This is a genomic window from Pinibacter aurantiacus, assembly GCF_019130065.1.
In the GTDB taxonomy this organism is placed as follows: domain Bacteria; phylum Bacteroidota; class Bacteroidia; order Chitinophagales; family Chitinophagaceae; genus Pinibacter; species Pinibacter aurantiacus.
This window is the reverse complement of sequence record NZ_JAHSPG010000003.1, coordinates 115,344-230,686: the sequence shown is the minus strand read 5'-3', so window position 1 is coordinate 230,686 and position 115,343 is coordinate 115,344. Positions and strand designations below refer to the sequence as shown.

At 41.7% G+C, this 115,343-nt stretch carries 85 protein-coding genes and 12 tRNA genes (2 of these 97 cut by a window edge); 58 read left to right on the top strand and 39 right to left on the bottom strand.

Annotation, left to right across the window (positions count from 1 at the left end):
- The 5 genes from KTO63_RS06805 to KTO63_RS06785 form a co-directional block, all read left to right on the top strand.
- Positions 1 to 708 carry the 3' portion of a ParA family protein gene (locus KTO63_RS06805; RefSeq protein ID WP_217790483.1) on the top strand. It extends 111 nt beyond the left edge of the window, so only the last 708 of its 819 coding nucleotides appear in the window; its start codon lies beyond the left edge, outside the window; its stop codon occupies positions 706 to 708.
- Between the two features lie 161 nt (positions 709 to 869).
- Positions 870 to 1,820, top strand: a complete 951-nt coding sequence (locus KTO63_RS06800; protein WP_217790482.1) for a ParB/RepB/Spo0J family partition protein — start codon at positions 870 to 872, stop codon at positions 1,818 to 1,820.
- Positions 1,821 to 1,825: 5 nt separating this feature from the next.
- Complete coding sequence (locus KTO63_RS06795; RefSeq protein ID WP_217790481.1) at positions 1,826 to 2,497, top strand: DUF5683 domain-containing protein; 672 nt, start codon at positions 1,826 to 1,828, stop codon at positions 2,495 to 2,497.
- Positions 2,498 to 2,603: 106 nt separating this feature from the next.
- Positions 2,604 to 3,320, top strand: a complete 717-nt coding sequence (dapB, locus tag KTO63_RS06790; protein ID WP_217790480.1) for a 4-hydroxy-tetrahydrodipicolinate reductase — start codon at positions 2,604 to 2,606, stop codon at positions 3,318 to 3,320.
- Between the two features lie 127 nt (positions 3,321 to 3,447).
- Positions 3,448 to 3,861 (top strand): RrF2 family transcriptional regulator, encoded by a 414-nt coding sequence (locus tag KTO63_RS06785; RefSeq protein ID WP_217790479.1) that lies wholly within the window; start codon positions 3,448 to 3,450, stop codon positions 3,859 to 3,861.
- Positions 3,862 to 3,933: 72 nt separating this feature from the next.
- On the opposite strand, the gene KTO63_RS06780 is transcribed toward KTO63_RS06785, so the two are convergent.
- Together KTO63_RS06780 and KTO63_RS06775 are read right to left on the bottom strand one after the other, a co-directional pair.
- Complete coding sequence (locus KTO63_RS06780) at positions 3,934 to 4,356, bottom strand: helix-turn-helix domain-containing protein (protein WP_217790478.1); 423 nt, start codon at positions 4,354 to 4,356, stop codon at positions 3,934 to 3,936.
- A 57-nt stretch (positions 4,357 to 4,413) separates the two neighbouring features.
- Positions 4,414 to 4,605, bottom strand: coding sequence for a hypothetical protein (locus tag KTO63_RS06775; protein WP_217790477.1), 192 nt, complete (start codon positions 4,603 to 4,605; stop codon positions 4,414 to 4,416).
- A gap of 660 nt (positions 4,606 to 5,265) precedes the next feature.
- Here KTO63_RS06775 and KTO63_RS06770 point away from each other — a divergent pair.
- Complete coding sequence (locus KTO63_RS06770) at positions 5,266 to 6,084, top strand: hypothetical protein (protein ID WP_217790476.1); 819 nt, start codon at positions 5,266 to 5,268, stop codon at positions 6,082 to 6,084.
- 33 nt (positions 6,085 to 6,117) lie between these two features.
- Positions 6,118 to 7,320: a T9SS type A sorting domain-containing protein gene (locus KTO63_RS06765; protein WP_217790475.1), complete on the top strand. Its 1,203-nt coding sequence runs from the start codon at positions 6,118 to 6,120 to the stop codon at positions 7,318 to 7,320.
- Positions 7,321 to 7,712: 392 nt separating this feature from the next.
- Here KTO63_RS06765 and KTO63_RS06760 read toward each other — a convergent pair whose 3' ends face one another.
- From KTO63_RS06760 to KTO63_RS06750, 3 genes are all read right to left on the bottom strand, one after another.
- Positions 7,713 to 9,179 carry a TlpA family protein disulfide reductase gene (locus KTO63_RS06760; protein ID WP_217790474.1) on the bottom strand — a complete coding sequence of 489 codons (1,467 nt, stop codon included), beginning with the start codon at positions 9,177 to 9,179 and terminating at the stop codon, positions 7,713 to 7,715.
- A 137-nt stretch (positions 9,180 to 9,316) separates the two neighbouring features.
- On the bottom strand, positions 9,317 to 10,549 hold the full coding sequence (locus tag KTO63_RS06755; protein WP_217790473.1) for a peroxiredoxin family protein: 1,233 nt from the start codon (positions 10,547 to 10,549) through the stop codon (positions 9,317 to 9,319).
- A 168-nt stretch (positions 10,550 to 10,717) separates the two neighbouring features.
- A complete protein-coding gene (locus KTO63_RS06750) occupies positions 10,718 to 11,659 on the bottom strand; it encodes an NAD-dependent epimerase/dehydratase family protein (RefSeq protein WP_217790472.1) in 942 nt (313 codons plus the stop codon).
- A gap of 198 nt (positions 11,660 to 11,857) precedes the next feature.
- On the opposite strand from KTO63_RS06750, the gene kdsA reads away from it, so the two are divergent.
- The 3 genes from kdsA (at position 11,858) to KTO63_RS06735 (ending at position 13,822) form a co-directional block, all read left to right on the top strand.
- Positions 11,858 to 12,679, top strand: coding sequence for a 3-deoxy-8-phosphooctulonate synthase (kdsA, locus tag KTO63_RS06745; RefSeq protein ID WP_217790471.1), 822 nt, complete (start codon positions 11,858 to 11,860; stop codon positions 12,677 to 12,679).
- Positions 12,680 to 12,860: 181 nt separating this feature from the next.
- Complete coding sequence (locus KTO63_RS06740; RefSeq protein ID WP_217790470.1) at positions 12,861 to 13,316, top strand: hypothetical protein; 456 nt, start codon at positions 12,861 to 12,863, stop codon at positions 13,314 to 13,316.
- A 56-nt stretch (positions 13,317 to 13,372) separates the two neighbouring features.
- Entirely contained in the window at positions 13,373 to 13,822 is a 450-nt protein-coding gene (locus KTO63_RS06735; protein ID WP_217790469.1) for a hypothetical protein, read from the top strand.
- 82 nt (positions 13,823 to 13,904) lie between these two features.
- Here KTO63_RS06735 and KTO63_RS26435 read toward each other — a convergent pair whose 3' ends face one another.
- Together KTO63_RS26435 and KTO63_RS06725 are read right to left on the bottom strand one after the other, a co-directional pair.
- Positions 13,905 to 14,885, bottom strand: coding sequence for a helix-turn-helix transcriptional regulator (locus tag KTO63_RS26435; RefSeq protein ID WP_217790468.1), 981 nt, complete (start codon positions 14,883 to 14,885; stop codon positions 13,905 to 13,907).
- A gap of 309 nt (positions 14,886 to 15,194) precedes the next feature.
- The gene (locus KTO63_RS06725; RefSeq protein ID WP_217790467.1) at positions 15,195 to 15,416 is read right to left on the bottom strand and encodes a PspC family transcriptional regulator; all 222 of its coding nucleotides are present in this window, start codon (positions 15,414 to 15,416) and stop codon (positions 15,195 to 15,197) included.
- Between the two features lie 198 nt (positions 15,417 to 15,614).
- Here KTO63_RS06725 and KTO63_RS26430 point away from each other — a divergent pair, with 198 nt between their 5' ends.
- On the top strand, positions 15,615 to 20,441 hold the full coding sequence (locus KTO63_RS26430; protein ID WP_394371621.1) for a translocation/assembly module TamB domain-containing protein: 4,827 nt from the start codon (positions 15,615 to 15,617) through the stop codon (positions 20,439 to 20,441).
- A gap of 144 nt (positions 20,442 to 20,585) precedes the next feature.
- On the opposite strand, the gene KTO63_RS06715 is transcribed toward KTO63_RS26430, so the two are convergent.
- Positions 20,586 to 21,812, bottom strand: coding sequence for a bifunctional 3,4-dihydroxy-2-butanone-4-phosphate synthase/GTP cyclohydrolase II (locus KTO63_RS06715; protein WP_217790465.1), 1,227 nt, complete (start codon positions 21,810 to 21,812; stop codon positions 20,586 to 20,588).
- Positions 21,813 to 22,110: 298 nt separating this feature from the next.
- Between KTO63_RS06715 and KTO63_RS06710 the strand changes: the two genes are divergently transcribed.
- The 14 genes from KTO63_RS06710 (at position 22,111) to KTO63_RS06645 (ending at position 36,770) form a co-directional block, all read left to right on the top strand.
- Positions 22,111 to 25,368: a TonB-dependent receptor gene (locus KTO63_RS06710; protein ID WP_217790464.1), complete on the top strand. Its 3,258-nt coding sequence runs from the start codon at positions 22,111 to 22,113 to the stop codon at positions 25,366 to 25,368.
- Between the two features lie 124 nt (positions 25,369 to 25,492).
- On the top strand, positions 25,493 to 26,602 hold the full coding sequence (locus tag KTO63_RS06705; protein ID WP_217790463.1) for a carboxylate-amine ligase: 1,110 nt from the start codon (positions 25,493 to 25,495) through the stop codon (positions 26,600 to 26,602).
- A gap of 311 nt (positions 26,603 to 26,913) precedes the next feature.
- Positions 26,914 to 29,394, top strand: a complete 2,481-nt coding sequence (locus KTO63_RS06700; protein WP_217790462.1) for a PIG-L family deacetylase — start codon at positions 26,914 to 26,916, stop codon at positions 29,392 to 29,394.
- On the top strand, positions 29,394 to 29,834 hold the full coding sequence (locus tag KTO63_RS06695; RefSeq protein WP_217790461.1) for a GNAT family N-acetyltransferase: 441 nt from the start codon (positions 29,394 to 29,396) through the stop codon (positions 29,832 to 29,834). Before KTO63_RS06700 ends, KTO63_RS06695 begins: the two co-directional genes overlap by 1 nt.
- A 16-nt stretch (positions 29,835 to 29,850) precedes the next feature.
- A complete protein-coding gene (locus KTO63_RS06690) occupies positions 29,851 to 30,012 on the top strand; it encodes a hypothetical protein (RefSeq protein ID WP_217790460.1) in 162 nt (53 codons plus the stop codon).
- 23 nt (positions 30,013 to 30,035) lie between these two features.
- Positions 30,036 to 30,173 carry a hypothetical protein gene (locus KTO63_RS06685; protein WP_217790459.1) on the top strand — a complete coding sequence of 46 codons (138 nt, stop codon included), beginning with the start codon at positions 30,036 to 30,038 and terminating at the stop codon, positions 30,171 to 30,173.
- Positions 30,170 to 31,876, top strand: coding sequence for a sodium:solute symporter (locus tag KTO63_RS06680; RefSeq protein ID WP_217790458.1), 1,707 nt, complete (start codon positions 30,170 to 30,172; stop codon positions 31,874 to 31,876). Before KTO63_RS06685 ends, KTO63_RS06680 begins: the two co-directional genes overlap by 4 nt.
- A gap of 9 nt (positions 31,877 to 31,885) precedes the next feature.
- Positions 31,886 to 32,314: a hypothetical protein gene (locus KTO63_RS06675; protein WP_217790457.1), complete on the top strand. Its 429-nt coding sequence runs from the start codon at positions 31,886 to 31,888 to the stop codon at positions 32,312 to 32,314.
- A 136-nt stretch (positions 32,315 to 32,450) separates the two neighbouring features.
- Positions 32,451 to 33,476, top strand: coding sequence for a glycosyltransferase family 2 protein (locus KTO63_RS06670; RefSeq protein ID WP_217790456.1), 1,026 nt, complete (start codon positions 32,451 to 32,453; stop codon positions 33,474 to 33,476).
- Positions 33,477 to 33,521: 45 nt separating this feature from the next.
- Positions 33,522 to 33,734 carry a hypothetical protein gene (locus KTO63_RS06665; RefSeq protein WP_217790455.1) on the top strand — a complete coding sequence of 71 codons (213 nt, stop codon included), beginning with the start codon at positions 33,522 to 33,524 and terminating at the stop codon, positions 33,732 to 33,734.
- 159 nt (positions 33,735 to 33,893) lie between these two features.
- A tRNA-Gly gene (locus KTO63_RS06660) sits at positions 33,894 to 33,966 on the top strand.
- Positions 33,967 to 34,022: 56 nt separating this feature from the next.
- Positions 34,023 to 34,108 (top strand) — tRNA-Leu (locus KTO63_RS06655).
- 47 nt (positions 34,109 to 34,155) lie between these two features.
- A tRNA-Gly gene (locus KTO63_RS06650) sits at positions 34,156 to 34,228 on the top strand.
- A 304-nt stretch (positions 34,229 to 34,532) separates the two neighbouring features.
- Positions 34,533 to 36,770, top strand: coding sequence for a multiheme c-type cytochrome (locus KTO63_RS06645; protein WP_217790454.1), 2,238 nt, complete (start codon positions 34,533 to 34,535; stop codon positions 36,768 to 36,770).
- A gap of 245 nt (positions 36,771 to 37,015) precedes the next feature.
- On the opposite strand, the gene KTO63_RS06640 is transcribed toward KTO63_RS06645, so the two are convergent.
- A complete protein-coding gene (locus KTO63_RS06640; protein WP_217790453.1) occupies positions 37,016 to 38,509 on the bottom strand; it encodes a GH3 auxin-responsive promoter family protein in 1,494 nt (497 codons plus the stop codon).
- Positions 38,510 to 38,646: 137 nt separating this feature from the next.
- Between KTO63_RS06640 and rplU the strand changes: the two genes are divergently transcribed.
- The 3 genes from rplU to KTO63_RS06625 all read left to right on the top strand — a co-directional run bounded on the left by rplU (position 38,647) and on the right by KTO63_RS06625 (position 39,549).
- Complete coding sequence (gene rplU / locus KTO63_RS06635; RefSeq protein WP_217790452.1) at positions 38,647 to 38,949, top strand: 50S ribosomal protein L21; 303 nt, start codon at positions 38,647 to 38,649, stop codon at positions 38,947 to 38,949.
- A 24-nt stretch (positions 38,950 to 38,973) separates the two neighbouring features.
- Entirely contained in the window at positions 38,974 to 39,240 is a 267-nt protein-coding gene (gene rpmA / locus KTO63_RS06630; RefSeq protein ID WP_217790451.1) for a 50S ribosomal protein L27, read from the top strand.
- A gap of 99 nt (positions 39,241 to 39,339) precedes the next feature.
- Positions 39,340 to 39,549 (top strand): hypothetical protein, encoded by a 210-nt coding sequence (locus tag KTO63_RS06625; RefSeq protein ID WP_217790450.1) that lies wholly within the window; start codon positions 39,340 to 39,342, stop codon positions 39,547 to 39,549.
- 255 nt (positions 39,550 to 39,804) lie between these two features.
- Here the strand turns inward: KTO63_RS06625 and KTO63_RS06620 are convergent, their stop codons facing one another.
- From KTO63_RS06620 to KTO63_RS06575, 10 genes are all read right to left on the bottom strand, one after another.
- A complete protein-coding gene (locus tag KTO63_RS06620; RefSeq protein ID WP_217790449.1) occupies positions 39,805 to 40,905 on the bottom strand; it encodes a slipin family protein in 1,101 nt (366 codons plus the stop codon).
- Positions 40,906 to 41,593: 688 nt separating this feature from the next.
- Positions 41,594 to 42,079, bottom strand: a complete 486-nt coding sequence (locus KTO63_RS06615) for a ribonuclease H-like YkuK family protein (RefSeq protein WP_217790448.1) — start codon at positions 42,077 to 42,079, stop codon at positions 41,594 to 41,596.
- 27 nt (positions 42,080 to 42,106) lie between these two features.
- Positions 42,107 to 42,179 (bottom strand) — tRNA-Phe (locus tag KTO63_RS06610).
- A 13-nt stretch (positions 42,180 to 42,192) separates the two neighbouring features.
- Positions 42,193 to 42,280 (bottom strand) — tRNA-Ser (locus KTO63_RS06605).
- A gap of 28 nt (positions 42,281 to 42,308) precedes the next feature.
- Positions 42,309 to 42,391 (bottom strand) — tRNA-Tyr (locus tag KTO63_RS06600).
- 8 nt (positions 42,392 to 42,399) lie between these two features.
- Positions 42,400 to 42,474: transfer RNA gene (locus KTO63_RS06595), tRNA-Lys, on the bottom strand.
- Positions 42,475 to 42,498: 24 nt separating this feature from the next.
- Positions 42,499 to 42,571 (bottom strand) — tRNA-Ile (locus KTO63_RS06590).
- Between the two features lie 21 nt (positions 42,572 to 42,592).
- Positions 42,593 to 42,664: transfer RNA gene (locus tag KTO63_RS06585), tRNA-Arg, on the bottom strand.
- An 8-nt stretch (positions 42,665 to 42,672) separates the two neighbouring features.
- Positions 42,673 to 42,745, bottom strand: a tRNA-His gene (locus KTO63_RS06580).
- 240 nt (positions 42,746 to 42,985) lie between these two features.
- Positions 42,986 to 43,061 (bottom strand) — tRNA-Pro (locus tag KTO63_RS06575).
- Between the two features lie 976 nt (positions 43,062 to 44,037).
- Between KTO63_RS06575 and KTO63_RS06570 the strand changes: the two genes are divergently transcribed.
- From KTO63_RS06570 to KTO63_RS06560, 3 genes are all read left to right on the top strand, one after another.
- Positions 44,038 to 45,723 carry a DNA polymerase/3'-5' exonuclease PolX gene (locus KTO63_RS06570; protein WP_217790447.1) on the top strand — a complete coding sequence of 562 codons (1,686 nt, stop codon included), beginning with the start codon at positions 44,038 to 44,040 and terminating at the stop codon, positions 45,721 to 45,723.
- 87 nt (positions 45,724 to 45,810) lie between these two features.
- Positions 45,811 to 45,896 (top strand) — tRNA-Leu (locus tag KTO63_RS06565).
- Between the two features lie 202 nt (positions 45,897 to 46,098).
- On the top strand, positions 46,099 to 46,959 hold the full coding sequence (locus KTO63_RS06560) for a sialate O-acetylesterase (RefSeq protein ID WP_217790446.1): 861 nt from the start codon (positions 46,099 to 46,101) through the stop codon (positions 46,957 to 46,959).
- Positions 46,960 to 47,032: 73 nt separating this feature from the next.
- Here KTO63_RS06560 and KTO63_RS06555 read toward each other — a convergent pair whose 3' ends face one another.
- From KTO63_RS06555 to KTO63_RS06545, 3 genes are all read right to left on the bottom strand, one after another.
- Entirely contained in the window at positions 47,033 to 47,860 is an 828-nt protein-coding gene (locus tag KTO63_RS06555) for a hypothetical protein (RefSeq protein WP_217790445.1), read from the bottom strand.
- Between the two features lie 174 nt (positions 47,861 to 48,034).
- A complete protein-coding gene (locus KTO63_RS06550; RefSeq protein WP_217790444.1) occupies positions 48,035 to 49,201 on the bottom strand; it encodes a sensor histidine kinase in 1,167 nt (388 codons plus the stop codon).
- 92 nt (positions 49,202 to 49,293) lie between these two features.
- Positions 49,294 to 50,142 (bottom strand): hypothetical protein, encoded by an 849-nt coding sequence (locus KTO63_RS06545; protein WP_217790443.1) that lies wholly within the window; start codon positions 50,140 to 50,142, stop codon positions 49,294 to 49,296.
- Positions 50,143 to 50,315: 173 nt separating this feature from the next.
- On the opposite strand from KTO63_RS06545, the gene KTO63_RS06540 reads away from it, so the two are divergent.
- The 4 genes from KTO63_RS06540 (at position 50,316) to KTO63_RS06525 (ending at position 57,368) form a co-directional block, all read left to right on the top strand.
- Positions 50,316 to 51,362, top strand: coding sequence for a DUF3667 domain-containing protein (locus tag KTO63_RS06540; protein ID WP_217790442.1), 1,047 nt, complete (start codon positions 50,316 to 50,318; stop codon positions 51,360 to 51,362).
- Between the two features lie 6 nt (positions 51,363 to 51,368).
- Positions 51,369 to 52,151, top strand: a complete 783-nt coding sequence (mazG, locus tag KTO63_RS06535) for a nucleoside triphosphate pyrophosphohydrolase (RefSeq protein ID WP_217790441.1) — start codon at positions 51,369 to 51,371, stop codon at positions 52,149 to 52,151.
- Entirely contained in the window at positions 52,148 to 55,912 is a 3,765-nt protein-coding gene (locus tag KTO63_RS06530; protein WP_217790440.1) for an ATP-binding protein, read from the top strand. Before mazG ends, KTO63_RS06530 begins: the two co-directional genes overlap by 4 nt.
- Positions 55,913 to 56,063: 151 nt before the next feature.
- Positions 56,064 to 57,368, top strand: coding sequence for a DUF2130 domain-containing protein (locus KTO63_RS06525; protein WP_217790439.1), 1,305 nt, complete (start codon positions 56,064 to 56,066; stop codon positions 57,366 to 57,368).
- Between the two features lie 173 nt (positions 57,369 to 57,541).
- Here the strand turns inward: KTO63_RS06525 and KTO63_RS06520 are convergent, their stop codons facing one another.
- Both KTO63_RS06520 and KTO63_RS06515 read right to left on the bottom strand, forming a co-directional pair.
- A complete protein-coding gene (locus tag KTO63_RS06520) occupies positions 57,542 to 58,144 on the bottom strand; it encodes a hypothetical protein (protein ID WP_217790438.1) in 603 nt (200 codons plus the stop codon).
- A gap of 229 nt (positions 58,145 to 58,373) precedes the next feature.
- On the bottom strand, positions 58,374 to 58,979 hold the full coding sequence (locus KTO63_RS06515) for a hypothetical protein (RefSeq protein ID WP_217790437.1): 606 nt from the start codon (positions 58,977 to 58,979) through the stop codon (positions 58,374 to 58,376).
- 149 nt (positions 58,980 to 59,128) lie between these two features.
- On the opposite strand from KTO63_RS06515, the gene xerD reads away from it, so the two are divergent.
- Positions 59,129 to 60,028 carry a site-specific tyrosine recombinase XerD gene (gene xerD / locus KTO63_RS06510; protein ID WP_217790436.1) on the top strand — a complete coding sequence of 300 codons (900 nt, stop codon included), beginning with the start codon at positions 59,129 to 59,131 and terminating at the stop codon, positions 60,026 to 60,028.
- A gap of 54 nt (positions 60,029 to 60,082) precedes the next feature.
- Here the strand turns inward: xerD and KTO63_RS06505 are convergent, their stop codons facing one another.
- Positions 60,083 to 60,991 carry a hypothetical protein gene (locus KTO63_RS06505; protein WP_217790435.1) on the bottom strand — a complete coding sequence of 303 codons (909 nt, stop codon included), beginning with the start codon at positions 60,989 to 60,991 and terminating at the stop codon, positions 60,083 to 60,085.
- A 436-nt stretch (positions 60,992 to 61,427) separates the two neighbouring features.
- Between KTO63_RS06505 and KTO63_RS06500 the strand changes: the two genes are divergently transcribed.
- From KTO63_RS06500 to KTO63_RS06445, 12 genes are all read left to right on the top strand, one after another.
- Positions 61,428 to 62,141, top strand: a complete 714-nt coding sequence (locus KTO63_RS06500) for a GNAT family N-acetyltransferase (RefSeq protein ID WP_217790434.1) — start codon at positions 61,428 to 61,430, stop codon at positions 62,139 to 62,141.
- A 150-nt stretch (positions 62,142 to 62,291) separates the two neighbouring features.
- Positions 62,292 to 63,488 (top strand): argininosuccinate synthase, encoded by a 1,197-nt coding sequence (gene argG, locus KTO63_RS06495; RefSeq protein WP_217790433.1) that lies wholly within the window; start codon positions 62,292 to 62,294, stop codon positions 63,486 to 63,488.
- Between the two features lie 98 nt (positions 63,489 to 63,586).
- Positions 63,587 to 64,573: an N-acetyl-gamma-glutamyl-phosphate reductase gene (argC, locus tag KTO63_RS06490; protein WP_217790432.1), complete on the top strand. Its 987-nt coding sequence runs from the start codon at positions 63,587 to 63,589 to the stop codon at positions 64,571 to 64,573.
- An 86-nt stretch (positions 64,574 to 64,659) separates the two neighbouring features.
- A complete protein-coding gene (locus KTO63_RS06485) occupies positions 64,660 to 65,790 on the top strand; it encodes an aspartate aminotransferase family protein (protein ID WP_217790431.1) in 1,131 nt (376 codons plus the stop codon).
- Between the two features lie 81 nt (positions 65,791 to 65,871).
- Entirely contained in the window at positions 65,872 to 66,273 is a 402-nt protein-coding gene (locus KTO63_RS06480; RefSeq protein ID WP_217790430.1) for a GxxExxY protein, read from the top strand.
- A gap of 120 nt (positions 66,274 to 66,393) precedes the next feature.
- Positions 66,394 to 67,356: an N-acetylornithine carbamoyltransferase gene (locus KTO63_RS06475; protein WP_217790429.1), complete on the top strand. Its 963-nt coding sequence runs from the start codon at positions 66,394 to 66,396 to the stop codon at positions 67,354 to 67,356.
- Positions 67,357 to 67,411: 55 nt separating this feature from the next.
- Positions 67,412 to 67,822 carry a GxxExxY protein gene (locus KTO63_RS06470; RefSeq protein WP_217790428.1) on the top strand — a complete coding sequence of 137 codons (411 nt, stop codon included), beginning with the start codon at positions 67,412 to 67,414 and terminating at the stop codon, positions 67,820 to 67,822.
- Between the two features lie 157 nt (positions 67,823 to 67,979).
- Positions 67,980 to 68,765 carry an acetylglutamate kinase gene (gene argB / locus KTO63_RS06465; RefSeq protein ID WP_217790427.1) on the top strand — a complete coding sequence of 262 codons (786 nt, stop codon included), beginning with the start codon at positions 67,980 to 67,982 and terminating at the stop codon, positions 68,763 to 68,765.
- The gene (locus KTO63_RS06460) at positions 68,758 to 69,831 is read left to right on the top strand and encodes a M20 family metallo-hydrolase (RefSeq protein WP_217790426.1); all 1,074 of its coding nucleotides are present in this window, start codon (positions 68,758 to 68,760) and stop codon (positions 69,829 to 69,831) included. Before argB ends, KTO63_RS06460 begins: the two co-directional genes overlap by 8 nt.
- A 126-nt stretch (positions 69,832 to 69,957) precedes the next feature.
- Entirely contained in the window at positions 69,958 to 71,298 is a 1,341-nt protein-coding gene (gene argH / locus KTO63_RS06455) for an argininosuccinate lyase (protein WP_217790425.1), read from the top strand.
- 327 nt (positions 71,299 to 71,625) lie between these two features.
- On the top strand, positions 71,626 to 72,090 hold the full coding sequence (locus KTO63_RS06450) for a redoxin domain-containing protein (protein ID WP_217790424.1): 465 nt from the start codon (positions 71,626 to 71,628) through the stop codon (positions 72,088 to 72,090).
- A gap of 11 nt (positions 72,091 to 72,101) precedes the next feature.
- Positions 72,102 to 72,647, top strand: coding sequence for a DsbA family protein (locus KTO63_RS06445; RefSeq protein ID WP_217790423.1), 546 nt, complete (start codon positions 72,102 to 72,104; stop codon positions 72,645 to 72,647).
- 262 nt (positions 72,648 to 72,909) lie between these two features.
- Here the strand turns inward: KTO63_RS06445 and KTO63_RS06440 are convergent, their stop codons facing one another.
- Together KTO63_RS06440 and KTO63_RS06435 are read right to left on the bottom strand one after the other, a co-directional pair.
- Positions 72,910 to 74,157, bottom strand: a complete 1,248-nt coding sequence (locus KTO63_RS06440; RefSeq protein WP_232373059.1) for a sensor histidine kinase — start codon at positions 74,155 to 74,157, stop codon at positions 72,910 to 72,912.
- Positions 74,158 to 74,422: 265 nt separating this feature from the next.
- Positions 74,423 to 80,542, bottom strand: coding sequence for a HAMP domain-containing protein (locus KTO63_RS06435; protein WP_217790422.1), 6,120 nt, complete (start codon positions 80,540 to 80,542; stop codon positions 74,423 to 74,425).
- A 162-nt stretch (positions 80,543 to 80,704) separates the two neighbouring features.
- Here KTO63_RS06435 and KTO63_RS06430 point away from each other — a divergent pair, with 162 nt between their 5' ends.
- Entirely contained in the window at positions 80,705 to 81,118 is a 414-nt protein-coding gene (locus KTO63_RS06430) for a response regulator (RefSeq protein ID WP_217790421.1), read from the top strand.
- A 174-nt stretch (positions 81,119 to 81,292) separates the two neighbouring features.
- Here KTO63_RS06430 and KTO63_RS06425 read toward each other — a convergent pair whose 3' ends face one another.
- From KTO63_RS06425 to KTO63_RS06415, 3 genes are all read right to left on the bottom strand, one after another.
- Positions 81,293 to 81,742: an SRPBCC domain-containing protein gene (locus KTO63_RS06425; RefSeq protein ID WP_217790420.1), complete on the bottom strand. Its 450-nt coding sequence runs from the start codon at positions 81,740 to 81,742 to the stop codon at positions 81,293 to 81,295.
- Between the two features lie 58 nt (positions 81,743 to 81,800).
- Positions 81,801 to 82,703, bottom strand: a complete 903-nt coding sequence (locus KTO63_RS06420; RefSeq protein ID WP_217790419.1) for a helix-turn-helix domain-containing protein — start codon at positions 82,701 to 82,703, stop codon at positions 81,801 to 81,803.
- A gap of 151 nt (positions 82,704 to 82,854) precedes the next feature.
- Entirely contained in the window at positions 82,855 to 83,832 is a 978-nt protein-coding gene (locus KTO63_RS06415; protein ID WP_217790418.1) for an ABC transporter ATP-binding protein, read from the bottom strand.
- Between the two features lie 269 nt (positions 83,833 to 84,101).
- Here KTO63_RS06415 and KTO63_RS06410 point away from each other — a divergent pair, with 269 nt between their 5' ends.
- Together KTO63_RS06410 and KTO63_RS06405 are read left to right on the top strand one after the other, a co-directional pair.
- Complete coding sequence (locus tag KTO63_RS06410; RefSeq protein WP_217790417.1) at positions 84,102 to 84,899, top strand: HipA family kinase; 798 nt, start codon at positions 84,102 to 84,104, stop codon at positions 84,897 to 84,899.
- Positions 84,877 to 85,260 (top strand): DUF3037 domain-containing protein, encoded by a 384-nt coding sequence (locus KTO63_RS06405; protein ID WP_217790416.1) that lies wholly within the window; start codon positions 84,877 to 84,879, stop codon positions 85,258 to 85,260. Before KTO63_RS06410 ends, KTO63_RS06405 begins: the two co-directional genes overlap by 23 nt.
- 138 nt (positions 85,261 to 85,398) lie before the next feature.
- Here the strand turns inward: KTO63_RS06405 and KTO63_RS06400 are convergent, their stop codons facing one another.
- Positions 85,399 to 86,334, bottom strand: coding sequence for an AraC family transcriptional regulator (locus KTO63_RS06400; RefSeq protein ID WP_217790415.1), 936 nt, complete (start codon positions 86,332 to 86,334; stop codon positions 85,399 to 85,401).
- A 469-nt stretch (positions 86,335 to 86,803) separates the two neighbouring features.
- Between KTO63_RS06400 and KTO63_RS06395 the strand changes: the two genes are divergently transcribed.
- The 3 genes from KTO63_RS06395 (at position 86,804) to KTO63_RS06385 (ending at position 94,089) form a co-directional block, all read left to right on the top strand.
- Positions 86,804 to 87,259, top strand: a complete 456-nt coding sequence (locus KTO63_RS06395; protein WP_217790414.1) for a hypothetical protein — start codon at positions 86,804 to 86,806, stop codon at positions 87,257 to 87,259.
- Positions 87,260 to 87,420: 161 nt separating this feature from the next.
- Positions 87,421 to 88,629 carry an OmpA family protein gene (locus KTO63_RS06390; RefSeq protein ID WP_217790413.1) on the top strand — a complete coding sequence of 403 codons (1,209 nt, stop codon included), beginning with the start codon at positions 87,421 to 87,423 and terminating at the stop codon, positions 88,627 to 88,629.
- 117 nt (positions 88,630 to 88,746) lie between these two features.
- Complete coding sequence (locus tag KTO63_RS06385; protein ID WP_217790412.1) at positions 88,747 to 94,089, top strand: CHAT domain-containing protein; 5,343 nt, start codon at positions 88,747 to 88,749, stop codon at positions 94,087 to 94,089.
- A 280-nt stretch (positions 94,090 to 94,369) separates the two neighbouring features.
- Here KTO63_RS06385 and KTO63_RS06380 read toward each other — a convergent pair whose 3' ends face one another.
- From KTO63_RS06380 to KTO63_RS06360, 5 genes are all read right to left on the bottom strand, one after another.
- Positions 94,370 to 95,575 (bottom strand): glycoside hydrolase family 130 protein, encoded by a 1,206-nt coding sequence (locus KTO63_RS06380; RefSeq protein ID WP_217790411.1) that lies wholly within the window; start codon positions 95,573 to 95,575, stop codon positions 94,370 to 94,372.
- Positions 95,576 to 95,963: 388 nt separating this feature from the next.
- On the bottom strand, positions 95,964 to 97,757 hold the full coding sequence (locus KTO63_RS06375; RefSeq protein WP_217790410.1) for an IPT/TIG domain-containing protein: 1,794 nt from the start codon (positions 97,755 to 97,757) through the stop codon (positions 95,964 to 95,966).
- A gap of 32 nt (positions 97,758 to 97,789) precedes the next feature.
- Complete coding sequence (locus KTO63_RS06370) at positions 97,790 to 98,929, bottom strand: glycan-binding surface protein (protein WP_217790409.1); 1,140 nt, start codon at positions 98,927 to 98,929, stop codon at positions 97,790 to 97,792.
- Positions 98,930 to 98,972: 43 nt separating this feature from the next.
- Complete coding sequence (locus KTO63_RS06365; protein ID WP_217790408.1) at positions 98,973 to 100,658, bottom strand: RagB/SusD family nutrient uptake outer membrane protein; 1,686 nt, start codon at positions 100,656 to 100,658, stop codon at positions 98,973 to 98,975.
- Positions 100,659 to 100,670: 12 nt separating this feature from the next.
- Positions 100,671 to 103,859: a SusC/RagA family TonB-linked outer membrane protein gene (locus KTO63_RS06360; protein WP_217790407.1), complete on the bottom strand. Its 3,189-nt coding sequence runs from the start codon at positions 103,857 to 103,859 to the stop codon at positions 100,671 to 100,673.
- 424 nt (positions 103,860 to 104,283) lie between these two features.
- Here KTO63_RS06360 and KTO63_RS06355 point away from each other — a divergent pair, with 424 nt between their 5' ends.
- The 3 genes from KTO63_RS06355 to KTO63_RS06345 all read left to right on the top strand — a co-directional run bounded on the left by KTO63_RS06355 (position 104,284) and on the right by KTO63_RS06345 (position 109,832).
- A complete protein-coding gene (locus KTO63_RS06355) occupies positions 104,284 to 106,740 on the top strand; it encodes a glycogen/starch/alpha-glucan phosphorylase (RefSeq protein WP_217790406.1) in 2,457 nt (818 codons plus the stop codon).
- Positions 106,741 to 106,836: 96 nt separating this feature from the next.
- Positions 106,837 to 108,909 carry a glycogen debranching protein GlgX gene (gene glgX / locus KTO63_RS06350; RefSeq protein WP_217790405.1) on the top strand — a complete coding sequence of 691 codons (2,073 nt, stop codon included), beginning with the start codon at positions 106,837 to 106,839 and terminating at the stop codon, positions 108,907 to 108,909.
- Between the two features lie 257 nt (positions 108,910 to 109,166).
- Positions 109,167 to 109,832 (top strand): CAP domain-containing protein, encoded by a 666-nt coding sequence (locus tag KTO63_RS06345; RefSeq protein ID WP_217790404.1) that lies wholly within the window; start codon positions 109,167 to 109,169, stop codon positions 109,830 to 109,832.
- A gap of 133 nt (positions 109,833 to 109,965) precedes the next feature.
- Here the strand turns inward: KTO63_RS06345 and KTO63_RS06340 are convergent, their stop codons facing one another.
- A complete protein-coding gene (locus KTO63_RS06340; RefSeq protein ID WP_217790403.1) occupies positions 109,966 to 112,479 on the bottom strand; it encodes a T9SS type B sorting domain-containing protein in 2,514 nt (837 codons plus the stop codon).
- Between the two features lie 165 nt (positions 112,480 to 112,644).
- Here KTO63_RS06340 and KTO63_RS06335 point away from each other — a divergent pair, with 165 nt between their 5' ends.
- Positions 112,645 to 113,784 carry a redoxin family protein gene (locus KTO63_RS06335; protein ID WP_217790402.1) on the top strand — a complete coding sequence of 380 codons (1,140 nt, stop codon included), beginning with the start codon at positions 112,645 to 112,647 and terminating at the stop codon, positions 113,782 to 113,784.
- 9 nt (positions 113,785 to 113,793) lie between these two features.
- Here the strand turns inward: KTO63_RS06335 and KTO63_RS06330 are convergent, their stop codons facing one another.
- Together KTO63_RS06330 and KTO63_RS06325 are read right to left on the bottom strand one after the other, a co-directional pair.
- On the bottom strand, positions 113,794 to 114,234 hold the full coding sequence (locus KTO63_RS06330; RefSeq protein ID WP_217790401.1) for a lipocalin family protein: 441 nt from the start codon (positions 114,232 to 114,234) through the stop codon (positions 113,794 to 113,796).
- Between the two features lie 196 nt (positions 114,235 to 114,430).
- On the bottom strand, positions 114,431 to 115,343 hold the 3' portion of the coding sequence (locus KTO63_RS06325) for a type I restriction endonuclease subunit R (protein WP_217790400.1). 2,324 nt of this gene lie beyond the right edge of the window; 913 of the gene's 3,237 nt are visible here — the last part of the coding sequence; its start codon lies beyond the right edge, outside the window — the gene reads right to left on this strand; it ends in the stop codon at positions 114,431 to 114,433.

The window sequence follows — 115,343 nt, the reverse complement described above, 5'->3', positions numbered from 1 at the left end:
GATGCAGATCCGCAGGCTAATAGTACCACTGGTGTTGGATTCGACCTGCATAATATTACGCAGGGGCTCTACGATTGTATGGTGAACGAAACGCCTGCACGAGACGTAATCCTGAAAACTGAAATCCCTAACCTGGACGTGATCCCTTCTCACATCGACCTTGTGGGTGCTGAAATTGAGATGATCAACTATCCAAACAGGGAAAGTGTGCTGAAAGCCATATTGGAGCCGGTAAAATCAGAATATGATTTCATCATTATCGACTGCTCGCCGTCTCTCGGTCTTATTACCGTAAATGCATTGACAGCTGCAGACTCTGTGGCGGTTCCTGTGCAGACTGAATTTTTCGCCCTTGAAGGTTTGGGTAAACTATTAAATACGATCAAGATCGTGCAAAACCGCTTGAATCCGGAATTGCAGATCGAAGGCATATTGATGACCATGTACGACGGCCGTTTGCGTTTGTGCAACCAGGTGGTAAGTGAAGTGCGCCGCCACTTCGATGATCTTGTTTTCAGCACGATCATTCACCGTAATTCCAAACTAAGCGAAGCGCCAAGTGTGGGCAAACCTTCTATTTTGTACGATGCCTTCAGCAAAGGATCGGTTAACTACCTGAACCTTGCCAAAGAAATTTTGCAGAAAAACAACATGACCAAAATATCCCAGGAAGAAAGGATCATTGAGGCAAACGACGACGAGGAGTAAATAAGTTTTAAGTAATAAGTAATGAGTGATGAGTTTTAAGTTGTTAGTTCTTAGTTATTAGTTGTTAGAAAGGTCGAGTTTGTAACATTCAATTAACCTGCACTAACAACTAGCAACAAACAACTCTCAACTCTCAATTCTCAATTTTCAACTCTAACAAAATGAGTGACCAGAAAAAACAACCAGGTAGCAATCCAAAAGGTAATAAAGAATTATTAGGCAAGGGCATCCGCTCTTTGCTGCAGGGTATCGATGCTGACCTGAAAACAGCTACAGGCACGCACTTGAAGAATAATGTGGTAGAAGCAGCAACAGGAATTCTGCGCATTCCAATTGAGCAGATCGAAACGAACCCAAAGCAACCACGCCACGATTTTGATGAAAAAGCGCTGAATGAATTGGCTGCTTCCATCAAAATTCACGACATTATACAGCCCATTACTGTTTCTAAATTACCAACAGGAAAGTACAGGTTGATTTCTGGTGAGCGCCGCTTCCGTGCTTCTAAAATTGCGGGCTTGAAAGATATGCCGGCATACATTCGCCAGGCAAATGACCAGCAATTGCTGGAACTGGCTTTGCTGGAAAACCTGCAGCGTGAAGATCTCAATGCTATAGAAATTGGCCTCAGCTACAAACGAATGATGGAAGAGCTTAGCCACACACAGGAAGAAGTGGCAGAGCGCATGGGAAAAGAAAGAAGTACCGTTTCCAACTATATCCGCCTTTTAAAATTGCCGCCAGATGTACAGGTAGCCGTTCGTAACGGTGAAATAAGCATGGGGCATGCAAGAGCATTGATCAACATTGATGCGGTAGATAAACAGCTCTATATATTTGGAGAAATAAAAAGCAAGGGCCTTTCTGTAAGACAAACCGAAGAATTGGTTCGTAATGCGTACAAAGATGGAAGCGCCGCACCTGTTAAAGTTGCTTCAAAATCAACATTACCACCTACATATAAGAAAATTGAGGATAATTTAGCGTCTCATTTTGGCACCCGTGTAAAACTAAATCACAGCAAAAAAGGCAATGGCAGCATTACGCTGGAATATTATTCTTTACAGGAGTTCAACAAAATATTGGAACAACTAGGCGTGTCAGCTAACTAAAAAAGATGAAGCTTTACCGTTTTTTATTTTTTCTTCTGTTTTTTGCAGGTGCGAGTTCTGTTGCATTTTGCCAGCAGGACAGCCTAAAGGTTACGCATGATACGATCATAGCTAAAAAGAAGCCCGCTTCTTTGTATGGCGATTCTGCCATGATCCACGGCAAAATGAGAAAACACGATCCAAAAGTTGCGTCAACCCGTTCTGCAATATTACCGGGGTGGGGGCAAATCTACAATCGCAGCTACTGGAAACTTCCCATTGTTTACGGGGCACTTGGCATTACCACCTACGTTTTTATTGACAATATGAAAACGGTACGTGCAGCCAACTATGCTATTAAATATTTGACGCCGTCAGATAGTGCAGGAACCAATTATGATGACATTGCGCCATATCTGAAACCGTTTGTTGACAATGGAGATGTCAATTCATTGCGCAATGTTCGGAATCAGTTTCGCCAATATGTCGATTATGCGGCATTGGTGTTCATTTTGTTTTGGGGATTAAATGTGGTGGATGCTACCGTAGATGCACACTTGAAGCACTTTGATGTGAGCGATGACCTAAGCATGAAAATTAAGCCAAATATTGCTCCGCAGGTTGGCGGACAAACATTTGGTGTGAGCCTGGTGTTTGACATTCACAAAGGGAAAACGGCATTACGCGGTTTACCTTAGGGGCGAATTGAATTCGCAATTATTATAGTTTTTACAAAATCGGGGACTAGCCCCTCTCCTTCGGAGAGGGGTTGGGGTGAGGTCTCAAATATATAAATAAACTGTTATGAAAATTGCTTTAGTTGGTTATGGCAAAATGGGTAAAGCCATCGAAGAAATCGCTTTAAAAAGAGGACACGAAATAGTTTTAAAGCTCGACATTGATAACCAACATGAGTTTACCAAAGAAAATCTTGCGAAAGCAGACGTTGCCATTGAGTTCACAAGCCCGCATAGTGCTTACAATAATGTGATGAAGCTCCTCGAATGGAACGTACCCACTGTATGCGGCTCTACAGGCTGGCTCGATAAATGGGATGCCGTAAGAAAGTATACCGACGAAAACAACCGTGGGCTGGTATATGCCAGCAACTATAGCGTAGGCGTGAACATCTTTTTCGAAATCAACAAAAGACTGGCAGAATTGATGGCCCCCCACGCCGAATACGATGTGCGTTTGGAAGAGATCCATCACACAGAGAAAAAAGATTCACCAAGCGGAACCGCGGTTTCACTGGCTGAACAGATCCTGGAAAGAGTTTCCCGCAAAACAAAATGGGTGAACGAAGAAAGCGACAACGCAAGTGAACTGGTAATCTTGAGTGAAAGAGTGGATCCGGCACCAGGCACTCACATTACGTTGTATACATCTGCTATTGACGATATCGAAATTATCCATACGGCACATAACAGAACCGGCTTTGCAACAGGTGCAGTATTAGCTGCCGAGTTTGTTAAAGACAAAAAAGGTATCTTTAGTATGAAAGAAGTGTTAGGATTGTAAGGAATGGTTATTAGTTGTTAGTTATTAGTTGTTAGCCTTTATTTTCGAATAGTGCTTATTCATGTCTAACAACTAACAACCAATAACTAGCAACTCAAAACTCATAACTCAAAACTCAAAACTTCCGATGCTTTCAAAGAAAACACAGTATGCGTTCAAAGCTTTAATGTACCTGGCACAGCATGAGCATGAAGGGCCAGTGCTTATTGCAGAAGTATCCAAGAAAAAGAAAATCCCGCTGAAGTTTTTGGAAAATATTCTCCTTGAATTAAGAAAGGCAGGAATTCTGGACAGTAAAAAAGGAAAGGGTGGAGGCTACTTTTTTGCAATTGAACCCAAAAAAGTAAATCTTGCACAGGTAATGCGATTGCTGGACGGACCAATCTCTTTGCTGCCCTGCGTAAGCCTTAATTTTTATGAGCGTTGTAAAAACTGTGATGAAAAGAAGTGTGGCTTAAACATGGCAATGGTGCAGGTAAGAGATGCCACTTTGAAAATATTGGAAAAGAAAACAGTTGCAGATATTTCATTTCCTGAATAGATATCAAATGAACTTTTTTATTTCGATCGGACTGCCTTGAGGGTGGTCCTTTTTGTTAAACGCTTCAGGAATTTACTGGTCGGCAGATTGTATTTTCAGTTTTTCGTTCAAAGATGCATTCTCTTCGTTAAGACTTTTGATCTTCTCACTTTGTAAAAGATTATGTTCAGTCAGCTGATCAACTGTGCGTTGTAGCTTTTCTATTTCTGACTTTAGAGAGCTGTATTCTTCCGCTTCATCCTCTACCAGGTTGCCATCTTTTGTTTTTTCTGGCACTTGATACCCGTTTTTGGATAAATCAGTACGTATCAAAACGGATTCAGGAATACCGAAAAAATCGGATATTCTCACCAAATCTTCAAAATCAGGATAGCTGTTGTCGTTTTCGTAGCCATTCCACGTTGTTCGGTTAAAACCCGCCGAATCAGCCATCTTATTTTGTTTGATACCTTCTTTTTCTCTTAGAAACCTAAGGTTTTTGCCGAAATAAATCATTTCTTTAAAAAAAAGTTGAAAATTTAGAATTGTTTGAAATATTCGACTATATTTGCACTAACCAATGATCACCTGTCCCATCGGTGAGTATACAAATACAACGGCTCGTTCATCAAAGCATAATGCCTTGATTCCATAGTTCACATTGACCATTTGTTTATTAAGCATCCCAAAAGTAACATAGTGATATGAAAAGAACAGCGTTTGCTGGTAATATTCTCTTATTGGGATAGGTGTTTTTTCGTCCATTAATGAGATTTTAGGAAAGTTGTAACTAAACAGTTTTTCTTCTTATTTAATTGGACCGCGCTTTGTTTAAATCAGTCGTTTTTACTTGTAAACACTTTACGGGTTCCCGTAAAAAATAACAGCTTAAAGTGTATATGTTTGTCTTGGTAACGATCATGTATACACGTTTTTAGTGGTTGCTAAATTAAATGATCTGGTGCTTAAACAAAGGACTCCCATTTTGTATCTCTAACCTTTTCTTCCCCCACAGTAACATATGCATTAAAAAGAGTTGTATAGACAATATACGCTTTTGCCGGGAACGATATTTTGTTGTCTGCTTGTTGAAATTTAAGAAACCAGGCGCTCAAATATTTTCTCTCAGCTTACTCCCTTTTAAAACAATCTGTCAAATCCCTAACATCTAAACATTCAATGCATGAAACGAATTTGCACTCAATTTTCGCAGCTCCTTTATTTATCGCGTATCAGCCCACCTACTTCCCGAGCGCAACGGTGATACATTGGGTCTGGCAAAGGTCAGTAATCTGCGCATTCACCATATCGATAACCTGCGCAGAAGTTGACTCCTGATAAAATAACATCAGGCGTTATCCTGCATCGTTAATCCGCATTACGCGGCCCCGGTGCTACAGTTACTTTTAATCTGAAATTTTTTACATGAGTATATTTTTAAAACATAAATCAACAGTACGGTTCGCGGGATGCGCTTTGCTGCTGCTTTTGCTTAGTGGCAGAATGCACGCACAAATTAACCTAAGCGTCAAAGTACTATTGCAAGGTGCAGTAAGTGGTACCTCCATGACCACTGCATTGAACTCGCTTGGAGTAATACCTCTGACTCAACCATATAAAAACGCACCTTTTAACTATTCTGGTACGGAGTCCGTAGCCGGCATACCAGCGGGAGTAACCGATTGGGTGTTGGTAGAGCTACGTGACAAAACAACGCCATCTACGGTAATCGCCACAAGAGCAGCGTTTGTAAAAAGTGATGGAACAGTAGTGGATTTGGATGGCACATCTCCGGTAAGTTTTGCGAACGCTACACCCGACGATTACTACATAGCGATCCGCCACCGCAATCACCTTGGTATACGTACAGCTGCTGCACAGGCATTGAGCGGCACGGCCACTTTGTATGACTTTACAAGCGGTCAGGCACAGGCTTACCAAAATCCAAGCATTACAACTAATACGGCCATGAAAGACATGGGCAATGGCTTGTTTGCAATGTGGGGTGGCGATGGTACAAGTAATGGAGTAGTAAGGTACACAGGCCCAGGTAATGATGAATTCTTTTTAGTTACAACTACGTTGGGCGGAGTATCAACCAACGTATTGAACAATGTATATCATAATGCCGATTTCAACTTGAATGGCAAAGTTTGTTATACCAGTCCGGGCTGTGATGAGTTTTTCCTTTCCACAACCGTATTGGCAGGCGTGTCAACTGCCGCAGTCAATCAACATTTATAAGTTTGGGCAACGCAAACATGTCAAAAGTATTTTATGAAAAAAATTTTAGTAATCATATTTAGTTTATTGATCAGTTGTCTGGGTTATAGCCAGGTAACTGGATACGGCTATACAATGAAACTAGGTCCGGCAAGCAACCAAGTAAGCCTGTACGTAATGCCCCGTGGTAGCGGCAAGGTTTTATGGACCCAAATTGAATTTGCTGTTGGGTTTAAGATTTCGGATGGTGTACCGACAGGGACATGGGCAACAGATTCAGTGCTCAACAGTATGTTTGGTCGTGAGTATGCGCCGGTAATTGATAACGCCGGAAGCAACGGCGTTCCATCCGTCAGTGTTAATCCAGCCGGTTTTAGTTATCACGCTTATAGTATTAATCTAGCGCCAGGTGTATTCCAAACAGCTGACGTTACAAGTGGTACTGAATATCGGATAGGAACAATAACTTATAAGGTGCCAGGTGGGAAAACCTTTACTCCTTATCTATTGGATTTTGCGGACTTTGGTAATTCAGGCGATGGTGCTACGTATGTTGGTGATATAGACAATGGACCAAGTTTCCTCTATCCAGGTTATTTTATACCTTCTGACATTCCTGGCAGTGCCTACTTTTACAGTGTTGCGAACGGCGGATATAATAACAGCGGTTCCCTGTTGGTGGATATAGGAGCAGGTAATTCTGCGTTAACGCCTACGATGACACTACTGCCATTAAAGCTGTTATCCTTTACAGCTAAGCAAAGCAATAGCGCAAGCTTATTAAACTGGACAGTAAGCGAGCAGCAAAACACTGCCACTTTTATTGTAGAGCGCAGCACAGATGGAGTAACCTATAGCAAGATAGGCACTGTGGCAGCAGCCGGTAACTATGCAGGCAAGCAAACCTACAGCTTTACTGATGCCAACACAGCAACAGGCCCCAACTACTACCGCCTTAAAATGGTAGACATAGATGGCAAGTTCACTTATAGTCCGGTGAAAACTGTAAATTTTGATGCGGCAGCTCTCAGCCTGCAAATTACGCCTAACCCAACACAAGGAGTGTGTTATGTAAAGGGGCTCACGCAACCCGCAGTAATAAAACTAATAGATGTGAATGGAAGGGTGTTACTGGTCCAAAACGGTGTCACTTCTTCGTCACCAATTAGTGTAACATCATTGGCCCGTGCGGTATACTTTGTACAGGTTATACAGAACGGCCAGGTTTTAAGCACACTAAAACTGATAAAGGAGTAAGGGCTCATGTAGTTATTTATGACTAAGATTTCTCCTTTTTTTGTCCCTCGCTATTCTTAGCGGGGGATTTTTTTGAAAAAGCGATCCCCGGCAAACCATCCGCCAAGATTTCTCGTATGTATTAATGTTGTTTAGTTAGCAAGAAGGCCTCGACAAGCTCAGCCTGACAGTGAGAGCGGAGTGTCAGGCTGAGCTTGTCGAAGCCTTCTGAATAAAAGCAATAACCGCTAAACAGTTCTTAGCTAAACGACATTGAGTATGTATTAATGAACTCCCGCAAAAGGAACAATTTATTATACCTCTGAAAACAATTATGCCGAATAAATGTGGTGATGATGATGTGGAAAAAAGCCTGTTGATGTTTAGTCAACAGGCTTTGTTTTTAAGTGTTTTTATTTCGCAATTTCAGCTCTTAACAACTTTTCAATTTCTTCACCGCTGCTTGGCACAGGTGCATCAAAACTTACAATTTTACCTTCTTTATTTATCAAAATAAATTTTGGAATGGAGTTGGCAACATATGCACTTTGCACCGATCCGTTTGTATCAAAAAGCTGTAGCCATTGAGGTGTATCATCTGCCAATGCTTCTTTCCATTTATCTTTTTTATCAAGTACTGCAACACTAACAAATGCAATGGAAGCGTCGCCGTTAAATTTTTCAACCAGCTTTTTCAGGTAAGGCGTTTCATGTCTGCACGGTCCGCACCAGCTCGCCCACAGGTCCAGGTAAACCACCTTTCCTTTATAATTTTCAATACTGTATTGGCGGCCAGTACTGTCCTCTGCAACGAAGGCCGGTGCGAGTTGTCCAACCTGCGTTTTCAGAAGAGTATTCTCCATTTTTGCGAAAAGGGTGTCAATTTTTTGCTGGTTGGTTTTATCTTCCAGCATCGACACAAATTGAGGGAATTCTTTTTTGTAAGTATTCAGTTCGGCAAAAGACCTGCAATAAGTCAGGTTGTTGTTCATGAAGCGGAACAGCGCGATCTGCTTTACTTTACCCTTGTAGTGTTTGGCTATTTCATCCAGCAACTGAACATTGTAATTTTTCCCTTCACAACTAGCAGGTGCTTCTTTACATTCCAGCTTTTGCAGGTATGACACATAATCGCTCATTGCAGTGCGGTACCACTCAGAAACCAGGTATTTTTCATTATAAAGGTCATTCAATATTGTTTTATCAACATTGTCAGTTACGAAAGAACGCATTTGAGCAGCACTGAAACTTGTATCTATCAGGGAGTGGACAACCACATAATAAAAGTTTTGAAAAGTATTGTCCAGCGTTGTCATTTGCTTAAAGAAGGCAAAATAGTTATCGTTTGCAGCATGATGACCAAACACTACACGAAATAAAGAATCATTTAGTTTGTTACTTTTTTTCAAAAACGTAATGAAATCCTTTTCATTCATTTCATACCACTCTTGCGGCATTTTATTGGAAGCCATTATAGCGTCTCTTTTAAAAAGGAATGAATTGCTTTCACTTCCCTTGCCGGTTAGTTTTTTATTTTGTGTGAATGAAAGAGCGCTAAATTCTTTGCTATCCGAAGTTAGAATAAGGTTATAACCGGGTGCCACGAAAATATCCGAATGGAACATACTGCCAAAGCCAATCATTGCTTTTTGGGCATTGATATTGCTGCTATCTGTAAAATAAAAACTGCCATCTGCTTTAACATGAATTGTATCAACCCTTCTTTCTCTTTTAGCATTATACGTCTGCAGGAAGAAAAATTTTTCGGGATAATTTGTAAGTTTTCCTTGGAGAATAAATGGGGTAGCTACAGGCTTTTTTTGTGCGAAAAGAGCAAGATGCAGAATCGTAAAGCCAAGGCAAATAAGTGATCTTTTCATGATGGTAAGGTTATATTGTTAATGGTTGTGTCAAATATAATGCTTAACGCTGAACGCCAAACGCCCAATGCATGCGTGCGTTCAGCGTTAAGCCTTCAGCGTTAAGCCTTCAGCGTTAAGCATTAGGCATTCTGCATTCAGCGTTCCGCGTTAATCAACAATTCATCAATGATCTTATTAAACTCTTTCTTGTATTCATCATAATGCACGCCGGTTCCCGGACCATTAAAGCCAGTGTCAATCTTTTTTACTTTGCCATCTTTTCCAATGAACACTGTGGATGGAAATGTTTTAATGGGAGTAAGCTGCGGCAATGTTTTTTGCGTACGTAAAGTATCGCTTGCTTTAACACCGGTGATCAATATCGGGTATTGCACATTGAATCGCTGTTGGAATTTGAGCAAACTTTTTTGCGACCGTTGAAGGTCTTCACTATACTCATAAGCAAGTGCTATCATTTCAATGCCACGATTTTTATTCTTGTCATAAAACCTGCTTAGAAAGGCAGTTTCATCCATGCAGTTCGGGCACCAGCTCCCCATTATCTGGATAACAACCACTTTGTTTTTAAATCGGGTGTCATTGATCGAAACTTTTTTACCATCCAGGTCAGTGAAAGTAAAATCCAATTTATCCTCACCCGGGTTTACATACATCGCAGCTTCATTTCGTGGCAATGTTGCAGTGTCATTTCTCTCAGCTGTCCATGATTGTTTATAAACAGGTCCCGACACAAAAACGCCATCTGACAAATGTTTAGCGTCTTTTATTTTGGCAGAAAAGTAATAGGCATGCCCTCCATCGAAGCCCGACATCTGCAAAGAATCTTTGTTCACCACTCCTTCAAGATACCTGTAGTCACCGGTTGCTGTTAAAAAAGTGCCTGTTAGTTTTTGTCCTTTCTGCACAAGTTCCGCAATCGCTTGTTCGTTACCGTCAGTTGATAAAAAGCTGGTCGCCCACTTGCCGGTTACGTTGTATGAAGGCCTGGATGTAACCGGATAGCGCTCAGTTGATCCATATACCGCCTTAAAAGGAACAACAAGGTTTTTTGAAGAAGAACCGCGGATCCACAAGCCCGCAAGCTCGCCGTTGTTAACCACTTTCAATCTGAACTGCGATTCAAAAAAAGGCATGTTGATAAAACAGGAATCGCCGTCAAAACTAATATCCTTTACCTCAAGCCTTTCAGCTGCGTTATGAATAATAAATACGCTTTTACCCTGCACCTGCTTAACATCAAAATTGAAAGCGATCTCATTGCCATCCGTTCTCTGCAGACCGCCGCGCCAAACACCGGTTTTAAGCGTTTGCGCATGAACGGCAGTTAAAAACAGGGTAGTGGTTAAAAAGGTAAGTATTTGCTTCATGTTAATTGAAAATTGAAAGTTGAAAGTTGAAAATGATTGAGCAAGGCAACAATTGAAAATTGAAAGTTGAAAGTTGAGCGCAGATTGTCATTGTTTCGATGATTAATCACGATAATCTTGAAAATCCGCGGTCCTTCTCATTTTCAATTTTCAACTTTCAATTTTCAATTACTTCAAGTTTTCCAACATATCACTCGTCATTTTCTCCAAATCGTATTCGTGCTTCCAGTTCCAGTCATTACGGGCAACAGTGTCGTCAATGCTTTGCGGCCAGCTATTGGCAATGGCCTGGCGGCTGTCTGGTTTATAGGAGATTTCAAATTCGGGAATATGCTTTTTAATGCAGGCTGCAATTTCCTTTGGCGAAAAACTTATGGCAGCCACATTGTATGAGGTGCGTATTGAAATTTTTTCTACAGGAGCTTCCATCAATTCGATGGTTGCACGAATCGCATCCGGCATGTACATCATTGGCAGGTAAGTATCTTCTTCAAGGAAACATTCATATTTCTTTTCCTCCAATGCTTCGTGGAAAATTTCAACCGCATAGTCTGTGGTGCCGCCGCCCGGTGCAGATTTATAACTGATCAAACCCGGATAGCGAATGCTTCTAACATCCACGCCATAACGTTGATTGTAATAGTTGCACCAGAATTCTCCGGCATATTTGCTGATGCCGTACACGGTAGAAGGTTCAATGATAGTTTGCTGAGGGCAATTTTGCTTTGGAGAGGTTGGGCCGAAAACCGCGATGCTGCTCGGCCAGTATACTTTGTGCAATTTCTCTTCACGGGCAATATCGAGCACATTCAAAAGGCTCTGCATGTTCAAATGCCATGCAAGGTTCGGGTTTTTTTCACCCGTTGCAGAAAGGATCGCTGCCAGCAAATAGATCTGCGTAATGTTTTGACGGATCACCTGAACGTGCAACATTTCTTTGTTCATCACATCCAGCGTCACGTAAGGACCAGTACCTTTAAGCAATTCATTTTCTTCACGCATATCCGAAGCGATCACATTCGAGCCACCGTAGATATTCCGCAAAGCCAAAGTAAGTTCTACGCCTATCTGTCCACAAGCGCCTATTACTAAAATTTTCTCTTTAACCATGTTTAATTATTTCGTGTGCAAAGGTACAGACCGCAATTTGAAAATTTGAAAATATGAGAATTTGAAAATGGGTCCTATGCGCTGTATCCCGAGTCCAAATTGGCAGCCTCAGGAAGCGAAAAATTAATCAGAACCTGGCACACAAAGCATTTTCAAATTCTCATATTTTCAAATTTTCAAATTGACTACATTTGTCACATGGTACAATTTCTAAAAGATGCATTTGCTAATCAGCAATACGACGAGAAAAATTTCTTTTTGATAGCAGGACCTTGCGTGGTAGAAAGTGAAGAACTGGTGATGGAAGTGGCAGACAAGGTATTCGGCATTTGTAAAAAACTGGGTATTCCTTACATTTTTAAGGCTTCTTATAGAAAAGCAAACCGCACAAGCGGAAGCTCTTTCACTGGCTTGGGCGATGAACTTGGCCTGGATCTGGTGGCGAAAACCGGCAAGCATTTTCATTTGCCCACAACAAGTGATATTCACTCAGCCATCGAAGCTCCTTTGGCTGCCGAGTTTGTGGATGTGCTGCAAATCCCGGCATTCCTTTGCAGACAAACTGATTTGTTAGTGGCAGCAGCTGAAACCGGTAAGATCGTAAACGTAAAGAAAGGACAGTTTCTTAACGGGCCTTCTATGAAGTTTGCGGTAGAAAAAATACAAAAAGCCGGTAACGACAAAATCATCCTTACAGAAAGGGGAACAACCTTTGGCTACCAGGATTTGGTGGTGGATTACAGAAACATCCCATGGATGAAAGAACATGGTGTGCCTGTAGTAATGGATTGTACGCACAGTCTTCAACAGCCAAACCAAACAAGTGGAGTAACCGGGGGCAATCCTCAGCTGATAGGAACCATTGCAAAAGCTGCGATCGCAACCGGCGCAGATGGTTTGTTCATCGAAACACACCCTAACCCCGCAGTAGCAAAAAGTGACGGAGCGAACATGTTAAGACTCGATTTGCTGGAAGGTTTACTGGAACAGCTGGTTAAATTGAGAAAAGCAGTAATTTAGAGAGAATTGATAATTTGAAAATTTGAAAATATGGGAATTTGAAAATGCTTTCCGTGAGGGATTTCTATTTGATTTTTCCTCTCAAAGCTGTGTCAATTTATGTTTCAATGATTAGCACATGGGCCCCATTTTCAAATTAGCAGATTTTCAAATTTTCAAATTCGCACTTTGAATTCGCCTTATGGCCTCAAAACGCATAATTGTTCTTTCTGCAATCTTCTATCTGTCGTTTGTAACCCTGGGGCAAACGCGAAAAGTCGTCGACTCCTTTGATATCAAATACCAGGAATGCCTTGACAATGGCCGCCACACATTTGGGTGCGCAAAAAGATATTATTCTCAAATGGATAGCCTGGTGAATTTTTTCTATCACACCATTTACAACTCACTTGATACAACAAAGCAGCTTGATTTTAAGAAAGATGAAGTAGAATGGCTGAATAAGCGCGACAAATATTTCAAGAAAACCTACCTCAGTTTCAAGAAGGACAACCCATACCAGGAACCATTCACAAAACCCAAAGGCGCGGAATACGACGCTATGCTGATGTTTGATAAAAATGCAAAGTATGTGAGGGATAGAGTTGTCGCACTCGCGAAAATGCTGGACAAGATAAACAGGGGTACTAAATCATAATTTTAACAAACGGTAACTATAGTTTAAATTATCTTTCGGTCCATTAAACCTGATACATGAAACGACTTACCATTGCACTTGCGGCTATCGCAATTGCATTAACCAATTGCAAAAAGGATCATAACCAAGACACCTCAACGAATTCGCAGGGATCTGTCCAAAAGTTTGACATCATTTTCAACGGAACAGAATACACCGGAGCAAATGTCAGATATGGTGTTCCTGCACAACACACAACAACGTATCGTACAGAACTAGAGTGCACACTTGCATGGACACCGGCTTTTTATGTTCGGATAGCAAATGCTCCAACGTCGGGTAAAGCCGATTTTTGCAATGCAGGATGTGATCCTCAAAATGGAGATATTATTCTTTCGTTTTTGGGAGATGGAGTAATGGAAACTGAGTTTTCCGGAAGCATGGAATACACTACAGACGGGATAGTGAAAATAAATGCTGTTTCCAAAACTGGAAAAACGCTAACCGGAACAATTCAATGGAAATAGAACGTGCGTTATACAAAAACATTGAAGCCCCTGGAAAGGGGCTTCGCATTTTTAAACAACACCATTGAACCTTAAAACTTACCTATTTGTTAACCAGCATTTGGCTGGGTAATACTCCATGGATTTTTTTAAACGCTGCAGCAAAGTGGCTGATATTTTGGTAGCCAACCCTTTGACCTACCTGCTTTACGGTATAACTACCGGTAAGCAAGATGTCTTTTGCTACATGCATGCGGTGTTTCTGATAATATTCATACACCGGTAGCCCAAAAATTGACTTAAACGATCTTTTTAATTTGGTAGCGCTCATTGCGGCCATTTTTGCCAGATCATCAATTGTTGGCGTTTCTTCAAATAAACCGTTGACCAGTTTATTTTCAACTTCTGCGAGTCTTTCACGCTCTTCTGCAGTAAGTTGTTTTTCTTTTTCTACACTGTTGAGACCCAAATAATGCTTTGTGAAGAATTTTTCGATCAGCAGCATAACGCGGTTGCCAATGAATAGCTCTCGTAAAGGGGTCTTGAGTTCCGGATCAAATAATTTACTTATTATGATCCTGTACTCTGTATCCATAAGTTGTAAATGATGCTTTTGAAAAGGTATACTGCGTAAATGTTCCAGCATTATACCCGACTCATTTTGTTCAGCAAAATGCTGCATCCATGTCAAAGGCATTATTACACTTACAGATCTTAAGTGCCCTGCGGGCAAATAATACTGTGCACTATTTAAAGAACTTCTAAGATATACACCTGTTAGAAGAGGAATGGAGCCTTCAGGTTGCAAGTCTGAAACATAATTTATTTCAGTATTGGTTTCCTGGAAATTCAACAGATAAAACTCCTCTTCAACCGCTTCTGTTTCCAGCACCAGGCCATGGCGTAGAGACGCCTCTGCCATAAGTACGCTTAATCCATTTCCGAGATCTACGCCTTTCAGGAATCCATTTCCTAAAGACTCAGGTAATTCAAACTCGTTGTTTGTGATTTCTACACCAAACGCGCCGGCTATACCATGCACAAAGTCTGAATAATTATGATGTCGGATAGCGAATCGGTTCACTTTACAAAGGGTTTAGATTTTTACTCATGTTTAGTTATTTTAAGAGCTAGTCTTATTATAACTCGCTTCTCACGGACTTTCTGGATCAATTAAAAACGGGCCAAACCTTATTTCTCGTTCACAGTGCAAAGATACTTACACATGCATTTAACTCTGTAACCGATAAAGTCTGATGTTTATCCAAAAAGGACTTTTAACGAAGTTGTTTTAACAATGAATTTTGATACGATATGCAACCGTTTGAGGAAGAGTGTAGAAGATACTGTAAAATATTGTAATTTATATGCAACCGATTGCTGCAATTGTAGCTTATAAGTACTTGAGTGGGTTGCGTTTGGCAGCAAAAACATACTTTTTCATGTTGATCCAAAACGCATAAATAAGGTAGAAAATAATAGGCGAACCCATTGTAAGGAGGGAGGCATAGATAAAAAAGCGACGGATGGAGGATGTTGCGATTCCCATTTTTTCACCCAGGTACGAGCACACACCGAAGATGTGCCATTCAATGAAATGTTTCAATGATTTCATAAGGGCTAAATTAACTAAAATAATAAAACCGAAAAATACGGTTTGTTAAAGCTATGTAATTTTGAACTGGTTAACTATAGCAGAAAAAGCTTTTTGGGCGTTTTAGAATTGCCGGCGGACCGCGTCAAAGTTATTTTCCGGTAAAAATCATCTTTTTTTCAAATCTTCCGTTAAACCTCCGGCCTTTTCTGGTATCGAATTTGCTCAGTATCACCGTTTAAGTATTTTTACAACTACAATCCCCATTCACTGAAAAAAGCCCGGAAAATAATTGGATATTTCTTCCTGTCACTGCTGGTACTCCTATTACTGGCGTGGGGGCTTATTCAAACTTCCTTCTTTCAAAACTGGATCATAGGTAAAGTCACCAAAAGGCTTTCCAAAGAATTAAACACTACCGTTCAGATCAAGCACGTGGATTTCAGCCTTTTTAACAAAATGTTGCTGGAAGGCACACTTGTAAAAGATCACAACAAAGACACTCTTTTATATGCAGGTGCTGTAAAAGTAAATATCAACAATTGGTTCTTTCTGGGGGAGGATGTTAATCTTAAATATATCGGGCTGCAGGATGCCAGCATTTTTCTGCATCGCACAGATTCGGTTTGGAACTACCAGTTTCTTGTAGATTACTTCAGTCCGTCAAAACCCGACACGTCCACCAAGAAGAGTTCAATCGTTTTGAATCTTGAGAAAATAGACTTTAAAAATCTTCACATTCTCAAAAAAGATGAGTGGCGTGGTGAAGACATGGGTTTTTCGCTTCAGTCATTTACACTCAATACCAAGGAGTTTAATCTGAAAAAAAAGAAGATCGTCATCGACAATATCGATCTTAACCAACCTGTTTTTTCGATTTACAATTATGACGGAAGAAGGCCTCCCCGCGTAAAAAAACCGGGTGATACGGTGATTGTTTCTCATAAAATAAATCCTGATTCTTTGGAATGGAATGAGGCCGGATGGGATATTGCAGTGAACAAACTAACCCTTACAAAAGGCACATTCAGAAACGATGTGTACACTAAGCGCGACCCATACACTTACTTTGACGGGGCGCATATTTTATTCGGAGATATCAACAGCACTTTTAAAAATCTTCACTTCAAAAAGGATACGCTTTCGGTTCAACTCGTTTTAAGTACCAAAGAAAGAAGTGGTTTCCAGGTAACTTCCATGAAGGCTGACGTGAAATTTCACCCAAGAGCAATGGAGTTTCACAACCTGGATATTCATACCCCTAAAAGCAGGCTGCGCAATTTTTATGCGATGCGGTATGATGACTTTGATGACATGAGCGATTACATCAGCAAGATAGTGATGGATGGGCATTTCAAAGATTCAGAGATTAATAGCGACGACATTGCATATTTCGCTCCCGAACTGAAAAACTGGAAAAAGCAGGTGTACTTTACCGGCAATGTAAAAGGCACTGTCGAAAACATGTCGGGCAAAAACCTGGAAGTAAAGGCGGGCAAAACAACTTATCTGAACGGGGATTTCAGCATGAAAGGTTTGCCCGACATTGAGCAAACTTTTATTTCGTTCAAGGCAAATGAACTCCGCACCACATATGCAGATGCGTCCACTATTTTTCCCGAGATTAAAGATATAGACGAACCCAAGCTGAGCAGTGTTCAAAATCTCAGGTTCAGGGGGAGTTTTAACGGTTACATACGTGACTTTGTCACCTTCGGTACAATAGAAACCAACCTGGGAAATCTAACGACTGATATTCACATGAAGCTGCCTGAAAAAGGATTGGCGATTTACTCCGGAAAACTTACCACAAACAATTTTGATTTAGGGTCATTCCTCGATAATAAGCAGTTTGGAAAAGTTTCGTTTGATGGTTCAGGAAAAGGCACGGCATTTACATTCCGCCAGCTTGAAGCTTCGCTGGTAGGAAAATTTTCATCTATCGAGTTCAATAACTATGCTTATAAAAACATTAACGTTGATGGAAAGGTTGCGAAACGTTTGTTCAATGGTCTTTTAACCATCAATGATGAAAACCTGGAAGGAAACCTGGATGGCCTGGTTGATTTTTCAGGCGCGAAACCTCGCTTTGATTTTACATCGACGGTGGAGCATTCCAATTTGCAGAAATTAAATTTTACCCAGAAAGATATTGACTTCAATGGTCATTTTCGTTTCAATTTTGAAGGTGACGATATCGATAACTTTTTAGGTTCGGCACGCGTGTATGATGCATCCATCTTTAAAGAGGGACAACGTATTTCATTTGATTCATTAACGCTGTATTCAAGTGTTGTAGATAGTAATAAGACGCTGGTACTAATGAGCAATGAACTGGATGCCGCTATTGCCGGCCAGTTCAACATTAAGAACCTGCCCAATGCCTTTCAAACATTTTTGAATCGCTACTACCCAAGTTATATCAGGCCTTCTTCAAAAAAACTGGAACAGGAAAAATTCAGTTTTGTGATTACTACGAGAGCCATTGAAGATTATGTTGCCTTATTTACTGATAAGGTAGGCGGGTTTAATAACTCAACGGTTTCGGGAAGGATCAACAGCAGGGATAACGTATTTGAAGTAACATCCGAGGTGCCGAAATTCTCTTACGGCAACGTTGCTTTCTCCGACGTGAAGATGACGGCAAAAGGAAGCATGGACAGTCTTACTTTAGTAACCAATATTGGCGACACGTATGTGAACGACAGTTTGCATTTCCCCAAAAGTGTTATCAATATTGTTTCGGCCAATGACATGTCGAGTGTGAAAATTGCAACCACTGCGAATCAAACACTAAACAATGCACAGGTAAACGCAGATGTGCAAACGCTGACTGATGGTGTACGCATTAGCTTCAGGCCATCTTCGTTTGATATCAATGGGAAAAAGTGGATCGTAGATAATAACGGAGAACTTATTCTTAGCAGGGATCTTGTAATGACTGATGGGTTCCGCATCTACAGTGATGACCAGGAGATCTATCTGACGGCGTCTCCCGGCGATTCTTCCAGTGCCAATACATTGAATGTTAGTTTAACAAAAATAAACATCGGCGACTTTGCTCCATTTTTTGAAAAGGAAGTAAAACTGGAAGGTTTGCTAACCGGCGATGTAAATATTACCTCGCCTTTTGGAAAAATGAAGATCGACGTAAATGCGAAGGCTGAGCAGTTTAGATTGGATAATGATTCAATTGGAATGCTCGACCTCACCGGCGCATATGATGGCGAAAAGAAAACTGCACCGTTCTCAGTCGTTTCAGATAATCCAAACTATCAATTTGATTTGCAGGGAATGTTTAACGTAGTTGATAGCACCACGGATAACTTGAATATCGTCTCCAATCTTAAGAACACGAATATTCATCCGCTGGAAAAATACCTTGGAGGCATCGCATCGCATCTTACAGGAAATGCTACGGGACAGCTAACAATTACGGGCAATCCGAAGAATTTAAAATACCTCGGCAAAGTTTCGCTGGCCGATGGAGGAATGTTGATTGACTATACGAAATGTTACTACAAAATACCAAAAGCCAATATAGATTTTGAAGATGGTGTGATTAACTTCGGCACATTTACAATTAAAGATACGCTTGGAAATACGGGTGAAGTAGTAGACAGTAAATTGTATCATCAAAGTTTCGACAACCTTGCGTTTGATTTCAAGGTACGCTCAAACCATTTGCTGGTGCTGAATACCAAAGCGGTGGACAACAAACAGTTTTATGGAACGGTGATCGGCAAGGTGAATTTAGCCTTATCCGGCCCGATGGATGAAATGGAGATGTCGATAAAAGGTGAACCAACGGATTCGTCTAAGTTATATTTACCGATGGCATCGTCACATGAAAGTGAGACTACAGATTTTATCGTATACAAAACATACGGTAAGGAAATGAAAGCTGCTGATAGAGAAAACTCTGGTACCAACCTGAACGTGTCGATGGATATTACGGCAAACAACTTTGCCCACGTTTATCTGATTATGGATGAGCTTACAGGCGATGTTATTGAGGCGCAGGGACATGGAAATATCAAAATGACAGTTGGCACAACCGAAGACCTCACCATGAGCGGCCGTTATGAAATTGAAAGAGGAAATTACAATTTTAGTTTTCAGGGATTGAGAAGGTATTTTACGTTGAGTCAAACGACGTCCAATTATATTTTGTGGAACGGAAATCCTTCGCAGGCGATCCTGAACATTAACGCTGAGTACAAAGCAGAAAATGTAAAGTTCAATGATCTTGTAACAGCATTGATGCCTAGTTCAAGTGCAAATGTAAAAGATCCGAATCGTTATCGGGGAACAGTATTGGTAATCGCGCAAATTACAGACAGGTTAACAGCGCCAAGGATCAAGTTTGATATTCAACTTCCTGAGGGAGGAGCTACACAAAATGATCCTGAGTTACAGGCTTGCATTGCGTTGATCAGACGCGACGAAAATGAGGTGAATAAACAAGTGTCGTTCCTTGTATTGTTTAACTCCTTTGCGCCGGTTACCGCCAGCAAACAAGGTACAATAGGAAATACAGTGTTTGAGGGTTTGGTGATAAACAGCATTTCAAGTTTTCTGTCTACCATGCTGACAAAAGAGTTCTCCAACATTTTTCAAAATGTGTTTAACGATCAAAGTTTGCGCATTACCATAAATGCGAGTTTATACAACGCTTCAAGTACTGTGAACCCAACAGACCCAACCGAAGCCAACAGTTTTGCGATTCCTGACAGAACCAATTTTACATTTAGTGTAAACAAGAGTTACATGAATGAAAGATTGACATTCATGCTGGGAAGTGCTTTCGACTTTGGTCTAACGGCCGCACAGAGCCAGGCCGCATTCCAGTTCCTGCCGGATGTAAGCGTGGAGTACAAACTTACTCCTGATGGCAAATTCCGCTTAACATTCTTCTACCGCGATAACTACAGTTACATTGCCGGCAAAGCCAAAAACCGCTCGGGCGTTAGCTTCTCTTACCGGAAAGAGTTTAATAAAGTGAAGGAGATTTTTAAGAGCACGAAGAAGGTGACAGCCAACTGAGGAATTAATAATTAATAATTAAGAATTAATAGGTGTAGCAGCAAGAGTAAGTATTGCAAGTTTTTTACGTCCAATAATTAATAGAAGGGCCGCATTCAATAACGAATGCGGCCCTTCTATTAATTATTCTTTATTAATTATTAATTACACTTCAAATCCCCCCGTTTGCTCTTCATTCAAAATCTGATGCCCCAACTTATCTCTCTTGGTTTTAAGATATTTTTCGTTGTGGGGATTGGGTTTAACTTTTACGGGAACGGTGTCGACAATTTCAAGACCGTAGCCAGAAAGGCCACTGCGTTTTCTCGGGTTGTTGCTAATCAGTTTAATATTGGTGACGCCAAGATATCTGAGGATCTGTGCGCCCACGCCGTAATCCCTTTTATCCATTGGAAAACCCAAATGCAAGTTTGCTTCAACCGTGTCCATTCCTTCTTCCTGGAGTTTGTAAGCCCTTAGTTTGTTTAACAAACCAATGCCACGTCCTTCCTGGTTCATATATAATACAATGCCTTTGCCTTCTTTTTCCACCATTTGCATCGCCAGTTCAAGTTGTTCGCCACAGTCGCAGCGAAGCGAGCCCAAAATATCTCCTGTAAAGCAGGAAGAATGCACACGTACCAAAACGGCTTCTTCTTTTTGCCATTCCCCTTTAATAAGGGCAAGGTGCTCATTTTGCGTATGTTTTTCTCGGAAAGCCACTAATTTAAAATGACCGTATTTGGTTGGCATGTCCACCTTTACCACTTCTTCGATAAGAGAATCGGTTTTGAGGCGATATTCAATAAGGTCCTTAATGGAAATGATTTTGAAATTATGCTGTTTGGCTATTTCCATAAGTTCGGGCAGTCTTGCCATGGAACCATCTTCGTTCATAATTTCAACCAAAACACCCGCAGGTTCAAATCCAGCCAATCGGGCAAGGTCAATGGTTGCTTCGGTGTGGCCGGCACGTCTGAGAACGCCGCCCTTTTTAGCTCTTAAAGGAAATATATGTCCGGGACGACCGAGATCCTCCGGTTTTGTTTTTTTATCAATAAGGGCTTGAATGGTTTTGGCGCGGTCGTGTGCAGAAATGCCTGTGGTACAGCCATGCCCAAGAAGATCGATCGAAACGGTAAAAGCCGTTTCGTGCAAAGCTGTATTATTATTAACCATCAGGTCGAGTTCGAGTTCATCACATCTTTCTTCGATCAGGGGAGCGCATATAAGGCCGCGCCCATATTTGCTCATAAAGTTGATTACTTCCGGGGTAACATTGTGAGCAGCCGTTACGAAGTCGCCTTCATTTTCTCTATCCTCATCATCCACCACAATTATCAGTTTGCCTTGTTTTATATCATCTATTGCACTTTCTATCGTATTCAGCATATGATTCTGTTAAAGTTTGAACAAAGGTAAGACAATCACATCCGTAAACATTCAACAAGATGTTTCACATATCGTTAGAAATCACTTTCGATTATTTATTTTTTACATATGAGCTTTGTCTGAATTTTTAAAGGTGCTTTTTGAATAAAGTCGGTATAAATGATGAAAAAATTAAATAGATTGTTAATAAAAGACGCGGCTATTGAAATATTTTTATTGTCTTAATGCATGCTAACAATTTGTTAATATTCCATAGCAACTTAATTAGTTTCTTTGCAGCTGAAAATTTTAACATTATATGCTTAAGAAAATCGCCCAACTGCTTATGATGTTTATGGCTTTTACAGCCGTACTTCATGCGCAGGTAACTACCAGTAATATGACCGGGGTAGTTAAGTCCGAAAAAAACGAACCGTTGGTTGGTGCAACAATCACGGCTACCCACACCCCTTCAGGAACGGTGTACCACACTGTTTCTAGAAAAGATGGTTTATTCGATTTGCCAAACATGCGTGTTGGCGGTCCTTATAAAGTAGAAGTGTCTTATGTAGGGTTAGAAAAAATTACCTACAATGACCTTTATCTTCAGGTAGGTGAGGATACAAGACTTACTCCTGTAATGACTTCAACCATGCAAACGCTTACTGAAGTTAGTGTAACAGGAAAGAGAAGTCTTGTTGCTAAAGAAAAGGTTGGTCCTTCTATGCAGATCAGCCAACAGCAATTGACACAATTACCTACCATTACACGTAACGTTAACGACTTCGCTCGTTTGGTGCCACAAGCCCAGGCAAGAAGCAACGCTTCTGATGGTTCTACAATGGGTATCTCTTTCGCAGGTCAAAGTAACAGATACAACCAGTTCACTATTGATGGTGTTAACTCTACTGATATCTTTGGTTTGGCTGCGAGCGGAACAAACGGTGGACAAGCTGGTATCAACCCAATACCTTTCGATGCGATCGAGCAGGTTCAGGTTGTGTTGGCTCCATACGATGTAACGCAAGGTGGTTTCACAGGTGGCGGCTTGAACGCTGTAACACGTTCTGGCTCTAACGAATTCCATGGTTCTATCTACGGGTTCAACCAAAACCAGAATTTTGTTGGTAAAAGCGCAAACGACAAATCTAAATATGGTAAGTTCCACGACAACACTTTTGGTGCTCGTTTAGGTGGTCCGATCATTGCGAATAAATTGTTCTTCTTCGTAAACTACGAAGGTGAAAGACGCTCTAGCCCATTGGATTTTCAACCAGGTTCTGCAGGTTCTAACGTAAAAACTTCAACCATGGATTCTCTTTCCAACTGGTTGAAAGACGAATCTAAACACGCTGGTTGGAGCTACGATCCAGGTGCTTACAACGGCATCAACAAAACAAGAGAGTCTGATGCGATCTTTGCTCGTATCGACTGGAACATCAACGCAAAAAACAAATTGACTTTGCGTCATAGCTATACTGATGGTCGTTCATTCGTAATCAGTGATGGTCAAAATACAATGCAGTTCATGAACAACGGTTACTACTTTGCTAGTACCAATAACTCAACTGTATTGGAATTGAACACGAATTTTTCTAGCAAATACTCTAACGTTGCTCGTGTTACTTACACTTCAACAAGAGATAGACGTGAAACGCCGGGTGAAGCTTTCCCTTATGTAAGAGTTAAAGACGGTTCTTTGACTTATGCATTCGGTACTGAAAATAGCTCTGGTGCCAACAAATTGAGCCAGGATATCATCACCATCACAGATAACTTTAATATCTATGCTGGTAAACACGTATTTACAGTAGGTACAAACAACGAGATCTACAACACTAACAACTTGTTTGTACAAAACATCTACGGTAACTATGGTTACAACAGCATGTCAGATTTCTACAACAACGCGAAACCAAACAGCTATAGCTACTTCTCACCAGCTCAAAAAGGAAGCGATGGTTCTGCTGAGATCCATGCTGCTCAATTTAGCGTTTACGCACAGGATGTTTTCCGTGTGAACAACAACTTCAAATTGACTTACGGTGTAAGAGCTGATATCCCTGTGTTCTTTAACAAACCAGGTGTGAATGATAAATTCAACTCATCTGATATTGCAAAACAATACAATGTAGCAACTGATAAAGTGCCTTCAACTAAAGTATTGGTTTCTCCACGTATCGGTTTTACATGGGATGTTAAAGGTGATAAAACAACTATCGTTCGTGGTGGTGCAGGTTTGTTCACTGGCCGTATTCCTTTGGTTTGGATATCTAACCAATATGGTGGTACAGGTGTTCTTATCAACAGATACACTGCAAGTGCTTCAGATCTTAACAACATCCGTTTCACTCCGGGTAATCCTTCAAGTGGTGCGGGTCCTGCAAGAAATGAGGTTGACGTAACTTCTCATGACTTCAAATTCCCACGTACCTTCAGAGCTAACTTAGCGGTTGACCGTAAATTACCTTGGGGTATCATTGGAACAATCGAAGGTATCTACACAAAAACTTTGCAAGACATCGCTTACCAGGATTTGAACCTTGCTGCATCTACACAAGTATTGCATTTGGGCAGCACAACACGTCCGTTCTATGGTTCACAAGTTGATGGTACAAACTACAGCAACATCATTTTGTTGAAAAATACAGACAAAGGTTATGCTTATAACGTAACTGTTCAGTTTGTAAAACCATTTGCTCAAGGCTGGACAGGTATGGTTTCTTATAGCCTTGGTCACTCTTACGGTTTGAATGATGGTACTTCTTCTACTGCATTGTCTAACTACCGTTTCGCTTATAACGTTAACGGTTTGGGTAATCTTGACCTTGCAAGAAATAACTACGATCAGGGTTCTGCTGTAAAAGCATACGTTAGCAAGAAATTCAATTACGGTAAATTCTATACTTCAGTTGGCTTGGTGTACAACGGTTACCAAGGTCAGACACTTTCTTATGTTTACTTCGGTGACTTGAACGGTGATGATGGTACAACTAAAACATCTGTTAACACAAGTAACAGTGCTGACTTGATTTACATGCCAACTTCTGCTGCTGACTTTGCTTACCTGTACAATACCAACTCTGCTGGTAACGTAACTGGTGTTAAGTACACTCCTGAGCAACAGTATCAAGGTTTCTTGAACTACATGAACTCTACCGAATATACTAAGGATCATATTGGTAAAAATACAAGCCGTAACGGTACCCGTTTGCCTTGGGAAAACCACTTTGACCTTAAAGTGGTACAAGGTTTCAAGTTCTACAAAACTCACTCTCTTGAAGTGTCTTTCGATATCTTCAACATTGGAAACTTGTTGAGCAACAAATGGGGACATGCTTACTACGCGAGCAACCAGGAGCTTCAGCCGCTTAACGTAGCTGCGCCAACTGCTGCAAGCAAATTCACAGGAAGCGGTGTTCCAGCTGAACAACAATACACTACTTTCGATCCGGCTAATCCGAAAGTTACATTTGACCCAGCTTTTGGTTTGAACAAATACACTGGCAAACCATGGGCTTATGCTGATTTCACATCTCGTTGGAACATGCAGATCGGTCTTCGTTACACATTCTAAAACATAATCTGTTTTATAAACGAAAGGTGATGCTCAAAAAGCATCACCTTTTTTTGTTGGAAAAATTATCAGAGAGCTTTCATTATTTGCCTTAATATTGAGATGCAATTGAACTTGCCATTTTATGTCGAACCTTAATTTCACACATTTTACTTTAGGCGTAGAAGAAGAATACATGGTTATTGACCCTTCTACAAGGGAGTTGATAAGTCATGACCAGAAGTTGGTGCTGGAAGGCCAAAAGCTCATTAATGACAAAGTGAAAGCTGAAATGCACCAGGCAGTAGTGGAAGTAGGCACAGACATTTGTAACAATATTGACGAGGTTCTTCGTGACATTACCAGCTTGCGCCAAACACTGGCCGGCATTGCAGATGAGAACAATTTATGGCTCGGTGCGGCAGGCACGCATCCATTTAGTCATTGGCAAAAACAATTGATCACAGCGCATGTGCGCTACGACGAAATGATCAATGAGTTTCAGGAAGCCGCAAGAAGCAATCTGATTTTTGGCCTGCACGTGCACGTTGGTATGCAGAACAGGGAAATGGCAAACCACATTGCTAATTCTACACGATATTTTTTGCCTCACATATTTGCGCTGAGCACCAATTCTCCGTTTTGGGAAGGAAGAAAAACGGGGTACAAATCATACAGAACAAAAGTCTTTGACAAATTTCCCCGCACAGGTATTCCCGAGGCATTTGAAAGTATCGAAGCATACGACAACTATATCAAGCTACTCGTGAAAACCAATTGCATCGACAACGCGAAGAAGATATGGTGGGATCTGCGCGTACATCCTTTTTACAATACCGTTGAATTTCGCATCTGCGATGTGCCGTTGACCACCAGCGAAACCATTGCCCTCGCGGCCTTGTTTCAGGCCGTGTGTGCTAAAATTTACAAGCTGCGTTTGCAAAACATGAACTACATCCAGTATTCCCGGGCGCTGATCAACGAAAACAAATGGAGGGCCAGCCGCTATGGGATTGATGGGAGATTGATCGACTTTGGCAAAGAAGAAGAGGTAAATACCCGGGTCCTGATCAACGAACTGCTCGACTTTGTTGATGATGTAGTGGATGATCTGGGTAGCAGGCATGTTATTACACACGTGCAATCCATTCTCGAGAACGGCACGGGCGCCGACCGACAACTAAAAATTTACGAGGAAACAGGTGGTGACCTTGTGAAGGTCGTTGATTTTATTCATGAGGAGTTTTTGAAGTAGGGGTGAATTGCATTCGCCCAGCCCGCCCCGGTAACAGACAAAATGGCAACAGTTTGTTTACAATAAAAGCTAACAACCAACAACAATCAACCATAAACTCCACTCTCTAATCCACCAGCGGCAACACGCTACAATTCTTTTCACTTAATTTCGTGACGGTTTATTCCGACCTTTTTAATCTAAATAAATAGCGGATGAAATGACCATGATACAAATCGTCGCACAAAGGCGAGAGTATTCCATGCGAATTCCCTGCCCGACCAAAGGTCATTCAGGCGGGTATCCGACCAAAACAAAACATAAAGAAACAGATGAAAAAAATAGCGAACGTTTTTCTGTTGGTAGTTTTGCTGATTTGCAACATTGTGAATGCCCAGGCACCTGCAACCTATAGCAGCGCAGATATTTTGTCCGGGTTGAAAAAACTGAATGTACTTGGTTCGGTTTTATACTTTGCCGCACACCCCGATGATGAAAACACGAAGTTGCTGGCTTATTTATCAAAAGAAAAACTATACCGCACCGGTTATTTGTCGCTGACACGTGGCGATGGCGGACAGAACCTGATCGGCAACGAACAGGGCGTGGAACTCGGTTTGATCCGCACGCAAGAATTGCTGGCGGCCAGAAGAATCGACGGCGCCGAACAATTTTTTTCAACAGCCTTCGACTTTGGTTTCTCAAAAAGCACAGAAGAAGCATTGAAAACATGGGGCGAAGAAAAAGTGTTGGCAAATGCGGTTTGGGTTATCCGCAAATTTCAACCAGATGTCATCGTTACGAGATTTCCGGAAGACAGTCGGGCCGGTCACGGACACCACTCTGCATCTGCCGTTATCGCACGCGAAGCATTTATTGCCGCAGCTGATCCAAAGCGGTTTCCTGAGCAATTTGCTTTTGGCGTAAAACCATGGCAGGCAAAAAGAATTTTGTGGAACACCTTCAATTTTGGAGGCGCAAATACAACCAGCGAGGATCAGTTCAAAATGGATATCGGCGGTTACAACCCACTGCTTGGAAAAAGCTATGGAGAAATGGCTGCACAAAGCCGCAGCCAGCATAAGAGCCAGGGATTTGGTGTGGCCTCTACAAGAGGACAGTCTTATGAATACTTCAAAACCACACTGGGTAGCAATCCCAAAACAGACCTGATGGATGATGTGATCACCACATGGAACAGGGTAGAAGGAGGCAAAGCAATTGCTGCACAGGTAGACGCGATCATTAAAAACTATTCGTCGGCAGAACCGGGAAAGTCTGTTCCGGCACTGGTTACACTGTACCAATCGATCAGCAAATTGAAAGACGGTTATTGGAAAGAAAGAAAGCTGGCAGAAGTGCAGCAACTCATTGAAGCGTGCGCAGGTTTGTACATGGAAGCCAGCACCAACCAGGAATATGCAGTGCAGGGAGATTCAATGCCTGTAAACCTGAACATCAACAATCGCGAAGACGTAAAAGTTTCTTTGGTTAAAGCTGAAATAGGCAACAAGGAAATTGCAGGCAAACAGGATCTCGAAACAAATAAATCATTTAGTTTTCCAACAACCCTTTCTGTTGCATCGGACAACGCCTTGTCTCAACCATATTGGTTAGTAGAACCCATGCAAAAAGGAAGCTTTACCGTAAATGATCAAACGTTGATCGGCAAGCCGCAAAATGATCCGGCCTTCGAAGCAACCTTTGTGATTTCTGTAAACGGACAAGAGCTTACTTACAAAAAGCCATTATTATATAAATACACTGATCCTGTAAAAGGAGAGTTGTATGAGCCGCTTGTGATTCTTCCTGCATACCGCCTAGAGATTCCAAGTCCGCTCAACATGATGATTTCAGGAAGTGGAAAAACATTTACGCAAGAAGTAAAATACATTGCCAATAAAGATATTGCTGATGTTAAGATCTACGAAAATGACAAACTCCTGGTTGATGATACAAAAGGTTTGAAGAAAGGCCAGTACGCAGTTTTCTCCCATCCATTTGACATGAGTTTTTACGGCAATAACGCCGCTGGTGAATATGATATGAACCTTTATCAGCAGCCGCAAAAAGAAGCCGCAAAGGTGCTGCGCAAAATTCAATACGATCATATTCCTAACATCAACTACTTCTCCAATGCTGTTGTGAGAAATGTATTGGTTGATGTGAAAACCGTAGGCAAAAAGATAGGCTACATTAAAGGCGCAGGCGATAAAGTTCCAGAAGCGCTTGCTCAAATGGGTTACGATGTTACTTTTCTTGACGAGAAAAATATAGCATCCGGAATTCTGTCGCAATTTGATGCGATCATTACCGGAGTTAGAGCGTATAATATTTACGATTGGTTAAACACATACCATTCATTGCTGATGCAGTATGTAGAAAATGGCGGAAACTTAATAGTGCAGTACAACACCTCCAATCAAATTGGGCCGGTAAAAGCTAAGATCGGGCCTTACGATTTCGGTATTTCACGAGCACGCATAACAGATGAAAATGCTGCAGTTAAAATTTTGCAACCCGAGCACCAGGTATTGAATTTCCCTAACAAAATAACATCGAAAGACTTTGACGGCTGGATACAGGAACGTAGTATCTACCATGCAACAAATTGGGACAAACATTATGAAACAATTTTCTCCATGCATGATCCGGGAGAATCTGATGATGAGGGAAGTTTGATCACCACGAAATATGGCAAAGGAACTTTTGTTTACACTGGATTGGTTTTCTTCAGAGAGCTTCCAGCCGGTGTTCCGGGCGCATATCGTTTGATGGCGAATATTATTGCATTAAACAAAAATCAGAAATAATGCCGCTTACAATCAGGCAAGCGAATGAAAACGATTTTTCAGTGATTCTTGCATTGATACAGGAGTTTGCGGTGTTCCAGAAAACTCCGGAAAAAGTATATGTCACACTTGATCAAATGAAGGAGGATAAAGATGTGTTTAGATGCAAGGTTGCGGAAGTGGATGGAGTGATAGTAGGGTTCGCAACATATTTTTTTGCGTACTATTCGTGGTCAGGGAAAGCCGTATATCTCGATGATTTGTACGTACAGGAAAAGTTTAGGGCACAAAACATAGGAGTGTCGCTTCTAAAAGAAATAATAGACACTGCAAGAAATGAAAAATGCAAAAAGGTTCGCTGGCAGGTATCGTCGTGGAACGAAAATGCCATTGGCTTTTACGAAAAAATGGGAGCTGTAATTGATCGCATCGAGATCAATTGCGATCTCAGTTTACAATAATGGGAAACAAATAATCATGAGCAAACCGAAACAACAAGGAAGAAGAGATATTGGAATACTGCTTTGTGTGATCTTGGGATTGATAATCGGCGCATTTATTAAACGCGTTTCAGTTGGCTTGATCATTGGGCTTGGCCTGGGCTGGATGGCGGGCATGTTGATCTCCGGCCGCAAATAATCTGCAATAAATCGAACATACAAATGAGCAACATAAAAGCAAATACAGATGAAGATGTAGCCCCGGTTTTTAAAAGCTGGCGCACATGGTACACGCTTGTTATAGTCATTCTTGCGTTGCTTATTGTATTGTTTCAATTATTTACTAAATACTTTTCATGAGCTTTATAGATTGGATAGTACTGGCAGTTACTTTACTCATCATCATTGGTTATGGATTGTATAAAAGCCGTACGACAAAAAATCTGGACGGTTATTTTTTAAGCAACCGGAGCATGCCATGGTATCTCATTTTACTTAGTATAATGGGAACGCAGGCCAGTGCCATTACATTTCTTTCAGCTCCCGGACAGGCATATACAGACGGAATGCGATTCGTGCAATATTACTTTGGTTTGCCGCTTGCCATGGTTGTATTATGCATCACATTTGTTCCCGTTTTTCACAGGCTAAAAATTTACACTGCATACGAATATTTAGAAGAGCGATTTGATCTCAAAACAAGAACGCTTACTTCGTTTCTGTTTCTATTACAAAGAGGGCTTTCAACAGGCATAAGTATCTACGCACCGTCAATTATTTTGTCATCGTTATTAGGCTGGAACATATACTGGACAAACATTTTCATGGGAGGCCTGCTCATTATCTATACCGTAACCGGCGGCGCCAAGGCCGTTGCATATACACAGCAGCTGCAACTCATCATCATATTTGCGGGAATGTTTTTAGCAGCCTATATGGTCGTGCATTTGCTGCCTGAAGGCGTTGGTTTTGTTGACGCCTTAAAGGTGAGTGGTAAGCTGGGAAAATTAAATGTGATAACAAGTGGCAATGGTGAAAAAGGATTTAACTGGAGCGACCGTTATAATATTTGGAGCGGGTTGATAGGAGGCTTCTTTCTCGCACTGTCTTATTTTGGGACCGATCAAAGCCAGGTAGGGCGCTATCTCACAGCCAAAAATGTCGCAGAAAGTAAAACAGGTTTGTTAATGAACGGCATTGTAAAAGTGCCGATGCAGTTTTTGATTTTGCTGATCGGTGCTTTGATATTTACATTCTACCAGTTTAACCAGGCACCGATTTTTTTCAACCAGGCACAAGTGAATAAACTTGCCGCCTCGCCCGGGAAGGACACGTTGAAGGCAATGGAGCAGCAATACAATCTTTTGTCGGCAAAGAAAAAAAAGCTCTCAACAACATTTGTTCAGGAAGAAAAGAATGGCGGAGCGTCAGTTTCAACGGTAGAGGAGCTAAGAAATGTAAACGCAGAAAGCGAGAAAATAAGAACAGGTTTAAAAGACGTTTTGAAAAAAGAAGTCGGCGGGGATGCGAGCGACACGAATTACATTTTTATAAGGTTTGTAGTTGATTATCTACCAAAAGGGCTCGTTGGATTATTGATCGCCGTGATTTTCCTGGCAAGCTGGGGAAGCATTGCGGCGGCGCTAAATTCTCTTGCATCCAGCACCGTTGTAGATATTCATAAAAAGTTTATCAATACATCTTGTACAGAGATGAAAGATTATTCCATATCCCGCTATTATAGTCTTGCCTGGGGTATATTTTGTATTATAATAGCTCAATTCGCCAATAACATGGGGAGTCTAATTGAGGCGGTAAACGTTTTGGGCTCATTGTTTTATGGTGTGATCCTCGGTATTTTTCTCGTGGCATTTTATTGTAAAAAGGTGAAAGGCAACGCCGTGTTTGCAAGCGCCTTATTTGTAGAATTAGCCATAATTCTGTTGTTTTGGAAAAGCAATATCGGGTTTTTATGGTTAAACCTGATTGGGGCATTGGGCGTAGTTGCAGTAGCGTTAATAATACATGCAACGTTCAATCTGCTTAAGTTGTCAAAGCAATAAACCAGAAAGATGTGCAGATTTTTACTTTTATTGTTGGTAGTGCCGGTTATGATGTTGTCGTGTACAAAAAGTTCAACCTCTGCAAGTCCCAGTTATGACGCGGCTTCAGACGTTTTCAGGGGAACCTACGTAAAGGTAGATTCACGGGCTGACACCCTTGTCGTGTCCGCTACAAATGGCAAGCCCAGTCTGTTCTTCAATTCCAAAGCTTACCGTGACAATATAACCGCACCCGCCCATCCCGAGCTGCAAACATTTGAATATGAGTTTAAAGACGGGAAGATAGGTGTTCGCTCAATCAACTCTCAAATAAGTTCTTTCGTGTATTATGATTTTAGTTGGGTAGTTACAGGGAAAACTTTTAGGATCCAGGCAATGGCCATTCAGCCGGATTTAAATGCATCTACAACCTTTTGTACATTTGAAAAGATTCAATAAAACTGTTTGCGAACACCGTAAAAGGCAAATTTCAGGAATTGCTAACACCAACAACTAGCAACTAACAACTTATAACTAAGTAATCTCTTATCTTCGCAAGCCTTATTTTTAAGAATATTTGATTAAAGAATAATCCTTGCAACCAAAAGTATCAGTCGTTATCTTAAACTGGAATGGGCAAAAACATTTGCAGCAATTCCTTCCTTCCGTCCTTGCCTCAACATACTCAAATGTTGAAATAGTGATGGCTGATAACGCGTCCACCGATGATTCTGTCGAATTTGTTCAGAAAAATTATCCCGAAATAAAAATATTAAGGCTATCGGAAAACTTCGGCTTTGCAAAAGGCTACAACGAAGCATTAAAACTGGTAGAAGCCGATTATTTTGTTTTGCTGAATTCAGATGTAGAAGTTGAAAGCGGCTGGATCGAACCTGTTATCGAGCTCATGGAGAGCGATGAGAATATCGGGGCCTGTCAACCTAAACTGCGCATGTTTTCTGATAAAAGATTATTTGAATACGCCGGTGCAGCAGGAGGGTGGTTGGACAGACTTGGTTATCCCTTTGCGCGGGGAAGAATATTTGACATTTGTGAGGAAGACCACGGGCAGTACGATGACATAGCACAAATATTCTGGGCCAGCGGAGCCGCCATGTTCGTAAGAAGCGAAGTATACAGAGAGCTTGGCGGGCTGGATGAATATTTCTTTGCACACCAGGAGGAGATAGATTTGTGCTGGAGAATGCAGTTACATGGATACAAAATCATGGCCTGTCCAAAATCCGTCGTGTACCACGTTGGAGGAGGAACATTGCCCAAAGGAAACGAAAGAAAAGTGTATCTCAACTTCCGGAATAATTTGGTCATGATGGCAAAGAATCTGCCCGTTGCAATGGCGCTATGGAAAATACCCTACAGGTTTTTGCTGGATGCTATAAGCGCCTGGAAGACATTGCTGGCGGGTGAAACACATTATATCACCGCGATCCTGAGAGCGCATGCAAGCTTTTTGAAGTGGTTATTTTTCGAGAGAAAGAAAAGTGTGTTTGCAAAAAAGCGAATTGGAAAACTGCATGGATACTATACCCATAGCATCGTATGGAAACATTTTATACTGGGTGAGAAAAGATTTTCTGAAATTCTCGGCACCAAAAAATGAATTGAATAGTTTCAACCTTTATTTTTGCAATGCAATAAAAAACTTATGGCACAGAACGAACAACATTTCGACGATCCAACAAAGAAAGACTTCGCAAAAAACTGGGTTAATTCATCTGTATTTATATTTTATCTGCAAGTGTTTTGTGTGTTAGCTTTTGTGCTTGGCGGATGTTATGGTTTGTATCAGCACCGTTACAAAGGACACCCGGATGTAGCAGTACCTGAAAGCACCCAGTACACTCCGAAATACAAATAAAAAATATTTGAAAAAGTAGGGGAAAAAGTTGGAGGGTTCAAAAAATAAAATAACTTTGCACTCCCAATCAAAATAACAAAAGCTCTTATAAGTAAAAGCAAATCAACAAGATAGCCAATACGAAGAGAAATTTTGAGATGAAAAAGTTCTTTATAATAAGCGGAAGTAGCTCATTTGGTAGAGCACGACCTTGCCAAGGTCGGGGTGGCCGGTTCGAGCCCGGTCTTCCGCTCTGAGACAAAGCAGATAGCCTCAGTTATCTGCTTTTTTTGTCTTAAAGATAGTGTCACCCGGGTGGTGGAACTGGTAGACACGCAGGACTTAAAATCCTGTGGGCAGCAATGCTCGTGTGGGTTCAACTCCCATCCCGGGTACTCTTTTAGAGCGCTATTATTATAGAGGATAAAGTTCTTTACAACAAGCGGAAGTAGCTCATTTGGTAGAGCACGACCTTGCCAAGGTCGGGGTGGCCGGTTCGAGCCCGGTCTTCCGCTCAAAAGCAGATAATCGAAAGGTTATCTGCTTTTTTTTGCTCCAAACTTTTTTGCGCGATGGCCCACAAGCAGACGTGGTGAATTTAACCACAGAGAAAAGGAGTTTTTTTCACAGAGTAAATGAGAGGTGGGTTTAAGATATGGATGCTGCACAAATCTCCGTTTCCTCTGTGAAAAAATCTCCATGAACTCTGTGGTTAAAAAAGAATGGTAGGCACTCAAGTCTTCACAATTGTCGCTCTATAATTAAAATCAGGATCAAAGCTTTCTTATATTCATATATTGCAAATCACTCTTGCTCGTTATGAAGATTGCCTCAACAACACTTGCATTGATTCTATTGGCTATTGCTTTGTATCGCTGCGTTGATTCAACAAGGCCCGCTACTGCCGTTGAACTAACATATGTGGGGACAGAGAAATGCAAAAGCTGCCACCAGAATGAATATGACCGCTATCTTTCTTCAGATCATTTTCATGCGATGGACAGCGCTTCACCACACTCTGTAAAAGGCAATTTTGAAAATGCCACTTTTATTTCGCATGGTGATACTTCATTCTTCTACAAAAAAGGTGATCACTATTTTGTTCGAACTCTTGATTCGACTGGTAAGAAAAAAGAATTTGCTATCTCTTATACTTTCGGATGGAAGCCTTTGCAGCAGTACCTTGTGCAGTTTTCCGACGGACGTATTCAAACACTTCCCTTTTGCTGGGATACAAGGCCGGTAAATGAAGGCGGCCAGCGCTGGTTCCATATTTATGGCAAAGAAAATATTCTTCCTGGCGACGAATTGTTCTGGACAGGCATAAACCAGAACTGGAACTTTATGTGCGCTGATTGCCACACAACCAACTATTCTAAAAATTACGATTTCATCGCAAATACTTATCACAGTACATGGACAGAAAGCAAAGTTTCCTGCGAGTCATGCCACGGACCAGCTTCTGGCCACATTAATTGGGCAGGTAAAAAAAGTATGGACGACAGTTTGAAAGGCTTTGCTATCAATATTTCTTCAAAAAAAGTAAGCTGGGTTTTCAACAAAGAAAGAGGCATTGCGTACCCGTCGCAGATTGAAAAAAATGATATGTTGATTGAAACCTGTGCACGCTGTCATGCAAGAGCCTCACGCATTTCAGACAATTATCATCACGGTGCTTCCTTTTTGCAAACGCATATTCCATCTACCATCAATACCAATAATTATTATGAGGACGGGCAAATAAAAGAGGAAGATTATGAATACGGATCTTTTCTTCAAAGCAAGATGTATGCACAAGGCGTAACATGCATGAACTGCCACGATCCGCATACGATGCAAATAAAAATTCAAGGGAATGCATTGTGTTATTCATGTCATGCGCCTGAAAAATTTGATGTTGTAGAACACACGCATCATGAAAAAAACAGCAGTGGGGCGACTTGCGTTGGCTGTCACATGCCTGTAACAAACTACATGGTAATTGATGGAAGAAGGGATCACAGCATTCGCATACCAAGGCCCGATTTATCAAAAAACATGGACGCGCCTAACGCTTGCAATAAATGCCACACAGATAAAACAACAGAATGGATAACTAAGTTTTTCACACAATGGTATGGTGATAAATTGCCAAAACAGAAGACCTATGGAGAATTAAGCCAATTGATTGCAAAGAATATTCCAGGAAGCGATGCCGCATGGAGCGAACTGATGACCGTTGCAAATTATCCTGCAATTATAAAAGCAACAGCGCTTGAAACGAACAACAGATTTTATTCACAACGCAGCATTGATCAGATAAACATGCAGCTAAAAAGCAACGATCCCAATTTGCGGCTTAACGCACTGCGCGCCATCTCTCCGTTGCCTTCAACAATTGCACAGCCTGCAGTACTTCCTTTATTGAACGATCCGGCGTTAACAGTGAGACGCGAGGCATTGAATGTACTACTACCATTTTACGCCGAATTGCCGCAAGCAGGCAGACAAAGGTTTGATGCTGTAATGAATGAAGCTATTACAATGGAGAGAAATTTGAGCGACCGTCCTGAAGGTTATCTTAACCAGGGAATTCTCTTTGCAGGCACTGGAAAGGTAGACGATGCAGAACAAGTATATCTTTTGGGTATTAATCGGTTTCCAAAGAATAGCAGCCTTTACATGAATCTTGCAGACTTGTACCGCATGAAACAAAACGAAGCGAAGGTGAAAGAGATCCTCGATAAAGGACTGCAAATTTTCCCGCGCAATGGTGCTCTTCATTATGCACTTGCGCTATGGCATGTGCGAAAAGGAGATAAAAAAGAAGGCGTTGCGGAATTGCAAAAAGCCATCCAACTCGAGCCATCAAATGCCGCCTTCAATTACGGATATGCCGTAGCTATGCATGATATGGAAGATGCCGGGAAAGCAATCGCTTTACTTGAAAGGTTTACTAAAACCTATGGAAATGATCCATCAATTATTAATGGACTAATCTCATTCTATAGTGATATGAAGCAGCAGGGTAAGGTGGAATACTATTCTAAACTTCGAAAAGATGTTTTTGGGTATTAGGGAGCACGCAGATGACGCTGATTTAGCAGATTTACACTGATTTTTTCTTTTGTTCAATAGATGAACTACTGTTGAATGGAGCGTCGCAACCAAAGCCCAATCACGGTTTTGTCGCTGGTCTTCAAAGCATGGACAACGTATTTGACGAAGTTGTATATACTAAATAAAAAAAGCAGTCATAACGACTGCTTTCTCATTTATGTGAAGTCGCAAGTCATTTTCAACTTTCAACTTTCAATTTTCGATTAATCCGTCCATTTTGCTAATTCATCCACCAGTTTTCTATCATTACTTAGTCGTGGCACTTTATTTTGTCCGCCCAGCTTACCAACACTCTTCATGTATTCGATAAAACCATTCTTGTGAACAGGTTTTATTTCCAACGGTTTCAAAATGTTGCCAGTGATCAGGTCGTCGTAGTAGATATTCTTGCTACGCAGATTGTTGTCTACTTTCAAAGCAAACTCGGCCATATTTGCGGGGGCATTTTCAAACTCTACGAACCACTCGTGGTAAGACTTTCCTGCATCTTGCTTGATCATCGGCGCCACAGTAAATTCAGTGATGTGCACACCTTCTTCCTGTGCAGCTTTCAACAAGCTATATTCTACTTCTTCACCAATAACGTGTTCGCCAAACGCAGAAATAAAATGTTTGATCCTTCCTGTAACCACTATGCGATAAGGACTGGTAGAAACAAAACGAACTGTATCTCCAATGTTGTAGCCCCACAAACCAGCGTTGTTGTTAATGATGATGGCATAGTTTTCACCCACCTTTACATCTTTAAGACTAATACGTGTTGGGTTCTTGTCGAAAATTTCACCCGCAGGAACAAATTCAAAGAATATTCCGCTGTTGGTATTTAATAAAAGCCCTTCCGCGTTTTGCGAATCCTGGAAAGCGAAGAAACCTTCAGAAGCAGGGTAGGTTTCGATAGTGGGTAAAACCTTTCCTACGCTTTCAAAAAGTTTTGCTTTGTATGGCTCGAAGTTTACGCCGCCATGAACCAATACGGAGAGATTTGGGAAAATATCTTTAATTTTTTTGCCACTCACCTGTGAGATACGGTCAAAATACATTTGCATCCATGGTGGAATGCCACTAATCAGCGTCATGTCCTGGTTAATAGTCTCTTCAACTATTTTATCCAGCTTCGTTTCCCATTCATCAATACAGTTCGTTTCGTAACTAGGGAGTTGGTTACTGCGTAAATAACTGGGAACGTGGTGGTTAACTATGCCGCTCAACCTTCCTGTAGGAATATTGCCAATCCGCTCCAGTTCCGGAGACCCGGAAAGGAAGATCAGTTTGCCATCGGCAAAAGCTGTATTTCCTGTTTCTGCCATGAAACAAAGAAGTGCGTTACGGGCTGTATTTATATGATTATCAATAGATTCTTTCGAAATTGGGATGTATTTAATGCCGCTTGTAGTGCCCGAGGTTTTGGCGAAATAGATCGGCTGGCCTTTCCAAAGGATATTATGTTTGCCGGCCTTTACCATTTCTATATATGGCTTGAACTGCTCATAGTCGCGAATAGGCACGGCATTCTTAAAATCCTCATAGGTTTTTACCTCCGAAAGCTTATGATCTTCTCCAAAAGTGGTCTTGCTGCCCGTTTTTAAAAGATCTTTAAAAATATTTTCCTGATCTTCCAGCGCGGTAAGCATTCCTTTTTTAATTTGCCTGTGGATGTACGAAGCAAAGGGTTTGGCAAGAAATGATTTGAATTTCATAGATTTATTACAGTTAAGTAAAAATAACAGGCTGCAATCTACCAAAACATTGAATTATTTGCGTGAAACATTTTTGCAATAAACATTTGTTGGAAAGTAAAATACTCTTACCTTTGCACTCCTTAATTCGGAAAGTTATGTTCGCAGTAGTAAAAATAGCAGGGCAACAATTTAAGGTCGAAAACGGCCAAACTTTGTATGTACCAAAGGTTAGCGGCAATGCCGGTGACAAAGTAGAGTTTTCAGAAGTATTACTAGTAGATACAGATGGTAGCCTTTCAGTAGGTGCTGCTGTAAAAGCTGTAGTTAAAGCTGAAATCATCGCTCAAGTACAAGGTGATAAAGTGATCGCTTTTAAAATGAAGAGAAGAAAAGGTTTCCGTAAGAAACACGGTCACAGAACTCATCATACAAAGATCAAGATCAACGAAATCGCATAATCACAATTATAAAAAACTTATATCATGGCTCACAAGAAAGGTGAAGGTAGTGTAAAGAACGGCCGCGACTCGCAAAGCAAACGCCTGGGTGTAAAAATCTATGGTGGTCAAGCTGCGACTGCAGGTAACATCATCGTTCGTCAACGTGGTACTGTTTATCATCCTGGTAAAAATATCGGTGTTGGTAAAGATTATACATTGTTTGCACTTACTGATGGTGTAGTTGAATTCAGAAAATCAAGAGGTAACAAAACTGTCGTTTCTGTAAACGCAGTTGAGGCTACGGCTTAATATTTTTTGATTTAATAGCAAAATTTTTTTGGCAGTTTCCCAGAAGTTTTTATTTTTACTTCTGATATTTCTTTACTAACCATTTTAAATTCAAGAAACATGGCAACTGCAAAAAAAGCGGCTCCTAAAAAAGCTGCTGCAAAAAAAGCTGCACCTAAGAAAGCTGCTGCGAAAAAAGTAGCAAAAAAAGCCGCTCCTAAAAAAGCTGCTGCAAAGAAAGCCGCTCCTAAAAAAGCTGCTGCGAAAAAAGTAGCTAAAAAAGCTGCTCCTAAAAAAGCTGCTAAGAAAGCTGCTCCTAAAAAAGCATAGTCTTTACAGCAAAATGAACATACAGTCCTGCAGAAATGCAGGACTTTTTTTATGCCCGGAATTTTGGCACACAGATGACACGGATTAGACTGATGACCACGGATTTTTCAAAATAATTGAATAACTAAGTACAACTCCGACCTAGTATTTCCGTTATTCAGTTACTCGGTTATTCAGTTATTGATCCGTGTAAATCCGTCTAATCCGTGTCATCCGTGTGCCTAAAAAAACATCCGGTGCTATACCGGATGTCGATTATTTTTTCGGAACGAAGATTTCTTTCAATTGTTCTGTCAGTACGCCGTTTCCACTTACACTGATGTTGCTGATTTTGTCGGCGATCTTTTCTACATATTCCATCTCTTTCAATTTCCACAACATAGTGTTTTCTTCCATCAGCTTCGCAGTGTTCAACATGCTTCGCACGCTGGCTGTTTCTTCCCGACGCATGATAGTATTTGCCTGCGCTTTCTTTTCAGCAATCAGCACCTGGCTCATGATTTCTTTAACATCGCCAGGCAGTATGATATCGCGGATACCGAAGCCAATCACTGCTACACCCAAAGCCTGTGCATCTTTTTCAACGCGCTGCATTACATAGTCGGCAATGTTTTCTTTCTTATCCAGCAAATCATCAAACGCAAAACCTGCAACATATTCACGTAGTGCCAATTGAAAAGCAACGTACAATTGTTTGTCGTACTCTTTGTTCTGCAGCAAAGCTTTTTCAATATCGGTTACTTTGTATTGTGCCCAGGCGTTGATACGCAGGGCCGCTTTGTCTTTTGTCAGAATCTCCTGGCCGTTGATCTCCAATTGTTGCTGGCGAACATCTACTCTGCTGACGCTAACTGCAGTGGCGTTTTTCCACCAGTAGTAAGCACCACCTTGCAATATTTTAGAGAATGAGCCATTTACAAACAACACTGCTTTTTCATATTGCTCTACACTTGCACTTCTCACGAAAGGTGCTACATGCTTGCTCAGCAATACATCCAGTTCAATAGGTTCAGTGATGTCTACTTTGCTGATGTCCGCACGAACGAAATTATATTCCATAACGCCTTTCCAGAATGCATAGCGACCGGAAGTCAGAACTTGTTTCAGCAGGCCGTTTTCATATTGCAGTACGATCTCTTTGTCCTTTACTTCTACAACTTCCAATGCCTCGGCAAGTGCTGCATCTTTCAACAAGATGTTCAATTCAATTGGCGCGTTGAATGGCTTAGCCAAATCATACAGCTGAATAGTTTGGCCATTCCAAAACCAGTAGCTGCCTTCTTTCAGCATTCGCTGATAAACGCCATCCTTAAATACCAAACCCACTTGATAGGCATTTACTTTTACTCTTTTCATCTTCTTATTTTTCTTACTGTTTTAAATTAAGTTATGCTATTAAAGTTCAGATTGCCTTTCACCTTATCATAGCGGGTATTACCGGTTGAACTATTGAGCGTGAAAGTTTTATTTGAATTGCTATAATCAGCAATTGATAAAAGTCTCAAGCGGCTTAATACGCTTGAATAATACACAAGCTATAATCTGGTTGCGCTGTTGACATTGGGAACAAGGGTTACGTTTTTTTTAATGTTCAACATCGCCGAAAAGCAATCTGCTCTTTAAGTAAAGTCACCATTTTTTAAGAAGCGGTGTACTTCGCTTTCAAGCATCCTTGGTGCTTTGCCTTACCACTTGGCTATCCGTTTTGAACGGAGTAGGATTCGAACCTACGATGTGCTGTTGCTCTAACCAAACTGAGCTACTGAACCTATAGTCCAGACGGGAATCGAACCCGTGACACACAGTGTCTGGAGGAAAATACGTATTACCGCAACAGCATACAGCCGGTTACTACCGCTGCACTATAATGTTCCTTTGAAACATTCATCCGGTTTGCTGATAACATGCATGTTTCCTTCTTGCTGTTAAGCAAGCTTTTTATATCACTTAAGGTGAATTGTAATTTGTTTGTTTTTGTTTCACTATACAAAGCTTACATGCAACTGTGCAGTGTATATACGCAGTGAAATTTTTTCAATTTTTCTCAATGCACAATTTTATTGGCACAGCTGGAGCTCGCGAAGGCTTCAGGTTTTGCTTTGAAGGCAAAGCCCATTCCTGTTATGTAGCCCATTGCTTCTTTCAAAGCATCATTACTTTTAAAGCCAGGGTTCGTGTTGATATCCGCATGCACCTCCATACTTACTCCATATCTTGAGAAGGTGTTGCTAAGCTCATAGGCTACTTCAATACTCTTCGCTACTTCCACAAGCATTCTTTGTTTGATGCGCATTTGCTGAGTAGTGATGTCGTTGCGTATAAACATGAAACCACCTTTACCTTTTCTGATGAAAACGATTACGGTTGCAAATTCGGTTGCCTTACCCTTCACCTGGCTATCGGTGCCAATGCATACTTTAAGTTCGTTGCCTGCTTCATATTCGCGAGCCAATACTTTGGCTACCTGATCTGTGATGGGTCCTGTGATCCGCTGACCGTTTAATTTCCGCCATTGTTGTTGCTGTTCCATTGCTTTATGTTTTATAATGCTGCATAGCGGTGCCTGAAGGAATCGAACCTTCTTTGCCGGATTTTCATTCCGGTGCATAGACCTGCTCTGCCAAAACACCTTTGTTTTTATTGCGGAGAATAAAGGAATCGAACCTTTGTATCGCCGGAGCGATAGCCTGGGTGTAGCAAACCCGCACATTACCTGCTCTGTCAATTCTCCTGTTAATAAATGCCAACCTAGTTCATAGTGTGAGTGACAGAATTCGAACCTGCTCAGCCCGGGGCAGCGGTTTTACAGACAGCTACGACTCTCCAGCTTCGTCGCACTCACATTGTTTGTTGGCCCGCAGGGACTCGAACCCTGAACTCCCGGTGTAAAAGACCGGTACTCTGATCCAATAGAGTTACGAACCAATTTTTATAGAGCAGTTGTTTGTGTTGACCCGATCGGACTCGAACCGATAACCTTGAACGTATAAGGTTCCTGCTCTCACCATTGAGCTACGGGTCAATCTTCATCTAACTGTTACTGTTGGCTTAACAAGAATCGAACTTGTATCACTTCGTTCGTAGCGAAGTGTTCTATCCGTTGAACTATAAGCCAGTTTTGTTGGTTGACTCCGGGACTCGAACCCTGTTCTCCACATTCACAGTGTGGCACTTTACCAGATAAGCTAAAGCCAACATTTTGTTATCGGGGTTGGATTCCCCGCCTGCTCACTTAAATGCAGATCACCCGTGAACGTTAGTCGGGCAGGGAACCAACATCTTCAGAGTCAAATTCTGAAATGCTAACCATTGCACCACCCAATAATCTTTGCAGTCTGCACCGGAGTCCCCGCCTGAATGACATTCGTCGGGCAGGGAACCGGTATCCTCAAGTAGAAAGCTTGATATCCTCAACCATTAGACGAACAGACCGATGTGGTATAGCAGGCTGGACTCGAACCAGCAACCTCTTCAATCCAAATGAAGTATCCAACCAATTGGAATGCTGCTATATTTTTGGAACGGAACGCCTGCCTGCTGCGCTTTAGTCGGGCAGGCAGATTTTTATGTTTTTCATGATTTGTTAAGATTTTGAAGAAAGTGTTCTTCATTCTTTTATGCCCCACATTGGTTATTGATTTTTTAAAATCATATCCAATCTTGACAATCACGAAAATCTGCGTTCGACTTAAAACAAAAAGCCCGGTCGTTTTTTGCGACCGGGCTTCCGTTTAGCAGGCACACTATATGCCTACGTATGGACACAATCCGGTCGATGATGATATTTCTGACTTTCACATTCTTTCGCCACAATGTTATTTTGCGGTTGTATATCAACGTGACAATGTGAATGCAGCATTAATCCTTTCGGTGCGAAAATTGTAAATCGTATATATCGTATTTCTAGTTTCATTTTTTTTAAACTTTATTTTTCTCGTGAACAGCTCTTTGTCTGAAAGTTGCACATAAAAAAGCCCCGCTTTATGGGCGGGGCGTATATTTGAGCGATTTTGTTATTCACTAATCTGCAGCAATACATGCCCCGTAAACGATATAGCCACTCTCCGGGCTAAACGTTTTTTGTAGTTGTGTATGTAAAACTATTCGTGACATGTTTGTTAATTGTTTGCAGTGCAAAGGTTGGAATATTTTTTTAATCACTCCAAATTTTTTCTGAACTTTTTTTTATTTGTTATTGAAAAACGAAAAGTTGAATCTGTTGAAATGCTTTACAGTAAAGGGTTTTGGAGGTGATAAAATTTTTTAAAAATATGATGTGCAGTCATAGTGCTAAAAAGAGCGGGACTTGCAGCTTTTTTATTTGGCTCTTTTGCTTTTGAAAAGGTGCATTATCACGGGAAGCGATAGAATAGAACTTCGGAGCTGAAAGCTTCGGAGAGCAACAGTAATTTCTCTTCAATTTCAGTTATTCAGTTAATCAATTATTCAGTTATTTTCTCTCTATCTTCACACTCTAAACAGCCATTTATGCCGCTTGATAATTATGCCATTGCTGATCAGTTTTCTTTGCTGTCCAAACTCATGGATATTCATGGAGAAAATAGTTTCAAATCAAAATCATATAGCGTTGCTGCTTTCAACATAGAGAAGATCACCACACCATTGCACGAGATATCGCCAGATAAACTTTTTACATTGAAAGGTATTGGTGAATCAACAGGAAGAAAAATCATTGAAATCCTTGATACTGGTAAATTACAGGCTTTGGAAGATATGCTTCTGAAAACACCTCCGGGCATTTTGGATCTGTTGAACATTAAAGGACTGGGCCCCAAAAAAATATCTACTATCTGGAAGGAAATGGGTATTGAATCTGTCGGTGAATTGCTGTATGCATGTAACGAAAACAGGTTGACGCTTTACAAAGGGTTTGGTGAAAAAACGCAAAAAAGTGTACAGGAAAACATCGAGTTTTTCCTGAGACATGTTGGTAGCTATTTGTACGCGCAAATTGAAGGTTATGCGCATCAATTACTGGCAGGATTAGCGAATGCTTTTGGTGATGATCTTATTGAAATTACAGGCGATTTCCGCAGACAAAATACGATCATTAGTAAACTTGAATTTGTTACAACGAAGAGCATCGACTTTATCAGTGATTTTTTTTCGCAACAAAATTTTGTTGTAGAAGAAGTTAGCCAGGAAATGATCGCGGTAAAAGGACCAGAAAATATTTTGCTTGTTTTTTACATTGCCACGGCAGATAACTTTTATTACAAGTTGCTTGAAACTAGCTCTGCACCTGAGTTTTATGAAGCTTTGCAAAAAGAAAATGGATGGTCAGCATCTAACAAGGTGGAATCAGAAAATGATATTTTCAAGTCCATTCATTTCAATTTCGTACCGGCATATTTGAGAGATACAACTGCGTTTATTGAAAGAGCAAAACAAAAAGATTTTAGTGACATCATTCATGTATCAGATATCAAAGGAATTATTCACAATCATAGTAATTGGAGCGATGGCGTAAACACGGTTGAAGAGATGGCGAAGGCCTGTATCGCACAAGGGTTCGAATATCTTGTTATAAGCGATCACAGTAAAACGGCGGCTTATGCAAAAGGTTTGCAGGAAGAAAGAGTTCGTGAGCAACACTTATACATCGATGAATTGAATGCTAAGTTGCATCCGTTCAAGATCTTCAAAAGTATTGAGAGTGATATTCTGAATGATGGGTCGCTGGATTATAGCAACGAGATCCTGGCTACATTTGATTTGGTTATCGGTTCTGTTCACCAGAATCTGACCATGCCGGAGGATAAAGCGATGATGAGGCTATTGAATGCGATCAGAAATCCTTACACTACCATCCTTGGTCACATGACAGGAAGGCTGTTGCTGAGCCGTAAGGGCTATCCTGTCGACCATAAGGAGATCATTAAGGCCTGTGTGGAGAACAATGTGGTTATTGAGCTGAACGCCCACCCGAGAAGGCTGGATATCGACTGGAGTTTTATCGATGATGCAATTGCCCAGGGCGCGATCATTTCCATAGATCCGGATGCACATAGCATCGATGGATTCCACGATGTAAAGTATGGTGTGCTGGCTGCCCAAAAAGGCGGGTTGACAAAGGATAAAAACCTCAGCAGCTATAGCCTTGCGGAATTTGAGAAGTTCCTGAGTGACAGAAGGATAGCAAAGAAAATTTAATATGAAATGAAGCTATTATGGCTTGCGACAAAAAAAGTTCGTGATCTGTATTGATTTCGCAATTAGCCCCTATATTTGCACTCCCTTGCGGAGGTGGCGAAATTGGTAGACGCACTACTTTGAGGTGGTAGCGCCTTTTACCGGGCGTGGGAGTTCGAATCTCCTCTTCCGCACAAAAAAAGGCCCATTATCGAAAGATTGTGGGCCTTTGGTTTTAAGTTTATCGTCTCATTCCAGAAAAGAGGAAATCAATAAGTCTCGGTAAAAACACGGTTTTTCTGTTGCAATTGAATATCAAATGGGTGCTTATTGTTTAAGCTACTGGAAAAAATAGATTTCGCGCCTCAATAACAACTAACCAACAAAACCTCCTTAATGAAACGCATAACCATCATCGTTAGTAGTGCAGTGTTGTTATGTTCCTGCAACTGGTTCTCCAATCGACACTATGTTCCCTCATCCCAAATTCCTGAAGACACAATAGACGTTTATTTGGTAGGAGGTCAAAGTAACGCCGACGGTCGTGTATTTTCCCAATACCCGGATTTTGTCAAGAATAAAAAAGTTGACAGCGTTTATGTATGGGAACGCAAACAAAAAGAATTTGGAACCTATCAATTAGGACCGGGATCTGAATATTTAAGTGGCTCGGACGTTAAAAATAGCAATGCCTTTTCGTTTGATATTATTGCTCTAAAACAACTTCAGCGAAAAGAAAACAAGAATATTTATATCATTAAACGAACCAAAGGAAATACCAGTGTGGCCGCAAAAACACCCGGGACCACTGGCAGCTGGCACTATCCTGTTTCTGATACTATGAGTAAGCCAATTCTGCTTGAAGAGTTCAAGAAAGAAATTCAGGATTGTGTTGAACAACTGGCTGCGCATAAGAAAACTGTTAGATTTAAAGCTCTTTTATGGCATCAGGGTGAGGGTGATTATCAACCCCCATTTGATGCTCAGTATTTTGAAAATACAAAAGCAATTTTTGAACAGATACGTTTGTATAGCGGAAATCAAAATTTGCCAATTATCCTCGGCAGCATAAGTCATAAGAGCGCACAATTCAGTGGAGTGGTTGAGGCATCTCAGAAGAAACTGGCGGAGACCGACAGTAATATTCACCTGATTGATCTTAGCAATGAAACATTGCAGGATCCATATCATTTCGATTACAATGCAATTATGAATTTCGGAAACAAAGTATACGCGGTATTGAAAGACATTAAATAATAGAAATTTTTTTCAAACGAAAGTGCCCATAATCGGAAGATTGTGGGCCTTTGTTTTTAATTGTAGTTCGTTTTTAATCTCTCTTCAGACCCGTAATCCATCCATTCGTTACCAAACGATAAATATTTGTGACAGTGTCCCGGCCTGAAGCGGACCATGCAGCATCCCAGGTGGTGTTGTCGTGGCCGCCGCCTTTTTTCACATCTATTGTACTGATTGATCCATTTGCGTTCAATGCCTTGTTTTGGTCCCTTGCGGGCCATAAAGCACAACAACCTTGTTGATCATTGTCACCGTGAACAAAGTGAAACACATCGCCTTTAACCCGTTGATATGTTGCGGCAGAAGGGAACTTCACCGGAATACTAACCAACCACACCTTTTTAATTTTTGTGGAATATTTGGAGACACCATAAGTCGTTACCGAATTATCCCAACTGGCAATATCCCATACGTCGCTTGCACCCTGGCTCAGCCCAATCAGCGCTACAAATTTGTATTTGCAGTTTGCGTCTGTAGAAAGATCACAACGGTAATTTGCGAAAATGTAATCAAATACCTGGTTGCTTAAGTTTGGTTGCGCGATTGCTCCTGACGACGGGCTTTGCACAACAACATGAATGATGCTATCAGCAATTGTTCCCTGTATGCGATTCAATGCAACCTGCCTGCCGAAGCCGGCATTCATAAGAAGGACTAATCCACCTTTGTCTGCGGTTTCATTATTTCCACAGAAGTGAAATATCACCGGATACTTTTTTGCACGCAATTGATTGTAGCTGGCCGGTAGTCTGACCAAACCTTGTAAGGTTGCAGAAAACTTAACCGGGGTCATTCCGGAATATTGTGCCTGAGTAGAAAGCAGGGCAAAGGAAAGCAAGGTGGTGAGCAGTTGTTTCATTACTCGCATCCAATTTGAAAATTTGAGGATTTGAAAATTTGAAAATGCTTTTGGTGCGTCCTTCCGGATATCTGGAGCGTTAGTCTGAAAATAAAAGTTGCACGAATAGAATTTTCAAATAATGCACATTCTTGAAATTCCCGAATCAAAAAAATTACGCACCCAGATATTCAGTTATCGCTCCGGTTTAATCTCTTTCTTCAGCACAATTCTAAATGTGGTGCCTTTGCCAATTTCTGAGTTTTTTACAAATAATTCTCCCTGGTGATATTGATCTATGATTCTTTTGGCAAGGCTAAGCCCAAGGCCCCAGCCACGTTTTTTGGTCGTGAATCCCGGCTTGAATATTTTGGCAAGATTGGCGGAAGAAATTCCTTTTCCAGTATCTGAAATGTCCACAACAATTTCATCGACGTGGTCCTGTATATCGGCAGAAATTTTTCCTTTTCCCTCCATCGCATCCAAAGCATTTTTTAGCAGGTTTTCAATTACCCAGTCAAACAAAGGAGGAGAGATCATGGCATTCAAAACGTCGCGGTCATGCGTTTGCACGGAAAAATCAACTCTGCCGGGTGCTCGTTTTTTCATGTATTCCACCATTGCCTGCACCTGGTATATCACGTTGCTGCTTTCAAGTTTTGGTGTGCTGCCAATTTTGCTGAACCTGTCAGATACGAGCTTTAAACGGCTCACATCCTTTTCCATTTCCTTTACAATGTTTTCGCTGGAGTTATCTTCCTTCAACATTTCCAACCAGGCTTGCAATGAAGAAAGAGGCGTTCCCAACTGGTGCGCCGTTTCTTTGGCCATCCCTGCCCAAACCTGGTTTTGCGTGGATTTGTTTCGAATATTTATCAGTGTTAGTATGAGAACAAGGAAGACAATAACGATCAAAAGCTGGATCAGCGGATAGTACTTTACTTCGTTCAGCAGTTTTGTGTTGCCGTAGTAATATTTGTTGGCAATAAATGGGTCCTGGCTTAAGATGATGAGGAGCGGGTCATTGGATTTGCTGAACTCTTTTAATTTTTTGGAAAGAAATTTTGGATCGTGGGCAACGCTGGCACTGTCGATGTTTATGAAATTTACGATGCTGTCGCGTTCATTCGTTTCAATGATGGGAATGTCCGTTTGCTCATTCCTGATCATATTCGGTAGTGAAAAATCCATGCCGGGGTTTTGCACTACTGCTTTGCTCGCCTCCACCCACTGCATTACTTTTTGTTTTTCATCCTTCGCAATTTTAGAGCCAAGGTATTGCGAATAGAATATCGTTCCGCTGATGATAGCGATTCCAAGCAATGCCAGCAGGCTTCTCCAATTGAATAATGATGCAAACATTTATTTTATTTGTGTGCCGGCACTGTGCCAGCATTCTTGCATTGGTTGGGTGTTACAGGGCGAATGCGATTCGCCCCTACGGTACCAAAATATTATTTCGTGTATGTATAATCATACAGGATCTTTCCCTGCAATTCGTTTTTCTTGTTATAACAGAAATCGGCGGCTTTTAAACCGTCCTCATCGTATTTGTAATACCATTTCTGATAATCGTTGCTGCCTTCCGGAACAACGGTCATTACAGAAATTTTGTTCGATTCATCGTACTCAAACATATAATCAGGCAACATACGCTTTGCTTTCTGGTTGTATCTCACTACATCGGTAAGCCTGTGATTATCGTCGTAATAGTAAAATACTGTAGGTTGTGGAATGGCTACATTTCTTTTTGCATGCTCTTCTGTTGGATTTCCTTTGTCGTCCAATACATAAGTAATCCAGGTGGTATCCGCTCCGTTGCGAACTCTTAGCATAGAAACCGGGTTGCCTTTTTCATTGTATTGCCATGTATGTACCTCAACGTTTACAATATTTGCCGCCTGGCTGGAGCTTTTAATACCTGTCAACCGGTTTGAGGCATCGTAGCTGTAATCCGTGGTAGACACAAGGTGTGAGGAGCTGTCGATTGTTTCGATCAGCAAATCATTTTTATTGTAAAATGCGGTGAAAAATGACTCGCCGGCATCCGTCGTTTTAGTATAGGTAATTACTTTGTCTTGTGCCGCTGAAACTTTTTGATTACAATCGAATCCTTCAGTCACCTCATTATTTTGAATGAAACTTTTAAGAACCACAGTGGCAACGTTTGCCTTTTTCATAAGATGATAGTTATTGCTCACCTGCTGAGTGGTAATTATATCCTTGTAATAATATTGTGCGTTCACACAGAGCGAAACAAGTACGAGGGCAAGGCACGTTAAAAACTTAGGTATGCTTTTCAATCTTCAAAATTTTAAATAAAACAATTCATTAAGAGGGCGAGTGTAATTCGCCCGTACGGATGTTTTCACCGGAAAAGCAAAGTAATAGTTTATTTGCTAAAATATACCCACTCTTTCGTCTGAATACATGCTGATCAATCAAATTTGTATTTATTTTTAGCGAAATTTAACCCGTGTCACATTTTCACCAACGAAAAGAAAAAAACTGTCTTAACTGCGAAACTGAGGTAATTGGCCGCTACTGTCACGTTTGCGGTCAGGAAAATATAGAACCAAAGGAATCTTTCGGCCATTTGTTAATGCATTTCTTTAATGACATTACACATTTCGATGGCAAGTTTTTCAGCAGCTTAGTGATGCTGTTTAAGAAGCCCGGTTTCCTGGCTAAAGAATACATGAAGGGGCGCCGAGCCTCATACCTGAATCCCATCAGAATGTATGTGTTCACTTCAGCAATATTCTTTTTCCTGTTTTTTGCTTTTTTTAAACCGGGCATTCATCCAGGCAAAGAGCGTAAAAAGGAAGCTAAAGAAGTTGCGAGAAATGCCGATACGATGGACGCTGAGGATTCAATTGGGCTGGCCAAATCGAAGGAGCTCACGAAGAACATACCCATTATTATTGATTCAGCCAATAAGATAAGTATCAGTGGCGACGGGCAGGAGTTTACAGATAGAGAGGAATATGACAGATACCAGAAGTCGCTTCCTAAGGAGAAAAGAGATGGGATTCTAAAAAGACTATATGTGCATCGTATGATAGCGTTGCACAAAAAATACGACAGGCCTGAAGGTGGCGGAGGTAATGAGCTTATAGATGATCTGCTTGAGAAATTTTTCCATTCACTACCATATATGTTGTTCGTTTCGCTGCCATTGTATGCATTGTTTTTAAAATTGCTGTATGCGCGGAACAAACAATTTTATTTCGCAGATCATGGCATTTTCCTCATCTATCTGTACATTTTCACGTTTATCTTTTTGCTCGTATTCTTTACCTTGTCAAGAATTTCAGGGTTTGCGCATTTTTCCTGGTTATCGTATATCCTGATTTTGATGTTTCTGGGAGGTGTTTACTACGCATACAGGTCCATGCGAAATTTTTATGACCAGGGAAGGCGTAAAACGATCGTTAAATTTCTTATATTCAATATATTAACTTCGGTATCACTGCTATTCCTTTTTACAATTTTCTTTGCTTTTTCAGTATACGTAATTTAATTTTTTATGGAACAGGAAAATTTGTCGGCGAGTTTTTTAAAATTAGTGCAGATCATGGATGACCTAAGGGAAAAATGCCCCTGGGATCGCAAGCAAACGATTCAAACGCTGCGCCAGCAAACCATCGAAGAGACTTTTGAACTTACAGACGCGATTACTGACGAGAGTTGGAAGGGAATAAAGGAGGAGCTGGGCGACTTGTTGCTGCACATCCTGTTCTACTCAAAAATTGGTAAGGAACAACAGCAGTTTACTTTAACAGAAGTGATCGATGGTATTTCTGAAAAACTGATTTTCCGCCACCCGCATATTTACGGAGATGTACAGGTGAATGACGAGGAAGATGTTAAAAAGAATTGGGAAAAGCTGAAGCTTAAAGAAGGCAAAAAGTCAGTATTGAGCGGGGTTCCCAAATCCTTGCCGGCTACTGTAAAAGCGATGCGATTGCAGGAGAAAGCAAAGCAGGTAGGCTTTGAATGGGACAATAAAGAGCAGGTGTGGGATAAGGTGCAGGAAGAGCTTCAGGAACTACAGGAAGTAGTAAAAGAAAATGACAAGGACAGGATAGAAGACGAGTTTGGGGACGTAGTGTTTTCGTTGATCAATTACGCACGGTTTTTGCAAATAGATGCTGAAAATGCGCTTGAAAGGACCAATAAGAAGTTCATACAGCGCTTCACACAAATGGAAGATATTGCTTCAGAGCAAGGCAAACAACTGCACGATATGACCCTGCAGGAAATGGATGCCCTTTGGAACACTGTTAAAAAGAAAAAGGAATCATCTTGAGAAGTTTTATTTCCGAAATTCTAAAACGTAATGCCTACTTCATATTAGCCGCCGCATGGCTGTTCACTATTGCATTTATCATTAACAACTATTGGGTTTCTTATTCTTCCGTAGAAAAACTGCGCAATGGTATTGAAAGACGTTTGCATAAAATTGAAGACGACGTTCAGGAGTTTACGAACGATAAAGCATTGCAGCAGGAACTACTGGGCGAAAACCCTTCCGAAAAAACGATCAATGATATCGTTGACAAACCGTTTGGTATTTACCTTTTCACGTTGAATGAATTCAATGAGCCGGAACTACGGTTTTGGAATACGCAAACTGCTATTCCGGACAGAGATCTGTTATCAGGAACAGATACAACGTCGTTTGTAAAACTTAGCAACGGCCAGTACGAGTTTATTAAGACACGATCTGTTTATGATGGAAAGCCATTGATCATCGCAGCACTGATTCCAATAAGAAAAGAATACTTTATTGAAAACAATAACCTGGCAAGGGAAATAGAAGGCTTTCCGGAAGCGGAGAAGAAAGTTTCACTCATAACATATCAAACGGATTATCCAGTTTATTCTCAAAACGGCAATGTGTTGTTTTACCTGGAAGCAAAACGAAACACGCATCCTGTAAACAATAACAACTGGCTTTCGCTTACATTCATGCTTATTGGCATTGCGTTTCTCATGTTCTTTATAAACAATGCAGCGCATAGCATTTCCAATAAATACGATTACAAAACAGGTATCGGTTTTCTGTTGTTGGTCATCCTCATTTTACGCGGAATTGTTTACCTGTTGCCGGGATTGCTCAACCTGCGGCAGTTCATGCTTTTCGATCCAACCATTTACAGTTCGAGCGTTATCTTCAGTTCTCTGGGCGACCTGCTCATCAACGCGTTTCTTTTTTGCTGGATCGTGTTGTTTGTACGAAGAGAAATTGGTGACAAGGATTTCATGCGCTATGTAAATACAATCTGGCAGTGGCCCTTGTACATCATCAACATTTTTTTATATGTAGCCACCACGTTTGCCGTGGCCCGTATTATTCAAAGCCTGATTGCTGATGCAAGGATTTCTTTTAACGTAACGAATTTCTTCAGCATATTAAATCAATACAGTTTTGCAGGATTTGTTGTGTTGGCCGCCATCACTTTCGGTTACTTTTTTCTTTCGCAGGTCATTCTTAAAATTGTACAACCACTAAGTATTGGAAAGCCTTATGTGCTTTATCTTTCCATTGCCATTGCAGGGCTGGTCCTCTTGAGCATTGTAACGCAAACCTCATTTGTTGAGCTGAATATTTACGTGCTTATCTGGTTGTTGTTTTACACCTGGCTACAAAAGCAAACATTTCTTTCAGAACTGGGAAACCGGTTCAATATCTCGCAGGTTATTTTCTGGCTGTTTATTTTCTCCATGTCGGTTGCCTCCATCATCATTGAAGAAAATACCAAAATAGAAATTGAGCAACGCAAACGAACAGCAGAGAAACTGGCATTGCAAGCGGACCCTTCCAGTGAAAGGCTTTTAAGCATTGTGCTTACTTATGTTGACAATAATTTTCTCTACGGAAATTTTGAGCGTTTCAGAATGCCCATTTCAAATGCTTATCTGAAAGATAGTTTGATCAACAAAAATTTCAGCGCTTATTTAGATCGATACAATAATCATATTTACACATTTGATGAATCTGAAAAACCGCTTTTTAATGAGGCGCCTGTTTCTTATGATACATTGAATACGATTTTTCAGATTGAAGGAAAACCAACTGCCGTAAATGACCTGCGATATTTTGAGAGAGCCTTTGATAAGTATTCCTACATCAGTAAGAAAACGGTAACGGATACGCTGGGTAATACGGTTGGTTATTTTTTCATGCTTTCTGATCCTAAGTTTTACAAGAGCGATGCGCTTGTACCGGAACTGTTCAAGCAGAGAAAAGATTTTCTGCCCAACGAATACTCGCCTTCGTACTCTTATGCGATTTACAACAACAGGGAACTTTTAACCAATTACAATGATTATCCGTTTCCAACGCAATTGGATTCGAGTACGCTGCCGAAGAATGATTTCACGCAAGCAAGAAGAGATGGTTATGATGAGCTATGGTACCGAGATAACAACAAAGTCGTAGTCATTGCAAAGAACAATAATTATTTCATTGAAGCGATTACCTTATTCGCTTATCTCTTCAGTGCATTCATATTGCTGGTGGCTTTGTTCCGCATTATCGCCCTCATTATACAATCTGGCTTGCGATGGAAAAATTTGAAACCATACTGGCAGTTGAGTCTTCGTTCGCAAATACATGGAACGATCATTTTCATCAGTTTGTTTTCGTTCCTTGTAATTGGTATAGCAACCATTTTCTTTTTCATTAACCGCTACAATCAAACCAAGCAGGATAGACTAACAAAAGCAATTCAAACCGTCAACAACGAAATACAGAATCGGGTAAAAGGTGATATAGGTTTCCGCGATATCATGCGCCTTTATAAAATGGGTATTGATAAAGATTTGGAAGATATGATATCACGCGTTTCTGAGATTCATGGTGCTGACATAAACCTTTACAGCCTGGAAGGTGATTTGAAAATTTCATCGAATCCGTTTATTTATAACAAAGGAATTTTAAGCAGCAAAATGAACCCGCTGGCATACTACAATGTGCACAACAAAAAACTTGTGCAATATGTAAACCAGGAAAGAATGGGCGGTGTAGATTACCAGAGTGTGTACTGTCCGCTGCGTGATGACAAGGGCGAAGCTTATGCATACCTGAACATTCCTTCTTTCGATACACAAACAGAGTTAAAGAAGGAAATTTCAAACTTCCTTGTAACCATCATCAACCTTAATGCTTTCATTTTTCTAATTGCCGGTATCATTGCGCTGGTCATTACAAACCGCATCACTTCTTACTTTACACTGATCGGAAATAAGATGAAGGAAATAAATCTTGGCACCATGAACGAGGAAATAACATGGAGCCGGGATAATGAAATAGGAGGGCTGGTGAAGGAGTACAACAAAATGGTGAAGAAGCTTGAAGAAAGTGCCGCGGCGCTTGCTAAAAGTGAAAGAGAGGGTGCATGGCGGGAGATGGCAAAACAAGTGGCTCATGAGATCAAGAATCCACTTACGCCAATGAAGCTGAGTATTCAATACCTGCAAAAGGCTATTGACAACAACATGCCGAATGTGAAGGAGCACACCGCAAATGTGGCGAGGACATTGGTTGAGCAAATTGATCACCTCTCAAAAATCGCATCGGACTTTTCACAGTTCGCCAATATTGGAAACGTAAGAAACGAAGTGTTCAATCTGAATAGCGTATTGTCTTCGCTTGGCTCGTTATATGAGAAAACGGAAAACTTCGATTTATCGTTAAATCTACTACCGAATAAAATTTATGTGCTGGCGGATAAGACACAGCTAAACCGCCTGTTCACAAACCTTTTACAGAACGCCGTTGAAGCCTGTTCAAAACAGGAAAATCCGCAAGTGATCATCAACGAAGAAATAGTAGATGACAAGGTGATCATTACAGTGAAAGACAACGGCGAAGGCATTCCGGCGGACACGAGAGCCAAAATATTCATTCCAAACTTTACGACTAAATCTTCCGGAACCGGACTGGGGCTTGCCATGAGCAAGAGCATTGCAGAGCACGCCCGCGGAAACATTTGGTTCGAAACGTCAGAAGGCGTGGGTACTACTTTTTTTGTTGAATTGCCTATAGTGAGAATGGTCGACTAATTTGAAAATTTGAGGATTTGAAAATTTGAAAATGACGGGTGAGACTTTCAAACCTGTAATTTAGCCGCTTGAAAATCAGTGCTTAAATAATGGCTAAAAAATTTAGCAAAAAATGAAAGCTGTTTCGTAAAATTGTATAAATATTCAGAAGATGCCTACGCAAATAAAATGTACGAATTGTGGTCATGAGTTTCCATTAGAAGATGCATTGAACGATGAGTTGAAGGAAGCGATTGAAAAAGAAAAGCAAGAACTGCGTCAGCAGGTGATTGACTACAAGAGGACAAAGGATGACGAACTAAAACGCAAGGACGAAGAGTTTTCCGTGATCAGGAAAAAGCAGGAAGAAGAGTTTGCTGCCAACGCGAGAAAGCAGGAGGAGAAATTTCAACTGCAACTGGAAACAGAAATAAAGAGAAAGAATCAACAGTTGGAAGAAAATCTTCGCAAAAGCATCACTGCAGATTATGAAGGCAAACTGGAATTTCTTGAACTGAACAATAAAGAGAACGAGGAAAAACTGAAGGAGGCTAGAAAAAAAGAAATTGAATTCTTACAGAAAGAAAAAGAGCTGCAGAATAAAGAAGCAGAGCTTGAGCTTTCCCTGCAACGCAAGCTACAGGAAGAACGTGGCAAGCTCTCCGATGAAATAAGACAAATTGAAGAACAGAAAAATGCAGCGAAGGAAACAGAATTCAACCTTCGCTTAAAGGAATTGGAAAAGCAACTCGAAGATCAGAAAAAGTTGGCGGAAGAAATGAGGCGAAAGGCCGAGCAAGGCAGTATGCAATTGCAGGGCGAAGTGCAGGAACTGGCGCTGGAAGAAATGTTGCGTGCCTCATTCCCGTTTGATGTGGTAAGTGAAGTGGGTAAGGGTGTTCGCGGCGCTGACTGTATCCTTACGGTAAGAAATAACTTTGGGCAGGAGTGTGGCAAGATTATTTTTGAAAGCAAACGCGCCGAAAATTTTGGAGGTGAGTGGGTTGAGAAACTAAAGAGTGACATGCGTAGCCAGGGCGCTGATATTGCAGTACTGGTGACAAAAAAAATGCCGAAGGATATGGATAAGTTCGGCGATATAAGCGGCGTTTGGGTTTGTTCATTTGCTGAGGTTAAACCGCTTGTGCATGTCCTGCGCGATGGACTCGTAAAGATTGCCACTGCAACAAAATTCCAGGAGAACCGGGGCGACAAAATGCATTTGCTCTATAACTATTTAACCAGCCATGAGTTTGCTGAACAATGGAACGCTATTCGTGAAGGCTTTATGAGTATGCGCATTTCCATACAAAAAGAACGCGATGCCATGGAGAAGTTGTGGAAGGCAAGAGAGAAGCAATTGGAAAAAGTGTTGTTGAACGCGGCACATATTCGCGGCTCGATAGAAGGCATTGCCGGCCAGGATTCTATTGATCTTAATTTGCTGGATGATGCAAGCAGCGACCTATTGAACTAATGATTGAATAGCTGAATGACTGAATAACTGAGTGTTTCATATTCGTAGTGCAAAATCGAAAATAAGCTTGAGTTATTCGGCCATTCAGTTATTCAGTTACTTAACGCAAAACGCCTAACGTTGAGTGTCTCTGCGTTAGGCGTTTTGCGTTTTTGTGCGTTAAGCGTTCAGTCCTATTTCGTTTGTTTTTCGATGAACTTTGCCAGCGCTTTTCCTGCGTCAGCATAGGTTTCAGCTAAGCGGGCTCCGGTGTCAAAATCCGCACCCCAGAAATCTCTTCCAAGTGCTTTGTCCAAAGTGATTCTCGCCAATACTTTGTTTTTATTTGCAGCTTCTACAATAAATACTTCAGCATTGTGTTGCGCATTTTTTCTGGAGATACCAATGTTGTAGCCGGGTTCAAGGAAAGTAGTTTTGTACACCAACGTATATTTTGAATTGCCTTTGTCATTTACCTGCAATGGAGTGTTTTTGGTAAACAGCTCTTCAAATTTTGGCTTGTACCTGTTGTCGCGATCATCGATCCAGGCTTTGGCCCATTTGTCGCCAGTGCCTGCCTCTTTCTTGTTCATGTCTTCTTTCTTCTTGTCAATGTAGTCTTTCTCATTGTCGTATTTGCCCACTTTTACATTTTCGTAGACAAACTCAACGTTCACTGACTTTTCATTTTTTAAAAAATCAAGATTGCCATCTTCAAGCCTGATTTTCTGTGCATGACCCGTGACTGAAAGCGTGGTGATTGCCACGGCAAGGGTTAGTTTAAGCAACTGCTTCATAAAAAATAGTTTTAAGGATTTAGGGCTACAATATAGTTGCAAAAAATAAGAGGAGAAAAATAAAAAGCTGTGAATTGCGAAAAAATGCGGTTAAAATGAGCCAACTGTGTTCATTATTTTTCCGGCATAAGTAAAAACTCTTAGTGTAACTGAGGGCCGAACGCTTAACGCCAAACGCCTAACGCAAAATCTCTATGCGTTAGGCGTTTGGCGTTAAGCGTTATACGTTCTACTGTATTTTCTTCTCAAACGTTTTTCCAATTTCCTTTGCAGCATCGGCATAAGTTTCGGCAAGCCGGGCGCCTGTATCGTAATCGTTAAAAGACATTGTTCTTCCCAGGGCTTTGTCTACAGTAATTTTTGCCAACACTTTACTTTTATCGGCAGCGTCAACAACGGTAAGTATTGCATTGTGTTGTGCATTTTTTCTGCTGATGCCAATATTATATCCTGGTTCCAGAAATGTGGTGTGGTAAATGATGGTGTATTTCGCTTTTCCATCGTTCGTAATCTTGAGAGTGGGGCAATGCTCTTGAAAAAGTTCCACAAACTTGGCCCTGTAGCGGTCCACCTTGTCATTTTCCCATTCCTTGGCCCACGTATCGCCGGTGCCAGGGTTTTTTTTGTTCATTTCAGCTTGTTTGTTGGTCACATAGTCCTTCTCATTATCGTACTTCCCCACCTTCATATTTTCATAAGTAAGTTCAAGATTGATTGATTTTTCGCCTTTTAAGAACGACAAATCGCCCTGTTCAAGGGAAAGTTTTTGAGAAAAGGCATTGGTAGAGCCTGCAACCAATATGCCTATGCATGCAGCTTTTAATAATCGATTCATAAACTAGTGTTTAGTGGTAAAAGTATTGTCAATAACAAAAAATACCATGATAGGTTGAGTGAATTAGAAAAAACGGAGTATCAATTGAAGAATAGCCAGTAGGAGTATCAATCGCGATAATGTAATTTACATTTGTAAAAAAGCTGTACATGTGGGAACCCTATAAGAAAGGCTTCAAAGCATATCTTCAACTGGAAAAATCGCTCTCAGACAATTCCGTTGAGGCCTACTTGCGCGACATAGAAAAGCTTACGCAATTCATGCTGCAAACTGATACCAAAAGAACTCCTTCTCAGCTTGAGCTAAAAGATCTTCAGCAGTTCTTAAAATGGATAGGAGAGCTAGGCATGACGGCCACGTCGCAAGCGAGAATTATTTCCGGGTTAAGAAGTTTTTACAAGTACTGTTTGCTCGAAAATATTACCACAAAAGACCCCACCGTTTTATTGGATGCGCCAAAGTTGAAAAGAGCACTTCCCGACGTGCTGAGTTTCGAGGAGATCGAAGAGATTATTGGTCAGATAGACCTGAGCAAACCTGAAGGAGGCCGCAATAAAGCAATTCTCGAAACCCTATACAGTTGCGGTTTGCGCGTAAGCGAGCTGGTAAACCTAACCATCAGCAACCTGCATCTCGAGGTGGGATTTGTGCGCGTGATCGGAAAAGGTGATAAGGAAAGACTGGTGCCTATCGGCAGCGATGCCACTAAATTCATCAATATTTACAAAGACGAGATACGTGTTCACATTCCCATAAAAAAAGACAATGAAGATGTATTGTTTTTAAACAGGCGTGGAGCGAAGCTTACCCGGGTAATGATCTTTTTGATGATAAAAGATCTTGTGCAGAAGGCGGGCATTCATAAAACAATTTCACCACACACATTTCGCCATTCGTTTGCCACCCATCTTGTGGAAGGCGGTGCCGACCTGCGGGCTGTGCAGGAAATGCTGGGGCACGAAAGCATCACGACAACGGAGATTTACACCCATCTTGACAGAGAATTTTTGAGAGAAACACTGCATAAGTTTCATCCGGCGTTTAAATAGTTGAAAATGAAAAGAGCCGGCATTGCAGCCGGCTCTTTTCATTTATGGGAGAGGTTAAAAGTTTATATTGATTGAACCACTGTAAGAAGTGTCAATTGTTATGGGAATTCCAACGCTTTGAACATCGAAAAATTTACCGGTTAGGATAGTTTGTTTATTTGTGTAAATGTTCACATTTTTTATCGAAATGCTGCGATCAATTACATCCGGGTTAGTTTGCTTAAGCCCGTCAACTCTTACATTCAGGATCTGATTACCCAGTGCATAATATACCAGACCACTGGAAAATGACGGATAGAAACTATGTGCTTGATGTTGCTTCCAACCTACCGATCCTGAAGCCACGTGATAATATGCAGGAACTGAATCCAGGGAAACATCCATGCGTTTGTATGAAGCTGGAATTGTATCTGTAAAATTGATAACCAATTTACCAGTTAGTCTTGTGGGTTGAATATTGTTGAATGACGTGTCAGATTTATTAATTCTTATATTTTGTTTAAAAAGGAAAATGTCCTGACCACCTTCTGTATAATAGTCAGCATCGCAGTAAACCTTTAAATCAGTGAACCTGGAAGTAGGGTAAAGAAAGCTGGTGTCTTTAGACGCAGCACCAATAACAAATGTATAAAGTCCTGCTTTTAACTTGTCTGCAATAACCCCAAAGTTTGGATTGCCGTATTTGAGTTGTTGTTGAGAGTTTACCAGGTTGCCCAACGAATCATAAACAAGATAAACAATTGCATTAGCAAGAGAAGCGGATCCTCCCTGGGGGCTCAAACCAGCCACAGATATTTTGTTTGGAGACATATCGCTATACGATGCCTGGAAGTTTTGAACGTTAAACTGCACATTGTAAGTCTGTTGATCGTTTTGTGCTGGAGCTGTAGAGTCGGATTTCTGACAGGAGGAATAGGCGAACGCGAACGCCGCAACCACGAGTAGTAGACGAGTTTTTTTCATAGAGTTTAGAATGAGTTTTAAATGAGCTGCAAATCAACAAATTATAATTGAACTGGGCAACTGAAAAAGCTCTTTTTTTAGAGCAAAAATGATGTTCGGGTAGAACCGGTGCTAATCTTCATGTTGACCAAACGAAGTGTTATCTTTTGGTAATAATTTTCAAAAAAAATCAAAAAAACTCTTTCATTATTTAAATTATATTATACTTTTGCGGCCAATAATTGTTCTTCTTAAAAAGACGGAATTGAACGATCAACTGCAACATATAAATTCTTCTTTGCCTGGCTTCCGACCGGAAAGCTACTGCATGCCTCGACCGCGACGTGGTTGCTGATAGGACGAGCCATTAAAACCGGCCCCTATCAGTGGAAAAATCCCAATAGATGAACGTCGCACGTTTTTTGAACTATTTTTCATTGATTTAATTTTTACATAATTGGAAAATCAGGAAATAATTGTCCGGGTGGCAACACCTGCCGACAAAGGCTATTCGCAATTGATTACCGATGAAATGGAAGCTTCAGCTAAGGCTCGCGGAACGGGTATCGCTAAGCGTTCACCTGAATACATTGCGAAAAAAATGGAAGAAGGTAAGGCTGTTATTGCCTTAACCAAAGATGGCTCCTGGGTGGGCTTTTGCTACATCGAAGAATGGAGCCATGGTAAGTTTGTGGCAAATTCAGGACTTATCGTTTCCCCGGCATTCAGAAAAAGCGGCGTTGCCAAATCTATCAAGCAAAGAATTTTTGCACTCTCGAGAGAAAAATACCCCGAATCAAAAATATTTGGTCTCACTACCGGTTTGGCTGTTATGAAAATAAACAGCGACCTGGGTTACGAGCCCGTTACATATTCTGAACTTACGGATGATGAAGAGTTTTGGGCAGGTTGCAAAAGCTGCGTGAACTACGAAATCCTGATGAGCAAAGGCCGTAAGAACTGTATGTGTACCGCAATGCTCTACGATCCTAAAGATCATTACGAACCAGTAGAGACAGCGCAGGATTTCAAACAGCATTCCAAACTGTACGAACGTTTTATGCGCCTTAAACAATCCAAGTTCCTTAAACCATTCCTGAAGAAAGAGTCAAACGGCGGCGGAAGCGGATCTGGTAGCAGATCCATATTCAGATCACTGTTTCATCTGTAAGAATATTTCACGCAAAGGCGCGAAGGAGCAAAGAGGCAAAGACTGCGTGGGACGTTGAACATATTAATTCCAGAAAGAATAGATACGTAGAGGCCCTTGGCGTCTTTGCTTCTTTGTGCCTTTGCGTGAAAACAAATAAAACATCAAGTCATGTCAAAAAAAGTTGTTCTTGGTTTTAGTGGAGGATTAGATACCACCTATTGTGTAAAGTATCTGAGCGAAGATAAAGGTTACGAAGTGCACAGCGTGATCGTAAACACTGGTGGCTTTACAGAAGATGAGTTAAAACAAATAGAACAACACGCTTATAAACTTGGCGTAAAAACACACACAGCTGTTAACGCCGTAAAAGGTTATTACGATAACATCATCAAATATCTCGTGTTTGGTAATGTGCTAAAAAACAACACCTATCCATTAAGTGTAAGCGCGGAAAGATTGAGCCAGGCATTGCACATTGCAGAGCATGCAAAAAAACTGAATGCTGATGCGGTTGCACACGGAAGCACCGGCGCAGGAAATGACCAGGTTCGTTTTGACATGATCTTTCACATCATGATCCCCGGTGTTGAAATTATCACCCCCATCCGCGACATGCGCCTTAGCCGTGAGGAAGAAATTACGTACCTGAAAGCGAAGGGTGTGGAAATGAACTTCGAAAAAGCTGCTTACTCTATCAATAAAGGTTTGTGGGGAACGAGTGTTGGCGGTAGAGAAACGCTTACTTCAAAAGGTATGTTGCCAGAGTCTGCATGGCCAACGCAAGTAACAAAAAGCGGTGAAGAAGAAGTAAAACTTCATTTTGAAAAAGGGCAGTTAACTAAAGTAAACGATAAATCTTTCGATCACCCAACTGAAGCGATCCAGTATCTGCAAAGCATTGCAGGCGGTTATGGCATCGGTCGTGATATTCACGTGGGCGACACCATCATAGGTATCAAAGGGCGCGTAGGTTTTGAAGCTGCGGCTCCAATGGTTATTTTGAAAGCGCACCATGCTTTGGAAAAGAATGTGCTTACAAAATGGCAATTGAACTGGAAAGATCAATTGGCGCAATTCTACGGTAACTGGCTTCATGAAGGACAGATTCTTGATCCCGTTATGCGCGACATCGAATCTTTCTTTGAGCATTCTCAACAAAACGTAACCGGCGATGTGTATGTGCATTTGGCACCATACCGTTTCCAGGTGATCGGCATTGAATCGCCTTACGATTTAATGAGCAGCAAGTTTGGTAAATATGGAGAAATGAACAACGGCTGGAGCGGCGAAGATGTGAGAGGTTTCTCTAAGATTTTCGGTAACCAAACTGCGATCTGGCAGCAAGTGAATGAGTCTTCTAAATAAAAATCGGAACGCAGATTTTCATGATTGTCATGATTTATGAAGATCTTAATTGATCATGACAATCTTGAAGATCTGCGTTCTCTCTAAAAACTGACACTATGATTAATGTTGGAATAATAGGAGGAGCTGGTTATACAGGCGGAGAATTAATCAGGCTTTTGATTAATCATCCAAAGGTTAACATTCTTTATATCAATAGTAAAAGCAACGCAGGTAAACCAGTTTATGCAGTACACCAGGATTTAATTGGTGAAACTAAATTGGAATTCACGGGTGCTCTTGATAAAAAAGCAGACGTTGTTTTCTTGTGTGTTGGTCATGGTGAGGCAAAGAAATTTGTAGATGAGAATGCTGAGTTTTTAAAAGGCAGTAAGATCATTGATCTTTCACAAGATTATCGTCTGCACAGCAACAACACACGTCCAACCATCAACGGACAAGAAGTAGTATACGGCCTTCCGGAACTGAATAAAGACGAAATAAGAAAAGCGCAGCATATCGCAAACCCTGGTTGTTTCGCAACAGCCATTCAGCTTGGGTTGTTGCCTTTGGCACAGGCAAACCTGCTTGATGAAGTTTATACAACAGGAATCACTGGTTCTACAGGAGCTGGTCAAAGCCTTGCTGCAACTTCGCACTTTAGCTGGAGAGCAAATAACATACAGGCATACAAAACACTTAGTCATCAGCATTTAAAAGAGATCGGGCAGTCATTGAATCAATTGCAGCCGGGTACTGAAATCGACTTGAGTTTCATTCCATGGCGCGGTGATTTTACAAGAGGTATTTTCGTAAGCTCACAAATTCATTGCGAGCTTAGCGAGTCAACTCTTTTTGAAATGTATGAAGCGTTTTATGCGGATGATCCTTTTACAACTATAAGCAAAGAGCCTATTTTCTTAAAGCAGGCGGTGAATACGAACAAGTGTGTGATTCAATTGGAAAAAGTAGGTAGCAAGCTGGTTGTGCATACGATCATTGATAATTTACTAAAAGGCGCATCAGGGCAAGCTGTTCAAAATATGAACCTCATGTTTGGTTTGGACGAATGCACCGGATTGAAATTGAAAGCGAATTATTTTTAATAATTGCACTCAGATGATACTGATTGAGCAAGATCAGTGCAAATCAGTCTAATCCGTGTCATCTGTGTGCCAATCAAAACCACGACATGAAATTATTTGACGTCTATCCGCTCAATGACATTACAATTGAAAAAGCTCTTGGGGCTAAAGTGTGGGACAATAATGGCCAGGAGTATCTTGATCTTTATGGTGGTCACGCTGTGATTTCCATTGGACATACAAATCCTTATTACGTTAAGCGAATAGAAGATCAATTACACAAGGTTGGGTTTTATTCTAACTCTATAAAAATTCCTTTGCAGGTGGAACTTGCTGAAAAGCTTGGTAAGGTTTCCGGCAAGGAAGACTATCAATTGTTTCTTTGTAATTCCGGTGCAGAAGCAAACGAGAATGCATTGAAGCTTGCTTCATTTTACAACGGAAGAAAAAAGATCGTTGCATTTTCAAAATCTTTCCACGGTAGAACTTCTTTAGCGGTAGCGACAACTGATAATCCTGCGATTGTTGCACCTGTTAATGCAACACAGAATGTTTCATTTCTTCCTTTCAACGATATGCAGGCACTTGAAGATCATTTCAAAAAAGAAGGAGAAGAGATAAGCGCGGTGATCATTGAAGGAATTCAGGGCGTTGGTGGTATCAATGTAGCGAGCAACGAATTTTTACAAGCGATCCGTCGTTTGTGCGATCAATATAACGCCGTATTTATTGCAGACAGCGTGCAGTGCGGTTATGGAAGAAGCGGTAAATTTTACTCACAAGATTTTGCAGGTGTAAACGCTGACGTTTATTCAATGGCAAAAGGCATGGGAAATGGTTTTCCTGTAGCGGGCATCTCCATCGCTCCGAAGCTGCATCCTAAGTATGGCATGTTGGGAACGACATTCGGAGGCAATCATTTGGCTTGTGCCGCTGCATTAGCGGTGTTGGAAGTAATTGAGCAGGACAACCTGATTCAAAACGCTGAGAACATCGGCAATTACCTTATAACAGAATTGAAGAAATTGCCAAAAATAAAAGAGGTAAGGGGCAGAGGTTTAATGATCGGCATTGCTTTGCCCGAAGAATTAAAAGATGTGAAAAAGAATCTTTTATTTAAACATAAAATTTTCACTGGCGAAGCAAAACCATATGTGATAAGACTTTTGCCGACCTTAAATATTGGTATGAAAGAAGCAGATCAATTTTTGACTGCCTTGAAAGCCGAGTTGCAGTAAGCACACTGATGACACTGATTAGACCGATGACCACTGATTTTTATTTTAACAAACACTGTAAAAATAACAGGGTCTTTGGCTATGGAAAATGGGAACTATTTATACTCTAAGCTGACTAATATTGTAATTAAAAAGTTTTACAATGTATATAATGAGCTTGGCTTTGGTTTTCTGGAAAAGGTTTATCAGAACGCACTTTATTTCGAGCTTATTTCATTGGGTTTGGCTGTAGAAACCCAGAAAGAAATTGATGTGTACTATAAGGATAAAGTCGTCGGTAAATATTATGCTGATATGCTCGTGAATGATGTACTTGTGCTGGAATTAAAGGCTGTGGAGCAAATAGTGGAGGCACATGAGCTACAGCTTATTAATTATCTAAAAGCTACGGATGTGGAAATTGGTTTGCTTTTAAACTTTGGTAAAAAGCCTGAGGTGCATAGAAAAATATTTACAAACGATAGGAAGAAACGTTTGATATAAAAGATTATAAATTAAAATTAGAAAGAGCACAATTGATAGTATTTGATTTTGATAGGCTTGTGAAAAGATCAGTGTAAATCAGTCCAATCAGCGTCATCTGTGTGCCAAAAATAGATAAGAATGAAAAATTTCATCTCCGTTCACGATGTTACAGACATCAACGCTTTGGTAAAAAAAGCACTTGCTTTTAAAGCCAACCCTTTAATGTCGCAATCTCTTGGAAAGGATAAGCGCATAGGATTATTGTTTCTAAATCCAAGTTTGCGTACGCGCCTGAGTACACAGGTAGCTGCGAAAAATTTGGGCATGGAAGCTATTGTGTTCAATGTAGATAAAGAAGGCTGGGCGCTGGAATTTGAAGAAGGAGCCATCATGAGTGGCAACACTGTGGAGCACGTGAAAGATGCGGCGCCAATCCTCGGAAGTTATTTTGACATTCTTTGCATTCGCACATTTCCTTCTTTGAAAAATAAGGAAGATGATTACAGCGAGTTGTACATTACGCAGTTTATAAAATATGCAGGTGTGCCGGTGATTAGCCTGGAGAGTGCAACCTTGCATCCGTTACAATCTTTAACAGATATCATTACCATACAGGAAAGTTTGCAGGCGCAAAAAATTACGCGCAAGCCAAAGATCGTGCTTACATGGGCGCCACACGTAAAGCCTTTGCCGCAATGCGTTGCAAACAGCTTTGCACAATGGGTGAACGCATGGGGCGAAGCAGATTTTGTGATCACACATCCGGAAGATTATGAATTGTCTGAAGAGTTTACGAAGGGAGCGACCATTACACACAACCAGGATGAAGCATTGAAAGACGCGGATTTCGTGTATGTAAAGAACTGGAGCACTTATACTGACTACGGTAAAATATATGAAAACGATCCGCGCTGGATGTTAGACAGTGAGAAGATTGCTTTGACAAACAACGCTAAAGTAATGCACTGTTTGCCAGTGAGGAGAAACGTTGAACTAAGCGATGAAGTACTGGATAGTCCAAACAGCATTGTAACCCAGGAAGCGGCGAATCGCGTGTGGGCAGCTCAAGCAGTGATTGCTGAGATATTAGGCGGGAAGTAAGCACACGGATGACACGGATTGGACGGATTTACACGGATTTTGATTAAACCACCTTATGAAGCTTGAACATTTAATCTGTAGAGAGTTAAGTGACGTTGTTATCAAAGCATTTTATAAAGTATATAACGAATTGGGATTTGGTTTTCTGGAAAGGGTTTATCAAAATGCTTTGTACCTGGAATTAAAGAGTTGTGGTTTAGAAGTTGTTGCTAACCATGCTATTGATGTGTATTACCAAAATAGCTTGGTCGGTAATTATTTCGCTGATATTTTGGTCAATGATCTTTTGATATTGGAGTTGAAGGCGGCGGCATCGATAGCTCCGGAACATGAGTTGCAGCTGATAAATTATTTGAAAGCAACCGATTTAGAAGTAGGACTTCTTTTAAACTTTGGTAAAAAGCCCGAAGTACGAAGAAAGATTTTTACGAATGATAAAAAGACACGAAACAATAACAACAGATAGCACACAGATGACACGGATTAGACGGATTTGCACAGATTTTTTAGGTTTGAGATATTGATACGTTATTTAAGAGATGAATTTCGACTGGATCATAACATATAAGTAAAAAGATCCGTGAAAATCCGTCTAATCCGTGTCATCTGTGTGCCAAATGCTTATGGAAAAGTTAGTAGTTATAAAAATTGGTGGGAACATCATTGATGATGAAGCGAAGTTGTCTGCATTTCTGAAGGACTTTGCAGCAATTGAAGGCAAGAAAATTCTAGTGCATGGTGGCGGCAAATTAGCAACGAAGTTAGCAGCGCAGCTAGGTGTTGAGCAGCAAATGATCGATGGAAGAAGAATTACTGATGCTGAGACTTTGAAGATCGTGACAATGGTTTATGCCGGTGCAATCAACAAAAATATTGTTGCACAATTGCAGGCAAACAAATGCAATGCCATTGGTTTAAGCGGTGCGGATGGCAATGTGATAAAGGCGCACAAAAGAGTTCATCCAACGATTGATTATGGTTTTGTAGGAGATGTAGATGAGGTGAACACTGTTTTACTAAAGAGTTTATTGGAGCAAAATATAGCGGTTGTCTTAGCGCCTATCACGCAAGATGGCAATGGACAACTACTGAACACAAATGCTGACACGATAGCGCAGGAAACTGCGAAAGCACTAAGTAGCATTTACAAAGTGGACCTGGTTTATTCATTTGAGAAAAGCGGAGTATTGCTTGATGCAAACGATGATAGTACGGTTATTAAAACCATCAATCCAGCATCATACAAAGAACTTAAGGAAAAGCAACTCATCTTCGCCGGAATGATCCCAAAACTTGACAATGCCTTTACTGCCTTAAACAGCGGCGTAACAAGAGTGATCATCGGCAAAGCTGAACAATTACATCACATTCTTAATGGCAATGCCGGAACAACAATTTTACATGAATAACTCAGTAGAACAATTATCGGAAAAAGCGATCGCCTTGTTGAAAGAACTGATCAGCACGCCTTCATTTTCAAAAGAAGAAAATGATACGGCAGAATTGATAACACAGTTTTTTCACGACAACAAAGTGCCTTTCGCAAGAGTAGGAAACAATGTGTACGCAAAGAATTTGCACTACGATGTTTCAAAACCCTCAGTGTTATTAAACTCTCACCACGACACTGTGAAACCCAACAAGGGTTATACACTCGATCCTTTCACCCCTGTAGTAAAAGATGGAAAATTGTTTGGTCTTGGCAGCAACGATGCGGGCGGATGCCTCGTGTCATTGATGGCTACATTCCTTCATTTTTACGATAGAAAAGATATCAGCCACAACGTTGTTTTTGCAGCAAGCGCAGAAGAAGAGATCAGCGGCGTAAATGGTATTGAATTGGTATTACCTTATTTAGGAAGTATCGACTTTGGTATTGTTGGCGAACCCACCAAAATGGAAATGGCTGTTGCAGAACGCGGCTTAATGGTGATTGATTGCACAGCGCAAGGTCGTGCAGGGCACGCTGCCAGAAACGAAGGAGAAAATGCATTGTACAAAGCGCTTGAAGATATCAACTGGATACGCAATTATAAGTTTGAAAAGGTAAGTGATCTGTTGGGCGAGTCCCGCATGACCGTTACTGTAATAGAAACGGAGAACAAACAGCACAATGTAGTTCCGGCACAATGCAAATTTGTGATCGATGTTCGAGTGAATGAATTGTACACTTTCGATGAAATACTGGATGCATTGAAAAATAATCTGCAAAGCCAGTACAAGCCTCGCACCACAAGAATGAAATCAACATCGATTTCTTTGGAACATCCTTTGGTAAAAGCAGGTATTGCACTTGGCAGAGGTTACTATGGTTCGCCAACAACTTCTGATAAAGCGTTAATGCCTTTCCCAACGCTTAAGATGGGGCCTGGAGATAGCGCCAGAAGTCATACTGCGGATGAGTACATTTATCTCGATGAAATAAAAAACGGAATCGATCTATACATACAGTTGGTGGAGAAAGTGGTGAAGTAGTCGCTGACTGTGTTGGTTTTACAAATAACCACTAAGGCACTAAGGACACTAAGTTTCACTAAGAGAAATCCATAGTGTATCTTGTGTCCTTAGAGTCTTAGTGGTGAAAGAAATAATTATACGCTCATGAAACTTTGGCAAAAAAATACTGCGTCATTGAAAGAAGTTGAAAACTTCACTGTCGGTAAAGACAGAGAATTCGACGTAATGATGGCGAAGCACGATGTGTTAGGAAATATTGCGCATGCAAAAATGCTCGCTACTATTGGTTTGCTTACAAATGAAGAGGCAAGTGATCTGGTAGCAGAGTTGAAAAATATTTATACCACAACTTCTCCAGACAGCCCGACGCCATTTTCAATTCTTGATAACATTGAAGATGTGCATTCGCAAATTGAATATTTACTTACAGAAAAACTTGGCGACACCGGAAAAAAAATCCACTCTGCACGCAGCAGGAACGACCAGGTTTTGGTGGACGTAAAGTTGTACATGCGTGATGAACTGGAGGAAGTTGTCAACACAATTGTTCCGTTTTTTGAATTGCTGATCAAACAAAGCGAGAAGTACAAAAATGATTTGTTGCCGGGCTACACGCACCTGCAACTGGCCATGCCTTCATCTTTTGGTTTGTGGTTTGGCGCATATGCAGAAGGACTGGTGGATGATATGAATGTGTTGAAAGCCGCGTATGAAATCGTGAACAAAAATCCGCTTGGTTCAGCAGCCGGTTATGGTTCTTCGTTTCCCATCAATAGAACACTTACAACAAAGCTCCTCGGTTTTGCTGACCTGAACTACAATGTTGTGTATGCACAAATGGGACGCGGCAAAGCAGAGCGAATTGTTGCAATGGCATTAGCAAATGTTGCCGATACACTGGCAAGACTAAGCATGGATGCATGTCTTTTCCTCAATCAGAATTTTGGTTTCGTAAGTTTTCCCGCTGAGCTTACAACAGGTAGCAGCATCATGCCGCACAAAAAGAATCCTGATGTATTCGAACTGATCCGTTCGCATTGCAATAGAATAAAGGCTTTGCCAAACGAGATCATGATGATGACCACAAATCTTCCTTCCGGTTATCACAGGGATCTGCAATTGCTGAAAGAACATCTGTTCCCAGCTTTCAAGACACTGAAAGATTGCATTGAAATGGCAGGTTTGATGCTAAGCAATATTGAAGTAAAAAAAGATATTCTTGCAGATGAGAAATACAAATTTCTATTTAGCGTAGAAGAAGTGAATAAACTTGTGTTGCAGGGGATTCCTTTCCGTGATGCGTACAAGAAAATAGGATTGGATATTGAAAGCAACAATTATCAATATTCAACACAGGTGAACCATACGCATGAGGGCAGCATTGGAAATTTGTGCAATGATCAAATAGAAAGAATGATGAAGGCGCAAATCGCATCGTTCAATTTTGAAGGCGTTCACGCGGCCGTTAACGATTTATTGAAATAATTCGTAGGGGCGAATCGCATTCGCCCTCGCACACATCCATGATATTCGAAGAGACAGATGCAATCTGTCTCTTTTTTTTGCGTCTGCATGATGGTGCAACAGGGCGAATGCGATTCGCCCCTACAGCACGCTGCGGTATCAATAATTAATATTTTCACAACGTCCATTCGCCACCAGCGGCACATTATTAGTGGCACCAAAAGGATTGAAATTCAGCGTCCGTTCCCGTTAACTTTTCCCGGAAAACATTGTTATAGACATTAGAGAGCATTCGGGTAACCGACGATCTTTTGCATAATAATATTTATTAATGTTTAAAAACTTAACATGCTGGAAGTAGGAAAAAAAGCGCCTGATTTTTCATTGTTTACAACACCCGATCAGCAGATCGAATTGAACCAGTTAAAAGGTAAAAGAGTAATACTGGCTTTTTATCCTGCCGACTGGAGTCCGGTTTGTGGTGATCAAATGAGTTTGTATAATGAAATGCTGAAATTTTTTCACAAACAGAATGCAGAGCTCATTGGAATTTCTGTAGACAGCAAATGGTGCCATCTCGCTTTTAGCAGAGATAGAAATTTGCATTTTCCGCTGCTTTCCGATTTTGAACCGAAGGGTGCCGTTTCCAAACTTTATGGTGTATATGATGACAAGACCGGTGAATGCAAACGTGCGCTGTACGTACTTGATGAAGAAGGTTATGTACGATGGAAATATTTATCGCCTGTTGGCGTAAATCCTGGAGCAGACGGTATTATGGATGCTCTTGATGAAATGAATAGTAAAAAATAAAAAGTTTATCTATGTCAAAATTGAGACCCGAAGTTACTGGCAATGATCACATTCAAGGCAATGTAAACGCGCCTGTTGAATTGGTTGAATATGGCGATTACGAATGCCCGCATTGTGGCCGTGCCTATCCTGTGATTAAGAAGATCCAAAAGAAAATGGGAGATAACCTGAAATTTGTTTTTCGCAATTTCCCTTTATCCGAAGTGCATCCCGATGCGAGAATGGCTGCTACTGCTGCAGAAGCCGCAGATGCTCAGGGGAAGTTCTGGGAAATGCATGATATCATTTTTGAAAATCAACGTAGTTTGAATTACGAAGACCTGATGGGTTATGCGGAATCTCTGGGCCTGGATATGGATCAATTTGAAAAAGATTTTAATAGCCGCAAATATTCCGATAGGGTAGATGAAGATTTCGAAAGTGGTCTTAGAAGCGGCGTTAATGGTACTCCGGGATTTTTTGTAAACGGCGAAAAATATAATGGCATTTGGGAAGATACAGAGCTGTTGCATTTTCTACAGAGTAAAGTGCATGCGCAGCAGCATGAGCATCATTAGGAATAGCCGAATAACTGATTAACTGAATAACTGAGTGGTTTGTGTGAAACTTTCGGTATTGCCCTGCAAGGCTTGTAGCCTTGCAGTTTTATTCCATCGCCTTTGGCGATAACAATTGCCAGAGGCAACAAAATAATCCTGCAAGGCTAGAAGCCTTGCAGAGCCACCAGCGGAAAATGACTTAATAACTGAATGGTTCAAGTGTATCTTCGAGAGTTTCACACAAACCACTCAGTTATTCAGTTAATCAGTTATTCAACTATTACTTCCTCTCCGGAATGGCAATTGTAAACACCGAGCCCTGCCCTAGTTCGCTAGTGGCGAAGATATGGCCGCTGTGGCGCTCCATTATTTTTTTGCAGATGGATAAGCCGATGCCGGTTCCTTCAATTTCGTGATAACTGTGTAGCCTTTTAAAAACTACAAAAATATCGTCCGCATATTTTTTATCGAAACCAATACCATTGTCTGTAATAAATATTTTGCAGTAAGATGATTTACCGTTGTTACTTCCGTTCAGTTCAAGCGAGCAATGTGTTTGTGCATGGATGCGTATTAACGGAGCCTCTTCTTTTTTCTTAAACTTCAGGGCATTACTGATAACGTTATAAAACACACGTCGCATTAACGAAGGGATGATCAATGCAGAAGGCAATTGATCAATCACGATGTTTGCGTTGCTTTGGTTGATCTGTACTTCCAATTCTCCAATTGCTTCTTTAACGACATTGTTTAAGTTGACCTCAACGAAATCACTATCATCCACATGATGACGCGAAAACTGCAGCAAATCGTTGACCAGTTGATGCATACGATCTGTTGAAGTTTTTATTTTCGCCAGGTATTTATCCATGTCTTCTGCAGAGCCTTTTTTCTGCAAAAGCAAATCACTGAAGAGTCTTATTTTTCGCAGAGGCTCTTGCAAATCGTGAGATGCTATGTACGCAAAACGGTCAAGCTCTTCGTTGATGGATTTTAGATGAATGTTATTTTGCTGCAGCTCCATGTTCAATTGCATAACCTTATGTTCGGACGCAAGACGCTCTTCTATTTCTTTTTGCAAATATGCATTTGTATTTAGCAGCTTTTGTTCATGCGCGACAAGCTGTTGCGTTTTGCGGAAGAGCTCTGCAAACAAGCCAACTTTAAGACGAAGTAATTCCGGGTTAACGGGCTTGTAAATAAAATCTACTGCGCCAAGTTTATAACCTTTGTAAATCGCTTCTTCCTCATGACTATGTGCCGTGATGAAGATGATGGGAATGTTCTTTAATTTGTCGCGTTGAAAAATCAAAGAAGCAGTTTCCAATCCGCTCATATCAGGCATTTGAACGTCCATCAGGATCAGGGAAAAATCATGTTGTGTAAGCAATATTTTTAAGGCTGCTTTGCCCGAGTTTGCTTTTACAATTGTATAGTTTTCCCTCTCCAGAACTGTTTCTATGGAAAGCAGATTGTCTTCACGATCATCTACAACTAATATCTTAATGTCAGGTGCCAAATGTTGCAATATGTTTCTTTTTGTAAAATATTATTAACGAAATGTTACTTCATCGATATAGATAGCCGTGTCATTTTTGTTAAGAGTCTTTTCGATTTACATGTTGGTCAATATCAGTAAAGAAAGACTGTTTGTCATCCCGACGAAGGAGGGATCTGAGAAGTTGCTTGTACTGCGTGTTAGTATCAAACTCAGAACCCTCCTTCGTCGGGATGACAAACAACGTTCTTTTAGTTTTTTCAAACAGCTTAATTGAACGACATTTTATTCTTCATTATTTATACAACCATACTCTCATCAACGACAACAACTGGTCAATTTTTACCGGTTTTGTTATGTAGTCTGATGCGCCTGCTTCGAGACATTTTTCCCTGTCACCTTTCATCGCTTTTGCGGTAACGGCAATGATCGGTAATGTATTGTTCTTGTGCTCACGCCTTATTTTTTGTGTGGTTTCATATCCATCCATTTCCGGCATCATGATGTCCATCAGCACAATATCGATGTCGTTGTTTTCACTTAAGATGTGCATAGCCTCTTTGCCACTTTCTGCAGTTATTGTGTTGATATTGTATCGCTCGAATGCAGTGGTCAAGGCAAACAGGTTTCTGACATCATCATCTACTACCAGTACTTTTTTATTGGACAGAATATCTTTCTTCGAGCGAAGGTCCTCTATTAGTTTTTGTTTTTCCGGCAAAAGGTCTTTGTGATTTATATGCAGCCACAGCACCGATTCTTCCAGCAATACATCCAGTGTGTTTACATTTTTCAGCAAAACTTTGTTGGCATATTGCTTAAGTTTCAGACGTTCTGACGGTGAAAAATCTTTTGCGGAATAAATAATTATCGGCGTTAAGTTTCCCTTATTGATCGTGTTGATTTCAGTTACAAATTCCAGTCCGCCGATATCGGGAAGCATATAGTCAACAATGATGCTATCATAAGAGTTGTTCCTGATCAACTCCAATGCCCGCATACCGCTAGATTCTACTTCGATATTCAGCAAGTCTCCATTATCAAGTATTTTGGCGATTTGTGAAGAATCGAGTTCGTTGTCTTCTACTACCAAAACACGTTTTTGTTTGCGTTCAGTTTGTTCGATAATATCCTCGAACAAAATAGTTAAGACCTCTGCTTTGAGCGGTTTCAGATTGAAGCTTTTCGCGCCTCTTTGCATAGCCAGCAATCTGTTTTCTTCGCCTGAAATTAAATGAATCGGAATGTGTTTGAAGTTGATATCATTTTTAAAGAGATCAAGAATGCGCCAACCACTTGCATCAGGTAACTTCACATCCAGCGTAACGGCGATGGGGCTATATTTATTGGTCAAATCGAGTACTTCGCCAAAGCTTGTAGCTACAATCACTTTGATATCCATTTCGTGCGCTTTTTCCATCATGATCTTTGCAAAGCGGATATCGTCTTCAACCACCAACACTACTTTGTCTGTGCTTGTTATGTTGTTCCTGTCATCGCCAATATCATTAATGATTTCGTTGAGACCCTCCAGGTCTTTCGTTTCGGCAACCTTTATCGTAGGCACTGAGTGAATCGTTCCATCAATGGCTTCTGGCAATTTGTACTCACTAACAGTGCGGCTTGTTTGTTTTTCCTTCTTGATTGTTGTAGGATTATAGCTGATAGGTAAGAAGAGAGTAAATGTACTTCCTGCGCCTGCTTCGCTTTCCAGTTCTATAGAACCACCCAGCAGATCTGCCAAACCACGGCTGATAGACAACCCCAAACCTGTACCGCCATATTTACGGCTGGTAGAACCTTCTGCTTGCTGAAACGCTTCAAAGATGATGTTCTGTTTGTCTTTTGATATACCAATACCAGTGTCTCTAATTTCAAATGCAACTACTCCGTCAGCATTATCAAGGCTTGGCATCATGCCTTGTTTCCAGTTTTTCCTTGCTTCATAAATGCGCAGCTTAACTTCTCCTTTTTCGGTAAATTTAAATGCGTTTGACAATAAGTTTTTAAGGATCTGGTTAAGACGTTGTGCATCCGTTTCAAGGCTTGCAGGAAGCTTCTCATCCATTTCAATACTGAATCGTAAATTCTTGCTTTCGGAGATATGCTTGAAGGTTGTTTCCACAAACGATATAACTGCATTGAATCGCAGGTTGATAAAGTCTGTAGAAATATAACCGGATTCAATTTTAGAAAGATCGAGAATATCGTTGATCAATTGAATGAGGTCATCGCCGCAACTGTGAATGGTTTTTGCGTAGCGTACTTGTTTTTCATTCAGGTTGCCTTCATGGTTCTCATACAACTGCTGTGCAAGAATGAGCAATGAGTTAAGCGGTGTTCTCAACTCATGCGACATGTTTGCAAGGAACTCTGATTTGTATTTTGATGTAAGCTGTAATTGTTCTGCTTTTTCTTCCAGTGATTTTCTTGCTTCTTCCACCTCTTTATTTTTCGCTTCCACTTCTTCTTTTTGTTTTACCAGAAGGTGAGCTTTATCCTGCAGCTCTTCGTTGGTTCTTCTTAATTCATCAGTCAAAGATTGTGATTGTTCCAGCAGGTCTTCCGTACGTGAGTTTGCTTCAATCGTATTCAATACGATACCGATACTTTCAGTTAACTGGCTTAAAAAGTCAAGGTGCGTTTGGCTGAATGTATCGAAAGAGGCAAGTTCAATAACAGCTTTGATTTCTGTTTCGAACAATACCGGCAACACGATCAAATTCACTGGATTTGCCTGTCCCAGGCCAGATCCAATTTTACTATAGTTGTTCGGAACGTTTGTCAACAAAATTCTTTCTTTATCAACAGCGCACTGACCCACCAAACCCTGGCCAAGATCAAACTCGCGAGATATACTTACTTCATCGCCATAGGCGTATGCAGCGAAGAGTTTTAATTTTTGATTTTGTAAATTTTCATCTTGCTCCAAAATGTAGAACATACCTTTCTGTGCGTTTACAACTTGCGCCAATTCAGAAAGGATGCGTCGCGTTACTGTGTTCAGATCTTTTTGTCCCTGCAACATTTGTGTGAACTTCGCAAGGTTCGATTTCAACCAGTCTTGTTCCTGGTTACGCAAAGTTGTTTGTTTCAGGTTTGCGATCATTTGGTTAATAGTGTCTTTCAACTCTTCTACTTCACCTTTTGCTTCCACGCGAATCATCTGTGTAAGATCACCTTTCGTTACCGCAGAAGCCACCGCCGAGATCGCACGCACCTGTGTAGTTAAGTTTTCTGCAAGCTGGTTTACGTTTTCTGTAAGATTCTTCCAAATGCCGGAAGCGCCCGGTACGCTTGACTGTCCGCCCAGCCTACCTTCAACACCCACCTCACGGGCAACGTTTGTTACCTGGTCGCCAAACACTGCGAGCGTATCAATCATTTCATTGATCGTATCTGTAAGTTGAGCAACCTCACCACGAGATACAATCGATAGTTTTTGTTTCAAGTTACCTGTTGCAACGGCCGTTACAACTTTTGCAATACCACGCACCTGGTTGGTAAGGTTAGAGGCCATCATGTTTACAGAGTCGGTCAAATCTTTCCATGTGCCCGCAACGCCCTGTACATCTGCCTGTCCGCCTAACTTACCTTCTGTTCCTACCTCACGTGCCACACGCGTTACCTCGTATGCAAAAGAGTTCAGCTGATCCACCATCGTGTTGATGGTGTTTTTCAAATCGAAGATTTCGCCTTTTACATCGATCGTTACTTTCTTCGACAAGTCACCGGAAGCCACGGCCTTGGTCACTTCTGCGATGTTACGCACTTGCGATGTAAGGTTACCCGTCATCTGGTTTACAGAGTCAGTCAAGTCCTTCCATGTACCCGCAACGCCCGGTACAAAAGCCTGCCCACCCAGTTTACCATCTGTACCTACCTCACGTGCCACACGCGTTACCTCGGATGCAAACGCACGCAACTGATCCACCATCGTGTTCAGCGTTTCTTTCAATTGCAAAATTTCTCCGCGTACATCCACCGTGATTTTTCGCGACATGTCTCCATTCGCCACGGCAATCGCCACATCGGCAATGTTACGCACCTGGTCAGTAAGGTTGCCGGCCATCTGGTTCACCGAGTCGGTCAAGTCTTTCCAAGTACCACCAACTCCGGGTACATTTGCTTGACCGCCCAGCTTGCCATCTGTACCTACCTCACGAGCCACACGGGTTACTTCAGATGCGAATGCTCGCAACTGATCCACCATCGTGTTGATTGTATTTTTAAGTTCAAGAATTTCTCCTTTTACGTCCACTTCAATTTTACGGGAAAGGTCACCATTCGCAACAGCTGTCGTTACCTCGGCAATGTTTCGCACTTGCGATGTAAGGTTGGACGCCATGATGTTTACAGAGTCGGTCAAGTCTTTCCAAAGACCTTCAACACCTTTTACCTGCGCCTGTCCACCAAGCCTACCTTCAGAACCTACTTCCAGCGCCACACGCGTAACCTCAGAACCAAATGAGTTCAACTGGTCCACCATCGTGTTGATGGTGTTTTTCAACTCAAGAATTTCTCCTTTTACATCCACCGTAATTTTTCTTGACAGATCACCTTTTGCCACAGCGGTTGTTACCTCAGCGATGTTTCGCACCTGCGCTGTAAGGTTTGATCCCATCTGGTTTACAGACTCCGTCAAGTCTTTCCATGTACCACCCACACCCTGTACTTTCGCCTGACCGCCAAGTTTACCTTCAGTACCAACCTCAAGTGCCACGCGGGTTACCTCAGATGCGAAAGAGTTCAACTGATCCACCATCGTGTTGATGGTTTTTTTCAGTTCAAGAATTTCTCCTTCTACGTTTACCGTAATTTTTTTAGAAAGGTCACCGTTCGCTACCGCTGTTGTTACTTCTGCGATGTTACGCACCTGCGCTGTAAGATTAGATGCCATCTGGTTTACAGAGTCAGTCAAATCTTTCCATGTACCGCCAACGCCTTTTACCTGCGCCTGTCCGCCGAGCTTTCCTTCTGTACCCACTTCCAACGCCACACGGGTTACCTCGGATGCGAAAGAGTTCAACTGGTCCACCATGGTGTTGATGGTGTTTTTCAATTCAAGAATTTCTCCTTTTACATCCACCGTAATTTTTCTTGACAAATCGCCATTTGCCACGGCTGTCGTCACCTCCGCAATGTTACGCACCTGCGCTGTAAGGTTTGATCCCATTTGGTTTACAGACTCTGTCAAATCTTTCCACACACCACCAACTCCTTTTACCGTTGCCTGGCCACCAAGCTTTCCTTCCGATCCCACTTCTCTAGCCATACGTGTTACCTCAGATGAAAATGAGTTCAGCTGATCCACCATTGTGTTGATCGTATTCTTTAACTCAAGGATTTCTCCTTTTACGTCCACTGTAATTTTTCTTGACAGGTCACCACGGGCCACAGCAGTTGTTACCTCGGCAATGTTACGCACCTGGCCAGTCAGGTTAGATGCCATCTGGTTTACGGAATCTGTGAGATCTTTCCATGTACCCGCAACACCTTTTACTTCGGCCTGTCCGCCGAGCTTACCATCTGTACCCACCTCACGAGCCACACGCGTAACCTCAGAGGAGAATGAGTTCAACTGGTCCACCATCGTATTGATGGTGTTTTTCAGTTCAAGAATTTCTCCTTCTACATCCACCGTAATTTTTTTGGATAGATCTCCTTTCGCCACTGCGGTAGTTACGTCCGCAATGTTACGCACCTGCGCCGTAAGATTACCTGCCATCTGGTTCACAGAATCCGTAAGATCTTTCCACACACCCGCTACATCTTTTACTTTCGCTTGTCCGCCGAGTTTACCTTCAGAACCTACTTCACGGGCAACACGTGTAACCTCCATTGAAAAGAGGTTCAGCTGTTTCACCATTCCGTTTACTTCAGTGGCAATGCGTGCAAACTCGCCCTGCAAGCGGTGGTTACCGATTTGCAATGGCATTTCTTGTGACAAATTTCCTTTTGCCACAGAGCTGATTACGTGTGCAATTTCAATGGTGGGATGTACAAGATCGGAGATCAAAGTGTTGATAGAATCGACAGCCGTGTTCCATGAACCACGCGCTGCGCGTGGAAGCTCCACACGGTGATTGAGTTTTCCTTCTTTACCAATGGTATTTCTTGCCAGTAAAAGTTCTTCTACCAACAGTTCGTTGAGCGAAAGAATTTCATTAACAGTATCGCATATTTTCCCGTTTACACCTACTTTGTCAACAGGCATTCTTACACTAAAATTACCGCCCTTTGCTTCGGAAAGTACCTGAAGTAATTGTCGTGTATCCAATTCATCACTCTGGAAATCTTCGTTGATTTTTGCAGTACTTTTCTTTTTGGTGGCTGTGCCGTTTGCTACAGGTGATAAAGTTTCGGTTGCTTCGTTGTTGGGTTGATTGGCAGGATACTTTTTGCGAGTGCTCATTTTAACAGTTGTTGTAACGAACTATGTTACAAATAAAAGGCCATGTTTAAAGTTGCAACACACGCCATAATGTGGAAATTTATTTTAAATTTTTATCATGTAATATTTTATCGCAGCAGGCGAAATAGTATCTTAGCACTCGCTTTGCTTACGAGCGCAAATATGAGAGTACCTTTAAGCCAACCCACACGATCCATACTTTTAGCGGAGGATGATGCCGATGACCAGGAGCTTTTATCAAGCGCTCTTCGTGAGATAGATCCGGAGGTGGATATTATTTGTATTACCAATGGGCGCAAGTTTGTCTCATACCTGGAAAGCATACAGGACGCGCAATTACCGTCACTGATCATTCTCGATTATAACATTCCCGAACTTACAGGCGTTGAAATACTTACAATAATTAACGAGGACGAACGCTACAGCGACATTCCTAAAATAGTTTGGAGCACGTCAAAATCGCCGGTTTTTAAGACTATGAGTTTTGATATGGGAGTGGTAGACTACATTATTAAGCCAAACGATATCGCCTCATTTTCTGACATTGCCCGGCACATGCTTTCCTTTGTAAAATGAGAAAGCATTTTTTTCTTCACAAAATTTTATTCCACGATTTTTAATAACCTGCTATGCAATGGATTGCAAGTAGAAAATTTGTGGAATTATTTCCCCGATTTGAGAAGGCGAGAATTATGAATGATGAATGATGAATTTGGGACGTCACCTCTATTCATCATTCATAATTATTTGTCACTCTTCGGCCACTTTCTTAATCTCCACCAAGATTGGTTGCCAGCCTCCCGAAGATATAGCTTCGTCGTAGCGTTTATCGCCGTCGCCAACTTTGCTGTAGTCGCCTTGTGTTACGGTAAGTAATGTTTCTCCATTTTGCGGCGTTAGTTCGTATGTTACGGTGAGGTAATTTTCCGGAACATCTGCTATGCCTGAGTTTGGATCAATGGTGGTGTATTCCAAAAACTTTTTTGGTTGAATATTTACGATGGTGCCTTTCACCGCCACCATATCCTGGCCGTTGAAGTTTCCTTTCCAAAGCAAAGGGCTTCCCTGTTCCCAGTCGGAAACGGTTTCGCAGCCAAACATGTACTTTTTGGTTTCTTCAGGCTTCGTTAATGTGTCCCAAACTTTTGAAGCAGGTGCATTTATAACGATGGTGTTTTTTACGATTAATGGATTGCTCATGGTAATTGTTTTTCTGTTTATGCAATGTTAGGCAGATTGTTATTGGATGGATTGCATTTTACGGATTATTTCTAACGGAAAAAGGTGTGAGACCAAACTTCTTCTTGAAAGCGTTATTGAAATGCTGAGGTGTTGCATAGCCAAGTTCGTACGAAATTTCTGCGGCTGTTTTTTTAGTGTCGCGCAAATATTGATGGGCCAGGTGCAAACGTTGTTCTGCAAGATAACCAAACACTGTGTTGTTGAATGTTTCCTTAAAGCCGCGTTTCAGCTTGTATTCATTAAGACCAACCAATCTTGAAATTTGTGAAAGGTTAGGCGGGTCGGTCACTCTTTCATTGATGAGGTCGCGCACGGCAATGATCTTTTCTTTATCAGCTTTGTTTTTAATGAAGGGATCTTTTTTGTTGGCAAGATCATACGACTCCGCGCAAAGCACCAATAACTCGATGCATTTAGAAAGCATGAAGAGTTTTTTAAGATCGCCGCTATAATTGCAATTGATCACTTGTTGTATTACTTGCTGGATCGGCGAGTCAATACTGCCCCAGTTTTCGCTAAGCATAATGCTTTCATCATTCATGATCGCTTCCGCAAATCGCTTCAATGCGTCAGTAGCGTTTTGTGTGAAGTTGACAAAGACTGCCCTGGGAAATTGTACGCCAAATGTTTCCACTTCGGCGGTTTTGTTTTGCACTACAATGTCAAAGTCTTTCGAGAACATAATGTTGTGATGGCCGCCAATAAGGTCGTATGTTTTATTAAGCTGCTTGTAAGTGAATGCATAGTCTCCTTTCAATCCAAAGTGCAAACGAACAACATCGGAGTTTTGCTGACTTGCGGAAAAAACGCTTCCCACTTCGGCACTTGAAATGGCATGTCCCATTTTGATTTCATCAAATGTCCATGTAGTAGAACGGATGATCCTGTTGTCAATGATGCGTTCGAGTTTTTCTTCCATGGGAAATGTTGAAAGGCAAATTTACAAAAGAGGTTGGGGAGGAGCAAGAGAGGCCGGCAGCCAGTAGCCAGAGGCAGCATACTTTACATTATTGTGCTGTATGTAGTTCAAGAATTAGTTGCACGGAAACACCGGCTACCGGCCCTGGCCACTACAAATACCACACATCACCCGCAGACAATGTCAGATAAACAATGTCTCCTTCCTTATAATGATTGTCAATCGTTTTTGCAGTAATAGTCGTTCCCGGAATGGTGATTGTTAAGTCGTGAAGACTTCCTTCGAAGCTTACTTTTTTCACAATGCCTTTGATCGCATTGTTGGTTTCTGCGCCGACAATTTTAAAACTTTCGGGACGAATCAGGAGATTGCTTCCTGCCAAAATAAATTTTCCAAAAATGCCGGCGTTGTCTGCCGGTATTAAGTTGTAAGAACCGAAGAGTCCAGCCACATATTCGTTGGTGGGATGTTTGTAAATTTCCTGTGGGGTGCCCTGTTGTGCAATTTTCCCATTTTTTAAAACGATAATCTCATCGGCCCATGAAAGCGTATCAAACGGATCGTGTGAGCAGATGATACAAGAGGTGCCCAAATGTTCCTGGATGTCTTTGATGACTTTTTTAAGTGTGTTTTTATGGATGAGATCAAGATTGGAAAATGGTTCGTCGAGCAATAAAAGTCGCGGTGAAGAAATGAGCAGTCTCGCCATGGCAATGCGTTGCTTTTCCCCGCCGGAAAGCTTGTCTGTTCTGCGTTTAAGCAAATGGCTTATTTCGCAGATGTCAAACAGTTTGTTGGCTTCTTCTTCCGGTAGCTCGTTTGCGTAAGACAATAATTCTTCTACCCTGTAATTGTTCAGCAATTCATAGTGTTGCGATAGATAGGCGATACCTGCATGTCCCGGAATTAATTTTTCCGCTGGCCCTTCCACACGAGTGCCTTCAAAATAAATGTTCCCCTGATCCGGTTGTGAAAGTCCGGCGATAGATTTGAGCAATGTGCTTTTTCCTGATCCTGTCTCGCCCGCAATGGCAATGTTTTGCGTTTTGTTTTGCGAAAAACTTACACCATTCAAAACATCACTGGTTTCAATACGTTTGTAGATATCTGTTACTTGTAAAAAGGTCATCGGTTCAGGATTTGGAGGCGTGAAAATACAAATAAGTTGAGAGTTGAGAGTGGAGAGTTGAGAGTTGTTGGGAAATAATGGCCAGCAACGCTCAGCCAGCGGCCCGTAGTTGTGCGCAACATCTCTTTAAATAATCAAACTGGTTAATGATGGAAAGGCTATTTCTCCTCAACGCTGGCTGGAGGTAGCTGGCTACTGGCAATCTCTTCGACAACTCTCCATTCTCCACTCTCCATTCTCAACTCTCAACTAACTTCCTATATTGCACTATGAATTTTTCTGAACCAGAAATAAGAACGGTTAATGTAACGCGTTATGTGACGCCGTTGCGTGAGGGCGGTTCGCTGCCTGCCATTGCCGAGGCGGATGATGGATTTAAGTATGTGCTTAAATTTCGCGGGGCGGGACAGGGAGTGAAGGCGCTTGTGGCGGAATTGATCGGTGGAGAAATTGCACGAGCGCTCGGACTGAAAATGCCAGAGATAGTTTTTGCAAATCTTGATACAGCATTCGGCCGCACAGAACCGGATGAAGAAATACAGGACTTATTGAAAGCGAGCGTGGGGCTGAATCTTGCGATACATTATTTGTCAGGCGCCATTACTTATGATCCTGTGGTGACAAAGCTCGATCCATTATTGGCTTCGCAAATTGTGTGGATGGATTGCCTGTTGACCAATGTTGACCGCACTGCACGCAATACCAATATGCTGATGTGGCACCGTGAACTTTGGCTGATCGATCATGGTGCGTCCTTATATTTTCATCATTCATGGAGCAATTGGGAAGAGCAGGCGGTGAGGCCATTCGCTATGGTGAAAGATCATGTATTGCTTCCGCAGGCTAGTGAATTGGAGAAAGTAGATGAAAGATTCCGTGAGATATTGACGAGTGATCGCATTCAATCAATCGTTAGTACCGTGCCCGATGAATGGCTGACAGGTTATGGAGAAGATATGACACCGCAGGAAATAAAACAGGTGTATGTACAATTTTTAACAACGCGTATCGCGCAATCCAACGTTTTTGTAAAAGAAGCACAACATGCAAGAAAATCACTTATTTGAGTACGCCGTTATACGTGTAGTGCCTCGCGTAGAGCGTGAAGAATTTCTGAACGTTGGGATCGTGCTGTACTGTCGTAAACCTGTTTTTTTAGAAACGATTTATGCGCTCGACCAAGAGCGTCTTCGTGCATTATATGCAGATATTGATATTGACCAGCTACGTGACTATTTGAAAGCTTTTGCATTAATTGCCGCCGGAGATACTAATGGTGGGCCTATTGCAAAACTTGATGTAGCATCACGTTTCCGCTGGCTGACTGCAACACGCAGCACGATAATTCAAACTTCTAAAGTACATCCGGGATTTTGCGCGGAACCGCAGAAAGCGGCGAAAAAGTTGTTTGAAGAGTTTGTGGTGTGAGTCTCGAATCTTTACCACTAAGGCACTAAGGACACTAAGACTCACTAAGAGAGTCTGAAATTAAAACAACACTTAGCGAAACTTAGTGTCCTTAGTGCCTTAGTGGTAAAAGAAATATTCAAACAGTTTGATGTAGGCTTATCCCACCCGCATACCACTCAAATCTCTGTAGACTTTAGGTGTAATGCCTTCTACTTTTTTAAATAGCCTCACAAAATAATTTACGTCGGTAAAGCCGCATCTGTAGCTTATTTCGGTGATGGTATGGCCATTGTATGCAAGCAATTGTTTAGCAAGTTTTATTCTTTCATTGTTAATATAATCAAGCGGTGTGATGCCGAATTGCTGACGAAACCATTTGAAGAAATCATTGCGGCTCATGTACGCTTTGCGGCTTAGCGTATCAACGGCAATTTTGCCGGTAAGGTTTTCGTGAATATAGTTGAGGATGTAATGAAGTCTTGTACGATTGCTTGTTTCTGATGCTTCACTCGCAGTTTGTACCAAGTGCTGGCTTTGGACAAGTCTTATCAGTAGCTCTTTTAGATTGAGATCTGCATAAATGTTCTTCGCAGTATCGCTGCTGCTACAAATGCGGATCAGTTTGTTGATGACATCCGTGATCTCAGCATCGTTGTTGAAGTGGTATTGATTAAACTGCAGTTTCCAGTTATGCTTAATGTCTGGATCGCTGTTGTAATGACTATCTAAATAGCCGAGCGTATCATTGATATATTTGGAATCTACGGTGAGTGCTACACACTGTGTTGGATTAAGCTCTGATGCTTCAGGAAAATCAATTACCATGGGTTCGTTCCCGGCGGCGATTGCCGTTTCTCCGGGTACGTAAGTGAATTCTGGTTTATTAAAAAGATGCACGATCTTTTTTCCCCGCATCATGCTGGTAATTACAAAATCATTGAAGGTAAGCGGAACACGATAAGTTTCCTCGTAGCTTTCAAATATGTTCAGTTCGCAGTTGTTGAGATTGAACACACGCCTGTTCTCCACAAGTTTTTGCAGCTCTTTGCGGGGAGTGAGGCTAATGGTGTTCAAATAATTATGACTAGGCACAACCGAACGTTTTTGGTTAGATCAAAATACTAAAAAATAATCCAAGGCTGAAAAACTAAAGTACGATTGTGCTATAAATAAGTACTAAAGTGCAGTACCAGAAAAAAATAAAAGGGGAAGTTAGAGGTGTGACTGACTGAAATGGTGGTAAGTGGGTAGCTCCGGCCTGTAACGAGATTTAGTGAAAAACCACAATTGATGGAACGATCTTAGGCAAGCAAAGGACGGCATTATTACACAGCGGGGACAAATCAGGATTTTTTCATAGTAATGAACAGGTGTCGGATAATGAAGAGCGGTGGCGAAAGCTGCTGCTCTTTCTTTTTTATTAGATTGCATTTCTTCTAACCAATTGTTCTACAACTTCTTCAATGCAGTAAAATAAAGACTTTCGACTGTTCATGAAAATGAGTATTTTCATGACCGTAAGGCTTTGCCATCAATTGAGAATAACCCCAAATAGTAAATTTTGAAATCAAAATTTATAAACCAACCATTTAACTTACTGCTTTTCGCAGCGACCATGCTTTTTATTGCATCTATTTTCATAAGAGATGAAACCGCCAATCTTCACTACAACGACGCATACTATGTACTTTCCTTAAAAATGATTTGTCTTTGTGGTGTGGTTTTCCTTGGTTTTTTCTGGCTTCTCTACAGGGCTACCAATAATTTTTTGTATTCACGCATACTTACCTGGCTGCATGTGGTGATAACTGTTGCTGCCATATTTCTTTTCCTTTCTGCCTTGCAATCAAACAATGTAAACAAACCTAGGCGATACATTGATATTGTAGGGGTTGATACGATTGATCATAGCTATGTAACTTCTATCATCATCCTCATCTGTGCATTTATCATTGCCCAGTTCATTTACATGTTGAACATACTTTTTGGCTTGTCCTCGAAGTCGTCACTGGAATAACTGAATAACTGAGTAACTGAATAACTGAGTTGTTGAGTCATTGAGCTATTGAATAATTGAACAGAAGGGGGATGTCGCCTTATAAGTTCAGTTATTCAGTTATTGCTTCCCTGAACTATTTTCCCTCTCTGTTGTTAACCCCAACAACAAAAAAGCAATCTATGGCCTTCAATTTACTGGATGCGGTAAAAAGCTATTTACCTGCGGATGTTATTTCCAAAGCCGCAAGTTATTTGGGAGAGTCTGAAAACAATATAACAAGAGGGGTTGCGGCAGCAGTGCCACTTTCGATGGCAGGCATTATTCAAAAAGCAGAAGCAGGTGGTGCGGATACAATTTTCAATTTTGCAAAGCAGGCATTCAATAGCGGTATTTTGCAAAATTTTGCGGGTTCATTCAGTCATGAAGGTGGTGGCATACCGGCACTTGCGCCCGGTTTACTATCGGGCATTTTTGGAGATAAGTTTGGCAGTATTGCGAATGCTGTGTCTGGTAGCCTGGGTTTAAAAGGGTCTACCTCGTCGGCGTTGTTTGGTTCCATTGTTCCGCTTATACTGGGACTTTTGGGAAAACATGCCGTTGATAATAATTTGTCTGCCGGAAGTTTATCTTCTTTTTTATCAAGTCAAAAGAACGCGGTGCTCGGTAGCGTGCCGGCGGGTTTTGACATTACGAAGTTGTATGGTTCGCATGGCCCTGCACCTCATCGTGTGCCTTCAGTGTCCGCAGCGGTAGAGCCGCCAAAAAGTAATCTTGTTTATTGGATCTTGCTTGGATTGTTTTTCTTGTGTATCATGTGGTGGCTTATGCGTAGTTGCAATGGTGAAAAGCATGATGAAACAGCAGTAACGGAAACGGTTGCCCATGAAGAAAAGCATGACACTACAACAACAGCCACAGTTCCCGTTCGGGAATCGCTGAAATTGATTCTGCCGAATGGCGTGGAAATCGATGCATACAAAGGTGGTATAGAAGATGAGTTGGTTGCGTTTATTAAAGACTCCACAAAGATGGCAGGCAAAGAGAACTGGTTTGATTTTACTGAACTCAACTTTAAATTTGCGACAGCGGAAATTGTTCCTGAGAGCCGCAAGGAAGTAGACAATATTGTGCAGATACTAAAGGCATTTCCAAAAGTGAAAATAAAAGTGGGCGGCTATACAGACAAAGTTGGAGATGAGGCAGCCAACGTAAAACTATCTTACGACCGGGCAAACGCCGTTACAAAAGCTTTGCAGGATGCGGGCGTTGGCGCGCAGGTTGTGAAAGCAGAGGGTTACGGTTCCCAATATGCGAAATACCCTGCCACGGCGCCGGAAGAAGATCGTATTAAGGATAGAAGAGTGGCGGTAAGCGTGAGGGAGAAATAACTGAATGACAGAATAACTGAATAACTGAATAACTGAACTTGTGAGGCGATTTGCGCTTAAAGTTCAGTTATTCAGTTATTCGGTTATTCAATTATTATATACCAAATACTACCCATTGTGACCCAACTAAATCCAAAGCAATTAATAGTTAAGGGCGAGCTGAAGAATGCTGGTGTTTCTTCAATTAAGGGCGCTGAATTGAAAGCAAGCTATCAGATTGGTGCAGCTACGAGAGGCACACAGGATAGTCATGCAATAGATCTTGACAACCCCGATCATTTGCTGGAATTTGTGTTTGACGATGACTCCAGCTGGATGTGCGATGCTGCCACTTTGCATGAGTTGTTTCCCGATGTAAATATTCCAAACAGGGCCGGAGAGTTTGTAGTGCCCACTGCCATTGCAAATGTAGACAGCGAAAGAGGCATTGTGGGACAAGCTGCGTTGAAGTTGCTCAATGTGTTTGTGAAAAAGTCTGTTCCTGATGGAGTGAAATCAATTGCAGAAAGACTGGAAGATAAGTTAGTAGGAAAAACGGAAGGGCTGTGTGTGTTCAATAGTGATTTTTCTTTAGGGAAATATCAGCCGGATGATAAAGCTTCCGATTCACCGGTTCTGTTGTTTATACATGGAACCAATTCCAACACCGTAGGCGCTTACCAGAAGTTTAAAGGCTCGCAGGTTTGGGATTTCATGCAGAGTAGTTATAAAAAGGTATTGGCCTTTGAGCATCGCACACTTACACAAAGTCCTCTTCGCAATGTGCTCGATTTGGTGAAGCAATTGCCGGTGGAAGCAAACCTGCACATAATAAGCCATTCACGTGGTGGTCTGTTGGGCGATATTATTTGCCGCTATTCAAAAGAGGATGATAAAAGTTTTCTGGGATTTACTGATGAGCATATACGCTTGCTGAAAATTGAAGGCAGGGACGACGATATTAATTGCATTAAAGAACTGGACAGGGAATTTGGTAAAAGAAAAATTAAGGTTAAGAAATTTATTCGCGTTGCATGTCCCGCCGCTGGAACAAGGCTTGCCTCAAAACGACTCGATAATATATTCAATGCGTTCTTTAATTTGTTGGGTGGTGCTGCAAATCCTGTTGCAGACATTCTAAAAGAGCTGGTCGCAGAAACTGTAAAGACAAAAGAAGATGCAAATGCATTGCCGGGTATAGAAGCGATGAGTCCCGATTCTCCATTTGTAAAAGTCCTGAATGATAGAAGCGACAATGCTGCCATTGGTGGGGGCTCGCTGGCGGTGATTTCAGGAAATGGAAAAATTGGACTTAGTGTTAAAAGCTTTGGTATCATTTTAGGCAAATTATTTTTTGGCCAAAGAAATGATCTTGTGGTGAACACGGATTCGATGTACCTGGGAACACGCAGGAACGGCAACATTCAGTATTTTTTTGATCAGGGCGGCGATGTCAATCACTTCAATTATTTCTTCAACGCCAAAACAAGAGCAGCGATCAATGAAGCGCTGAAAGCTGATGACGGCGTTGCTATTCCCGGATTTACAAGTGTGAATCAGTATGACGTACCGGCAAGTGACAGAGCGTTCCTTGGCATCGAGCACGGCGAACTTCCTCCGTTTCCAAATGTGCCAACAGGCAACAAACCAATTGTTGTTTTGCTGCCCGGTATTATGGGTTCCAATCTTTCCAAGGGAAAAGATAAAGTGTGGCTAAATTATGGAGCTTCTTTGCTGGGCGGATTGTTCAGGATGGAAAGGCTTGATGATAATTCCATCACAGCCACTTCGCTGATCGCTACTTCTTATAAACAACTGGCAACGCGGTTGTCGCACAACTACGATGTAGTGGTATATCCTTTTGACTGGAGAAAACAGTTGAACGAGTGCGCAAGTGATTTTAATGATAAAATAGTTGAGCTGCTTAAATACAACCAGCCGATAAAAATAATAGGGCACTCGATGGGCGGTGTGCTGGTGCGTGATTTTATTATTAATCACAACGACACATGGACGAAGTTGAATGCCTCATCAGGCTTCAGGTTGCTGTATCTCGGGTCTCCGCTGGGTGGATCTTACAGGATACTCACCGTCTTGTTTGGCAATGATTCTATTATCAACTCGCTTAATATGCTTGATATGAAGCATACAAAGAAAGAGTTGTTAACCATGTTTTCTTCCTTTCCCGGAATACTAAGCCTGTTGCCGCTTACAACCGATGATAAAAATGATTTTGGGAAATTGGATACATGGAAAAATATGGCAGATGCGTTGGGTGATGGTGACTGGCCGCTGCCGTCAAAAGATTTGCTGGACACTTTTACAAAGTACAGAGATAATATAGTTGCAAAGACTGATGATATTGATTACAGCAATATTGTTTACATCGCGGGTAAAGACAAGGCTACACCCAGCGGTTATTTCAATGATAACATTCCTCCGAGAACAGAGCTTGTTTTTTTAAGCACAGGAGAAGGCGATCAAAGTGTGACATGGGAACTTGGTATTCCTAAAAAGCTTGACAAGAAACAGGTGTATTATGTTGGAGTATCTCACGGTGCTTTGGCGAACGAACCCAAAATATTTGATGGCATCGAACAAATTCTTGCCAATGGTTCTACCGCTGCATTGACCAATGAAAGGCCGGTAGTGAGGGGCAGTGAGCAACAGTTCCGCATGCCTGTTGTGCACAATTTTGATCTTTCCGAAAGAGGTGTTTCCAATACGATACTTGGTATTTCCGGTGAGAATGTACAGCAACCAAGCCAGGTGCCATTATCGGTATCCATCAGTTGCGGTTGCCTGGATTACGCATCATACCATGTGCTTGCCGGCCACTTTTTGAACGACGGTATTTTATACGCTGAAGCTGCGATCAACAATGCGCTGGACAACAACCTGGTAAAGAGGCATACGCTCGGTATTTATCCCGGCGAGATTGGAACAAACACTATTGTGAGTGGCAATGAAGAGACCGATAGAATTTCCGGTGCCATTATTGTTGGCCTTGGTGAGCCGGGAAAGCTTACTCCATACCTGCTCACAACAACGGTAGAGAAAGGCATTCTGAAGCATCTGCTAAACATCAATAATAAGAAGCTTGGCAAGATCGAAATCGGTATATCTACATTGATGATCGGTTGCGGATATGGCGGATTGTCAATTGAAAATTCCATCAAAGCAATTATTGAAGGGGTGAACAGTGCCAATGCAAAAATGCTGAAGGTGCAGAAGGATGATGAAGCCGTAAAACTTGTGCAGAACCTTGAGTTTGTAGAACTGTACGAGGATAAAGCGTTGAGCTGTTTGTACACGCTGACAAAAATTGAAAACAATGAAAACAGCAGTTACAACATAAGGATCGCCAACAGGAAAATCCGTGAAATGTTTGGCGCGCAGAAAAACCTTATTTCTACAGCTATCTCGGAAGCTTGGTGGAACAGGGTTTCTGTAGATTTTAAAACAACAAAAGATATTTATAAGTACAACGATAAAGATGTTGTAAAAGAAGTTTCCAGTATCGTATTCAATGTAAGTACCGGTGATGCAAGAGAAGAAGAGAATGAAATGTTTAGCAGTACGCCGCTTATTGATCTTTTCATTGAACAGATGTCCACACAAAATAACTGGAATGCGACGTATGCTAAAACGCTTTTCGAATTGATGATTCCTAATGAGTTTAAGCAGAATCTTAAAAAGAAAGGAAGTATTCTTTGGGTGTTAGATAAAAATGCTGCGTCCTATCCATGGGAGTTGTTGCAAGACAGTACAAGTGATGCAAAACCACTGTGTATAAATGCAGGAATGATAAGACAACTGGCCACTACAAACTACAGGGCCGATATAAGAAGGGCTTCTGCAGATCTTGCATTGATCGTTGCTGATCCTGTTTTAGGCGGCTTTCTGCCTCAATTAAAGGGAGCGGAAAAAGAAGGTTCCAATGTTGAAAAATTGTTGGAGGTAAATAACTATAACAAGATTTCCATCATTGGCCAAACTGCTGCAGAAATAATTCCTGCACTTTACAGCAACGAGTTTAAAATAATACACCTCGCGGGTCACGGTCTTTTTGATCCTACGTCTGTGAATGATTCCGGAATGGTGATTGGAAAGAATTTGTTTTTGTCGGTTAACGCGATCAAGCAAATGAGTACCGTTCCTGAATTGGTGTTTGTAAACTGTTGCCATTTAGGAAAAGTAGATGCAGCCTATGAAAACTATTTTGCCAACAGATACAGGCTTGCCGCCAATATAGGAACGGAGCTTATTGAAATGGGGGTGAAGGCTGTAATAGCCGCCGGCTGGGCAGTTGCGGATGATGCGGCTTCTGAGTTTGCAATCAAGTTCTACTCAGAGATGTTGAGTGGTGAAACATTTGGCGAAGCCGTTAAAAAAGCACGGGGAGTTATTTTTGAAAAATTCGGTGGCAGCAATAATACCTGGGGCGCTTATCAATGCTACGGCGATCCATACTACAAGTTGAAGAGCAGAACATCAAGAAGTACAAAGAAAGAAGAAGCGCCTGTGTTCCTTATCAGAGATGAAGCGGAAATACAACTCATCAACCTGCGACGCAACCTCGATACAAGATTAAGCACTTCCAATAAATCAAAAGCAAAGCTGAAAATGATATCCGCGGCTGTTGATAAAGCGGAAATAAGAAGCGGCAAAACACTGGAGCAGGAAGCGCTGATCTACTATGAACTTGGTGAGTATGAATCTGCCATTGTGAAATTTGATTTATTGCGTGCGGAGGAGCATGCTGATTTTTCTGTATCTGCTTTGGAGAAATATTGCATTGCGAAAGCGAAGAAACTGGTGGTCGATTATAAACTGTCGAACAATAAGCTTTCTGTTACTGCTGAAATAGACGGCATTGTAAACGAGTTGCAGAAATTATCTGTTATCAATAAAACTTCTGAAAGGCTTAATCTTATTGCGGAGACGTACAAGCGGAAAGCATTGGTGAGTAAGGATAAGAAGGAAAAGCTTGCAGCCTATGCGAACGCGATGGATTTTTATGAACAGGCGATTGAAAAAAGAAGTGACAATATAAAAGCGCTTTGTAACCTGATGGTGCTTCGTATTTCGCTGACAGATAAAAAAGAAAAAGCTGCGGCTGATAAAAAGATAAACCTGAAATATCTCCGCAGAATAAAATCCAGAATGATGTCTTTGGCGAACTATAACCGCAAACTGGATTACTGGGAATCGATGGAATATTTGTGGGCATATCTTTCATGGATCGTAATGGGCGGTGATGTTGCGAAAATAGATGCCGACCATACATGGAAAGGATTTGTGAACTGGTACAAAAAGAATTGGAAGGACGCTGCTTCGAAAGGCAAGCAACTAACAGAGATAGAGAATCTTGAAATGCTTTCTGATGTGATTGCGAATTCCTCTTTATCGTATCGCGCAGCATTGAAGGAAAGGGTTGATGCGCTGAGGGAAGGAGTGGAGAAGTTGCTTTTAAGTTAGGAATTAGGAGTTAGGAGTTAGAAGTTAGGAGTTAGAAGTGTGCTAGCCTCTCTTTCAACACAAAGGCCCGTCCGAACCGGTTCATCCGGGCGGGCACTGAGGACACTAAGCCCCACTAAGGGCTGTTTTAAATTTCAGACTCTCTTAGTGAAACTTAGTGCCCTTAGTGCTAAAGATTTGAGACGTTAAATTTCAGAGATAAAAAAGCCGCTCTTTGCAGAGCGGCGTGTTCCACGGGTTATGGGTTAGGGGTAGTGAGAACTTTTTTACTTTTTAATTACTATTCATTAGCAGGCTGTAACTTCTGCTCGCGAACATAAGCTTTGTTCGCATGGATCATACCCATAAGTCTTTGTACTGTCGTCGCGGAGCGCAAGCCATCCGACGGCGTATTCATTGTATAGTCCAATAACTGATCGATGGTGGAAACAGCAACATGTACGCGGCTGTCGGACGAAGCATAATAGATGAATACTTTGCCATCATCATCCGCTATCCATCCGTTGCTGAATACTACATTAGACACATCACCCGTTCGTTCATCGCCTTCAGGGGCAATAAAATAACCGGCCGGTTTGTAAGTGATCTTTGTAAGGTCCTTCAGATCGGTCATGAACATGTATAGCACGTAACGCAGGCCCGCTGCGGTATTGCGCACACCATGTGCGAGGTGCAGCCATCCATGTTTTGTTTTGATGGGAGCAGGGCCCTGTCCGTTCTTCAGTTCATTGATGGTGTGATAGGTTTTCGGATCAATGACCGTTTCTTCTTTTACTTCTGCACCAACGATTTTGTCACTTAATCCAAAGGCAATGCCACCGCCTTGTCCCGCTTCGATGAAGGTATCCTGCGGACGAGTGTAGAATGCATACCTGCCATTTACAAATTCCGGATGCAGCACCACGTTGCGTTGTTGCGGCGATTTGGTTTTAAGGTCAGGTAGCCGTTCCCATTTCTTCAAATCCTTGCTGCGTACAATACCGCATTGTGCTACAGCGGAGCTTTGATCGCCGGGAAGTGCGGCAGGATCTTTTCTTTCTGTACAAAACAGACCATATACCCAGCCATCGTCATGTGCTACCAGTCGCATATCATACACGTTGGTGTCTGGATTGTCTGTTTCAGGAATAACAACAGGCTCCTCCCAGAATTTAAAATTGTCGATACCATTATCACTTTCTGCAATAGCGAAGAAAGATTTTCGATCATTGCTCTCCACCCGCGGCATCAGTATGTATTTGTTGTTCCATTTTATAGCGCCTGTATTGAAAACGGTGTTCACACCAAACCGTTCCATTAAGTAGGGGTTGGTGGCCTCGTTGAGGTCGTAGCGCCATGTGATGGGTATGTGTGCCGCTGTTAGTGCAGGATTGCGAAATCTTTTGATGATACCATTGCCACCTTCAAGAGGTTCGTTTTTTTGTGAAAGAAGGGTTTCATGATTTTTCTTCAGATATTCTAAACGCTCGTTAAATATTTTCTCCATAAAGTTTCTTTTTTAAAACCTCACATTCTCTCCGGACGATGATTGCTGGTATTCATCAGACTTTTCATCGCGCCGGTTCTTTAGGGTTCATCACGAAAAAGCAAAAGCAATTTGAGCAAGCGTTGCATGCAACACTGTATGCCAAAACTCAATATCGTTTAATTATCGGCCAGCTTGTACGTTAATGTCCTACGGACAATATTCACGCTTTGCGGGATTTTCTATTGACATGAATGCCCTACGGGCAATTGATTTTCCCGTAGGGAAACAATATCAATAGAAATCAACACAGTCTCTGATTTTGCCCGTAGGGCATTTACGTGTTGCAGGCTTGTCATAACTAAAGGCATAGATACTCAAATTGCTTTTGCGCTTTGTCGTTTACATACTAGTTAAGTCCCATGGCGTCAACATATACCGTAAAACCTCCTGAGCCATTATACTCTTTTAAGATAAGGTCTGTTATTACGGCATCAGTTGTTAACTGGGAAATAGGGATTTGATAGTCTGTCCACTTGCCTTCTACAAGATTGATGGTATAAGAATCCTTATTATTTATTCCGATGTTAACCTTCAAGCCATTTGATCCCGGACCTCCGTACAGGGAAATTTTGAAAGTAGTATAAGGAGCAATCGTAACGCTGGCACCGCCAAGTTGCATCGGTGCTCCATAACCGCCGGAGTAATCAATTCTTACAGATTTATCTCCAACTCTCACCGGGTTTGTGTTACCATAGTTTGCTGTGCCGCCCCAGCCGCCGCCGGTCCATCCGTTCCAGTTACTGGTTACTGCATCACTATAAAAAGGAAATGCAACAACAGGAGGCGGAACTGCACCGTTTATTTTTAACACGTCATTGCTGAGTACTGTGACTGTAGAGTTGAGGACACTCATGGTCACTTTTCCTTCAGCAACGCCTTTGGGTACCTTGAGAACAATTTGTGTAGCAGTCTGGCTGACAAATGTTTTGACAGGATCTGCGTTTTGAATCGCGACAGCAGTTACAAGATCAAGGTTTGTTCCTGTAATGGTAAGATCTGTTTCGGGGTCAATAGGGTTCGGCGACAAACTTGTTGCTACAGGCCATACAAGTTTAAGATCCATAGAAGATGATGATTTTACACTTCCTGCCTCCAACGTAATTTTTCCATCCTGTGCGCCGGCCGGAACTTTTACTACAAGTTGCGTTGCTGACTGGCTTACGAATGTTGTAATCGCATCTGGGGCCCCGGTAAAGTAAACTTTTTTAGTTAGGTCAAGATTTGTCCCGGTAATAGTAAGGTTGGTTTGATGCTTAATAGGATTGGGTGCCAGAGCTGTTACTACAGGTAAGATTATCTGTAGATCCACCTGGGAAGTCGATTTAACTCCCGAAGCAGCTTCTAACATCACCTTGCCTGTTTCTGTAGAATCCGGAACCTTTACTACAAGTTCTGTTGCAGTTTTGCTTACAAAATTTGTTATCGCATTTGGAACACCATTAAAATAAACTTTCTTCGTTAAGTCAAGATCTGTTCCCTTTATCGTTACATTGCTCTGGTGCTTAATTGGGTTTGGAGCAAATCCTGTAGCCATTGGAAGTGTTACGTGCAATGTGTCTTTGGTTTCTACAAAACTTGAATCGGTACCGCCATAAGCCAGTACAAGTGTTCCTGTTTGTGCATCATCCGGAACTTTTACAACCAGCTCATTAAGACTTTGGCTCACGAACTGAGTGGCAACTTTGCCATCGGTGAAGGTTACTGCTGTAACCCAGTTAAGATAATTACCCTTAATGGTAACGTTCTCTCCGGGGCGTGCAGTTGACGTTATAGATGTTACAGTTGTTGCGATGCCAATGTTGAATTCTGTTTTAGATTTTACATCGCCTGTGGACGATTTCAATGTAACGTAACCTTTCTCTGTTTCCACGGGCACCACTACGTAAATTTCTGTTGAGCTCTGGCGAACAAATTTGTTGCTGGCAACTTTAGCGTTTTCAAAATCGATCTCAGTAACCTTTTCAAGATTGTTACCAAAGAAACGGATGGTGTCGCCGGGGTTCGCGCCTGTGGGTCCGAAGCTTAGCAATTGCGTCATTCCATCGTTTGCAGGAGCGGAGTCTTTTTTACATGCTATGAAGCACAACGGTGCTATGATGACCGTTAGTAGCAACAAGCGCACGATATAATTTATTTTCATTCTAAATAATGTTATGATTGAAGCAATAATTTTTACTTATTAGATTTTGGAACAATTCTAAAGCTGTCAAAACAGATGTCAGCATCCAGTGTACCAGCTCCATGTATAAGCAACATTGTCCAATAACCATCTGGATTTACGACAGGCTTTACGGTATAGCTGTTAAACACTTCTTCGTATGGGATCACTACTGTCTGCCATTGTCCTTTAGTATCATAAGGTGGCGCCCACTGGTAGTTGTTGTTGTCTTGTACCGATGTTCCGGCGTTGATCCTTATCATGTTATTGTTGTATGGCTTGAGGGTGTTTATCTCAAACTTCAGGTTGTACTTTTCAGGGTGCAGTATAGCATCGTCAGGAATTTTCTTGCTATGCGATGGCATTGAAGAAGCAGGACCATCTGCAATTTCAGCGTAAGGCCAGTCACCCAGGGTTTTCTTAACGCGAATGTAGTTGCCGCTGATTAAAGGAGGATCGTTAGGGCCGGGGTTGCTTACCACAAGGCTTCCATCGTGCCATCCTTCATATGGATCGCTGTTGATGAATTGGTTTCTTGGATCGCGGAACCAGAAATCAGATTCTGTTTCTCCAAAGTTGCTTTTAACTTTTATCGGTCCCGGTTGTGCAGCTGCAGGCACCTTAAATTTCAATACGCCATCTTCTACGGAAACTATTTCTGCGGTAGCGCCACCTGTAAATGTTACAGTTAATGGGGCATAGAAATAGTTGCCGATAATAGTAGCTACATCTCCCGCGTTCACAAATTCGCAAACCATACTGTTAAGAGCTGGCTTACTGATATCTACCGTGAAGGGATGTGTTAGTTTATAACCATTTGAAAAAATGATTGTAAGCGTATTGGTTATCGAATCGGGGATTTGACTTGGAACAGAAACGAGAATGGATGTGCTGCTGATGTATGTAGGTGTTAACCTTGACTGCAGATTGTTGAACCAAATTTCTTTTGCTCCTCCCAGGTTTGTACCTACAATGGCAATCAGTTGTCCCTGGTTGGCACTCACCAGCAAGGAATCTGAAGACTGTGGGCTCGTTACTCTTATGTAGTTTATTATGGGATTAGGTCCTGAGGAATCTTTCTTGCAGGACGGGATCATGCTTGCTGCAGTAATAAACACCAACAGAGTGAATAATATTTTATGTGTCGATTTCATTGAAGTAGTTATTTCTTTTCAAAAAATTGTTTCGCAGGAACGCTTATTTATAATCAACCGGTGGTTCTTTCAAATTAGGTGCCTGCGCCAGTTCTGCATTTGGAATAGGAAGCAAAAAGTTACCGTCGCTGGCAACCACTTGCCTTTCATTGAACCATGAGGTTTTGTTGAATGTCCATAATGTTGGGTTAGGCATTTGGTCCGGTTTTGCAAAGAATAAACCTCTGTCCTGCGCATTCAGCATGTCGTATGCTTTTTGCGGATTCCAATAATGCAGGCTCACGATGTCGTACCATGCCATGCCTTCCATAGCAAACTCTTTAAATCTTTCTGACCAAACTTTTTCAAGTGTAAGCGGGCCACTGCCGTTATTGCCACCAACTACATATTGTGGTAAACCTGCTCTTTGATGTACTGCATTAAAGTATGCGATAGCTGTTGCATCGGAGGTGGAAGCTCCATTGCCAATCGTTGCTTCAGCATATATCAGGTATAGTTCTGCCAAACGCATCATATAGGTGTCGTTAGGATAGTGCTGCTGAGATGCAATGCCGGCAAGATCTATAGGAGAGCCGATCACATATTTTTTTACAGAAAGGAAATTATTGTCTGTACCGGTGAAAGGAAATATCAGTTTTGTTTTATCGGTCATCTTCGTTATTTCAGGATAGGAGAACCCCGGTAACATAAAGGTTGCGTGCAAGCGTTGGTCCACTGTTCTTCCTTTTAGTGTGCCATCCGGCTGAAGTGCAAATCCATCGTACTGGCTCAACAGCCACCATGTGGCGCCTTTATCTCCGCCCCATCCGCCAAATGAAATGTCAGGGCTGTAAGCGAGGTACTCAGGCATACTATTGGCAGTTCCCCACACACTTGATCCTGAGAAAACCCATTCCAGCTCAAACAATGATTCATTGTTGTTGTCGTATGGATATTTAAAAAGGTTGTCATAACTATCCAATAATTTTTTGCCGCTATGCTCTATAACATCAGCTGCATAGTATTTGGCGCTATCAAGGAATTGTTGGTTTCTGCTGCCGCCGGTGCTTTCAACACCCGCTCTTGTTAAATAGAAACGCGCCAGCATTCCTTCTGCAGACCATTTTGTTAATCTTCCCGGTTCAGATGCAGCTAAAGGTAAATCTGCCGCTGCCGCACGCATTTCGCTGGTAATAAAGCGCCATACACTTGGTACTGTTGCACGTCTGATTGAAGTGTCGAAAAGTTGTTTCGTATTGTTTTCAATAATCGGCACTGCGCCCCAGTTCATTACAAGAAAGCGATAGGCCAGCGACCTCATAAATCTTGCTTCTGCAATAGCGATCTTTTTTGCGCCCGCCGTTACCTTGGGACCTGCAATGGTGTTAATGTTGTTCATGGTAAGATTTGCCTGCGCCACAACAACGTAAAAAGCTCTCCATGATGCACTGTTTTCTCCGTTATCTCCCGTAGTGTTGAACATTACATTGCCTCTGTCGTTCCAGGCAGAAAATGCAGAACCGCCACGAAAATCGCCGAGGTTATACATTGCCTTGTCATTATAGTCAAACCAAACCTGGCTGTACAGCAGGCTGGTTGCAGCGGCTACCTGGTCGTCGGTTTGATAGAAGTTCACGTCTGAAACTGCGTCCTCGGGCGGCCTGTCGAGAAAGCTTTTTTTGCAACTTGATAATGCTGCAATAGCAAGTATCAATGTGCCGAGATAATTTTTATATCTGATGATTTTCATTTTACAAGTAGTTTAAAAGTTTACACTGATAGCTGCGTTATACATTCTTGTTAGCGGGAAACGGCCAAAGTCAATGCCGATCGCCTGGTTTAAACGGTCTGTGCCTGTGCCCACATAGGAGCCAATCTCAGGATCGTATCCTTTGTAATGTGTTATGGTGAAAACGTTTTGAACGCCCACTGTTGCGCGGAAGCCCTTGATCACTTTTGTATAACCCAACCATTTTGCGGGAACATCATACGTAAGAGAAATGTTCTTCAATCTCAGGTAAGAACCATCTTCCACAAATCTTGATGTGTTCTTAGAATAGTTGTTCTGGCTGGCAATTTGGTTATTGGTAATGCGCGGAACATCTGTGCCTGGGTTAGATAGTTTAGGATTGCTAAGGTCAGTGTTGTCAACCTTCGCATATTCCATTGCTTTTACGAGCAGGTTTCTGCTAAGATTGATATTGTTAGGATTGCTTGCTTCATAAGCGATGTAGTTATAGATCTGGTTACCATAAGTTCCCATGATCAGCATGCTAAGCTCAAATCCTTTATAACTAAAGGTGTTGGTAAGACCACCCATAAGTTTAGGCCATGGGTTACCAATGTTGGTCATGTCGTCAACGGTAATTTTACCATCACCATTAAGGTCCTTGTATTTTACATCCCCTACCCACAGGCCTGTGTTGGGATCTGCCTGTATTCTGTTGCCACCGTTATCAACCGGTACAGGACTTTTGTTAATGTCTGCAATTGACTGGAACAAACCATCTTCAATATATCCTCTGAACAACCAGGGTTGTTGGTCAACCGCTGCACGCTGTGTCCATGTATTCATCCACCAGCTAACCCTGTCAACAGCTGTCTGGCCATTGTTTAGTGATTTCACAGTGCTTTTGAAATGCGAAATGTTCAGGTTGGCATCCCATTTAAAATCCTTGTTATCAATAATGGAAGCGTTGATAGTGAAATCCCAGCCTTTGGTGCGCATGTCACCGGCGTTTACAAATGGCGCCTGTACAGCTCCCGGGCTACCGTTGGCTCCCTGGTACCACGGAACGATTCCTGTAAATATCATATTGCCGGTAGTTCTTTCATAGTAGTTTGCATCAAGCGTAATCCTGTTATGAAGAAAGCCCAGGTTGATGCCATAGTTGTTGGTGTTGGTCTCTTCCCATTGCAAAGTCGGGTTTTTCATGATAGAAGAAAGAAAGCCGGTTCCCCATGGGGTTGCACCTGTAGCCATGCCTGCATAAATGCCGGAACCATAACCCTGGTTACCTGTTAAACCCGTTTCATATCTCAGTTTCAATTCGCTGATCCACGGAACATCAAAGAATTTTTCCTGGCTCACTCTCCATGCAGCGGACACAGAAGGGAACTTGGCCCATCTGTTCTCAGGCCCAAAATATGGAGAACCATCCGTTCTGTATGTTGCCTGCAATATGTAGCGGTTATCATAGTTATAGGCAATTCTCGCAAGGTATGACTCCATTGCCCATGAGCCCCTGCCACCGTCATTTGTAGCTGTAAGCGGGTCGCCGGCTTTAACATCAAAAATGTCATTGGTAAGGAAACCTGTTCTGCCGGCAGTCAGATTCTGCCATTTTGATTCCTGTGACTCGTGAGTACCCATCACAGTAATATTGTGTTTGCCAATTTGTTTTATATACTCCAGTTGTTGGTTCCAGTTCCAGTAGGAGTTTGTGGATGTACCGGAAGATAAGGAAGCGATGGCGTTGTAGTGCCACTGATCAATTTGATAAGTGGGTACATAGTAGGTGGAAAAGCCATTACCATATGAAGCATTCAATGAAGATCTGAATGTAAGTCCCTTTGTAAGCGTAATGCCTACATTGAGGCCACCTGTCAATTGTCTCCTGGTGTTCGTGTTGGTAATAAGATCAGCTAAGGCAATTGGGTTGATAGGAGCGTATTGGTTAGCGCCATTTACCGGATCGCTTCCGCCCCAGGAGCCATCAAAGTTGGTGACAGGAATTTGTGGCGTTAATCTTAATGCATTTGCAATAAGCGGGCTTTGTGCATCGCCATAGTTGGTGGTAACAAGGTTTTCGTCTGTTTGGTTAAAGGCAAGATTGGCGCCAATATTGAGCCAGGTTCTTGGTTTGTTGTCCAGGTTTAACCTTGTTCCGTATCTTTTAAAACCTGAACCGGCAGCAACACCTCGTTGATCCAGGTACTCGCCGGAAAGATAGTAAGTAGTATTACCGCTACCACCGCTAAGGCTTAACTGATGTTTATTCATGGCAGCGTTGTTAAACAATTCTGCCTGCCAGTCTGTCCCTGGGCCCAATAGAGATGAATCTAAAAACTCACCCGGAGTGGTGCCGCCTGCAATGTTGTGATATTGCTTTACCATGCTTGCGTACTGGGACAAGTTCATTACAGGAAGGTTGTCGGGTGGTGTTTGTAAACCGTATTGATAGCCATAGTTGACTTTGAAGTCACCCGCTCTACCACGTTTGGTAGTAATGATCACTACCCCGTTTGTAGCTCTAGACCCGTAAATGGCAGTGGCCGAAGGTCCTTGCAGGATCTGGATGTCATCTACATCTGCAGGGTTCAAGCCGGAAAGCGGACTTGAAGAAGTTGCGTTAGGGTTGGTATTGTTAACGTTGTCCGGTTGAGATTGAACACCATCAATAACATAAAGCGGTTGTGATGTACCGTTGATGGTACTCACCCCTCTGATGTTAACAGACATGGCGCCGCCGGGCTGACCTGAGTTTTGTGTAACGTACACACCAGCCGCACGACCTTGCAGCGCTTGTTCGATGGTGGTGTTCACCGTTTTCTCAATGGCCTTGGAGTTTATAGAGGTTTGAGCAGTCGAGAGATTCGCTCTTTTAAGTGAACCGTAACCTACTACCACAATGTCACTCAACTGGGTCCTCGAAGATTGTAATACCACCGCAAAAACGTTATCTGTGCCGATGGCAATTTCTTTGGTGGAAGTACCCACGTTACTCACTACAATTGTGGTAGCGCCATCAGGCACTTTGAGTGAGAATTTTCCATCTGCATCTGTTAGTGTAACTACTTTGGAGTTTTTTACGGCAACCGTAGCGCGGGAGAGTGGGTTACCATTGTTGTCGCTTACTGTACCTGAGATTGTTCTGCTTTGTGCCCACGAGATATGGCATAGGGCAAACGCAAAGAACAAGACTAGGACTAGCTTGGTCAATTTTGTCATAACGGCAAGTTGTTTTGGTAAAAATAGATAGCATTTTGTAATAAGTTAGAATACTTTTTTATCACTTATATATGTTTTTCTGACAAGTTTTTTCGGCAAGTCCTTGTGTTCCATTAAAGTTTCAAAAGAAAGTTTCGGGTGGCTATAGTGATACTTTCTTAACTCATTTTGCGCTGAAATGTAGGAAGTTGTTGGTTGTTAGTTGATAGTTGCGGGTCCTGAAGTTGAGAGTTGAGAGTTGAGAATTGAGAGTTGTTAGGTTTCAATTATGGCTATTTGGGAATAGTGGCCAACAACTAGTAACTAATAACTATCAATTCTAAACTCTCACCTAAAAACTTTAGAGCGGCTCGCTTGTTTATATAACCGGTATTTGTAAAAATCAATTCTCAACTCTCAATTCTCAACTCTCAATTAATTAAGTATGTCCAACACGCTGGTACAAAATGAAAGCATCAACAAAACGGAGGAAATAAAAGATTCTATACTCGAGCATCTTTGTTTTAACCTGGGCAAGTCTCCCCGGATCGCCACCTTGCACGACTGGTACATGGCGACGGCCTATGCGGCACGCGAACGAATGATGCGCAACTTCGTGAGCTATACCGAAAAAATGCAAAACAAAACGCTCAAGATCGTTGGATACCTTTCAGCAGAGTTTTTGATGGGCCCACATCTTGGCAATGCACTCATTAACCTGGGCATAGAAAATGAAACAAAGAAAGCAATTGAGCAACTCGGCATTAATCTGAATGACGTTTTGGAGCAAGAAGAGGAGCCGGGCCTAGGCAATGGCGGCCTGGGAAGGCTGGCGGCATGCTATCTCGATTCTCTGGCTACCTTGCAGGTGCCGGCAGTTGGTTATGGCATACGCTACGAGTTTGGCATTTTCGATCAATACATCCGCGATGGCTGGCAGGTAGAAGCTACTGACAAATGGCTGCGCAATGGCAACCCATGGGAAATTGTAAAGCCAGAACTTAACTATACCGTAAAACTTGGCGGCCACACAGAAAGCTATACAGACGACAAAGGCAAGTATAGGGTAAAATGGATACCGGCATCTGAGATCAAAGGCATAGCCTATGATACGCCGGTGCCCGGTTATAAAAACGGCGTAACCGGCATACTTCGTTTATGGAAATCAGAAGCGGTAGAGTCTTTCGATTTTCATGCGTTTGACAAAGGCGATTACTATGGCGCAGTGCATGAAAAAGTTTTTTCTGAAAACATATCGAAGGTCCTGTATCCAAATGATGTTTCTGACGAAGGCAAAAGACTGCGACTTTCTCAACAATATTTTTTCGTTTCATGTTCTTTGCAAAATGCGTTTCACATACTGCATTTGCGTGGTCTCAGTATCGATGAGTTTCCAGAGTCGATGACGTTTCAGCTAAACGATACACACCCTTCCATCGCTATTGCCGAAATGATGCGCTTGCTGATTGATGAGCACCAGGTGGGTTGGGAGAAGGCCTGGGATATTACTAAAAAAACATTCGCTTATACCAATCATACTTTGCTGCCCGAGGCGCTTGAAAAGTGGTCGCTGCCTTTATTCGCAAACGTTCTGCCGAGACTGCTTGAAATTATTTATGAGATCAACAGTCGTTTTCTTTTGACCATAAGAGACAAATATCCCGGCGATGAGGACAGGGTAAGGCGCATGTCGATTATTGATGAACGAGGCAACAAATCTGTTCGCATGGCTCATTTGGCAACTATTGGCAGCCATGCTATAAACGGCGTTTCTGCTTTGCACACAAAACTATTGAAGCAGGATGTGTTGCATGACTTTTATGAATTGGAGCCGGATATTTTCTTCAACGTTACAAACGGCGTTACACCAAGAAGGTGGATAAAGTTATACAATCCACGACTGACTTCGCTTATCACCACCCATATTGGCGAGAGCTGGGTAAATCATCTTGAAACAGATCTTGTGAAGCTGGAGCAATATGCAGATGATCCAACTTTTCAGCAGGCATGGCATGATGTAAAGAGGCAGAACAAGACCGACCTCGCTCATTTGATACAAGCAATTGTTGGCACGAAAGTAAATCCTGATTCATTGTTTGATATACAGGTGAAACGCATTCATGAATACAAACGGCAACACTTGAATGTCCTGTACATTGCACATTTGTACAATCGTATAAAACAGAAACGCACAGATGGTATTACTCCACGCACTTTCATCTTTGGTGGAAAAGCCGCGCCGGGATATGTTATGGCAAAGCTGATCATAAAACTGATCAACTCTGTTGGCGAAACGATCAACAATGATCCGGATGTAAACGGGTTGATCAAAGTGGTTTTCTTTCCCGATTTCAATGTCAAGAACGGTGCACATATTTACAAAGCAGCAGATTTGTCCGAACAAATTTCTACCGCAGGTAAAGAAGCATCAGGCACCGGCAACATGAAATTCGCCATGAATGGAGCGCTTACCATTGGCACTTTCGACGGAGCCAACATAGAAATAATGGAATGTGTGGGTGAGGAAAATTTCTTCCTGTTTGGATTACACGCCGCCGAAGTGGCTGAAACCAAAAGCAACGGCTATCGTCCATATGATATTTACAATAGCGACGAGGATTTAAAGCAAGCGATTGATATGATTCAGTCAGGCGTCTTCTCGCATGGCGACACTGGTGTTTTCCAGCCTTTTGTTGATACGTTACTCAACTACGATCCTTTCCTGGTCTTGAAAGATTTTCGTGCTTATGCGGAATGCCAGCAAAGAGTTTCTGATGCATATACCAACCAGAAAGAATGGACAAAAATGTCGATCCTCAATGTAGCAAGAATGGGCAAGTTTTCGTCTGATAGATCAGTGAAGGATTACTGTGAGAATATTTGGAAAGTAAATCATGCTTAACGCTCAACGCCGAACGCTTAACGCTGGTGCGAAATGCTTTGCGGCTTACCCATTGCGTTAAGCGTTAGGCATTAGGCGTTGAGCAATTCTTAAACAATGCAAGTCGCGAAAAAATATATACACGAACACGGCGAAACTTTTCCGCTGGGGTCAACCATTGTTCCCGGAGGCGTGAATTTTTCTCTATTCTGCAAAAACGGAACTGCTGTTGAGTTGTTGCTGTTCGACAATGTAGAAGCCATCGAACCAAACGAAACAATAAAACTCGATCCCCAAAGAAATCGTACTGATCAATACTGGCACATATTTGTTCCAGGACTTCAAAGCGGACAATTATACGCATACAGGATCGATGGTCCAAATGAGCCGGCAAAAGGGCACAGGTACGATGTTACATCCATACTGCTCGATCCTTATGCAAATGTGGTGGCTGTTCCGGAAAAATATAACAGGCGCGCAAATGCCGATGAAAGGAAACGCGGAACACCGGCCATGAAGAGCGCTGTTGTCGACCTCTCGTTGTACGCTTGGGAAAATGATAAACCCATTGAACGGTCATTTGCGGAAACAGTTATTTACGAACTACATACTGCCGGATTTACACTCAATCCTAATTCAAATATTGACGAGGGAAAACGAGGAACGTATAAAGGTGTTATTGAAAAAATTCCCTACCTCAAAGAGCTGGGTATTACAGCCGTGGAGCTTTTGCCCGTGTTTCAGTTTGATGCGCAGGATAGTCCTGAAGGAATGATCAACTATTGGGGATATAGCCCCGTATCTTTTTTTGCACCGCACCAGGCCTATAGCTCTTCAAAAGATCACATGCAGGCGCTTGATGATTTTCGCGACATGGTGAAAGCCTTGCACAAGGCCAATATTGAAGTGATACTCGATGTGGTATTCAATCACACGGCAGAAGGCAATCACGGAGGACCTTCGTTTTGTTATCGCGGCATAGACAATTCTGTATATTATCTTTTAGAGAAAGACAAACAATACTATTCAAATTTTTCCGGCACCGGCAACACGCTAAATGCCAATCAACCGATCGTGCGAAGAATGATCATAGATAGCCTGCGTTTTTGGGTTTCAGAAATGCATGTTGATGGCTTCCGTTTTGATCTCGCATCCATTTTATCGAGGGATGAAAAAGGAATGGCAATCGAAAATCCGCCAGTGTTGTGGGACATCGATTCTGATCCCGAACTAGCCGGCACTAAACTCATTGCTGAAGCATGGGATGCTGCAGGATTGTACCAGGTTGGTAGTTTTGCGGGTGACAGATGGAAGGAGTGGAACGGGGTGTTTCGCGATGATCTTCGAAAATTTATGAGAGGAGATGAAAACGTTTTGTCGCCATTCGTAACCCGCCTGATCGGAAGTCCGGATATTTATAGTTATCGCAATCGCGGCCCGGAACAAAGCATCAATTTTATTACTTGCCATGATGGGTTCACCCTCAACGACCTTGTTTCCTACAACCAGAAGCATAACGAAGCAAACAGGGAAAATAACCAGGATGGCTGTAACGACAACTGCAGCTACAATTTCGGCGTAGAAGGCCCGACCGATGACCCCGACATTGAAACCATGCGCAACCGGCAGGTAAAGAATTTCCTTGCGCTCACCCTGCTCTCCATTGGTACGCCCATGATACTGATGGGTGATGAAGTACGCAGAACACAAAACGGCAACAACAATGCTTATTGTCAGAATAATGAATTGAGCTGGTTTGACTGGTCGCTGGTTGATAAGCATGCGGAGCTGTTGCGATTTACAAAAAAGCTGATTGGTATGCGCCTGCAACGTGACATGTCGCAAGCACAATTTGAAATGACATTGAATCAATTGTTGGACAGATCAACCATCCATTGGCATGGCATTAAAATCAACGCGCCGGACTGGTCGCCCAACTCGCACTCTATTGCCATTACCGTAGAATCGCTCGGCGGTAAACTAACCATGCACTTCATGCTCAACGCCCATAAAGAAGCTCTCGAATTTGAACTGCCCGAAGCGCCGCCCGGCGTGCAATGGAAACGATGGATAGATACCTCACTGGCCTCTCCCGATGATATCTGCGAAAGAAAAGAGGCGAAGCCATTTAATGGTCGCAAATATAAAGTAGAGAAGGTAGGCTTTGCGTTGGTGTTTTGGGAGAAGTGAGCACGCAGATGACGCTGATTTGACTGATTTGCACTGATTAGTAACCGAATAACTGAGTAACTGAATAACCGAATAAACTGACTGTATGCTTGTTGTTCTTAGGTTAGTTAATCCTCAAGATATCTGTGTAAATCAGTCAAATCAGCGTCATCTGCGTGCAAAAAAATCACAAAGAGGAAAGTTTGGCCTGATAATTTCTTGCTAGAAAAGATTTTTCGATCTGGTCGATCAGAAAATCTTTTCTTAAACCTTTTTGAATGATAAACAAGGCAAGATTTGTAAGGATTGTTTCGATGTTGATTTTTGGTTGCGTGGTTATTTTGTCTGAGGCATGCAATGCTTCGCAAGCGACAGTTGGCAGCTCTGGTGGCCGTGATACGGCAATTATGAATTTCCTCAAAAAGCAGCCGGCATTTTCGAAACTTTCTGCTCGTGAGCGGGATGTATTGTATTGGGTAAATGAAGTTCGTGTTCACCCACGTGAATTTTACGATAAACACGTTGCATCGTATGTAAGTGCCAATGTGAGTTCACACAACGCAAACGTGCGTTCCCTGAAAAATGAGCTTTACAAAGCAAGCCCGGTTACTCCGTTGATAGTGGTCTCTACGCTCAATCAAACGTCTAAAAATCATGCGATCGATTTGGCCCGTCATCAACAATTTTCTCATAACTCTTCCGATGGAACTTCTTTTAGCCGCCGCATGGCAAAGGCAGGAATAAATATATCGTGCTCGGAAAACATCTTTAATGGCGGCGAGTCTGCATTGGATGCGGTGATTACCTTGCTCATTGATGAAGGCGTTCCCGGCTATGGCCACAGACGTAATCTTCTTAATAAAAAAGCACGGCTTATAGGTGTAGCATTTCTTCCCTACAATTCAAGCAGCTTTATTATGGTGCAGGACTTTGTGACTGAATAACTGAGTAACTGAATAACTGAGTAACTGAATAACTGAATTATTGAATTATTGAATTATTGATTGGCCCAAAGTCAAAAAGTCTCTTCGAATATCAACATTCAGTTATTCAGTTATTCGGTTATTCAGTGCTGGTTCATCGAACCAGCGTAACTGTCCCTCTTTGATAGCCGGGCTTTTGCTGATCAAGCTGGTAAAAGCATTGCCATACCAGTACGCCACTTGGATAACTCAAACCTTTGTTTGTGCCATCCCATCCCTGGTTAGGATTATTGGTTTCAAAAATGAGCTGTCCTGCCCTGTCAAAAACCTGTAGCTTGAATGACAAAACGTTTCCAAAAACAAGTGCACGGAAAATGTCATTCTTTCCATCGCTGTTAGGCGTAAATGCGTTGGGCACATAAACGCCGTTCATGCAGTCCTTTTGGTAAACAATAATATTATCCCTTCCAACGCAGCCTTTTGCATCTGTAACTTCAAGCCAGTACTGGCCCGGTGCATCAATTGTTACTTTGGGTTGCACAGATCCTGTGGACCATCGATAGCTGTTGTATGTGTTGGAAGGGGTAATTTCCAGTTTTTCATACATACAAATGCTGTCGCTTTGCTTTAGAAAATCAGTTGGCAAAGGCAATATGCTTAGAATTCTCAAACTGTCTGTGGCGTTGCAGTTGGCATCATCGGTAACAGTTACCCAATATAGGCCCGCGGTGGTTATTTTAAATTTATCGGCAGTTGTTTTGTCCTGCCATTCATATTTAGCAAAACTGCCCGGAGTGATTGTTATTGTTGTGCCTGAACAAAGGTCCTGATCAGCGCCAAGACTAGGCAATGGTTTAGGATGCACAGTCAAATAGGTGGTAACAATAGAATCGCAGTTAAGCGACGATGTAAGCGTGTCTTTATATGTGCCAGATGCTGTTTGTTTTTTGCTTCCGGCGAAAAAAGATTCACCTTCGCAGATATCAATCCTTTGTACTGCAAATTTTTTATTGATCGTGAGGTTGAGCGTAATCACAGAATCGCAACCGAAACTATTGGGAATAGTGCGGATATACGTACCCGTGGAGTCGAATATCTCCTTGTTCATTGTATAGCTGCTGCAGGCAGTGATGTTAAGTGTAGCAGATGTAGGATTTGTGCACTTGGCAAGCTTAACAACAAAAGGAGATTCACCATATCCTGCATCCAGTGGAAAAACATTTGGGCTGGGATCAAAGTCTACAGTGCCGCCCATTGAACCTGTTATATAAATGTTTTTGGCATCGTCCACCGTCATACGTCTTGGAGTAGCAGAGTTATAATTAGCGCCATACGAATCAAATATTCCACCACATATGAAGTTGCCGTCAGATGTTAATTTTACCAATGTTGCAGCACCATATTGGTTTCTGGAAGTAACCTGGTAAACACCCGGACCGGGATCCAGGTCTACCGTTTTTCCAAGGCTTCCAACGGCATATACGTCACCGGCATTGTCTACTGCGATATCGGCTCCAAAGTCGGAACTAGGGTCACCACTATCAAAAATATCCACCCATGCAAAGTCGCCGAGCTTATTCAATTTAAGCATATACCAGTCATAATTGTTGCTCTGGACATTGTGCGTGTTATTTCCCGGGTCAAAATCATATTGCCCGATAAAACTTCCAATAGTGTAGACGTTGTTGTTTGCATCCACCGCTAAACCGTCTGCATGAAGAATGTAATTGTTATACTGCGTTGAAGTGTTGATGATTTGTTTTGCCCACACAAACTGGCCTGCGCCGTTGAGCTTTGCAACGAATCCGTCACCCAGGCTTTTAGATTTTAAAATGTAATCCCCGGGACCGGGGTCAAAATCGCACGAACCCCCAAAGTTGCCGGTGATATAAATATTGCTCTGTGCATCGCATTCAATGTCGCCGATATTGGAGTTGTGGTAAACTTCCTTGCCATTGCCAAATTGTTCCGCCCAGATAAAATTGCCACTATTGCTCAACTTCACAATAAAGCATTGAATATGTGCCGCTGAAGTAAGATTGAAAGTGCCCGGGCCCGGATCGAAATCGACTGTTCTGTTGAAATGGCCACCAATAACTACGTCGTCGTTGTTGTCAACAGTGAGCTTGTCGCATGCAGGGACCGTATCTCCCGGTCCACCAAATTGTTTCGCCCATACAAGCTTTCCATTAGGGTCATATTTGGCTACAAATGCATCATATGCTCCAATGGGCGTAAGTGTAAACACGCCCGGCCCCGGGTCGAAATCTACAGCATCTGTGAACTGGGCAGCCACATATACATTGCCTTGTTTGTCCAGTGTTAAAGCTATTTCTCCCCAGTCCACCAGGGCGGGAATTTGAATGGCCCAGATGAAATCTCCCGTCGGGCTCAGTTTCGAAACGTAAATACTTGACCTGTCATACGGACCAGATTTAAGATTGTAAACGCCTGGTCCGGGATCCAAATCGGTTATATATTGAAAGAGTCCTACAGAATAAACATTTCCCTGCTTATCAACTGCTATTGACCTGCCATTGCTGTACTCTGTTGGGTTGTTTGGTGCATTATTTGGAACGAAAGCCTTCGCCCATTGTGTTGTGGGCAATTGTGGAAATGCTTTCGTAGTGCAGAATAGGATAAGTAGGGCAATCCAAAATTTGGACATCGTCGGGCTTTTTATTTGGGTCTGCCACCTTGATCAGGCAGTTAAAAAAATGAACTTAATACATTTTTCTTGTTCCCACCATGACCAGATCGATATTTTTTGAACGAATGGTTACTTAAGCCTTCATTTATTTTTTAGTATTTTACCTTTTACATACAACAGCCCATGACACGCTTGCTTTCCCTTTACACAACAGTTTTGCTTTGTGCATTGGTGTCCATTTGCAATGAAACCGTTGCGCAAAACCACGCCACTCATGCTACACTCCCCGTCGGTAGCAAAGCACCCGATTTTAATTTGCCCGGCATCGATGGTAAAAATTATTCGCTGGCTGACTTCAAAAAAGCAGGCGTGCTCGTCATCGTGTTCACCTGCAACCATTGCCCCACTGCGCAGGCATATGAACAACGAATCATCAAACTGACTACGGACTATGTAAGCAAAGGAGTTCAAGTGGTAGCCATTATGCCGAACGATCCGCATTCTGTTCAGTTAAACGAGCTCGGCTATGCCGATACAGGCGACTCCTTTGAAGAAATGAAATTGCATGCACAAAGAAAGCATTTCAACTTTCCCTACCTATACGATGGCGACCACGAAGCTACTGCTATTGCTTATGGGCCTGTTGCCACACCACATGTTTTTGTTTTTGATAAAGAAAGAATCCTCCGCTACCAGGGACGAATAGATGATGTGGAAAAGCCAACCGGCACACCTAAAAATAGAGATGCACAAAATGCCATTGATGCATTACTGGCAAACAAAGAACCTGATGTAAAAACAACAAAAGTGTTTGGTTGCTCCATCAAATGGAAAGAGAAAGAAGACCTGGTAGCAAAGAGTGACAGCGAATGGGCCGCCATGCCTGTAATACTTGACACCATTGGCGAAAGCGGCATCAAAAGCCTTTTAAAAAACAATAGCGACAAACTCCGCCTGATCAACGTATGGGCCACGTGGTGCGGCCCCTGTGTAAACGAGCTGCCGTCATTTGTTACCATCAACAGGATGTATCGCAAAAGAGATTTTGAATTCATCACCATAAGTGCCGACAATCCCGAAAAGAAAGACAAAGTATTAAAGACCTTAAAAGAATTAAAACTCTCCAACACCAACTATCTCTACAACCAGGATGATAAATACAAACTCATAGAAGCCGTTGACCCCAACTGGTCTGGCGCCTTGCCATATACCATCCTCATTGAACCCGGCGGCAAGATCATCTATGCACGCCAAGGCACCATCGACCCCATGGAGATGAAGACGATGATTGTGGACAATGCATTGATCGGGCGATTTTATTAATCGAAGACTTTATTCAGCTGTGAATGTGGAGTATTGTATCGTTGTATCCATTGTGTAATAGTACGACGTCCATTTCATGGTTGTATTGGTGAGCTCGGTTACGTAGGTTTCAAAGTAATAAAAGTTGTGATCATTACTTTTAAACTGCAGGGCCATATTGCGCGTGTACAATTGCCATGTGCCGGTATCGAAAGTATCTGATGTGAATTGTGGATCTAATTTTTCGCCGTCGCTGTTCAAGTAGGAATGATCGCTATTGAATCTAAAATAGTTGTCTTTCTCGTAATCTTTGAGTGAAGCCCATTTATCAACTATTGGACCATTGTTTTTTTGCTCGGCGTAGCCTGTCATCACCCATTTTTTATTTACAAGCAGATCCGTTTTTTCCTTGTCATTATTCTTTTTTGAACAACCGGCAAATAGCAGGGCGAGTAGCAGTAATTTTTTCATAGGGTTTTATTTTAGAGTTAGCCATATTTGTTGGCGACGCCAAAAGTAATAATTTGGATTAATACATCAGCTCCAGTTTCGGCAAGAAATTCAAAGATATTGATCGCAAAGTTTGAGATGCTTTTGATGAGGCTCTATATAATTTTTAAAGTGTGAATATTATCGACCTTTTTCCTCCTCGGTTTCCTGAACCATTTTAGTTTTTTGTAAAAAAGTCAGCCATTAGTTCTGCTTGTTTTAATACCGTATCGATTGCTTTGGCTTGCTTGTCTGGCGGATATCCCCACTTGGTCAATGTACGCTTTACAATTACCATTAGTCTGGCTCTTGCACTTTCTCTGATTGTCCAGTCAATCGTTGCGTTAGTTCTTACTTTGTCTGTAATTTCTCTTGCAATTTCTTTGAGTTGATTATCACCCAAAACCATTACGGCGCTATCATTTACTTCTAAAGCGTTGTAAAAAGCAACTTCGTCTTTGGTTAGCCCAAGCTGTTCGCCTTCTTTGTCGGCTTCTTTTATTTCTTTTGCAATGTTTATCAGTTCCTGAATGATTTCAGTAGTAGTTAGTAAGTTGTTTTGGTATCGTTTAATTGCTCCTTCCAACATTTCCAACAGTTTTTTGCTCTTTACCAGATTGGTTTTAGAACGAGTTTTTATTTCATCATTCAATAATTTCTTTAAAAGTTCCAACGCCAGATTTTGGTGTTTCATTCCCTTTACTTCCAAAAGGAATTCGTCTGAAAGCACTTCTAAACCTGAAATTTCTGGTTTGTCTATTCCCGCGGCTTCAAAAATGTCAATTACTTTGTCTGAGCTTAGCGCTTCGTCGACTATTTGTTTGATGGCTGTCTCAATTTCAATATCTGACTTGCCGGTTCCTGTTCCCTCAAATTTTACCAACCTTGCCTTTACAGCTTGAAAAAAAGCAATGTCGTCTTTGATTTCCATTGCTCTTGGGTGTGGAATGGATAAAGCAAAAGTTTGACTCAACAGTGTTACTTCTCTGATGAAACGGGACTTGCCCTCTTCCAAACCTAAAATGTGTTCTTCTGATTGCAGAATAATTGACATTTTTTCTTTTGGCTCGGCATTAAAGAAACGTTTATAG

Coding starts and splice junctions, on each gene's coding strand:
- KTO63_RS06760 (WP_217790474.1), bottom strand. CDS start 9,179: ATGAAAAGATCACTTATTTGCCTTGGCTTTACGATTCTGCATCTTGCT.
- rpmA (WP_217790451.1), top strand. CDS start 38,974: ATGGCTCACAAGAAAGGTGAAGGTAGTGTAAAGAACGGCCGCGACTCG.
- KTO63_RS06775 (WP_217790477.1), bottom strand. CDS start 4,605: ATGGACGAAAAAACACCTATCCCAATAAGAGAATATTACCAGCAAACG.
- KTO63_RS06765 (WP_217790475.1), top strand. CDS start 6,118: ATGAAAAAAATTTTAGTAATCATATTTAGTTTATTGATCAGTTGTCTG.
- KTO63_RS06710 (WP_217790464.1), top strand. CDS start 22,111: ATGCTTAAGAAAATCGCCCAACTGCTTATGATGTTTATGGCTTTTACA.
- dapB (WP_217790480.1), top strand. CDS start 2,604: ATGAAAATTGCTTTAGTTGGTTATGGCAAAATGGGTAAAGCCATCGAA.
- KTO63_RS06665 (WP_217790455.1), top strand. CDS start 33,522: ATGGCACAGAACGAACAACATTTCGACGATCCAACAAAGAAAGACTTC.
- KTO63_RS06560 (WP_217790446.1), top strand. CDS start 46,099: ATGAAACGCATAACCATCATCGTTAGTAGTGCAGTGTTGTTATGTTCC.
- argC (WP_217790432.1), top strand. CDS start 63,587: ATGATTAATGTTGGAATAATAGGAGGAGCTGGTTATACAGGCGGAGAA.
- KTO63_RS06550 (WP_217790444.1), bottom strand. CDS start 49,201: ATGTTTGCATCATTATTCAATTGGAGAAGCCTGCTGGCATTGCTTGGA.
- KTO63_RS06360 (WP_217790407.1), bottom strand. CDS start 103,859: ATGACAAAATTGACCAAGCTAGTCCTAGTCTTGTTCTTTGCGTTTGCC.
- argB (WP_217790427.1), top strand. CDS start 67,980: ATGGAAAAGTTAGTAGTTATAAAAATTGGTGGGAACATCATTGATGAT.
- KTO63_RS06525 (WP_217790439.1), top strand. CDS start 56,064: ATGCCTACGCAAATAAAATGTACGAATTGTGGTCATGAGTTTCCATTA.
- KTO63_RS06435 (WP_217790422.1), bottom strand. CDS start 80,542: ATGAGCACTCGCAAAAAGTATCCTGCCAATCAACCCAACAACGAAGCA.
- KTO63_RS06370 (WP_217790409.1), bottom strand. CDS start 98,929: ATGAAATCGACACATAAAATATTATTCACTCTGTTGGTGTTTATTACT.
- KTO63_RS06800 (WP_217790482.1), top strand. CDS start 870: ATGAGTGACCAGAAAAAACAACCAGGTAGCAATCCAAAAGGTAATAAA.
- KTO63_RS06675 (WP_217790457.1), top strand. CDS start 31,886: ATGTGCAGATTTTTACTTTTATTGTTGGTAGTGCCGGTTATGATGTTG.
- KTO63_RS06410 (WP_217790417.1), top strand. CDS start 84,102: ATGAATTTTTCTGAACCAGAAATAAGAACGGTTAATGTAACGCGTTAT.
- KTO63_RS06365 (WP_217790408.1), bottom strand. CDS start 100,658: ATGAAAATCATCAGATATAAAAATTATCTCGGCACATTGATACTTGCT.
- KTO63_RS06755 (WP_217790473.1), bottom strand. CDS start 10,549: ATGAAGCAAATACTTACCTTTTTAACCACTACCCTGTTTTTAACTGCC.
- KTO63_RS06735 (WP_217790469.1), top strand. CDS start 13,373: ATGAAACGACTTACCATTGCACTTGCGGCTATCGCAATTGCATTAACC.
- KTO63_RS06555 (WP_217790445.1), bottom strand. CDS start 47,860: ATGAAACAACTGCTCACCACCTTGCTTTCCTTTGCCCTGCTTTCTACT.
- KTO63_RS06415 (WP_217790418.1), bottom strand. CDS start 83,832: ATGACCTTTTTACAAGTAACAGATATCTACAAACGTATTGAAACCAGT.
- rplU (WP_217790452.1), top strand. CDS start 38,647: ATGTTCGCAGTAGTAAAAATAGCAGGGCAACAATTTAAGGTCGAAAAC.
- KTO63_RS06680 (WP_217790458.1), top strand. CDS start 30,170: ATGAGCTTTATAGATTGGATAGTACTGGCAGTTACTTTACTCATCATC.
- KTO63_RS06620 (WP_217790449.1), bottom strand. CDS start 40,905: ATGAAAAGAGTAAAAGTAAATGCCTATCAAGTGGGTTTGGTATTTAAG.
- KTO63_RS06420 (WP_217790419.1), bottom strand. CDS start 82,703: ATGGAAGAAAAACTCGAACGCATCATTGACAACAGGATCATCCGTTCT.
- KTO63_RS06700 (WP_217790462.1), top strand. CDS start 26,914: ATGAAAAAAATAGCGAACGTTTTTCTGTTGGTAGTTTTGCTGATTTGC.
- KTO63_RS06695 (WP_217790461.1), top strand. CDS start 29,394: ATGCCGCTTACAATCAGGCAAGCGAATGAAAACGATTTTTCAGTGATT.
- KTO63_RS06715 (WP_217790465.1), bottom strand. CDS start 21,812: ATGCTGAATACGATAGAAAGTGCAATAGATGATATAAAACAAGGCAAA.
- KTO63_RS06505 (WP_217790435.1), bottom strand. CDS start 60,991: ATGAAAAAAACTCGTCTACTACTCGTGGTTGCGGCGTTCGCGTTCGCC.
- kdsA (WP_217790471.1), top strand. CDS start 11,858: ATGGTACAATTTCTAAAAGATGCATTTGCTAATCAGCAATACGACGAG.
- KTO63_RS06430 (WP_217790421.1), top strand. CDS start 80,705: ATGAGAGTACCTTTAAGCCAACCCACACGATCCATACTTTTAGCGGAG.
- KTO63_RS06425 (WP_217790420.1), bottom strand. CDS start 81,742: ATGAGCAATCCATTAATCGTAAAAAACACCATCGTTATAAATGCACCT.
- KTO63_RS06515 (WP_217790437.1), bottom strand. CDS start 58,979: ATGAATCGATTATTAAAAGCTGCATGCATAGGCATATTGGTTGCAGGC.
- KTO63_RS06450 (WP_217790424.1), top strand. CDS start 71,626: ATGCTGGAAGTAGGAAAAAAAGCGCCTGATTTTTCATTGTTTACAACA.
- KTO63_RS06750 (WP_217790472.1), bottom strand. CDS start 11,659: ATGGTTAAAGAGAAAATTTTAGTAATAGGCGCTTGTGGACAGATAGGC.
- KTO63_RS06685 (WP_217790459.1), top strand. CDS start 30,036: ATGAGCAACATAAAAGCAAATACAGATGAAGATGTAGCCCCGGTTTTT.
- argG (WP_217790433.1), top strand. CDS start 62,292: ATGTCAAAAAAAGTTGTTCTTGGTTTTAGTGGAGGATTAGATACCACC.
- KTO63_RS06380 (WP_217790411.1), bottom strand. CDS start 95,575: ATGGAGAAAATATTTAACGAGCGTTTAGAATATCTGAAGAAAAATCAT.
- KTO63_RS06795 (WP_217790481.1), top strand. CDS start 1,826: ATGAAGCTTTACCGTTTTTTATTTTTTCTTCTGTTTTTTGCAGGTGCG.
- KTO63_RS06615 (WP_217790448.1), bottom strand. CDS start 42,079: ATGGAACAGCAACAACAATGGCGGAAATTAAACGGTCAGCGGATCACA.
- KTO63_RS06780 (WP_217790478.1), bottom strand. CDS start 4,356: ATGATTTATTTCGGCAAAAACCTTAGGTTTCTAAGAGAAAAAGAAGGT.
- mazG (WP_217790441.1), top strand. CDS start 51,369: ATGGAACAGGAAAATTTGTCGGCGAGTTTTTTAAAATTAGTGCAGATC.
- KTO63_RS06705 (WP_217790463.1), top strand. CDS start 25,493: ATGTCGAACCTTAATTTCACACATTTTACTTTAGGCGTAGAAGAAGAA.
- KTO63_RS06640 (WP_217790453.1), bottom strand. CDS start 38,509: ATGAAATTCAAATCATTTCTTGCCAAACCCTTTGCTTCGTACATCCAC.
- xerD (WP_217790436.1), top strand. CDS start 59,129: ATGTGGGAACCCTATAAGAAAGGCTTCAAAGCATATCTTCAACTGGAA.
- KTO63_RS06740 (WP_217790470.1), top strand. CDS start 12,861: ATGGCCTCAAAACGCATAATTGTTCTTTCTGCAATCTTCTATCTGTCG.
- KTO63_RS06770 (WP_217790476.1), top strand. CDS start 5,266: ATGAGTATATTTTTAAAACATAAATCAACAGTACGGTTCGCGGGATGC.
- glgX (WP_217790405.1), top strand. CDS start 106,837: ATGCAAGTCGCGAAAAAATATATACACGAACACGGCGAAACTTTTCCG.
- KTO63_RS06470 (WP_217790428.1), top strand. CDS start 67,412: ATGAAGCTTGAACATTTAATCTGTAGAGAGTTAAGTGACGTTGTTATC.
- KTO63_RS06445 (WP_217790423.1), top strand. CDS start 72,102: ATGTCAAAATTGAGACCCGAAGTTACTGGCAATGATCACATTCAAGGC.
- KTO63_RS06405 (WP_217790416.1), top strand. CDS start 84,877: ATGCAAGAAAATCACTTATTTGAGTACGCCGTTATACGTGTAGTGCCT.
- KTO63_RS06355 (WP_217790406.1), top strand. CDS start 104,284: ATGTCCAACACGCTGGTACAAAATGAAAGCATCAACAAAACGGAGGAA.
- KTO63_RS06375 (WP_217790410.1), bottom strand. CDS start 97,757: ATGAAAATAAATTATATCGTGCGCTTGTTGCTACTAACGGTCATCATA.
- KTO63_RS06345 (WP_217790404.1), top strand. CDS start 109,167: ATGATAAACAAGGCAAGATTTGTAAGGATTGTTTCGATGTTGATTTTT.
- KTO63_RS06480 (WP_217790430.1), top strand. CDS start 65,872: ATGGAAAATGGGAACTATTTATACTCTAAGCTGACTAATATTGTAATT.
- KTO63_RS06725 (WP_217790467.1), bottom strand. CDS start 15,416: ATGAAATCATTGAAACATTTCATTGAATGGCACATCTTCGGTGTGTGC.
- KTO63_RS06460 (WP_217790426.1), top strand. CDS start 68,758: ATGAATAACTCAGTAGAACAATTATCGGAAAAAGCGATCGCCTTGTTG.
- KTO63_RS06690 (WP_217790460.1), top strand. CDS start 29,851: ATGAGCAAACCGAAACAACAAGGAAGAAGAGATATTGGAATACTGCTT.
- KTO63_RS06520 (WP_217790438.1), bottom strand. CDS start 58,144: ATGAAGCAGTTGCTTAAACTAACCCTTGCCGTGGCAATCACCACGCTT.
- KTO63_RS06330 (WP_217790401.1), bottom strand. CDS start 114,234: ATGAAAAAATTACTGCTACTCGCCCTGCTATTTGCCGGTTGTTCAAAA.
- KTO63_RS06645 (WP_217790454.1), top strand. CDS start 34,533: ATGAAGATTGCCTCAACAACACTTGCATTGATTCTATTGGCTATTGCT.
- KTO63_RS06340 (WP_217790403.1), bottom strand. CDS start 112,479: ATGTCCAAATTTTGGATTGCCCTACTTATCCTATTCTGCACTACGAAA.
- KTO63_RS06625 (WP_217790450.1), top strand. CDS start 39,340: ATGGCAACTGCAAAAAAAGCGGCTCCTAAAAAAGCTGCTGCAAAAAAA.
- KTO63_RS06485 (WP_217790431.1), top strand. CDS start 64,660: ATGAAATTATTTGACGTCTATCCGCTCAATGACATTACAATTGAAAAA.
- KTO63_RS06570 (WP_217790447.1), top strand. CDS start 44,038: ATGCCGCTTGATAATTATGCCATTGCTGATCAGTTTTCTTTGCTGTCC.
- KTO63_RS06390 (WP_217790413.1), top strand. CDS start 87,421: ATGGCCTTCAATTTACTGGATGCGGTAAAAAGCTATTTACCTGCGGAT.
- argH (WP_217790425.1), top strand. CDS start 69,958: ATGAAACTTTGGCAAAAAAATACTGCGTCATTGAAAGAAGTTGAAAAC.
- KTO63_RS06335 (WP_217790402.1), top strand. CDS start 112,645: ATGACACGCTTGCTTTCCCTTTACACAACAGTTTTGCTTTGTGCATTG.
- KTO63_RS06785 (WP_217790479.1), top strand. CDS start 3,448: ATGCTTTCAAAGAAAACACAGTATGCGTTCAAAGCTTTAATGTACCTG.
- KTO63_RS06475 (WP_217790429.1), top strand. CDS start 66,394: ATGAAAAATTTCATCTCCGTTCACGATGTTACAGACATCAACGCTTTG.